Source organism: Herbaspirillum sp. 1130 (assembly GCF_017833835.1).
Lineage (GTDB): Bacteria > Pseudomonadota > Gammaproteobacteria > Burkholderiales > Burkholderiaceae_D > Herbaspirillum > Herbaspirillum huttiense.
Map to the genome: position 1 here is coordinate 685,863 of NZ_JAFICQ010000003.1, position 113,211 is coordinate 799,073.

The following is a 113,211-nucleotide window of genomic DNA, read 5'->3' on the forward strand; positions in this document are numbered from 1 at the left end:
GCCGTCGCCATGGATCTGCATGACGATCATGCCGTTGAACTTCAGGTTGGCCGACAGCAGGGCGGACGCCGCCAGCATCTCGCCCAGCAGCGTGCGCACCGCGACCGGATAGTCACGGCGGGCTTGCACCTGGCGCCAGGTGTCCGAAATCTCGACCAGCTCGCCGCGAACGGGCGCGTTGTCGACCAGGAATTTTTGCAGCGTGTCTTTCATCGTTTCCTTTGCTTGACCGCTCAGGCAATGCGCTTGAGCTGGGTCTTGAACTGTTGCGCGCGCTGCACGTAGCTGTCGGTGCCAGCCCGCATGCGCGCGATATCTTCTTCACTCAACTGGCGAACCGCCTTGGCAGGCGCACCGATGATCAGGGAGTTGTCGGGAAACTCCTTGCCTTCGGTCACCAGGGCACCCGCCCCGACCAGGCAGTTCTTGCCGATCCTGGCACCATTGAGCACCACCGCCTGGATACCGATCAGCGCGCCCTCGCCGATGGTGCAGCCATGCAGCATTGCCTGGTGTCCCACGGTGACGTTCTTGCCGATCACCATCGGATAGCCATGATCGGTATGCAATACCGCACCTTCCTGCACATTGCTGTTCTCACCAATGGTGATGAGTTCATTGTCGCCACGAATGGCGACGTTGAACCAGACACTGGAATGGGCTTCCATCCTGACCTTGCCCACCACCGTGGACGACTCGGCCACGAAGGCGGTCTCGTGGATCTCGGGAATGTCCTGCGCCAATTGGTAGATCGCCATAATAAAATTGTCTCCTCGTTACCTGCTGGTCGGTGGATGGTGCCGGGCTTGTTTGCCTTGTGCTTGCCTTGTCCCTGTATTGCAAGATTGGACATTTATCTTCATATGGTGGCAAAGCCGGCGTCCTCAACCGCGTATTTTACCTTCCCTGAAAGTCAGTTCCTTGGATCACGTCTCGTCCCCAGATGAAGTCTTTTCATTCACCCACGTGCGTAGCGCCGCGTTGTCTTGCCTGAAGGAAATGCATCCCGCCGTCAAGTGCAGTTCCGTGCGGGCCTTGCGTGCCGCCTGGCAGGCCGGTCAGTTAGCGCTGGAAACCGATGACCTGGCCGCCGCCGAATGCGGCAGCGGCATTCCTGGCCGCCCGGCGCGGCCCGAGCTGGTTTCTCCGCTGCAGGTGAAGCACCGTTCCATGGGCACGCCCGAGGGCAGGGCGGCGCTGATTCATGCGCTTGCGCATATCGAGTTCAATGCCATCAACCTGGCGCTGGATGCGGTCTGGCGCTTCGCCGGCATGCCCCGCGAGTTCTATGATGACTGGCTGCAGGTGGCCGATGAGGAAGCCTATCACTTCAGCTTGCTGGCCGATCATCTGAAGACCTTGGGTCATGCCTACGGGGACTTCACCGCCCACAATGCCCTGTGGGACATGGCCGAGTCCACCAAGGATGACGTCCTGGCCCGCATCGCCCTGGTCCCGCGCACGCTGGAAGCGCGCGGGCTGGATGCCGCCCCGCCGGTACGCGCCAAGCTGGCGCAGGCGGGCGACCTGGCGGCCGCCGAGATCCTGGACATCATCATGCGTGACGAAGTCGGCCATGTGCTGATCGGCAATCGCTGGTTCAACTGGCTGTGCGAGCAGCGCCAGCTGGACCCGGTGACGACTTTCGCCGAATTGTGCCAGCGCCATCGCGCACCGCCTTTGCGCGGCCCCTTTAACCTGGAAGCGCGGCGCGCGGCGGGTTTTTCAGAAGAGGAAATGCTGATGTTCAGCGATGTTTCGCGATGATCGACGTATTTGCAAGAAATGTAAGCAAATTTGGCAGCGGCAGGCCGACACATGCTGCTGTGCTATCTTCACCTCGAATCCCGACAGATCGGGATCGTCAAATATGAACGGAAAGGATGAGAACATGAACAAGATGTCCAAACTGCTGGCCGGTGTTGCTGTGAGCGTGGCCGCCATTACCCTGCTGGCAGCCTGCCAGAAGAAGGAAGAACCGGGTCCGGCCGAAGCGCTGGGCAAGAAGATCGACGGTGCCGTGCAGGATGCCGGGAAGAAGCTTGATGAAGTGACCGGCCAGACCAAGGATCAGGCCGCTGAATCCGGCTCCAAGCTCGATGGCGCGCTGGACAAGGCCAAGGCCGACGCCAAGGAAGCCTACGAAAAGACCAAGGAAGGTGCCAAGGATGTGGCGCAGAAGACCGGTGAAAAGGTGGAAGAGGCCGGGCAGAAGATTCAGGACGCTTCCAAGAAGTAAGTCCGTTGAGGGTGCAGCCGCTGGCTGCGTCCTCGTTGTCACCGAGATGCCGTCCCGCGCTTCGTGCCGGGGCGGCATTTTGCTTTGCGGTGTCCGCGAGCGCCTGCGTCAGTCGCGGGCGTTGTGGATCAGTTCGATCACCATCTTGTGAATGGACGGTTCCAGCGCCAGTGCCACGTGGCCAATGCCGATGACCGGGATGTTCCAGGCGCCCTCCAGATGCGCTGAGGTCTGCGGCGACACGATGTTGTCGTGGTGGGAATAGATCGACACGATGTGGCCCAGCGCATCGGCTTCTTCGGTGGCCGCGAGCTTCTGCAGCCATTCGCTGCTGCGTCCTTCTTCATAACGGCCCAGCCAGTTCATTTCACCGCAGTTGATGCCAATGCCGAAGTTGGCAATGGCGGTGCCATGGTGCGGCGAGCCCAGGGTGATCACGCGGGCCACGCTGTCGCAGCCGTGGTCGCGCAGGTAGGCGCGCGCGGCCAGGCCACCCATGCTGTGGGCGACGATGACGATCTTCTTTTGTCCGGTCTCGGCCAGCACGCGCTGGACGGCGGCATGCACCAGCGGGGCGTATTCATCGATGCTGCCGAACACCGGTTCCATGTCCAGCGCATAGTGGGTGATGTGAGCTTCGCGCAGCTCCAGGCTCAGCCAGCGCCAGTAGCCGCTGTTGCAGCCGTAGCCGTGGATGAGCAGCACCGGCAGCGAGGTGGTGTCGGGATAGCTGAACTGGTCGAAGCGCAGGAAGGGCATGCCCCACGAGGAACACAGCATGGTGGCGCGGAATTCGCGCAGGAACAGGGTGGCGATCTGCAGCCAGGTGATGGTCACCGGGTTGGAGGTGCGGCCGCGATAGGGCCAGGTCAGGAAGAAGCTGTTGGCAGTGATCTGGGCGCGCAGCAGCAATACGATCAGTACGCCGCCGGCAGCTGCGGCCAGGATGGGCCAGTCGAAATGCCGCAGCAGGAAGTAGAACAGGATCGCAATGCCGAACTGGATGAGGAGCAGGGTTCTGGAGATGCGTGAAATCATGCGGGCGTCGGTCGGAGGCGATCAGGTCCAAGGGCATGCGGCTGCATGCGTTCGCCCGAGAGCATAACAGAGCGCGGCGAGGCGCTCATGTCCGCTTCATGACTTGGCCTTGGCCGTGCTGCCGGCGGCCTTCGGCTGGGCCGTGATGTCGACCAGGCGGGTGCCGGCCAGGCGGTCGTGCAGGAATTGTCCTTGCGCATCCAGGCGCGACGTCATGGCCCATAACAGCAGGTTGGCGGCGGGGATCAGCACCAGCAACCAGGCCTGGCCCCTTGCCAGCGAGGCCAGGGCCAGTCCTGGCAGGATCCACAGCCAGGCCAGCACGAAGCGCAACAGCGCGCGTCCCAGCCGCAAGGGTTGGCCGTCGCGGTCGACCACGCGGAAACGCCAGGTCTTCATCGCCAGGGTCTGGCCACCATGGGTCCAGAACCAGACGAAATAGATCGCCAGAACCAGGAACAGCCAGCCTTCCAGCGCATGGCGCAGATACAGGGCATGACGCTGCTGCAGCAGCGTGGAAAACAGCCAGCCCGACATGAACAGTACGCCAAACAGCAGCATGGATTCGTACAGCATGCTGCTCATGCGGCGGCGCAGGGAGGGCGTGGTGAATTCCGGCATGGTTCCTGTTTGTTCCGTTCTGGCTAGGGTGGAGTGAAGAAGCAGCGCACACCGTGCACGCTGTGGCCGGCAGATGGTAATGCAATCAGGCGCGCTTGCCTATGTGAAGGCTTGAGGCAGAGCAAGGGGCAAGCCTGCGTGGTAGGGGAGGTATGCCTTTGCGGCTTCACGCACGGTCTTGACGAGGGTGGAAACGCGAACCGCCCCAAGGGGGGCGGTTTCAATCAATCTGGCGGAGGAGGCGGAGCGGAAGAGGTAGGCTTACTTGCCGTCGCTGGCGGTGCTTGCCACAGGAGTCACCGCAGCGCTGACGGCCACGGTCGTGGGCAGCGCCGCAGTCGGTGCAATCGCAGGCACTGGCGTGGCTTGCGAACCAGGCACCTGAGACGGCGCGGGAGGCACCGCCGGAGCCGGGACCTGAGCAGGTGTCACGGGCAGAGAGCGATCCAGCGCCTCGGTGGGCAGTTGGATGGTCGGTGCGGCGGCCGACGGCGAGGTCGGCAGCTTGGCCACGCGCTTGGGCAACTTGGACTCGGCCAGTTTCTTTTTCTGCTCTTCAGAAAGTTGCTGGTACTTGGTCCATTGCTCGTGCTTTTCTTCCGCATCCAGCTTCTTGGCGCGGGCGTAATTGGTGCGGGCGGCACTGCGTTCGGCCGGGGTCAGCTTGACCCAGTCGCGCATGCGTTCATGCAGGCGCTGCTGTTCTTCCGGCTTCATCTTGGCGTAGCGCTTGCCGATTTCCAGCCATTTTTCTTTCTGCAGTTCGCTCATGCGCGGCCATTCGCCGGTCAGCGGTTCCAGCGCCTGATGCTGGGCGGGCGAGAGATTGGCCCAGGCCAGCTTGTTCTCGGGCTTGCGTGCTATGGACCTGCCGGCGGATTTGCTGGCATGGGTGGCGGCCGGTGCGGCAGGTGCTGCAGCTGTTCCGGGTGTGCCGGCCACTGGTGCCGTTGCGGCAGGGCTGGCGGCTGGTGCAGGTGTGGCGGGCGTGGCCGACGGTGCCGCTGCAGTGGAGGGCGCGTTCTGCGCCACGGTCCAGGCGCAGCTCAATCCACCGGCCAGCACCGCCAGCGCCAGCGCTATGCGCGAGAGGCGGACGGAAGCCTTCAAAGGAGTGCCGGTGGTCTTGTGCATCGTCTTATTGTCCCTTTTCAGCCAGGAAAGCGTTGAAACCATGATCCAGATACGCCGACAGTGGCAGCTCGTCGGACAGCACGGCCGCGTCGATGTCGGCCAGGTAGCTCACGCGCTTGGCGTTTTCATGCTGATAGATGCCGGCGAACAGGATGATGCCCACCAGCAGCGGTGCCGCCACGCCCAGGCGGCTCCACCACGACGGTTTCTCGGGCGACATCATGGCGCCACCGAAGGCGCCGGCCAGCGCCTGCTGTTCCACGCGCTTGTGGATCGGGGCCTGTTTCTTGCGCGCCAAGGCCACGCGACGCGCGGCCGACAGGCTTTGCAAGGTGTCGTCGGACAGGTTGTCAAGATTGGCGTCAAGCGCCAGCTTCACCTTGTAGGCGAATTGCATTTCCTTGTTGTTCATAATGAGATTCCTTTGGCTCTGAGAGCTTGAGCCAGCGCGTGCGTTGCGCGGGAGCAATGGGTTTTGACGCTACCTTCGGAGCAACCCATGGCGGCGGCTGTTTCCGCCACGTCCATGTCCTGCCAGTAACGCATCAGGAATGCTTCCCGTTGACGCGTTGGCAGCTTTTGTATTTCGGCGTCGATCAGGTTCAGCGTCTGCTCGCGCTCGACCTTGTCTGCGCTGGATTCGGCAGCCTGGGAGCCGTCTTCCGATTCCAGGCTTTCCAGCAGGTCGAAATCGTCGCCGCCCTCGCCGTCGCCGCCATTGCCCCCGAAGCTGGAGAACAGGCTCACCCAGGTGTTGCGCACCTTTTCGCGGCGGAAGAAATCATGAATGGTGTTCTGCAGGATGCGCTGGAACAGCATCGGCAGTTCATCGACAGGCTTGTCGCCGTATTTCTCGGCCAGCTTGATCATTGCATCCTGAACGATGTCCAACGCGGCTTCATCTTTGCGCACGGCATACACCGCCTGTTTGAAGGCGCGGCGTTCGACACTTTCAAGAAAATCGGAGAGTTCTTTGTCAGTTGCCATGCAATACGGTGTGCCGGATGGGTCACCGGTCAGATCAGTTAAAAACCTGCATCCTGGCCGGCGTAGATGCGAAAAATGCAAGAAATCGTCAAAAAGCAGACCGAATGCTAGCAAAAATGGTCCTCTTTGTCCTGAAGTTTATCCTCGGCGGCCCCAGCGAACGCGAGTATTGGCAACGATTTCACCGGAATTCGCTTGACCAAAATGATGCAACGCATTACTGTCCTGTTTCCCGCCTCCCACATCTGGGGCGTTTTTGTTCCTTGCCGGTGCTTCACATAAGGTCGTGCCGGTTCGAGGAAACGCTTTATAGGTTTAAAGCTTGTTTGTTCTAACCCGTGCCACAAGCGCGAGGAATCTGTAGAAGTCGATTTGTACCAAGGCTGAACGAGTCGCGTTGAGCGGCGTTTCAAACTCCACTACGGTTGGAGCGCAGAAACGGCGTGACCGCACAATAAAGGGATGCTGCCGGCAAGACGACGAATGCGATTCCGTCAGGAGAGAACATCCGATCAATTTCCAATGGACCTTGAAAGGAAGCAGCATGAGTGCTGAGCAACTCACCGGCGCGGATATACTCGTCCGTTGCCTCGCTGAAGAGGGTGTTGAACACGTCTTCGGCTATCCTGGTGGCGCCGTCCTCTATATCTACGACGCAATCTTCAAGCAAGACAAATTCCAGCACATCCTGGTTCGTCACGAACAGGCCGCCGTGCATGCCGCTGATGCGTATTCGCGCAGCTCGCAGAAGGTCGGCGTGGCCATCGTGACCTCCGGCCCCGGCGTGACCAATGCGGTCACCGGCCTGGCCACGGCCTACATGGACTCGATTCCCATGGTGGTGATCTCCGGCCAGGTGCCGTCGACCGCCATCGGCCAGGACGCGTTCCAGGAGTGCGACACCGTCGGTATCACCCGCCCCTGCGTCAAGCACAACTTCCTCGTGAAGGATGTGAAGGACCTGGCGGAGACCGTCAAGAAAGCCTTCTTTATCGCCACCACCGGCCGTCCCGGCCCGGTTCTGGTCGATATCCCGAAGGACATCACCATGCATACCTGCGCCTACGAGTATCCGAAGGCGGTGGAAATGCGTTCCTACAAGCCGGTCGACAAGGGCCACTCGGGCCAGATCCGCAAGGCGCTGCAGCTGCTGCTGTCGGCCGAGCGTCCGATGATCTATACCGGCGGCGGCATCATCCTGGCCAATGCCTCGCCCGAGCTGAACAAGCTGGTCGATCGCCTGGGCTATCCCTGTACCAACACGCTCATGGGCCTGGGCGCGTATCGTTCGTCCAGCGACAAGTTCGTCGGCATGCCCGGCATGCACGGTACCTACGAAGCCAACATGGCCATGCAGCACTGCGACGTGTTGATCGCCATTGGTGCGCGCTTCGATGACCGCGTGATCGGCAACCCGAAGCACTTCGCCTCGAATGCCCGCAAGATCATTCATATCGATATCGACCCCTCGTCGATTTCCAAGCGTGTCAAGGTCGACATCCCCATCGTGGGCAACGTCAAGGACGTGCTGCAGGAACTGCTCTCGCAGCTGGATGCGGCCGAGACCCGTCAGAACGGCGCGGCGCTGGATGCTTGGTGGAAGCAGATCAACGAATGGCGCAAGCGTGACTGCCTGAAGTTCGCTACCTCCGACGAATTCATCAAGCCGCAATCCGTGGTGCAGAAGGTGTGGGAAGTGACCAAGGGCGATGCCTTCATCACCTCCGACGTCGGCCAGCACCAGATGTGGGCCGCGCAGTACTACGGTTTCGACAAGCCGCGCCGCTGGATCAATTCCGGTGGCCTGGGTACCATGGGCGTGGGCCTGCCGTACGCCATGGGCGTGCAGATGGCCAACCCCGATGCGACGGTCGCCTGCATTACCGGCGAAGCCTCGATCCAGATGTGCATCCAGGAGCTGGCGACCTGCAAGCAGTATCACCTGACGCCCAAGATCATTCTCCTGAACAACCGCTTCCTGGGCATGGTGCGCCAGTGGCAGCAGATCGACTATGGTTCGCGCTATTCCGAGTCCTACATGGATTCGCTGCCGGACTTCAACAAGCTGGCGGAGTCCTATGGCCACGTCGGCATGAAAATCGAGAAACCGGGCGATGTCGACGGCGCGCTGCGCGAAGCCTTCGCCATGAAGGACAGGCTGGTCTTCATGAACTTCATCACGGATCAAACCGAGAACGTCTGGCCGATGGTCAAGGCGGGCAAGGGTTTGACTGAAATGTTGCTGGGTTCGGAGGATCTCTAACATGCGCCATATCATTTCTGTGCTGCTGGAAAACGAAGCCGGCGCATTGTCCCGTGTCGTGGGCCTGTTCTCCGCACGCGGCTACAACATCGAAACGCTCACCGTTGCACCCACCGAAGATTCGACCCTGTCGCGCATGACCATCGTGACCTCGGGTTCGGATGATGTGATCGAACAGATCACCAAACACCTGAACCGCCTGATCGAGGTGGTGAAGGTCGTCGATCTGACCGAAGGCGCGCACATCGAGCGCGAACTGATGCTGATCAAGGTGCGCGCAGTGGGCAAGGAACGGGAAGAGATGAAGCGCACTGCGGATATCTTCCGCGGCCGCATCATCGACGTCACCGAGAAGACCTACACGATCGAGCTGACCGGCGCCAAGAGCAAGCTGGACGCCTTCATCGACGCCCTGGATCGCACCGCGATCCTGGAAACGGTCCGTACCGGCGGCTCCGGCATCGGCCGCGGCGAACGGATCCTGAAGATCTGATCGACCGCGCCAGCAGTACGCATCACACACACATACATACATTCAAATTCGAGTTACTCGGAACATAGGAAAAAATCATGAAAGTTTTCTACGACAAAGACGCAGACCTGTCCCTGATCAAGAACAAGAACGTGACCATCATCGGTTACGGTTCGCAAGGCCACGCCCACGCCCTGAACCTGAAGGATTCCGGCGTCAAGGTGACCGTCGGCCTGCGCAAGGGTGGCGCTTCGTGGAACAAGGCTGAACAGGCTGGCCTGAAGGTCGCCGAAGTGAACGACGCGGTCAAGGATGCCGACGTCATCATGATCCTGCTGCCGGACGAAAACATCGGCCAGGTCTATGCAGAAAACGTCGCTCCCTTCGCCAAGCAAGGCGCGACCGTGGCCTTCGCGCACGGCTTCAACATCCACTATGGCCAAGTCGTGCCGCGCGCTGACCTGGACATCATCATGATCGCCCCCAAGGCCCCCGGCCACACCGTGCGTTCGACCTACAGCCAAGGTGGCGGCGTGCCGCACCTGATCGCCGTGCACCAGGACAAGTCCGGCTCGGCCCGTGACCTGGCCCTGTCGTACGCCACCGCCAACGGCGGCGGCCGTGCCGGCATCATCGAAACCAACTTCCGCGAAGAAACCGAAACTGACCTGTTCGGCGAACAAGCCGTGCTGTGCGGCGGTACCGTGGAACTGATCAAGGCCGGTTTCGAAACCCTGGTCGAAGCTGGCTACGCGCCGGAAATGGCCTACTTCGAGTGCCTGCACGAACTCAAGCTGATCGTCGACCTGATCTATGAAGGCGGCATCGCCAACATGAACTACTCGATCTCCAACAACGCCGAATACGGCGAGTACGTGACCGGCCCGCGCGTGATCAACGCCGAGAGCAAGGCTGCCATGAAGAAGGTCCTGGAAGACATCCAGACCGGCGAATACGCCAAGAGCTTCATCCTGGAAAACAAGGCCGGTGCTCCGACCCTGATGTCGCGTCGTCGTATCAACGCCGAACACCAGATCGAAATCGTGGGCGAGAAGCTGCGCGCCATGATGCCCTGGATCAAGGCCAACAAGCTGGTCGACCAGAGCAAGAACTGATCTGCCGCTACAAGCCGCAGTCGAAGAAAACGCCACGGTTCGCCGTGGCGTTTTTTTTGGTCCGTGAGCCAGGGAAGGGTGGTGGAATTGTCATTGTGTTACGCCTTGTTGCACTTGGCCAAGAACCAATCCTTGACGGCCGTCGTCGAAGTGCAGGGTTGATGCTTTCGCTATGAAGCTATCATCACCCCGTCACCGACCAAGAATAAAGAGGATCCCTTATGACACCTTCCCGCAAACTGATGCTGGGCGCAGTCCTGGCCACCGCCTGTATTGCCACCCAGGCGCAGACCGCCATGAGCGCGCCGGCCCCGGTCCCGACCACCGGCACCATGGTCGTGGTGCCAGCCAACGGCGAGATCAGCGTACCGAACGACCAGGCTCGCGTCACCCTGCAAGTGGAAGAGCAGGACAAGGACAAGGCCGCTGCCGCCTCCCGCGTGAACCAGAAGATGAAGCAGGGCATTGACCTGCTCAAGCGCCAGGACCCGCAAGCGGCGTTGAAGAGCTACGGCTATTACACCTATGCGGTCTATGCCGAACCGCCGCAAGTCGCGTCGCAACAGCCCCGCCAGCCAGCCAAGGCACGGCAAGTCGTGGGATGGCGCGTCGGCCAGTATCTGGAGATGACCACCGAGAACCTGGCCGCGCTGCCCAAGACCGTCTCTTCGGCCCAGGCCCTGATGAGCCTGAACGGCCTGCAATTCGGCCTGAGCCCGGCGGCCGCCAAGAAGCTGGATGCCACGCTGGTCAACGCCACCTACCGCAACCTGGAAGAGCGCATCGGCTTCATCGCCAATGCCATGCATCGCGCCCCGTCGGATGCCGTGATTGAAACCGTGGACTTCGAAGGCTCGGGCAACTACGCCGCGCCCGCTCCCGCCCCGATGATGGCCAAGGCCATGCGTGCCGACATGGTCCAGGAAAGCACGACGGTGGCCGAGCCCAGCTTCGAGCCTGGTGAATCCACCGTGAGCATGCGCCTGGTGGGCAAGGTGCGCTTCAAGTAAGCGAACACGCCGGACTGTTCGCGCCGGACAGTTCATATCAAGAATCGTCAACCCGCTCGGGTCGGCGGGGAAGGGAGGCTATAATCGGCCTCCCTTTCCGTTTCAAGAAGATCATCTCATCATGCGGACCATCACCAAGCTGCTGCTGCCACTCTTCACCGCACTGGTGGCCAGCACCGCGCATGCCGACATCTGTGCCGACCTGCGTGCCATCCACCAGCAGTCGCAATCGCACTTCGACGGCTGGAAGAAAGACGGCCCCGATGCCGTCATGAAGGGCGACAAGCGCGGCCCTGTCTATCTCTCCAACTTCATGCTGGATGGTGCCGAGAGCTGCGCCATTGCCGACAATTCCTCGGTCTATACCTGCATCTGGCGCTATTCGACGCCAGCGGACATGGGCCGTGCCTACCAGCGCCTGGTCAACGATGTGAAAGCTTGTGCACCGCTGGCCAAGGAGCCGCCAGGCATCATCGCCGACGAGCCGCAGGAACGCCGCCAGGGCGACCTGCGCCAGATCACCGAAGTCACCGGCCTGGACTATGCCGATGCCGAAGTGACGATCCTGATCGGACAGATGCAACTGACCGGTCCGCGCGGGCTGGCGCGCAATGAACTGAAGCTGAGCTTCTCCCGCCCGCAGCCGCGCTGAGCCCGTGCCGGGCAATGCCCGGGCCCGGTTCTCGAAAAATTGTCCTGGATGCCCCGAGATGCACCGCCACCGGCCGGATGGCGGCGCATTTCATTGCATTTAACGGGCGCTGGACTAGAATAGGCACGCTTTTACTTTTGAACTTTCCGCGAGTACCGCGCGATCATTGGAGCAACATTGAACAATAACCACTATCCCCATCCCATCATCGCCCGCGAAGGCTGGCCCTTCCTGACCATCGCCGTGGTCGTGGCAGCGCTGGCAACTTATTTCTGCGGCGCCTGGTCCTTCCCGCTGTGGATCATCGCGCTGTTCGTCCTGCAGTTCTTCCGCGATCCGCCGCGCGTGATCCCGCAAGCCGCCAATGCCGTGCTGTCCCCGGCCGATGGCCGCATCGTCGTCGTGGCTCGCGCCCATGACCCCTACACCGACCGCGAAGCCCTGAAGATCAGCGTTTTCATGAACGTCTTCAACGTCCACTCCAACCGTGCCCCGGTGGATGGCAAGATCGAGAAGGTGCAGTACTTCCCCGGCAAGTTCGTCAATGCCGACCTCGACAAGGCCTCGCTTGAAAACGAGCGCAATGCCCTGGCCATCACCACTACCAGTGGTCACAGCGTGACCTGCGTGCAGGTGGCCGGCCTGATCGCGCGCCGCATCCTTTGCTATGTGAAGGCCGGTGATACCCTGGCCCGTGGCCAGCGCTACGGTTTCATCCGCTTCGGTTCGCGTGTGGACGTCTACCTGCCGCTGACGGCCACTCCCAAGGTCACCGTCGGTGAAAAGGTCTCGGCCACCGAAACCATTCTGGCCGAACTCTGATCACACCCTGAAGGCCTCACCGTGCCGCGCGCCAGCCTGTGCTTGCAGCGGCGTCACGGATGAGGCCCCGGCGCAGACTGCGTGCTGCGATTTCCGTCCTCCTCACTGATAGACATCGATGCCCACATTACGACGACGCAAGGCCAAAGCCGGCATTCCCTTCCCGAAATCGCTGCGCCGCCCCAAGGCCGCGCAACTGGACGAGGCCGGGCAGGTAGTGGCACGGCGGCGCTCGCGCGGCATCTACCTGTTGCCCAACGCCTTCACCACGGCCGCGCTGTTCTGCGGTTTCTACGCCATCGTGATGGCCATGAACCTGAAGTTCGACTACGCCTCCATCGCCATCTTCGTGGCCATGGTGCTCGACAGTCTGGATGGCCGCGTGGCCCGCATGACCAATACGCAAAGCGAATTCGGCGCCCAGTACGACAGCCTCTCCGACATGGTCTCCTTCGGTGCCGCCCCGGCCCTGGTGGTCTATGAATGGTCGCTGCGCGGCATGGGCAAGCTGGGCTGGCTGGCAGCCTTCGTGTATTGCGCGGGCGGTGCATTGCGCCTGGCCCGCTTCAATACCAACATCGCCGTGGTCGACAAGCGCTACTTCCAGGGCTTGCCCAGCCCCGCGGCCGCGGCCTTGGTGGCCGGCTTCGTCTGGCTGATGGATGACCTGCGTTTTGCCGGCACCGACCTGAGCTGGTATGGCTGGGTCATCACCCTCTACGCCGGCATCACCATGGTCACCAACGTGCCGTTCTACAGCTTCAAGGATGTCAACTTCCGCAAGCCGGTGCCCTTCATTGCGGCACTGCTGGTGGTGGTGGCGCTGGTGCTCATTTCCAGCGATCCGTCCAAGGTGCTGTTCGGGCTGTTCGTGCTGTATGGCCTGTCCGGCTATGGCGTCTACATCTGGCGCCGCATCAAGGGCAAGCCGGTCAGTATCGTGCAGACCAAGGATGAGCATGGCGATCTGCCGCACTGATGCCCGTTAAGCTTGACGGAGCATCTTCCCGCAGGACAAGAAACACCCGGCCCCGGCCGGGTGTTTTGCATTGCGCCGGGCATCGGCCGGTCAGCGCCGTCACGTCTGCCTTGCCGAGCGGGGCAGAGTTTCCTAGAATCCCATGATAAGCGCGTTGCTGCATATCGCGCGTTGATGGTATGAACATGGCGATCACATCCTCCACCTCCACCTTGACCACGCTCGGCAGCCTGGATCCCTACGGCCTGGGCAGCAGCGGCACTTCCAATCCGGTGACTGCAGCCAGCAATCCTGCGGCCGTAGCGCAGGCGGTCGAGCTGTCGTCGGAGGCCTCGGTGATCGTGACTCTGGGCGGCGGGTTCTCCGCCAATTCCGGCCTCACCTACAATGCGGCGGGGCTGTTTGATTCCATCGTCAATGCCGGTTCGTCGGCCGGCACCTCCACCGATCTCACCCAGAACCAGGCCACCCAGAGCTATTACCAGGGGGTGCTGGGCAGCATCGTCACGCCGGGGACGACTTCGGGCATCTATGATGGCTCAGGCGTGTTCGCCGGCGAGGAGCTCAGTTCGCAGCTCTCCCTGCTGCTCAAATCCCAGCCTGATCTGACCGGTTCCATCGTCGAGGACATCGTCAACCAGAACGTGGTCGGCGGCCTGATCTCGACCATGGCCTGAGGCGGCGTCCCTTTATTCCTGGCAGTTCAGTCGGTGATGAGCGCGGCCAGCTGTGCGCATAGCGCGGCATCCTGCGCGCTGCGTTCGCTGACGCGATGATCCACGCCCGGCAGGTCGACGATGCGGCAGTCGCTGGCCGAGCTGGCGTGCTGGCGGATCAGCTCGGCGATCTCGGCCGGGATGACGGCATCCTCGCTGGCGCGGATCAGGGTGAGCCGTCCGCGATAAGCACGGATCATCTGCAGCACTTCGGCATCCCGCCAGCTGTGCGGGCGCCGCAAGGCCGCGCTGAAGGCCGGCCCGAAAGGCAACATGAAGGCGGCACCGTCATAGAGCGCACCGACCAGCGTGACGACATGGGCGATCTGGTTTTCCGCCCGGCAGGCCAGGCGCAGGGCGATTTCGCCGCTCATGCTCACGCCCACGACGGTGCGCGGCGAGACGGTGAGGCGGTCCAGCGCGGCTTGCGCTTCGACCAGGCGTTTGGACAGGGAATTGGGCAGCAGGGCACTGCTTTGCCCATGGCCGGAAAAATCGATGGCGGCACTGCCGCAGCCTCGTGCGGCAAGGGCCTGCCGCAGTGGCCATTGGCGCTGCCGATCCCCTTGCCCGGCCCCGTGCAGCACCAGTGTATGGACGGGCTGGCCGGGCGCGCTGCGCAGAATATCGGCCGCCAGCGTTTCCGCGCCCGCCGCCAGGGCCAGTTCTTCACGCGGGCAGGGATAGGGCGCGGACACGTTTTCAGTCGTCCGGATGACGGCGTTCGAGGCCCGGCGTGCTGGCGTAATAATGGCGTTTTGCTTCATACATCAGGCTGTCGGCCCGCTGCACCACCTGCTCCAGGCGCTCGCCCGGAACGCCGGTAGCCGCGCCCATCGACAGGCTCAACGAGACGCCCGAATAGTACTGATTGTTCACTTCGACCAGTTTCTGGATCTGGTCCATCAGCAACTGGCAGCCACGCTCGTCGGTGGCCGGCAGCAGGATGGCGAATTCGTCACCGCCGGTCCGCGCCACGCTGCAAGGGCGTTCCACCGCCTTGCCCAGCACTTCCCCCACGCGGCGCAGCAGGGCGTCGCCGGTGGCGTGGCCCAGCTCGTCGTTGACTTCCTTCAGGCCATTGAGGTCAGCCACGATCACGCTGACCGGGAAGGGACCCTTGCGCTCCAGGCGGTTGAGTTCGTCGACCATGTAGGCGCGGTTGTGCAGCTTCGTCAGTTCATCGTGCTTGCCGAGGAATTCCAGATAGGCTTCGGCCTTTTTGCGGGCGGTGATGTCGGTGAGCGCCACCAGCACCAGGTCCCAGTTGTTTTCGTGTCCGGGGAAGACAGAAAACTGCAGATGGACGTGAAGGGTTTCACCGGTCAGCGAGTAGTTCACTACCTCACGGTGGTGCAGCAGGTTGCCGTTCCACAGCTCGATCAACTGTTCGTTGAAATGCGGACGCATGTCGTCGCGGAACACGTCGGACAAACGCGAGAGCAGGGTGGCCTTGTCCGGGGCACCGAACATGGACAGTGTCTGCAGGTTCACATCGATGACGCGGATTTCCTGCATGCAGCGCTCCACGAATTCCGGATGCACATCCGTGAAGGTGCGGAAATCGGTGATGCCGATGCGGTGCAGGTCGTCGAAGAGGCGCTTGACCGCGCTGAAATCTTCCACCCACAAGGAAATGGGTGAATATTCGAACAGGCCGCGCGCGTAGTTTTCGCTGCGGGAGAGCTTCTTGCGGGCCGTCTCGCGCTCGGTGACGTTCTCGATGGCCAGCAGCACGTAATCCCAGCTCTCTTCGCTGCCGGGCATGATGCGCCCGGAGAGCTGGATGTCCAGCCGCTTGCCGCCCAGGGTGTAGTTGACGGTATAGCTGGAGAAGGTCGTGCCGCCATTCCACAGCTGCACCATCTCATCGATGAAGGTGTCGAGCATGTCATCCCGGAAGATCTTGTCCAGGTTGGCCACCAGGTGCGCCAGGTCGCGCGCTTCATACCATTCCAGGGTGCGCCGGTTGACGTCGACCACGCGGATCTGCATGGCACAGGCCTGGGCGCGGCTGGGGTCCACGGTCAGATAGCTGCGCAGGTCGGTCACGCCGTCGGCGCGCCACTGGTCGAACAGGCGCTTCAGGCCGCTGTAGTCCTCTTTCCATAAGGAAACGGGCGTCAGGTCGAAGGTCTCTTGTTCGGAAAGGGCCGGGATGGAAGCCGGAACGGAGCGGGCGAGGGAGGATTCGTTCTGCATGACACTTCATCTTTTGCTGATGATGAAGTGTAATAGTTTTACGGAAACTCCTGCAGCTCTTCCATCGCCCGTTCACCCCGTTTTGCGCAATTTTATTGCTCGAAAAGCGCGAATGATGCGAACTTGTTAACTAAAAGTTAATTTTCATCAATCCATCCGATGGCCCCTGGCCTGATTGCTCAACGGCCAGGATCCCATTCCGGCGCGCTCCGCCCGCTCCGCAGCGTGCGCAGCCAGGCCACCAAAGGCGCATACCATGCCTGCGCTACCGGACGCAGGCACAGCAGTTCACCCTCGTGCGTGGCCAGCACACCGATCCAGCCCTCGTGCGCCAGCACCATCCCTTCTCCGTCGCTCAGCCGGGTCTGGCGGCTCACCAGACGGTCCGCCTGCCATTGCGCCGATTCGGTCACGCGCACTTGCGGCGCCTGGCACAGCAGCTGGCTGCCGGCCGGCAGCCAGAGTTGCAGATGCCGGCCGGCGGCCAGTGGCAGGACCTGGGTGGTGGTGCGGGCGGGAAGCGGGGCGGGCATGGTGTTCTCCTTGTTGAATGGTCCAGCCTGCAGTCTAGGGAGGGCGGCGCGGCGACAACAGGCACAGGAAAATTCACTCTGCTGCGTAACAGGCTGCAGCTTTTTGCTCTGTTACCCCTGCTTTTCGCCTACTCTGTATCTGTTCTGGTTTCGTCCTCACGAAGATGATGACTGTTATGGATACCCGCCTGCACCTCCCCGACACGACGCCCGCGGCACCGCCGCCGGCCACTGCACCGGCCGCCCTTGCCGCCACCCCCGACAACGGACGCCAGCCCCTGTACCGTCGTCTGGCCGAGCATTATCAAGGAGCCATCCAGTCCGGCACCCTGGTGGCCGGCGACCGCATGCCCTCGGTGCGCGACCTGATGCGCCAGCACCAGGTGAGTTTGTCGACGGCTTTGCAGACGCTGCGCCATATGGAAGAGGGCGGTTGGCTGGAAGCGCGTCCGCGTTCCGGCTACTTCGTGCGCCAGCCGCGCCGTTCGGCGATCCGGCCGGTGCAGGAGCCCAAGAGCCTGATGGCCATCGATCCCGAGCAATATGCGGGCATCCACGAAAAGGTCTCCAAGTACATCGCCCTGCGCCAGAGCGGGGCACCGCGCATCGACCTGTCCGGCATGACCTGTGCGCCCGAGCTCTATGCGGTGGAAACCCTGAAGCAGGCCGCCATGCGGGCCCTGCGCGAGCGCCCCGAACTGCTCACCAGCGCCATGCCGCACAACGGCAATGCCACCTTCCGCCAGGCGGTGGCGCGGCGCGCATTGCATCACGGCATGCGCATCGATCATGAAGAGGTGGTCGTCACCCACGGCTGCATCGAGGCGCTCAACCTGGCCCTGCGCGCGGTGGCGGGGCCGGGCGACACGATCGCGGTGGAGTCGCCGACCTACTTCGGCCTGCTGCAGGCACTGGAAAACCTCGGCATGAAGGCGCTGGAAATTCCGACCAGCCCGCACACCGGCATCTCGGTAGAAGCGCTGGAACTGGCCGTGCGCACCTACGGCAACATCAAGGGCGTGGTGGTGGTGCCCAATCTGCAGAATCCGCTGGGCTGCATCATGCCCGACGAGCACAAGGACAAGCTGGTACGCCTGTGTGAAGAATTGCGCCTGCCCCTGATCGAAGACGACGCCTATACCGAGCTGGCCGACGGCAACGTGCCGCCCTCCAGCCTCAAGAGCCGCGACCGCAGCGGCAATGTGATCTATTGCGCATCGCTCAACAAGGTGCTGGCGCCCGGCATGCGGCTGGGCTGGATGAATGGCGGGCGCTGGCATGAGCGGGTCAAGATGCTCAAGTTCACCCACACCCGCGCCAATGAGGAATGGACCCAGGTCACCGCCGCCGACTTCATCGCCAGCCCCGGCTATGACCGCCATCTGCGCCGCCTGCGCCAATTGCTCAAGGAACAGCGCGAACGCATGGCGGAGTCGATCGCAGCCTATTTCCCGGAGGGTACGCGCCTGAATGTGCCCAATGGCGGCGTCGGGCTGTGGGTGGAGCTGCCGGCGCAGGTCTGCTCGCAGCAGTTGTTCGAGCGGGCGCTGCTGGAGGGCGTGGGGGTATCGCCGGGGGCCATCTTCTCCAATTCCAACCGCTACGGTCACTTCCTGCGCATCTGCTGCGGCCATCCCTTCACCCGCGAACTCGACCAGGCCCTGCGCCGCCTGGGCAGCATCGGGCACAGCCTGGCTTTCCTGTAGAGCTTGGCAAGCTTTCAGGAGAATCAGGCATTGCCCGAAAGGGCAGTCTGCTGCAGACTTGTAAAGACAATGTAAAGAGCGCCGGACTTTTCTTCCGGTGCCTCCATGCGCTTTACGAGGGGAGCCGTTCATGCCTGAGCAGCAGACTACGCAGATCCAGCCACCGCACGCAGTCCGCCTGAACGCGGCCATCGATGCCCACATGGCGGGCCGCCGGGAAGAAGCCCGCGCCGTCTACGAAGCCGTGCTGGAAGACGATCCCATCGAGCCGGTCGCCTTGCACTTCTACGGCATCTGGCTGCACCAGGCCGGACGCCATGCCGAGGCGCTGGACAAGCTGGAGCTCTCCAGTGCGCTGGAACCCGAGAATGCCGCCTGGCACAACGACCTGGGCAATGTCCTGTTTGCGCTGGGCGAGCTGGACGGTGCTGCGCAGGCGTATCGAGCGGCGCTGGAAGCCGCGCCCGCAGATCACACGATCTGGAACAACCTGGGGGCCACGCACATGCAGCAGGGCCGCAATGAGGAGGCCATTGCCGCCTTCCAGCGTGCGGTGGAGATCGCCCCCGAATTCCTGCCGGCGCTGCTGCACCTGGGCAATCTCTTCGAGGCCGCCGGCGACAAGATGCAGGCTTCGCACTACCAGTGCCGCGCCTACGTGTTGCCGCCAATGGAAGGCAAGTCCTGGGAGATGGTCGGGATTTCCTTCTACTTCCTCGGCCGCCTGGACGAAGCCGCAGAAGCCTATCGCGCCTGGCTGGCCAGCGAACCCGACAATCCGATTGCGGCCCACATGCTGGCCGCCTGCTCGCAGTTGGATGTGCCCACGCGCGCCTCGGATCGTTACCTCGAATCGCACTTCGACCGCTACGCCGAGACGTTTGAAACCAATTTGCTGCACAGCCTCGGCTATCGCGGCCCCAGCCTGATCGGGCAGGGCGTGGCCCTGGTCACGCAGGCGGCGCGCCAGTTTGTCACCATCGACATCGGTTGCGGGACCGGGCTGTGCGGGACCTATTTGCGGCCTTATTCGCAGCATCTGACCGGCGTGGACCTGGCCGGCAAGATGCTGGAAAAGGCCGCGGCCACCGGCCACTACGATCAACTGGAAAAGGCCGAGATCACCGACTACCTCCTGCGTCATCCGCAAAGCTGCGACCTGGTCACGGCGGCGGATACGATGATCTATTTCGGGGATCTGGAGAATGTGTTCAAGGCGGTTGCTGCTGTCTTGAAACCGGGCGGGTACTTCGTCTTCACGGTGGAGGTGCTCACGCCCCAGGACGGGGTGGAGCAAGGCCATCGGCTGCATGCCAGCGGACGCTACCGCCATGGCCGCGATTACGTGCGAGCGCTGCTGCAGGCGCAGGGTATGGAGCCGCTGCACCAGCGTGATGAAGTATTGCGCGAGGAAGTGCGCCAGCCAGTGGCCGGCATGCTGTTCGTGGCGCGCCGGCAGTGAAGCGACGCGCCACGAGGGACGGCATCGGTCAGGCTGCGGCCTTGAGCGCCGCTTCCACCTGCTCCCGCCGAGGGATGGGGTCGACCGCGCCGTAGCCGGTGGTGGAGAGGGCGGCCGCGACGTTGGCATAGCGCGCTGCCTGGAAGGGATCGCGCCCGGCCATCAGCTCGGCCATGAAGGCCCCGCCAAAACAGTCCCCCGCACCCGTCGCATCCAGCGCCTGCACCGGATAGGGCGAGACCATGCGGCGCTCCTGGCGGGTAGCTACATAGCAGCCTTCATGGCCCAGCTTGAAGGCCACCAGCTTCACACCGTAATCCAGCAGGTGATCGACGATGGCGTCCCGGTCATTGAGTCCGGTCAGCATCGATACATCTTCCCAGCTCGGCAGGCAGACATCGCACAGGCGGAAGGCCTCGGCCATTTTCGCCTGTGCGCGTTCCAGCGGCCATAAACGCAGCCGCAGGTTGGTATCGAGCGAGGTGGTTACGCCAGCGGCGCGCGCATGCGCCATCGCAGCCAGGCCGGCGTCGCAGGCACTCTCGCTGATGGCCAGGCTGATGCCTGACAGGTGCAGGGCACCCGCTGCGGCGATGGCTTGCAAAGGCAAGTCGCCCACGGTGTAGCGGCTGGCTGCCGAGCCGGCGCGGCGATAGTGGAAGTGATGTCCCTGATCGTCGTGCGTGACGAAGTACAGGCCGGTGCTGCCATTGGCTTGCACCGCCACGTGCTGTACGTAGACCTGCTCGCGCTGCCACAGCGCCAGCAGGTCCTGGCCGAAGTGGTCGTCCCCCACGGCGCTGACATAGCCCGACGCGGCACCCTGGCGGGCTGCCGCGATGGCGAAGTTGGAGGTGTCGCCGCCAAAACCTTGCAGGTACTGGCGCGGCGTGTCGATGCGCTGGTTGAATTCGACCATGGCTTCGCCGTAGGCGAGGATGGGTTTGTTCATGTGCTGTTCTTTCGCTCTTCTTTCCCGGGCATCGATCAGAAGAAGGTCTGCACGATGTCGGTCACATCGAAACGCTGGTCCACGACGACCAGGTGACGCCACTTGTCGAAGGTCAGGCAGGGGTGGGAGATGTCGAAGGCGATCATGTCGCCGACCTGGATATCATCGCCCTCGGCAATTTTCAGGTAGGCGTGCTGGTCCATCATGCCGGTCACTTCCCAGTGCGCCGGGGTGGCTTGCGGCTGGGTATCCTGGCCCGGGCGGAAGCGCGTGACCGGGGTCGGCAGGCCGGCATCGAAAGCCGCATCGCGCTTGCCCAGGGCGATGATGGCCTTGTCGGCCTCGGGGATGGATTGCACGTAGGCCCACAGCTGCAGCGCCGGCTGCAGCTGGCTGCGCATGCTGTGCGCCACCGGATTGCGCACCTGGATCTGCGATTGCGCGGCACGATAGATGCCCACGTCATGGGTGAGATAGCAGCCCGGACGCAGCACCACGTCCAGCGCGGCACCGATGTCGGCCTGGCCGAATTCCTCGGCGACCACGTCGTACCAGGCCGAACCGGCCCCGGTCAGGATCGCCGGACCCTGCGCCAGGCGGCGTGCCAGTTGGCCTTGCGCCGAAAGATCCTTCAGACAGGCCACCGCGCGCTGCAGGAAACGGCGGATGTCGGCCTCTTCCTTGAGCACACCTTCATAAACCTCCACACCCGCCAGAGCCAGGCTGTCCCAGCGCGCAATGGCAGCCAGCACTGCCTGCTGCTGCGCGTCGTCACGCACGCCGGTGCGGCCGCCTGCGGGGCCCAGTTCCAGCAGGACGTTCAGGGTCTGCTTGCGCTCGGCGAAGAAGCGGCCCAACTGATCGGCCAGCGCAGCCGAATCGACCAGGCAGAAGAATTCAAACGAGGGATCGGCCAGCAGCTCGGCAATGATGGCCATGTTGCGCTTGCCCACCAACTGGTTGGCCATGATGACGCGCCGCACGCCGTGGTGATAGGCGGCCAGGGTCTGGTGGGCAGTCGCCAGGGTGATACCCCAGGCGCCGGTGTCGAGCTGGCGTGCAAAGAGCTTGGGGGCCATCGTGGTCTTGCCGTGCGGGGCCAGCTTGACCTGGTACTGGCCGACGAAGTCCTGCATCCACTTGAGGTTGTGGGCGATCTTTTCTTCATACAACACCGCAGCCGGCAGGCTGATGTCTTCATTGAGCAGGTTCCAGCGCACCTTGCCCGCCTGCTGCGGGGTGAGGGGTTGCGCCAGCGCACCCAGGCCCTTGTTGAGCGGGTCGATCATGCCGGCCTGAAACTGGCCTTGGTAGTTTGTATCACTCATCGCTTTAATTCCCGTGAAATTAGGATTGACGTAATAATAGCCTTGAATTTACTATGTTTACGCCGTGTTAGTAAATAACATAAATTGTTTCCGCGGCACCCTTCCGGGGTCGCTGGTTTGATCGCCCGCCCATTCCCGCAGACTGAATTTTCCTTCCCATGGCGCAGACATTGGACATCATTTCCCGCATCACCGAGCGCAGCAGTACCTTGCGCCTGGCCGAACAGAAGGTGGCTGAAGCGATTCTGGGCGATCTCGCTGCCGCCGCCAGCGCCAGCATCGGCGAGCTGGCCGGGAAGGCCGGCGTCTCGGTGGCCAGCGTGACCCGCTTTGCCAAGGCCATGGGCTGCCGCGACGTGCGCGAATTCAAGTTCCTGCTGGCCCAGGCGGTGGCGGTGGGGCAGCGCTTCTTCGATGGTGCCAAGACGGTGCCTTCCGAACAGCCGCCGGAACTGGCCGACGTGGTCTACCGCGACATCCACGCGGTGCTGGAACTGAACCGCGCCATGCTCAACCCCGACATGCTGATGCAAGCCGCGCACCTGCTGCTGGGCGCGCGCATGATCTACTGCTTCGGCATGGGCGGCGGCTCCACCATGATGTCCGACGAGGCGCGCTATCGCCTGGTGCGCCTGGGCCGTCCGGTGGCGACCTATCACGATGCGGTGCTGCAGAAGATGGTGGCGGCCACCCTCGACAAGGACGACGTGCTGCTGGTCTTCTCGACCACCGGCAGCGTGCCCGAGCTGCTGGCCAGCTGCGAGGTGGCGCGCGAATACGGCGTCAAGCTGATCGCCATCACCGCCCTTGGATCGCCGCTTGCGAAGATGGCCGATGTGCTGCTGCCCATCAAGACGCTGGAAACCGACCTGATTTTCAAACCGTCCTCGTCGCGCTACGCCATGATGGCGACGCTGGACATGCTGGTGCTGGAGCTGGCCTTGCTGCACAAGGAAAGCAGCCAGGAACGCCTGCGCCGCCTCAAGTACGTGCTCGATGCCCATCGCGGCGGCGGCGACTTGCACCAGCCACTGGGAGACTGACATGACATCCACGCAGCAATCGTCGGGCAGCCCCCTGCACTGCGACATTCTGATCCGCCACGCTCTTGTCATCGATGGCAGCGGGACCGAGCCGGTACAAGCCGACGTAGCGGTGCGCAACGGCCGCATCGTCGCCGTCGGCCAGCTTGCGGGCTGGCAGGCCGGGCAGGAAATCGACGGCACCGCGCGCGTGCTCTCGCCCGGCTTCATCGATGCGCACACGCATGACGATACCAACGTCATCCGCACGCCGGAGATGTTCCCCAAGCTGTCGCAGGGCGTGACCACGGTGGTGGTCGGCAACTGCGGTATCAGTGCCGCACCGGTCACGCTCAAGGGTGATCCGCCGGACCCGATGAACCTGCTGGGCAAGTCCGAGGCGTTCCACTATCCGAGCTTTGCCAGCTATGTCGAGGCCGTCAATGCCGCGCAGCCGGCCATCAACGTGGCTGCGCTGGTCGGCCACACGGCCTTGCGCAACAACCACATGGACCGTCTCGACCGTGCGGCCAGCGATGCGGAAATCGACGGCATGCGCGCGCAATTGCGCGAGGCGCTGGAGCATGGTGCGCTGGGTCTTTCCACGGGACTGGCCTACGGCAATGCCATCAACGCCCCCACGGAAGAAGTGCTGGCCCTGGCCGAGCCGCTGGCCGAGTTCGGCGGGCTCTATGCGACACACCTGCGCAGCGAATTCGCCGACATCATCAATGCGATGGACGAAGCCTTCCGCATCGGCAAGCATGCACGCGTGCCGGTGGTGATCTCGCACCTGAAGTGCGCGGGCGTGGAGAACTGGGGCCGCAGCAGTGAAGTGCTGCAGGCGCTGGAAGCGGCCTCGCGCCACCAGCACGTGGGCTGTGACTGCTATCCCTACACCGCCAGCTCTTCCACGCTCGACCTGAAACAGGTCACCGCCGATTACGACATCCAGGTCACCTGGTCGGAGCCGCATCCGGAGCAGGGCGGCAAGATGTTGAAGCAGATCGCCGCCGACTGGGGTGTGGACCTGCATGTCGCCGCCGCGCGCCTGATGCCTGCCGGGGCCGTGTATCACTGCATGTCGGATGACGACGTCAATCGCATCCTCTCGCATCCGGCCACGGTGGTCGGTTCCGATGGCCTGCCCAACGATCCCTTGCCGCATCCGCGCCTGTGGGGCGCTTTCCCGCGCGTGCTGGGCTATTACAGCCGAGAGCAGAAACTGTTTTCGCTGGCCACCGCCGTGCACAAGATGACGGGTTTGTCGGCCCAGCGCTTCGGCCTGGAACAGCGCGGTTTCGTGCGCGAGGGTTATCACGCCGACCTGGTGCTGTTCGATCCCGAGACCATTCGTGATGCCGCCAGCTTTACTGATCCCATGCAGCCGGCGCATGGCATCGAGGCGGTGTGGGTCAACGGGCAGCTGGCCTATCGCGGCCAGGACAAGCAATCCACCAGTGCACGTGCCGGACGCTTCCTGGCGCGCACGGTGCAGAAAACGTCAGCCTGAGTTGCAGAAAACGTCAGCGGGCGATTATCAACTTCAAGTTGCAAATCGCTTTTCAGATTCATTTTTCAGATTCATTTTTCAGATTCGGATCCGAGTTCAATCCAAGTTCAGTAAAGGAGCAGCAATGAGCATTCAACGATTTGGTGTGGAAGGTGGCAGCGGCACCGGTGGCCAGCATCTGCCGTTCGCACGCGCAGTGGCCGCCGATGGCTGGCTGTATGTGTCGGGCCAGGTGCCCATGGAAAACGGCGAGGTGATCGACGGCGGCATCGTGGCGCAGTCGCACAAGGCCATCCAGAACGTGCTGGCCATCCTGAAGGAAGCCGGCTACGGCCCCGAGCACGTGGTGCGCTGTGGCGTGTGGCTCGATGATGCACGCGACTTCCCCTCCTTCAACAAGGTCTTCAAGGAATACTTCGGTGCCAACCCGCCGGCCCGTGCCTGCGTGGTCTCCAGCATGGTGGTGGACTGCAAGGTCGAGGTCGATTGCGTGGCCTTCAAGCGCTGATGCAGCAGGGGCAGGGCAGTTCTGGAACTGCCTTGTCCTGCCCGTTGCCGGGCAAGACGGAACAAGAAGAACAAAAAGAATAAACGATATAAAAGATTTAAAAGATTTTTCGATTTCGCAGTACCAATTTGCCGGCAGGGGTGTCGTATCGCCGGCGGTGTCTTTTACCTTCTGAAGAGGAGCAACAGATGGAGGCTGTACAAGGAAGTGCGCTACTGGTCTATGCACTGGTAGCGGTGATCGCATTGATCGTGCTGATCGCCAAATTCAAGATGAACCCGTTCATCGTGCTGATCGTGGTGTCGCTGGTGCTGGGCCTGGCCGTGGGCATGCCCATGGGCAATATCGTCAAGGCCTTCGAGACTGGCGTCGGCAATGCGCTGGGCCACATCGCACTGGTGGTGGGCCTGGGCACCATGCTGGGCAAGATGATGGCCGAGTCGGGCGGCGCCGAGCGCATCGCCAACACCATGATCAAGGCCTTCGGTGAAAAGAACGTGCACTGGGCCATGATGACGGTGGCTTTCATTGTCGGCTTGCCGGTGTTCTTCGAAGTCGGTTTCGTGCTGCTGGTGCCGATCGCCTTCAACGTCGCCAAGCGCACCGGGACCAACATGGTGCTGGTCGGCATTCCCATGGTGGCCGGCCTGTCGGTGGTGCACGGCCTGATCCCGCCGCACCCGGCCGCGCTGCTGGCGGTGACCGCCTACAGCGCCGATATCGGCCGCACCATCCTGTATGCGCTGATCGTCGGTATTCCTACGGCCATCATCGCTGGTCCGATCTTCGGCAAGCTGATCTCCAAGGTGGTGATTCCCAATCCGGACAATCCGCTGATCTCGCAATTCGTCGATGAGAGCAAGAAGGATCGTGAACTGCCGGGCTTCGGCATCACGCTCTTCACCATCCTGTTGCCGGTGGCGCTGATGTTGATCGGCAGCTGGGCGGACCTGTTCTTCGCCCCCAAGACCTTCGCCAATGATTTCCTGCGCCTGATCGGCAACTCCGTGATCGCGCTGTTGATCGCCACCCTGGTGAGCTTCTGGACCTTCGGCCGCGCCCGTGGTTTCGGTGCCGACCAGATCCTGAAATTCACCAACGAGTGCCTGGCGCCCATCGCCGGTATCACGCTGGTGGTCGGTGCGGGTGCGGGCTTTGGCCGCATCCTGATGGATGGCGGCGTCTCCAAGGCCATCGTCGGCATCGCCACCGATGCGCATCTGTCGCCGCTGATCCTGGGCTGGTTCGTGGCCGCGCTGATCCGCGTGGCGACCGGTTCGGCGACGGTGGCCATGACCACCGCCTGCGGTATCGTGGCGCCCATCGTCTCCACCGTCGGTGGCGTGCGTCCCGAGCTGATGGTGCTGGCCACCGGTGCCGGTTCGCTGATCCTGTCGCACGTCAATGACGGCGGTTTCTGGCTGGTCAAGGAATACTTCAACATGACCGTGCCGCAGACCTTCAAGACCTGGACCGTGATGGAAACCCTGGTCTCGGTGCTGGCCCTGCTGTTCACGCTGGCGCTGGCGACAGTGGTGTAAGTACGCTGCAGTGCTTGCGCTGAAAAAGAAAGGCTGCCCGGAGCGATCCGGGCAGCCTTTCTTCTTTCTTCATCGTGCAGGTGTGAGGCAGGGGATGCGCGTGCTCAGTTGCGGAAACGCGAATCATCGAAACGCGGATCAGGACCGTTCTCGATCTTCTCCACGATGCCCTGGTCGTTGAAATACACGGTCATCTGCGAATTCCAGACGCCGCTTTCCTTGAAGCCGTAGTTCCACGCCTCGAAGGGGATGCGCGCATAGCGCGTCACTTCAGTGGGACGGCCCACGCGGCGCAGCACATCCAGCTTGGTGTCCTGCTTGGCGCGGATGGCGTGGAAATTCTGCAGCGTCCACACTTGCTCGTAGGAAATCAAACGATGATCGGGACCGATGCGGGCCATGTACTGGTATTGGCCGAAGGCACCGGCAGCGTATTCAAAGACGCGGCCGTTGCCATCCGGATACACATTGGTGGGCGCGCCCAAGCGGGCCACGACCTGCTCTTCGGGCTCGCCCGGCTGCACCGGCGGTTGCAGCAGCGAGGCACAGCCGGACAGGGCGGCAGCGGCCAGCAGGGCGGCCGCCAGCCTGGGGCGGGCGCGTTGCATGAGGGAAACGGGGGAAGGCATGTCGACTCCTGAGTAAGTTGTCATTCCGTCCGGCTGTGGCAGGGACGCAGCGTCATCGGCAGAAACAGTGCGGATGTGCTTGCCGATGTTGGTCGGAATGGTTTTTTGCTATATAATTTCGCGTCCGGTCGGTTTGACCGGATTCTCATTTTTTGTTCACGGTATGCAGGGCAGGCCAGTTTTCGACGCTCCGCACACCGCTTGTGAAAGGTAAAAGCAATGTCCATCGAAAAAGCAGCCAAGGCTGCCATTATCTCCGAAAACGCCCGCGGCACGAACGACACCGGTTCTCCGGAAGTGCAAGTCGCGCTGCTGACCGCACGCATCAACGACCTGAACGGCCACTTCAAGGCCCACGTCAAGGATCACCACTCCCGTCGTGGCCTGATCAAGATGGTCAACCGTCGCAAGAGCCTGCTGTCCTACCTGAAGAACAAGGACGCTGACCGTTACCGCGCCCTGATCGAGAAACTCGGTCTGCGCAAGTAATTTGACTCCGCGTCTGGGTCCCGGGGTTTGCGCCCCGGACCACCACGAAATGCCTGCGTCACTCGTTGACGCGGGCATTTTGTTTTTTGCGATTCCGCAAGCTCAGGCATAAGCCGGGGGCAAGTATCCTCGCAAACGCCCTCCCTCGGGGCAGGAATGCATCATCGTTTCATCGCGGTAGGCTGTTTGTGTGATCAATGCCGCGTTCGTCGTGAGTGACCGGTTTCGCCGGCCACTGTGGTGAGGTGAACGACAGCGCCTGAAAATCTGTCGGCAAAAGGAAGCCGTGCACCGCGGACACAGTCGGGGCCGGCTCCATAAAAGAAAGGAAATACCGTGTTCAATAAAGTAACCAAGACCTTCCAGTACGGTCAGCATCAAGTGACCCTGGAAACCGGCGAAATCGCTCGCCAGGCTTCTGGCGCCGTGGTGGTGTCGGTGGAAGACACCGTCATCCTGGCCACCGTGGTGGCCCGCAAGGAAGCCAAGCCCGGCCAGGACTTCTTCCCCCTGACGGTCGACTACATCGAGAAGACCTATGCAGCCGGCCGCATCCCCGGCGGTTTCTTCAAGCGTGAAGGCAAGCCTTCCGAAAAGGAAACCCTGACCTCGCGCCTGATCGATCGTCCGATCCGCCCGCTGTTCCCGGAAGGCTATCTCAACGAAGTGCAGGTGATCATCCACGTGCTGTCGGTGAACCCTGAAATCGATCCGGACATCCCCGCCATGATCGGTGCCTCGGCAGCACTGTCGCTGGCCGGCATCCCCTTCAATGGACCGGTGGGCGCCGCCCGCGTGGGTTACATCGACGGCCAGTACGTCCTCAACCCGACCACCTCGCAGCTCAAGTCCTCGCAGCTGGACCTGGTGGTGGCCGGTACCGAAACCGCCGTGCTGATGGTGGAATCGGAAGCCGATCAACTGTCCGAAGAAGTCATGCTGGGCGCTGTCGTGTTCGGTCACGACCAGTCCAAGGCCGTCATCGAAGCCATCCACGCCCTGGTGCGTGACGGCGGCAAGCCGGAAGTCCAGTGGACCGCCCCGGCCAAGAACGAAGCCCTGATCGCACGCGTCTCGCAACTGGCCGAAGGCCCGCTGCGCGAAGCCTACCAGACCAAGGACAAGCAAGCCCGTACCGAAAAGCTCAAGGCCGTGACCGCCCAGGTCAACGAAGCCCTGGTCGCTGAAGCCGCTGCCAACAACGGCGTGGCTGCGGATGCTGCCGAAGTCGGTTCCATCCTGTTCGACCTGGAAGCCAAGATCGTGCGTTCGCAGATCCTGGAAGGCGAGCCCCGCATCGACGGCCGCGACACCCGCACCGTGCGTCCGATCTCGATCCGTACCGGCGTGCTGCCGCGTACCCACGGTTCGGCCCTGTTCACCCGTGGCGAAACGCAAGCCCTGGTCATCGCGACCCTGGGTACCGCACGCGATGAACAGAAGATCGACGGTCTGCTGGGTGAATACTCCGACCGCTTCATGCTCCACTACAACATGCCTCCGTTCGCCACCGGCGAAACCGGTCGCGTGGGCACCCCGAAGCGCCGCGAAATCGGCCACGGCCGCCTGGCCAAGCGCGCGCTGATCGCCGCGCTGCCGGCTGCTGACGAGTTCAGCTACTCGGTGCGCCTGGTCTCGGAAATCACCGAGTCCAACGGTTCCTCCTCGATGGCATCGGTGTGCGGCGGCTGCCTGGCACTGATGGACGCCGGCGTGCCGATGAAGGCCCACGTGGCCGGCATCGCCATGGGCCTGATCAAGGAAGGCAACAAGTTTGCCGTGCTGACCGACATCCTGGGCGATGAAGATCACCTGGGCGACATGGACTTCAAGGTGGCCGGTACTGCCAACGGCATTACCGCTCTGCAGATGGACATCAAGATCCAGGGCATCACCAAGGAAATCATGCAGGTCGCGCTGGAGCAGGCCAAGGAAGGCCGTCATCACATCCTGGGCAAGATGCAGGAAGCCGTGCCGGCTGGCCGTGCCGAGCTGTCCGACTTCGCTCCGCGCCTGATCACCATCAAGATCAATCCGGAAAAGATCCGTGACGTGATCGGCAAGGGCGGCGCCGTCATTCGCGCGCTGACCGAAGAAACCGGCACCCAGATCGACATCAGCGACGAAGGCGTGGTCACCATCGCCTCCGTGGATGCGTCGGCTGGCCAGGAAGCCAAGCGCCGCATCGAAGAGCTGACCGCTTCCGTGGAAGTGGGCAAGATCTACGAAGGCACCGTCCTGAAGCTGCTGGACTTCGGCGCCATCGTCCAGGTCCTGCCGGGCAAGGATGGCCTGCTGCACATCAGCCAGATCGCCAACGAGCGCGTCAACGCCGTGGCCGACTACCTGAAGGAAGGCCAGCAAGTGCGCGTCAAGGTTCTGGAAACCGATGACCGCGGCCGCCTGAAGCTGTCGATGAAGGCTGCCCAGGCTGAAGAAGGCGACGCTGCCGCTCCGCAAGAAGCGCAGTAATCCCTTCTGCCTGAACAGGCAACAAGAAAATCCCCCGTGCCGCAAGGCCGGGGGATTTTTTTATGCGTGCAAGTTGATGCGGACAATCTGCCCAAGTGATTTCGAACCAAAAGTATGCGATTCTGTCCGTCTGCTTTGAGGGACATCAAGGTTCCGGTGTGCCGCGCTCATCAGGGGAGGGCGTGGTACTGCCAACAGGCAGATCCGCAGATCCGAATAGAGAGTAGGGGACAGCCGTGCGGCCAGGCCAGCTTCACGTGACCGGCCTGCGCGGACAGAACAACACGTTACTTTTGAAAGGAAGGCAATGCCCCACGTCATCATCATCGGTTGCGGCTTCGGCGGTCTGGCCGCTGCGCGCGAACTGGCCCACGCCGATGTGCGCATCACCATGATCGATCGCAGCAACCACCACCTGTTCCAGCCCTTGCTGTACCAGGTGGCCACGGCCGGGCTGTCGGCCCCGGCCATCAGCGCGCCGATCCGCGCCATCCTGGCGCAGCAGCGCAATCTCACCACGCTGATGGCGGCGGTGACCGGGATCGATACCGCCGGCAAATCCGTCACGCTGGAAGACGGCAGCGAACTGTCCTATGACTACCTCATCGTCGCCGCAGGCTCCACGCACAGCTACTTCGGCCGCGATGAATGGAGCACGCTGGCGCCGGGCCTGAAGACGCTGGAGGATGCCTTCGAGATCCGCAAGCGCATCCTGATGGCCTTTGAACATGCCGAGCGCGAGACCGATGCACGCCGTCGCCAGGAATGGCTGACCTTCACCGTCATCGGCGGCGGGGCCACGGGCGTGGAGATGGCCGGTACGCTGGTGGAAATTGCGCGCCATACGCTGTCGGGCGAATTCCGCAACATCGATCCGCATTCGGCACGGGTGGTGCTGGTGGAGGGCTCTGAGCGCGTGCTGGGGGCCTACCCCGAGGACCTCTCCGAGAAAGCCCGCGAACAGCTGCACAAGCTCGGTGTGGACGTGCGCACCGGTTGCCGTGTGGTACACATCGATGAGACCTGCGTGCGCTATGCCAATTTCGATGGCGAGCAGAGCCTGGCCACGCGCACCGTGATCTGGTCGGCAGGTGTAGCGGCCTCGCCGCTGGGCAAGCAACTGGGTGTACCGGTGGACCGTGCTGGTCGTGTACCGGTCACGCCGCAGCTCTGTATCGGTGGCCACGACGAAGTGTTTGTGATCGGTGACCTGGCTGCCGCACAGTCGGACGGCAAGCCGGTGCCGGGCGTGTCACCGGCGGCCAAGCAGATGGGCCGCGTGGCCGCGCGCAACATCAAGCATCACATCGCCGGACAGCCGGCCGAGAGCTTCGTCTACAAGGACTACGGATCGCTGGCCACCATCGGTCGCCGCGCTGCCATTGCCATGGTCGGCAAGCTCAAGTTCTCGGGGTATCCGGCCTGGCTGTTCTGGCTGTTCGTGCACGTGTATTTCCTGATCGGCTTCCGCAACCGCATCATGGTGATGGCTGATTGGGCCTGGGCGTATTTCACCTTCAAGCGCAGTGCACGAGTGATCTCGGCGACCATGCCGACGCACACCGAGCAGACGCCCTTGCGCAAGGAAGTGGCTGAGTAGATTCGGTCTGCATTCCAGCAAAAAGCCCTCGCTTCCGTGATCGGGAGCGAGGGCTTTGTTTTGCGGGAGGACGGCGTGTGGATCAGTCTTCCAGCGCCAGCATGGCGAAGCTGGCCAGCCAGTGGCCACCACTGTAGTGGCTGCCGACCACCTGGTCGATGGAGGCCGCGATGTGGCGCTGGATCGCCGCTTCGATCGCACTGCGTGCCGCGTGATGGGCGGGCAGGTGACGCAGCACGTTCTTCATGCACCAGGCGCGCGAGAGGTTCAGACCATCCAGATGCGCAACCTTCGGATCGGTCGGGTCGGAGACGTAGGCGGGATGCGTGATCTGGGTGACTTCGGCAATGCGGGGCAGATACAGATCGAACCATGCGGTGAATGCATCGGACGAGAGCACCTTGCTCATCAACAAGGCCTCGGTCAACGCACCAGAGATGAATTCGTCACCACCCGGTTCATAGTGAGCCGGATAGTCGGTGTCCTTGCCGTAGTGTTGATTCGACCAGTCGACAATCAGCGCTTCCAGTTCGGTATCGGTGACGTGACGCGCGTAATCCAATGCCAGGGCAAGTGAAAACGCCGTGTTGAAGTGCGTGCCGACGCGAATCGGATAGCTCAGCTTCGACAGATAGTCGAACAGGCGACGCCTGATCTCGGTGGTCAGCGGTTTCATCGCAGCATGCCATTCGGCCGCACGGGGATGGGCCGACATCAACAGTTCCTGGTCCAGTGCCAGCAACCAGCCGAAGCCGTAGGGGCGTTCGAAGGGGGCGCGATTGGGCGCACGGAAATAGTCCGTTTCGCGCTCCATGAGCTCAGGTGTGAAATGGTCGTCAAAGATCGCCGTGATCTCGTCAGTGACCGCCATCGACGGATACAGGCGCAGGCAGCGCAACAGCAGCCAGTAGCCATGCACCGCCGAGTGCCAGTCATAGCAGCCGTAGAAGACCGGATGCATCGCACGCGGAGAGAGCACATCGCCCTCATCGTTGAGCAGATGCATGATGTGGTTGGGATATTCCTGGCGCAGGTAGGCCAGCGGCATGCGGGCAAATTGTTCAGCCCGGTCTAGAGTGAGTTGCATGGGGACTCCTTGAAGCAAGTGGGGCGACCTGGCCGCAACAGCGCATGCGGCCATGTCAGGCCTTCCGTTCAGATCAGCGGAAGGCAAGGAAGTACATCAGGAACACGTTCACGGTCAGCAGCGTCAGTGCAGTCGGGATCTGCACCTTGATGACCTGGTACTTGTTCTTCAGTTCCAGCAGCGCGGCCGGCACGATGTTGTAGTTCGCGGCCATGGGCGTCATCAGCGTACCGCAATAGCCGGAATACATGCCGATGGCCACCAGCGGTGCCGGATCGGCGTGATGCCCCAGGATCAGGAAGGGCAGCGCGATGCCCGCGCTCATCACCGGGAAGGCGGCGAAGGCATTGCCCATCACCATCGTGAACAGCGCCATGCCCACGCAATAGATCACCACCACCAGGAAGCGATTGTCCGGATTGACGAACAGGCTCACCACCTGCTGCACCGAGGTGCCGGTCTTGGCGGCGACGAAAACGCCACCGAGCATGGCCAGCATCAGCGGCAGGATCGCGGCCCAGCCGATGGAGTCCACCAGTCGGCGCGACTGGCGTACCGCTTGCAGCGGCGTGCCACGGGTGAGCACGCAACCGGCGATGAGCGCACACACGCAAGCCACGCACAGGGCGGCCAGGGTCAGCTGTTTCTGGTCCAGCAGCATCAGGCCACCGACCGAGACGCCCTTGAGCAGGACGGTACAGGCCACCGTGATGACCGGGATCAGCACCGCCGGGAAGAACAGCCAGTTGCCCAGCCGTTTGGCGGACGCCACTCGTTCTTCATGCGTGGACGTCGCATAGCTGCCCATGGAGAGCATGCCGGTTCCGGCGATGAGCGAGATGATGATGACGGTGCCGCCGATGATGCGGTGAGCCATGGACTTGCCCAGGCTTTCCACCAGCAGGTCGCCGAACAGGAATACTGCGCCGAACAGGAACCAGAACAGGGCCGTGGTGAAGCGCTTGGGGTTGCCCTTGTCGCGCAGGGTCATCACGGTCAGCATCATGACGATGATGCCGATGAGGTAGTAGATGCGGTTGATCGAGATGAGCGTATTCATGCGGACACCTTGGCAGCGGATTGGGTAGCTTTCCACGCATCGACGTCGCGGCGGATGGAAGCGTCGAGACGGGTCAGGCGGAACATGTGGATCACCAGTGCCGACAGGGCAGTGGGGATGGCCCACAGGCCGATGTGCAGCGGCTCGATGTTGGTGATGCCGTTTTCCTTCAGGAAGGCATCCATCAGCAGCACCGCGCCGAAGGCGATGAAGATGTCCTCGCCGAAGAACACCGCGATGTTGTCGCAGGCGGCGGCATGGGCCTTGATCTTGTCGCGGATGTGTTGCGGCAGGTCTTCTCCATAGGCGTTGACCGCTGCGCCTTCGGCCATCGGTGCCAGCAGCGGACGTACCGTCTGCGCCTGGCCGCCGAGATAGATCAGGCCCAGGGCGGCAGTGCCTTCGCGCAGGATGAAGTAGAGCATCAGGATGCGCGCCGAGGTGGCGCTGGCGATGCTGGAGATCCACGCCTGGGCGCGTTCCTTCAGGCCGTAATGTTCCAAGAGGCCGATGATCGGCAGGATCAGCAGGAAGGTCGCCAGCGAACGGCTGTTGACGAATTTCTCGCCGAAGGTTTCCAGCAGCATGCCGAAGTCCATGCCGACCGACAGGCCGGTGGTGAGACCCGCGACCGTGACCACCAGCAGCGGGTTGAAACGCAAGGCAAAACCGGCCACGACGATCGGTATCCCGATCAGTGGCAACAGTGTCGTACTCTCCATGAAAAACTCCCTATGTGAATGAGGAAAAATCCTGCCGCCATGGTGCAAGGTCCGTGCCAGCGATGTCGCGGAAAGCCGCGCCCGGACTGGCTTTGCGAGAATCTGCAAAGAGTAGGGGCGTGACTTTTCCTGCGACCTCGCGGGCCTCAGGCTGACGGCTTTTCTTGTTGTTTTCGGAACGGAACTACAGCTTGCAGCACCCCGTGTTCAACTGCGGGTGCCTACTTTCCTGCGTCTTGCGACGACGCCGGAAAAATCCTTCATATCGCCGCGCGCACGGCAATCTGCTCGGCGTGCAGGCGTGCCCGAATCTGGCGCGCGAAATCCAGGGCGTGCGCGCCATCTCCGTGCAGGCATACGGTCTGTGCATTGACTTCGACCAGGCTGCCGTCGATGGCCTTGACCTTCTTCTGCTTGACCAGCATCAGGGTCTGGGCGATGGCGTCGGCATCGTTCTCGATCATGGCGCCGGGCTTGCTGCGCGCGACCAGGCTGCCGTCGGCTTCATAGGCGCGATCGGCAAAGACTTCTTCGACCGCATTGAGGTCGGCATGGCGGGCGGCGGCGATCAGTTCGCTGCCGGCCAGGCCATACAGGCTCAGTTCCGGATTGAAGGTGCGGATGGCGGCGCAGATGGCATTGGCCAGCACGGCATCCTTGGCGGCCTGGTTGTAGAGCGCGCCGTGCGGCTTGACGTGGGTCATGCGGCCGCCTTCGGCGCGCACGATGGCATCGAGCGCACCGAGCTGATAGAGCATGCCGCTGACGATCTCTTCAGGCGGCAATTGCATGGCGCTGCGGCCGAAGTTTTCACGGTCGGGGAAACTGGGGTGGGCGCCGATGGCCACGTGGTTCTGGATCGCCCAGCGCACGCTGCGGCGCATGGTGCTGGCGTCGCCGGCATGCCAGCCGCAGGCGATGTTGGCGGAGCTGACCAGGGTCAGCAGTTGTTCGTCGGTGTCGCAGCCTTCGCCGAGGTCGGCATTCAGATCGATATGCATGGCGTTCCCTTATTTCTTGTAGAGCGTGGCGCGCGACCAGTCCAGAGCGGCGACCGTGGCGCGGATGGAGTCGAGATAGCGTTGCTGTTCTTCGGCGGCGGCCAGGGCGTCGGCCAGCTCACAGGGTTCCAGGCGCAGGGTGGCGTTCAGCGGCGCTTGTGCCAGCTTCCACAGGTCGGCACCGATGATCACGCCGATCTTGGGATAGCCGCCGGTGGTCTGGGCATCGCCCATCAGGATGATGGGCTGGCCCGAGGGCGGCACCTGGATCACGCCCGGCACGACGCCATGCGAAAGCATGTCGCGGCCTTGCTTGCGCTTGAGCTCCGGGCCTTCGAGTCGATAGCCCATGCGGTTGCTGTTGGGCGTGACGCGCCAGGTGTCGGACCACAGCGCTTCCCGCGAGGTCTTGCTGAACTGATCGAATTCGGGGCCGGGCAGCACGCGCAGGGTGACGTGCTGGCTGTGTTCATCGGCGCGCAGGGCCAGGCCGCTCCAGCGCGGAGAACGCACGCCGAAGGCGGGGCCGTGGACCGCTGCAGCGGCTACGCTGGCGTCGCCGATGGGGAGCTTGTCGCCACGCTTGAGGGCGCGTCCCTGATGGCCACCGAAACCGGCCTTCAGGTCCGTGCTGCGTGAGCCCAGCACCACAGGGACATCGATGCCACCCGCTACAGCGAGATAAGTCCGCATGCTGTGGCGCGGGGCCTGCTCGGGGGAATCGGCGGCCGCCAGGCTGAGCTTGAGCACGCTGCCAGCGCGCACCGGAATGCTCCAGCAGGCGGCGACGGGTTTGCCATCGAGGGTGGCGCCGATGTCGTCACCGCCGAGGGCAATGCGGGTGTCGCGGGTGAAGCGCAGTTCGGCCACGCCCATGGTGATTTCAAGTCCGGCTGCATCAACCGGATTGCCTACCAGCAGGTTGGCACTGGCCAGGGCCAGCGTATTGAGTGCGCCGCCGGGATGGATGCCGAGGCTGCGATGGCCGGTGCGGCCCATGTCCTGCACCGAGGCCAGCATGCCGGGTTGGATGATGTCGATCATGAGGCCACGCGCTCCACGGTAAAGCGTACACGGTCGCCAGGACGCAGCAGCGTCGGCGGTTGCTGGGAAGGATCGAACAGTTGCAGGCCCGTGCGGCCGATGAGTTGCCAGCCGCCGGGGGAGGCCATCGGATAGATGCCGGTCTGTTCGCCGCCGATGCCGACTGACCCGGCCGGAATGCTCACCCGCGGCGTGGTGTGGCGCGGCGTGGCCAGGCTGGCGTCGAGTCCGCCCATGTAGGCGAAGCCGGGCAGGAAGCCGAGGAAATAGACCACGTACTCGGCCTGGCTGTGGCGTTCGATGACTTCGCTGGTCGACAGGCCGGTGTGACGGGCCACGTTGTCCAGGTCAGGGCCGGCGCTGCCGTCGTAGACCACCGGGATCTCGACCGTGCGGCCTTCGCTGGCTGTGGTGCCGAGTTTGGGCCAGCTCTTCAGGACGCGTTGCGTCAGGGTGTCGAGGTCGGCTACGGGGCGCTTGGTGATCAGGGTCAGGTTATTCATGCCGGGCACGACTTCGCTGACTTCTTCCCATTCACTGGCCAGCGTGGCCAGTGCCCAGATGCGTTGCTGCTGGGGCAGGGTGGCAGGGGCCGGCAAACTGCAGAGCAGTGCGCGGTCGCCCAAGGGGTGGAGCTGGGGTGGCTGCATGTGTCTCTCGCCTCGGCTGAGATTTTTGTTGAGAACCCGGCCGTGCCGCTGCCGGGGTCAAGGTGCGTCTGGTGATGCCCTGCTTTTTTGCGGATATTACATTTCAAAGAAAATATAAACAATATGTCGATAAATTATTTATTTAACCTTTGCGCTATAGTGTTGCCATTCTGTCGTCCTGAGCCCCACGCTTCCCATGAGCCAAGAGAACAACGAGACGTCCAAGCCCGTCCAGACTGAATTGCCCGAGGCCGTTGCGGCGCCGCGCCCGACCAAGATCGTGTCGTCGCAGCACCTGGTGTCCGAACGCAGTGCCGAGCTTTCCGAGCTGGAATACGCCCTCATCATGGCCAGCAATGCCTTCAACCGCTGGATGGTGCGCTGCATGGCCGCCGCCGGTGCCAAGGACATGACGGCCATCGAGGTTTCGCTGCTGCATCATGTCAATCACCGGGACCGGAAGAAAAAGCTGGCCGATATCTGCTTCGTATTGAACGTCGAGGACACCCACGTGGTCACCTATGCCTTGAAGAAGCTGGTGAAGGCCGGCTACGTCAAGAGCGAGAAGGCGGGCAAGGAACTGCTGTTTTCGACGACTCCAGCCGGGCAGGCGCTGTGCATGAAGTACCGCGAGGTGCGCGAGCGCTGCCTGATTGAGGTGCAGGTCGAGAGCGGCATCCCCAACCAGGCCATCGGCGAGGCAGCCCAGCTGCTGCGCAATGCTTCCGGGTTGTACGACACGGCGGCGCGGGCAGCGGCTTCGCTTTGAGCTCATCACACCCCATTGAATTGAAGGATAGGACACATGCGCGCAATCGAAATCAAGCAATTTGGCGGCCCCGAGGTATTGCAGGCCTGTGAGCGGCCCGTGCCGGAGTTGAAGGCAGGTGAAGTGCTCATCAAGGTACATGCGGCGGGCGTGAACCGCCCGGACGTGTTTCAGCGCACCGGTAACTATCCGGTGCCGCCTGGCGCATCCGACCTGCCGGGCCTGGAAGTGGCTGGTGAGATCGTGGCCGGCGACCTGGGCGACAGCGGTTTCAAGCTGGGCGACCTGGTCTGTGCGCTGGTACAGGGTGGCGGCTATGCCGAGTTCTGCGCGGCGCCGCTGGCCCAGTGCCTGCCGGTGCCCAAGGGCTTGAGCGCGCTGGAGGCAGCGGCCCTGCCGGAAAACTACTTCACCGTGTGGAGCAACGTCTTCGACCGTGGCCAGCTGTCAGGTGAAGAGACCTTGCTGGTGCAAGGTGGTTCTTCCGGCATCGGCGTGACGGCCATCCAGATCGCCCGTGCGCTGGGACATCGCGTGTTTGCCACGGCCGGCAGCGCTGACAAGTGCCGTGCATGTGAAGAATTGGGCGCAGAACGCGCCATCAATTACAAAACCGAGGATTTCGAGGCGGTGGTCAAGGAATTGACCGGTGGCAAGGGTGTGGACGTGATTCTGGACATGGTCGGCGGCGATTACCTGCCGCGCGAGATCAAGTCCCTGGCCGATGATGGCCGCCTGGTGTTCATCGCCCAGCTGGGCGGCAGCAAGGGCGAGCTGGACATGGGTCAGGTCATGCGCCGCCGCCTGACCATCACCGGCTCGACCCTGCGTCCGCGCCCGATCGCCTTCAAGGCTGCCATTGCAGCGAACTTGCGCCAGCACGTGTGGCCGCTGATCGAGGCCGGCAAGATCAGGCCGGTGATCCATCATCGCTTCCCGCTGGAGCAGGCGGCACAGGCGCATGCCATGATGGAATCGAGCGCCCACATCGGCAAGATCATGCTGGAACTGTGACCGGATGAGCGCAGGGCGCACGGCCGAGACAGTCCGGCTTTGCGCCAAGCGCCTGTAACGGCTACAATGCGAGGTTATCCAAATTGACACCCATCTCGTAGAAATCAGCCTATGCGTCGCAAACTCGTAGCCGGTAACTGGAAAATGAACGGCAGCCTGGCTGCCAATGCAGCCCTGGTGGCTGGTATCAAGGAAGGCCTGCCGGCTGACGTATGTGATGTGGCCGTCTGTGTGCCGGCGCCTTATATGGCGCAAGTGCAGGGCGCGGTGGCCGGTTCGGCTGTGGCGCTGGGTGCGCAGGACATGTCCGCGCATGCTTCCGGTGCCTTCACCGGCGAGGTGTCTGCGGCGATGCTGCAGGAATTTGGTGTGCAATATGTCATTCTGGGTCACTCCGAGCGTCGCGCCTATCATGGCGAGAGCGATGCAGCGGTGGCGGCCAAGACGGTAGCAGCATTGAAGGCTGGCCTGGTGCCGGTGGTTTGCGTGGGCGAAACGCTGGAACAGCGCGAAGCCGGCCAGACCAACGAAATCGTGGGTGGCCAGCTCGACGTCGTACTCGCGGCGCTGAGCGTGGAAGAAGCGGCCCGCATCGTGGTGGCCTACGAACCGGTCTGGGCGATCGGCACCGGCAAGACTGCCACGCCGGAAATGGCCCAGGAAGTGCATGCGATGCTGCGTGCGCGTCTCGGCGCCAAGAGTGCGGAAGCGGCGGCCAAGGTGCGCGTCCTGTACGGCGGCAGCATGAAGCCGGACAACGCCGAGCAATTGCTGGCCATGGCCGACATCGATGGCGGCCTGATTGGCGGCGCGGCATTGAAGGCGGCAGATTTTCTGGCCATCATCAAGGCAGCGGCCTGAAGTGAAGTAAGGGGTTTGTCAGTTGCGGAAGCGATACTTTGACGCAGATGCAGCAGGCGATTGAAACATCAAGAGTGGACTTGTTTAAATGAATACTTTGTTTTTGGTAGTGGTTGTAGTTCAGGTGCTGGCAGCGCTGGCGATCATCGGTCTGGTGTTGCTGCAGCACGGCAAGGGCGCTGACATGGGTGCGGCCTTTGGCTCCGGCGCGTCGGGCAGTCTTTTCGGTGCGACCGGCTCGTCGAACTTCCTGTCGAAGTCGACCGCGGTGGCTGCCGGCATCTTCTTCGTGGCAACCCTGGGCTTGACCTTCATCGGCAATCATCACACTGCACAAAGCGGCAGCGTGATGGATAATCTGCAGGCGCCGGCCGTTCCTGCGCAGCAAGCTGCACCGGCTGCACCTGCTGCGCCGACCGAAGCTGCGAAGCCGGGCGACCAGTCGAATCAGATTCCGAAATAAGCCTTTGCGGATACTGAAATAATCGAAGAATAAAGTAGGAAGAATCTTTCTTTTTCGCTGATTGTGCATTGAACAAGAGTAACAAATGAAGGTACAATAGCTGCTTCAAGCCGACGTGGTGAAATTGGTAGACACGCTATCTTGAGGGGGTAGTGGCGAAAGCTGTACGAGTTCGAGTCTCGTCGTCGGCACCATAGAAATGAAATGAAAAGCCAGCGAAGGTCCTAGTGCCTGAGCTGGCTTTTTGTCGAGGAAGTTTCTGATTGATATTGAGAATCATTCCCATCGATAAACCAACGCATAGCGGCCAATCGTGAACCTCGAAAATTACTTCCCAGTCCTCCTGTTTATTCTTGTCGGCATCGGTGTCGGTGTCGCTCCCCAGCTCCTCGGTCGTCTTCTTGGTCCGCACAAGCCGGACGCTCAAAAAACTTCTCCTTACGAATGCGGTTTCGAAGCATTCGAAGATGCGCGCATGAAGTTCGATGTGCGCTACTACCTGATCGCCATCCTGTTCATCCTGTTTGATCTGGAAACCGCCTTCTTCTTCCCTTGGGGCGTGTCCATGCGTGAGCTGGGCTGGCAAGGTTTCGTCACGATGATGGTCTTCATCGCTGAATTTGTTGTCGGATTTTGGTACATCTGGAAAAAGGGTGCCCTGGATTGGGAGTAAGCCATGTCTATTGAAGGCGTATTGAATGAGGGGTTTGTTACCACCTCGCTGGATAAAGTAATCAACTGGACCCGTACCGGATCCCTGTGGCCCATGACCTTCGGTCTGGCGTGCTGCGCGGTTGAAATGATGCACGTCGGTGCGTCGCGTTACGACCTGGACCGCTTCGGTGCGGTGTTCCGTCCGTCGCCGCGCCAGTCCGACCTGATGATCGTGGCCGGCACCCTGTGCAACAAGATGGCGCCGGCGCTGCGCAAGGTCTACGACCAGATGCCGGAACCGCGCTGGGTGATCTCCATGGGCTCCTGTGCCAATGGTGGCGGCTATTACCACTATTCGTATTCGGTGGTGCGTGGCTGCGATCGCATCGTGCCGGTCGACGTGTATGTGCCGGGTTGCCCGCCGACGGCGGAAGCGCTGCTGTATGGCGTGATCCAGCTGCAGAACAAGATCAAGCGCACCAACACCATCGCGCGCTAAGAGGGCAGTATGACGACAAAATTGGAAACTCTCGAAGCCGCCCTGCGTAATGCGCTTGGAGGGTATCTTCAGAACCTGACCGTGGCCCTCGGTGAAGTCACCGTGGTGGTCAAGGCCGCTGACTACCTGTCGGCCATGCGCGTGCTGCGCGACCATGCCGACACCCGTTTCGAACAATTGCTGGACCTGTGCGGCGTGGATTATTCGACCTATGGCGATGGTGCTTGGGACGGTCCGCGCTTTGCCGTCGTGTCGCACCTGATGTCGATCTCGCACAACTGGCGTGTGCGTGTGCGCGTGTTCGCGCCGGATGACGACCTGCCCATCGTGGCCTCGGTCGATCCGATCTGGAATTCGGCTGGCTGGTACGAGCGTGAAGCCTTCGACTTCTACGGCATCCTCTTCGATGGCCACCCCGACCTGCGCCGCATCCTGACCGACTATGGCTTCATTGGCCACCCGTTCCGCAAGGACTTCCCGGTGTCCGGCTATGTCGAAATGCGTTACGACGCCGAACAGAAACGCGTCATCTATCAACCCGTAACGATCGAGCCGCGCGAAATCACCCCGCGCATCATTCGTGAAGAAAACTACGGGATCAAATAATGGCAGAGATCAAAAACTATACGCTGAACTTCGGTCCCCAGCACCCGGCCGCGCACGGCGTGTTGCGTCTGGTGCTGGAGCTGGATGGTGAAGTCATTCAGCGCGCCGACCCCCACATCGGCCTGCTGCACCGTGGTACCGAAAAGCTGGCCGAACAGAAGACCTTCCTGCAATCCGTGCCTTACATGGATCGCCTGGACTACGTCTCGATGATGAGCAACGAGCACGGTTACGTGCTGGCCATCGAGCGCCTGCTGGGTCTGGAAGTGCCGCTGCGCGCGCAGTACATCCGCGTGATGTTCGACGAAATCACCCGCCTGCTGAACCACCTGATGTGGATCGGCGCGCACGCGCTGGACGTGGGCGCCATGGGCGTGCTGCTGTACGCCTTCCGTGAGCGTGAAGACCTGTTCGACTGCTACGAAGCCGTCTCCGGCGCCCGCATGCACGCGGCTTACTACCGTCCGGGCGGCGTCTACCGCGACCTGCCGGACAGCATGCCGCAGTACAAGGCGTCCATCGTGCGCAACGAGAAGGCCATCCGCGAACTGAACGAAAATCGCCAGGGTTCGCTGCTGGACTTCATCGAAGACTTCACCAATCGTTTCCCGACCTATGTCGACGAATACGAAACCCTGCTGACCGACAACCGTATCTGGAAGCAGCGTCTGGTCGGCGTCGGCGTGGTCTCGCCGGAACGTGCATTGCAGATGGGCTTCACCGGTCCGATGCTGCGTGGCTCGGGCATCGCCTGGGACCTGCGCAAGAAGCAGCCGTATGAAGTGTATGACCTGCTGGACTTCGATATCCCCATCGGCAAGAACGGCGACTGCTACGACCGTTACCTGGTGCGCGTGGCCGAAATGCGCCAGTCCAACCGCATCATCAAGCAATGTGTGGAGTGGCTGCGCAACAATCCGGGTCCGGTCATTACCGACAACCACAAGATCGCGCCTCCCAAACGTGCGGACATGAAGTCCAACATGGAAGACCTGATCCACCACTTCAAGCTGTTCACCGAAGGCTTCCGTGTGCCTGCCGGCGAAGCGTATGCTGCCGTCGAGCATCCCAAGGGTGAATTCGGTATCTATCTGGTCTCCGACGGTGCCAACAAGCCGTACCGCCTGAAGATCCGTGCCCCGGGCTTTGCCCACCTGCAAGCCCTGAACGAAATGGCCAAGGGCCACATGATTGCCGATGCGGTCACCATCATTGGTACGCAAGACATCGTGTTCGGGGAAATCGACCGATAAGTCGAAGTGTAAGAGTCAAGGCGGGCTTCTCAGGAAGCCCGTCAGGTTTGGGGAATATCCAATAACCGCGCAGCACTGATGCGCATGGATGGCCAACGATATGCTGTTAAGTCAAGAAGCCCTTAAGAAAATCGATCGCGAACTCGCGAAATACCCGGCGGACCAGCGCCAGTCTGCGGTCATGTCCGCGCTGCGCATCGCCCAGGTGGAACATGGCTGGCTGCCGGCCGAGCTGCAGCAGGAAATTGCCGACTACATCGGCATGCCCGCCGTGGCCGTGCAGGAAGTCGCGACCTTCTACAACATGTTCAACACCAGCCCGGTGGGCAAGCACAAGATCACCGTGTGCACCAACCTGCCGTGTCTGCTGTCGGGTGGCGAGCGCGCTGCCCATCACCTGAAGCACAAGCTGGGCATCGATTATCGCGAAACCACGGCCGACGGCCAGTTCACGCTGATGGAAGGCGAATGCATGGGCGCTTGCGGCGACGCACCGGTCATGCTGGTCAACAACCATCAAATGTGCAGCTGGATGTCCAACGAAAAGATCGACGCGCTGCTGGAGGAACTGAAGAAATGACCTGCCTGCACGACCGCCACATCAAACCGCTGATCCTCGCCGACCTGAATGGCGAGAACTGGCATCTCGAGGATTACGTCAAGCGCGGCGGCTACGATTCGCTCAAGCGCATCCTCAACGAGAAGATCACTCCGGAACAAGTCATCGCCGACCTCAAGGCCTCGGGCCTGCGTGGCCGCGGCGGTGCGGGTTTCCCGACCGGCCTGAAGTGGAGCTTCATGCCGCGCCAGTTCCCGGGCCAGAAATACCTCGTCTGCAATACAGATGAAGGTGAGCCGGGCACTTTCAAGGACCGTGACATCATTCGTTACAATCCGCACGCATTGATCGAAGGCATGATCATCGGCGGCTACGCAATGGGCATCACGGTCGGCTACAACTACATCCACGGTGAAATCTTCGCCGAGTACGAGCGTTTCGAAGAAGCCCTGGAAGAAGCCCGTGCGGCCGGCTTCCTGGGTGACAACATCCTCGGTACCGGTTTCAGCTTCCAGCTGCATGCGCACCACGGTTATGGCGCCTACATCTGCGGCGAAGAAACCGCGCTGCTGGAGTCGCTGGAAGGCAAGAAGGGCCAGCCGCGCTTCAAGCCGCCGTTCCCGGCCAGCTTCGGCCTGTACGGCAAGCCGACCACCATCAACAACACCGAGACCTTTGCGGCCGTGCCCTTCATCTTCAAGGTAGGCCCGCAGGCCTACGCCGAGATGGGCAAGCCCAACAACGGCGGTACCAAGATCTTCTCGATCTCGGGCGACGTCGAGCGTCCGGGCAACTACGAGATCCCGCTGGGCACCCCGTTCTCCACCTTGCTGGAACTGGCCGGTGGCATGCGCGGCGGCAAAAAGATCAAGGCCGTCATCCCGGGTGGTTCGTCCGCACCGGTGATCCGTGGCGACGTCATGATGGACACCACCATGGACTACGATGCCATCGCCAAGGCCGGCTCGATGCTGGGTTCGGGCGCGGTGATCGTGATGGACGAGACGCGCTGCATGGTCAAGTCGCTGCTGCGCCTGTCCTACTTCTACTATGAAGAATCCTGCGGCCAGTGCACACCGTGCCGCGAAGGCACCGGGTGGATGTACCGCATGGTGGAGCGTATCGAAAACGGTCACGGCAAGATGGAAGATCTGGACGTACTGAACTCGGTAGCCGACAACATCCAGGGCCGCACCATCTGTGCGCTCGGTGATGCAGCGGCGATGCCGGTACGCGCGTTCGTGAAGAATTTCCGCGAAGAGTTCGAATACCACATCGAGCACAAACACTGCCTGGTTCCGGCTTACATCTGAACAGGGCAGGGGATGCTGGCGGGATGCGATAAGCCTTCCGTCGGTATCGTTGGCAAAGAATATTTAGCTTGGGCAAACAGCCATGGTTGAAATCGAAATAGACGGCAAGAAGGTTGAAGTGCAAGAAGGCAGCATGGTCATGGACGCTGCCAACAAGATCGGCACGTACATCCCTCACTTCTGCTATCACAAGAAACTGTCCATCGCGGCCAACTGCCGCATGTGCCTGGTCGAGGTTGAAAAGGCCCCGAAGCCGCTGCCTGCCTGCGCCACGCCGGTCAACAACGGCATGATCGTGCGCACCGCCAGCGACAAGGCGGTCAAGGCCCAGAAGGGCGTGATGGAATTCCTCCTGATCAACCACCCGCTGGATTGCCCCATCTGCGACCAGGGCGGTGAGTGCCAGCTGCAGGATCTGGCCGTCGGTTACGGCGGTTCCTCTTCGCGCTACCAGGAAGAAAAGCGCGTCGTGGAGCCCAAGGACGTTGGTCCGCTGATCTCCATGAAGGAAATGAACCGCTGCATTCACTGCACCCGCTGCGTGCGCTTCGGCCAGGAAGTGGCCGGCGTGATGGAGCTGGGCATGCTGGGCCGCGGTGAACATTCCGAGATCACCACCTTCGTCGGCAAGACCGTGGACTCCGAACTGTCGGGCAACATGATCGACCTGTGCCCGGTCGGTGCGCTGACCTCCAAGCCGTTCCGCTACAGCGCCCGTACCTGGGAACTGTCGCGCCGCAAGTCGGTGAGCCCGCACGACAGCGTCGGTGCCAACCTGATCGTCCAGGTCAAGAATGGCAAGGTCATGCGCGTGCTGCCCTTCGAAAATGAAGAAGTCAACGAGTGCTGGATCTCTGACAAGGACCGTTTCGCTTACGAAGCGCTGGACAGCGATCAACGCCTGACCAAGCCGATGTTGAAGCAGGACGGCAAGTGGCAGGAAGTGGACTGGCAGACTGCGCTGGAATACGTCGCCCACGGCCTGCGCAACATCCGTCACGAACATGGTGCGGACTCGATCGCCGCGCTGGGTACCCCGTACTCCACGCTGGAAGAGCTGAGCCTGCTGCAGAAGCTGGTGCGCGGTATCGGTTCGGACAACGTCGACTTCCGCCTGCGCCAGTCCGACTTCGGCCTGGACGGCCAGATCAAGCCGTGGCTGGGCATGTCCATCGTCGAGTTCTCGCAGCTGAACCGCGTCTTCGTGATCGGTTCCTTCCTGCGCAAGGATCACCCTCTGCTGTCGGCCCGCCTGCGCCAGTCCGCCAAGAGCGGTGCCAAGGTCAGCGTGCTGCACGCCACCGACGACGATCTGCTCATGCCGATCGCCAACAAGATCGTCGCCGCTCCTTCGGCATGGCTGTCCGCCTTGGCCGAAGTGGCCGTGGCCGTGGCTGAAGCCAAGGGTGTGGCTGCCCCCGCCGCCTACGCTGGCGTGGTGGCATCGGACGCTGCCAAGGCAACTGCCGCCAGCCTGCTGTCGGGCGAAGGCCGTGGCGTCTTCCTGGGCAACGCTGCGGTCCAGCATCCGCAAGCTGCGCAACTGCATGCTGCTGCACAGTGGATCGCCGAACAGACCGGTGCCAAGCTGGGCGTGCTGACCGATGGCGGCAACGCCGTGGGCGGCTACCTGGCCAACGCCGTGCCGACTCCGGGCAAGGGTGCCAATGCCGCTGCCGTGTTCGCACAGCCGCGCAAGGCTTACCTGCTGTTGAACGCCGAGCCGGAACTGGACAGCTACGATCCGCAAGCGGCCCGTGCCGCGCTGGGCCAGGCCGAGATGGTCGTGGTGATGTCGGCCTACCAGCACGGTGCCGACTATGCCGACGTGCTGCTGCCGATCGCACCCTTCACCGAAACCGCTGGTACCTTCGTCAATGCCGAAGGCCGTGCACAAAGCTTCAACGGTACCGTCAAGCCGGCCGGCGATGCGCGTCCGGGCTGGAAGGTCCTGCGCGTGCTGGGCAACCTGCTGGAACTGGAAAACTTCGATTACGAAACCGCCGAATCCATCCGCGACGAGCTGCTGGGCAAGGAAACCGACCTGTCGGCGCGCCTGAACAACATCGCCAGCGTGCAAGCGCAGGCTGTGCAAGCCGCCGCCGGTGGCGTCGAGCGTGTGGCGGATGTGCCCATCTACTTCGCTGACGCCATCGCACGCCGTTCACCGCCGCTGCTGGAAACCCGCGACGGCCAGGCGCCCAAGGCGTGGCTGTCGGCTGCTTTAGCTGCCAAGCTGGGTGTGGCCGAAGGCGACAAGGTCAACGTCAAGCAAGGCTCGGGCAGCGCTGCGCTGACCGCCGCCATCGATAAGAAACTGCCGGAAAACGTGGTTCGCGTCGCTGCTGCGCACGCCTCCACCGCTGCACTGGGCGGCATGTTTGGCGCAATCGTCGTGGAGAAAGCGTAAAAATGGATCACCTGATCGCCCAAATCAACAACGTGGGACCGGCGCTGCTGGGTCCGACCCTGTTCACGCTGGTGTGGACTCTGGTCAAGATCCTGGTGGTGATGGTGCCGCTGCTGGTGTGCGTGGCCTACATGACCTACTGGGAGCGCAAGCTGATCGGCTGGATGCACGTGCGTCTGGGCCCGAACCGCGTGGGTCCTGCTGGTCTGCTGCAGCCCATCGCTGACGCCGTCAAGCTGATCTTCAAGGAAATCTCGACCCCGTCCAAGGCCAACAAGGCGCTGTTCTACCTGGCGCCGGTGATGACCATCATGCCGGCGCTGGCCGCCTGGGCCGTGGTGCCGTTCTCGCCAGAACACGTGCTGGCCAACGTCAACGCCGGCCTGCTGTATCTGATGGCCATTACCTCGATGGAAGTCTACGGCATCATCATCGCCGGCTGGGCCTCGAACTCGAAGTACGCCTTCCTGGGTGCAATGCGCGCTTCGGCACAGATGGTGTCCTATGAAATCTCCATGGGCTTCTGCCTGGTGGTGGTGCTGATGGTCACCGGCAGCCTGAACATGACCGACATCGTGCTGGCCCAGACCAAGGGGCAGTTCGCCGGCATGGGCCTGAACTTCCTGTCCTGGAACTGGCTGCCGCTGCTGCCGATCTTCGTGATCTACTTCGTCTCCGGCGTGGCCGAGACCAACCGCCACCCGTTCGACGTGGTGGAAGGTGAATCCGAAATCGTGGCCGGTCACATGATCGAATACTCCGGCATGTCCTTCGCCATGTTCTTCCTGGCCGAATACGCCGCGATGATCCTGATCTCGATCCTGACCGCACTGCTGTTCTTCGGCGGCTGGTCGGCTCCGGTGTCCGCGCTGGACTTCATCCCGGGCTGGATCTGGCTGGGCTTGAAGACCTTCTTCTTCCTGTCGCTGTACGTGTGGATCCGCGCATCGTTCCCGCGCTACCGCTATGACCAGATCATGCGTCTGGGCTGGAAAGTGTTCATCCCGCTGACCCTGGTCTGGCTGGTGGTCGTGGCGATCTGGATCCAGTCGCCCTGGAATATCTGGAAATAAGTTGGAAGGCTGAGGCTAAAAATGGAAGCTATTAAGGATTTTTTCGGCAGCCTGATGCTCCGCGAACTGTTCAAGGGCCTGGCCCTGACCGGTCGCTATCTGTTCAAGCGCAAGATCACCGTGCAGTTCCCCGAGGAAAAGACGCCGATGTCCCCGCGTTTCCGCGGCCTGCATGCGCTGCGCCGTTATCCCAACGGTGAAGAACGCTGCATCGCCTGCAAGCTGTGCGAAGCGGTCTGCCCGGCGATGGCCATCACCATCGAATCCGAGCAGCGTGAGGACGGAACCCGTCGCACCAGCCGCTACGACATCGATCTGACCAAGTGCATCTTCTGCGGTTTCTGCGAAGAGTCCTGCCCGGTCGACTCGATCGTCGAAACGCACATCCTGGAATACCACGGTGAAAAGCGGGGCGACCTGTACTACACCAAGGAAATGCTGCTGGCAGTGGGCGACCGTTACGAAAACGAAATCGCCGCTGCACGTGCGGCCGACGCCGCCTACCGTTGATCGGTGCTGCCGGGTGGCCCTGCGAAATACGGGGCAGCCGGGCAGGGTGGTGCAGGGCTTGCGGCAAGGTGTCGGATGTATTGCGATGGGGTGGCCTGCTGTGCGGTCCCCGTGCTGATTGAATGAACCAACTTCTGGTTGATTATGGAATTTAAAACTGTCTTGTTCTACGTGTTCGCGGTGCTGGTGGTAATCGCCGCCGTTCGCGTCATCACGGCCCGCAACCCGGTGCATGCGGCGCTGTTCCTGGTGCTGTCCTTCTTCTCGGCAGCGGGCCTCTGGATGCTGCTCAAGGCCGAGTTCCTGGCCATCGTGCTGGTGCTGGTCTATGTCGGCGCGGTGATGGTGCTGTTCTTGTTCGTGGTGATGATGCTCGATATCAACATGGACAAGCTGCGCGAAGGCTTCTGGGGCTACTTCCCGCTGGCGGCCACCATCGGCGTGATCATCGTGCTGGAAATGGCGGCCGTGCTGCTCAACAGCTTCTGGGTCTACGAATCGCAGGTGCCGGCCGTCTCCGACACGCTGGGCCAGACCAAGCCGCTGGGCAAGCTGATCTTCACCGAATACGTCTACGCCTTTGAAGTGGCGGCCGTGATCCTGCTGGTGGCCATCGTCGCCGCCGTGGCACTGACCCTGCGCAAGCGCAAGGACAGCAAGTACTTCGATCCGGCCCAGGCCGTCAAGGTCAAGGCATCGGACCGCGTGCGCCTGGTCAGCATGAAGGCCGAATCCACCCGCAATGCACCCGCAGCCGACGCTGCTGCTGCAGCGGCCGACAAGCCGGCCGCCGGTCAACAATCTTAAGAAGGGCGCACAAGAATCATGGCAATCACGCTCTCCCACTACCTGATCATCGGCGCGATCCTGTTCGCGATCTCGATCGTCGGCATTTTCCTGAACCGCAAGAACGTCATCGTCCTGCTGATGGCCATCGAACTGATGCTGCTTGCGGTCAACATGAACTTCATTGCTTTCTCGCATTACCTCGGTGACGCGGGCGGACAGATCTTCGTGTTCTTCATCCTGACCGTAGCTGCGGCTGAGTCCGCCATCGGTCTGGCGATTCTGGTGGTGCTGTTCCGTAACCTGGATACCATCAACGTGGAAGACCTCGACAGCCTCAAGGGCTGAGTCGGCATCCGCAGCGTCCTGTTTTTGCGTTCTGGTTTGAATTTCATTTAAAGATGGGAGGCCCCCTTGCAGCAGCGCTGCGGGCGGGGCAGCCAATAAGCGATAAGGTTCATCATGGCTGGGCAACTTAACCCACATCTTCTTCTTGCTGTACCCCTGGCGCCGCTGGCAGGCTCGGCCATCGCCGGTCTGCTGGGTACCAAATTCTTCGGCAACGTGGTTGGCCGCAAGGTGTCGCATACCGCGACCATCCTGGGCGTGCTGATCGCCGCCATCATCTCCATCCAGACCCTGCTCGCAGTGCTGGACGGCGCGACCTACAACGGTACGCTGTACAACTGGATGACGGTGGCCGGCCTCAAGCTGGAGATCGGCTTCATGGTCGACAGTCTGACCGCGATGATGATGTGCGTGGTGACCTTCGTGTCCCTGATGGTGCACATCTACACCATCGGCTACATGGCCGAAGATGAAGGCTACAACCGCTTCTTCTCCTACATCTCGCTGTTCACCTTCTCCATGCTCATGCTGGTCATGAGCAACAACTTCCTGCAGCTGTTCTTCGGCTGGGAAGCGGTGGGCCTGGTGTCCTACCTGCTGATCGGTTTCTGGTACACCCGCCCGACCGCCATCAAGGCCAACATGAAGGCCTTCCTGGTCAACCGCGTGGGTGACTTCGGCTTCATCCTGGGTATCGGCCTGCTGCTGGCCTATGCCGGTTCGATGAACTACACCGAAGTCTTCGACAAGCGTGCCGAGCTGGCCCAGCTGACCCTGCCGGGTACCGACTGGATGCTGCTGACCGTGGCATGTATCTGCCTGTTCGTGGGTGCCATGGGCAAGTCGGCCCAGTTCCCGCTGCACGTCTGGCTGCCGGACTCGATGGAAGGCCCGACCCCGATTTCCGCGCTGATCCACGCCGCCACCATGGTGACGGCCGGTATCTTCATGGTGACCCGCATGTCGCCGCTGTTCGAACTGTCCGACACCGCGCTGTCCTTCATCCTGGTGATCGGTGCCATCACGGCGCTGTTCATGGGCTTCCTGGGCACCATGCAGAACGACATCAAGCGTGTGGTCGCTTACTCCACGCTGTCGCAGCTGGGTTACATGACCGTGGCGCTGGGTGCGTCGGCCTACTCGGTGGCCGTGTTCCACCTGATGACCCACGCCTTCTTCAAAGCACTGCTGTTCCTGGGTGCCGGTTCGGTCATCATCGGCATGCACCACGACCAGGACATGCGCAACATGGGCGGCCTGCGCAAGTACATGCCCATCACCTGGATCACTTCGCTGCTGGGTTCGCTGGCGCTGATCGGCACCCCGTTCTTCTCGGGCTTCTACTCCAAGGATTCGATCATCGAAGCCGCGGCCGAGTCGCACCTGGCCGGTTCGGGCTTCGCGTATTTCGCCGTGCTGGCCAGCGTCTTCGTGACGGCCTTCTACTCCTTCCGCATGTATTTCATGGTCTTCCATGGCAAGGAGCGCTTCGGCCAGGCGCACGGCCATGACGATCACCACGCTCCGGCTGCGGCCCACGGCGTGCATGACGACCATGCGCACGATGCCCACGACGATCACGGCCATGATGAGCACCATCACGGCCTGGCTCCGGGCCAGAAGCCGCACGAGTCGCCGCTGGTGGTGACCCTGCCGCTGATCCTGCTGGCCATTCCCTCGGTCATCGTCGGTTTCTTCGCGATCTCGCCGATGCTGTATGGCGACTTCTTCAAGGGCGTGATCTTCTTCGGTGAAAACCACAAGGTCATGGAAGAACTGGCCCACGAATACCACGGCCCGGTGGCCATGGTGCTGCACGCCTTCACCAGCGCGCCGCTGTGGCTGGCCATTGCCGGTGTGGTCGTGGCGTACTACTGCTACATGATCAACCCGCGCGTGCCGGCCTGGTTCAAGGAAAAGTTCAGCATCATCTACACCATCCTGGACAACAAGTACTACATGGACAAGTTCAACGAAGTCGTCTTCGCCGGCGGTGCCCGCCTGCTGGGCAGCGGACTGTCCACCGTGGGCGACCGTGGCATCATCGACGGCCTGTTCGTCAACGGCAGCGCCAAGGTCGTCGGCTGGTTCTCGAAATTCACGCGTCTCTGGCAGTCCGGTTACATCTATCACTATGCGTTCGTGATGATCATCGGGGTGCTGGGTTTCCTGGTGTGGTTCATGCCGTTCCCGTTCGCCAAATAAGCTGTCCGAGTAAATAACAACCATGATGCAGTCAACATTTCCCATCTTGAGCCTCGCGATCTGGGTACCGATCGTCTTCGGCATCCTCGTCCTGGCACTGGGCCGCGACAGCAATCCGGGCCTGACCCGCTGGCTGGCGCTGTTCGGGTCGCTGGTCGGCCTGGTCGTTACTTTCCCGCTGATCCAGCACTTCGATCCGCTGGCGCACGGTTACCAGTTCGTCGAAAAGACGCCCTGGATCGACCGCTTCAGCATCAGCTACTTCCTCGGGCTGGACGGCATCTCGCTGTGGTTCGTGCCGCTGACCGCCTTCATCACGGTCATCGTGGTGCTGGCCGGCTGGGTGGTGATCCAGAAGCGCGTGGCCCAGTACATGGGTGCCTTCCTGATCCTCTCCGGCATCATGATCGGCGTGTTCTCCTCGCTGGATGCGATGCTGTTCTACGCCTTCTTCGAAGCGACCCTGATCCCGATGTTCATCATCGTGGGCGTCTGGGGCGGCGACAACCGCGTGTATGCAGCCTTCAAGCTGTTCCTGTACACGCTGCTGGGTTCGCTGCTGATGCTCATCGCCCTGATCTACCTGTACTACGTGTCGGGCGGCAGCTTCGAGATCCCGACCTGGCATCAGGTGCCGCTGTCGATGATGGAACAGAAGATCCTGTTCTTCGCCTTCCTGGCCGCTTTCGCGGTGAAGGTGCCGATGTGGCCGGTGCACACCTGGCTGCCTGACGCCCACGTGCAGGCACCGACCGGTGGCTCCATCGTGCTGGCTGCGATCATGCTGAAGCTGGGTGCTTACGGTTTCCTGCGCTTCTCGCTGCCGATTCTTCCGGACGCCAGCCATGCGCTGTCGGGCTTCATGATCTTCCTGTCGCTGGTGGCCGTGATTTACATCGGTCTGGTAGCCCTGGTCCAGCAGGATATGAAGAAACTGGTCGCCTACTCATCGATCGCCCACATGGGCTTCGTCACCCTGGGCTTCTTCATGTTCAACGACATGGCAGTGCAGGGCGGTATCGTGCAGATGATCTCGCACGGTTTCGTCTCCGGCGCGATGTTCATGTGTATCGGCGTGCTGTATGACCAGATGCACACCCGTGAGATTTCGCAGTACGGCGGTGTGGTCAACAAGATGCCGCGCTTCGCCTTCTTCTTCATCCTGTTCTCGCTGGCCAACTGCGGCCTGCCGGCCACTTCCGGTTTCGTCGGCGAATTCATGGTGATCCTGGGTGCAGTGAAGTTCAATTTCTGGATTGGCCTCCTGGCCGCCACCGCCCTGATCCTGGGCGCGGCGTACTCGCTGTGGCTGGCCAAGCGCGTGATCTTCGGTGCCGTGACCAACCATCACGTGGCTGAACTGGTGGATGTGAATGGCCGCGAGTTCTTCATCTTGGGCCTGCTGGCGATCGCTACCCTGGTCATGGGTATTTATCCCGGCATCATCACCGACAGCATCCAGACCTCGGTGACCGACCTGCTGAAGCACGTGGCGGTCTCCAAGATCAACTGATCTGCGCAGAAGAAGTGAAGGGCGGGGCGCTCGCGTCCCGCCGACAACCAAGCTGGGCAACAACGAGTAACGAGACGAGCCGGTGTGGCATTGCCGGTCGGGCGGCGCGATCAAGGTCGCGACACAAGCGGGCGTACACAAGCGGTAGTAACTAAATGAATAACATGAATCTGATCCCTGTCTATCCGGAAATATTTCTGCTGATCGCGACTTCCGCGATCCTGCTGATCGATATGTTCCTGCCGGAAAGCAAGCGCGTCATCACCTATCTGCTGTCCCTGGCAGCGCTGGTGGTGTGTGCGGTACTGACCTTTGCCGACCTCAACACGGGCGCTACGGTCTACACGTTCAACAACATGTTCGTGTCCGATCCGCTGGCCAACCTGTTGAAGCTGTTCACCTACCTGGGTGTGGGCGTCACGCTCATCTACTCGCGCCAGTACAACACTGCTCGCGGCATCACCGGTGGTCCCCTGGGCGGCGAATATTACGCCCTGGCGCTGTTCGCGCTGCTGGGCCAGATGGTCATGATCTCCGGCAACAGCTTCCTGTCCATCTACCTGGGCCTGGAACTGATGTCGCTGTCGCTGTACGCCCTGGTGGCCCTGCGCCGTGACCACGCCGCTTCGACCGAAGCCGGCATGAAGTACTTCATCCTGGGCGCACTGGCCTCCGGCTTCCTGCTGTACGGCATGTCGATGCTGTACGGTGCGACCGGCGGTGCACTGGAGCTGAACGAAGTCTTCCGCGCCATCGTCTCCGGTACCGTTGACCGCACCCCGCTGGTGTTCGGCATCGTGTTCGTGGTGGCTGGCCTGGCCTTCAAGCTGGGTGCCGTGCCCTTCCACATGTGGGTGCCTGACGTCTACCAAGGTTCGCCCACCCCGGTGACCTTGCTGCTGGGTGCCGCACCGAAGCTGGCGACCTTCGCCATCACCTTCCGTCTGCTGGTCGAAGGCATGCTGCCGCTGGCCGTGGACTGGCAGCAGATGCTGATGGTGCTGGCCGTGCTGTCCATCATCCTGGGCAACGTCACCGCTATCGCACAGACCAACATCAAGCGCATGCTGGCCTACTCGACCATCTCGCACATGGGCTTCATGCTCTTGGGCATGCTGTCGGGCGTGGTAGACGGCAACCTGTTCTCGGCCGTCAACGCCTACAGCTCTTCGCTGTTCTACGCGGTGACCTATGTGATCACTACCCTGGGTTCCTTCGGCGTCATCATCCTGCTGTCGCGCTCGGGCTTCGAAGCTGACACCCTGGACGACTTCAAGGGCCTGAACCAGCGTAGCCCGTGGTTCGCCGCCGTGATGATGATCATGATGTTCTCGCTGGCCGGTATTCCCCCGCTGGTGGGCTTCTACGCCAAGCTGTCGGTGCTGCAGGCCGCCATGGCCACTGGCCAGATCTGGCTGCCGGTGCTGGCCGTGGTCTTCTCGCTGATCGGTGCCTTCTACTACATCCGCGTGGTCAAGGTGATGTATTTCGACGAGCCCACCGACACCAGCAAGATCGTCGCTACGCCTGAAATGCGTGTCGTGCTGAGCTTGAACGGTATCGCCGCCCTGGCCATCGGCCTGTGGCCGGGGCACCTGATGGATGCCTGCACCAACGCCATCGTCAGCACCCTGGCGACCTTCCTCAGCAAGGTCGTGGCGTAAGGAAACAGGGAAATGAACGTTTCCCTGTTCAGCTGGATCGTCATCCTGTTGGCCGCCCTGGCGGCCAATTTGCCTTTCTTCAACCAGCAATTGTTCGGCCTGATTCCGCTGAACAAGGACGCCGCCTGGGTCAAGCCGATCTGGCTGCGGCTGCTGGAACTGGTGGTGCTGTATTTCCTGGTCGGCGTCGCTGCCCATCTGCTGGAAAGCGGCATCGGCAACGTCTTTTCGCAGGGCTGGGAATTCTATGCCATCACCGCTTGTCTGTTCCTGGTGCTGGCCTATCCTGGCTATGTGATGCGATACCTGCGCAAGCAGCACGCCTGAAGCAGCCTGCAAGAGGCGTCGGTCACTGACTGACGCCTTTTTTCTTGGTGCGTGCCGGTCGGGCGCGGCCGGTCGTTTTTCTTCTCCAACCTCATCCCCTCGCACATATCATGGACGCCCATCTCAAAGAGACGCAGAAAGACACTCGCCAGGTTTACGACGGCCATTTCCTCAAGGTCCAAAAGGACACCATCGTGCTCCCGGACGGCAAGGAAACCAGCCGCGAATACATCAAGCACCCCGGTGCAGTCACGGTGCTGCCACTGTTCGAGGACGGCAGCGTGTTGATGGAGCGCCAGTTCCGCTATCCGCTGCACCGGGTCTTCATCGAATTCCCGGCCGGGAAGATCGATCCGGGCGAGGATACGCTGGACTGCGCCAAGCGTGAACTGAAGGAAGAGACCGGTTATACCGCCACCGAATGGCAGTACGTGTGCACCATTCACAATGCCATCGCCTATTCGGATGAACATCTGGTGCTGTATCTGGCGCGTGGCTTGAAAGAGGGCGAGCGGGAGTTGGATGAAGGTGAATTCCTCGACATCTACAAGGCCCCGTTGGCCGAGCTGCTGGAACAGGTACGCAATGGCCAGATCACGGATGTGAAGACCGTGATCGGGGTGTTCTGGCTGGAGAAGATAATCAATGGCAGCTGGACCCCGCCCGAACGCCCGGCCGGCATCTGAGAACTGTGCTGACCCAACGAAAAAAGCCGCATCCCTGACAAGGATGCGGCTTTCGTTTTTGCGAGACAGGGAAGGGCGCTTACATGCCCGAGTAGTTCGGCCCGCCGCCGCCTTCCGGGGTGACCCACACGATATTCTGTGTCGGGTCCTTGATGTCGCAGGTCTTGCAGTGCACGCAGTTCTGCGCGTTGATCTGCAGGCGATCGGAATTGTCCTCGTTCTTGACGAATTCATACACCCCGGCCGGGCAGTAGCGCGATTCCGGGCCGGCGTACTTGGCCAGATTCACCTGCACCGGAACATTCTTGTCCTTCAGCGTCAGGTGCGCGGGCTGGTCTTCACCGTGGTTGGTATTGGAGATGAAGACCGAAGACAGGCGGTCAAAGGTCAGCTTGCCATCCGGCTTGGGATAGGCGATCGGCGCGAAGTCCGAAGCCGGGCGCAGGCATTCGTGGTCGGCGTGGGTATGGCGCAGCGTCCACGGCGCCTTGCCCCCGAAGAGCACCTGGTCGATGCCGACCAGCAGGGTACCGGTGATCAATCCCTTGCTCATCGACGGCTTGAAATTGCGTGCCTTGTGCAGTTCTTCCTTCAGCCAGGAAGCCTCGAAGGCTGCCGGGTAAGCCGCCAGCTCATCGGACTGGCGGTTCTCGCCCAGCGCCGCGAAGGCGGCATCTGCGGCCAGCATGCCGCTCTTGATGGCGGCATGGCTGCCCTTGATGCGCGAGGCATTGAGGAAGCCCGCATCGCAACCCAGCAGGGCGCCACCGGGGAAGACCAGCTTGGGCAGCGATTGCACGCCACCGGCCGTGATGGCACGTGCGCCGTAAGAGATGCGCTTGCCGCCTTCGAAGAACTTGCGGATCTCCGGATGGGTCTTGTAGCGCTGGAATTCCTCGAAGGGCGAAAGATACGGATTCTGGTAGGCCAGTCCTACGACGTAGCCGACGGCGACCTGGTTGTTTTCCAGGTGATACAGGAAGGAGCCGCCGTAGGTGTCATTAGCCAGCGGCCAGCCGGCGGTGTGAACCACCAGGCCGGGCTGGTGCACTTCGGGCTTCACTTCCCACAGTTCCTTGATGCCGATGGCGTAGGTCTGCGGATCGCGTCCGGCATCGAGCTTGTACTTGGCGATCAACTGCTTGCCCAGGTGGCCGCGCGCCCCTTCGGCGAAGAAGGTGTATTTCGCGTGCAGCTCCATGCCCAGCTGGAAGTCTCCGGTGGGTTCGCCTTCCTTGTTGATGCCCAGGTTGCCGGTCGCCACGCCCTTGACCGAGCCGTCCTCGTGATACAGCACTTCGGCCGCCGGGAAGCCGGGGAAGATCTCCACGCCCAGCGCCTCGGCCTGCTGGCCCAGCCAGCGGGTGACATTGGACAGCGAGATCACGTAGTTGCCATGATTCTGGAAGCAGGTCGGCAGCAGCCAGTTGGGGGTCTTGTAGGCCTTGTTCTCGGAGAGGAACAGGAAGCGGTCCTCGGTCACCGGCATGTTCAGGGGCGCGCCTTGTTCCTTCCAGTCGGGGATCAGTTCGGTCAATGCACGCGGGTCCATCACCGCGCCGGAGAGGATGTGGGCACCGACCTCGCTGCCTTTTTCCAGCACGCAGACCGAGACTTCCCGGTTCTGTTGCGCAGCCAGCTGCTTGAGGCGAATCGCTGCCGACAAACCAGCGGGCCCGCCGCCGATGACGACGACGTCATATTCCATCGATTCGCGAGGGCCGTATTGTGCGAGCAAGTCTTGAGAAGAAGTCATGGGTGTCCCGTGTTATGTGAACTGCCTGTTTTTCGAACGATCGTGCTATTGTTAAGTATTTTTCGAAGGAACGCTAGAGGGAACGGCCATTTCGCTGTTTTTTTATTCAACTTCTAGCGTTCATATCTGAAACAATGCACTGCAAGCGGACTGTCCTGCGGGAAAATCGCCCCGCGCCGGAAGCTTGCCGGAGGTGCCGTATTTTATGGGATTTTCTGCGCGAGGCTCATACCGTATTGGCGTGACCTGATAACCCTGTGTTATGCGCGGTCGCTGCGGTGAGGGCGCGTTGGCGAGCAGGGTGACTCGGTAGTGAAGCAGAAAGCCCCAGCGGATGCGGGGCACGGCTGCGTCGTAAATGCGACAGATCTCGCGCGTCGCGCATGAAAAAAATTACATTCATTGATGAATCAAACCGGAAAAGGACCCACGATGAGCAGTCACGAAGCCGCCGCCACCAAGCCTCTGTACGTCTCGCAGCAACGCATTCGCTGGGGCGACATGGACGCCTTCGGCCACGTCAACAACACGCTCTATTTCCGCTTCATGGAGCAGTGCCGCATCGAGTGGCTGGAAGAGGTGTTCGGGCCCACCATCGCAGGCGAGGAGGGCCCGGTGATCGTCAATGCGCACTGCAATTTCCGCCGCCAGATGAAGTATCCCGCCAGCATCCTGGTGCAGATGGGCGCGGGGCACCTGGGGCGCACGAGTGTGGAAACTACGTATGTCATCCGCGACGCTGCCGATGAACAGATCATTTATGCTGACGGTGCCGCAAAAATCGTCTGGGTCGATTTCAAGAAAGAGAAATCCACTGCACTGCCTGAGAAGCTGCGACAGCTCCTGACAAGCCTGTAAGTTTGGCGCAAGGAAACTGGGACAGAATCGGCCCGACACTCCCGCAAGCATTCGCCACAGAGCGAAGGGGAGCGGAGAATTCGTTCACACGGAGCGGGTTCCAAAAGCGCTACGCCCGCTCGCGTGCTAGCCAACAATTACATTCTGGAGGATGACATGAGCTACAAGACCCAAGCCTTTGTTGCCGCTGCCCTGATGAGCCTGGCGCTCACTTCGCAGGCTGCGGATCCGATCAAGATCGGCGTTTCCGGCCCTTACACCGGTGGCTCTGCCCCGATGGGCGTGTCCATGCGTGATGGCGTCAAGCTGGCCGTGGCCGAGATCAATGCCGCTGGCGGCGTGCTGGGCCGGCAGATCCAGCTGGTCGAGCGCGACGATGAAGCCAAGAACGAACGCGGCGTGCAGATCGCCCAGGAACTGATCAACAAGGAAAAGGTGGTTGCCACCGTCGGTTTCATCAACACCGGCGTGGCCCTGGCCTCGCAGCGCTTCTACCAGGAAGCCAAGATCCCGGTGATCAACAACGTGGCGACCGGCACCGTGATCACCAAGCAGTTCGAGAAGGAAAAGGACAACTACATCTTCCGCACCTCGGCCGCTGACAAGATCCAGGCCAAGATGATCGCCGATGAAGCGGTCGACAAGCAGAAGTTCACCAAGGTCGCCATCCTGGCCGACTCCACCAACTACGGCCAGCTCGGCCGTGAAGACCTGGAAAAAGTGCTGGCCGACAAGAAGGTCACCCCGGTGGCCGTCGAAAAGTACAACATCAAGGACGTGGACATGACAGCCCAGCTGCTCAAGTCCAAGCAGGGCGGCGCGCAAGCCGTGCTGACCTACGGCATCGGCCCGGAACTGGCGCAGATCGCCAACGGCATGGAAAAGCTGAACTGGCAAGTGCCCATCATCGGCAGCTGGCCGCTGTCGATGGGCAACTTCATCGACAACTCCGGCAAGAACGGCAACGGTGCCCGCATGCCGCAAACCTTCATCCAGGACGGCAACACGCCCAAGCGCAAGGCCTTCATCGAGGCTTACCAGAAGGCCTACAAGGTTGACCGCATGCCTTCGGCCGTCTCGGCTGCCCAGGGCTATGACTCCATCCTGCTGCTGGCCGCTGCCATCAAGCAGGCTGGCACCACTGATGGCGACAAGGTTCGCGCCGCGCTGGAAAACCTGAACACCAAGGTCGAAGGCGTGGTGACCACTTATGACAAGCCGTTCACCCATGACGATCACGAAGCCATCAAGCCTGGCATGGTCGTGATGGGCGAGGTCAAGAACGGCCGCGTCATCCTCGGCAAATAAGAACCGACTCGCTTCACTTCACGTAACGCAGTCGAAGAGGCCAGTCCTTGCGATCCGGGGGCTGGCCTTTTTCACACGATCTGTTGACGAATTTCTAACGGCGCCGGGGGCGGTCGCCGCGGGATCGTTGCAGCTCTACGCCGCCACCCGGCGGTAGCCGCTTCTTGGGAAATACAATGGACATCCTCTTACAACTGGTCTTCTCCGGGATCGCGCTGGGCATGATCTATGCCGTGATCGCCTTCGGTTACCAACTGACCTTTGCCACGTCCGGCACGCTCAATTTCGGCCAGGGTGAAGCCCTGATGCTGGGCGCGCTGGTCGGGCTCTCCGTGGTAGGCAACATCCACGGCGGGCCTTATCTCAACTACTGGCTGATGATCCCCATCGTGCTGGTCTTCGGTGCCCTGCAGGGCATGTTCGTGGAATGGATCGGCGTGCGTCCGGCCATCAAGATCAAGTCCGAATTCGGCTGGATCATGTCCACCATCGCGCTGGCCATCATCTTCAAGAACGTCGCCGAGAACATCTGGGGCAAGGACGACCTGCCGTTCCCGTCGCCCATCTCCGGCACACCCTTCCAGGTCTTCGGTGCCAACGTGCAGCCGATGCAGGTGCTGGTGGTGATCGGTGCCTTGCTCATCATGGCGGCGGTCGAATTGTTCAATCGCAAGTCGATCTACGGCAAGGCCGTAGTGGCCACCTCCAACGACCGCGATGCGGCGGGGTTGATGGGCATCAATACCAGCATGGTGATCACTTTTTCATATGCCCTGTCTTCGGCCACCGCCGCCTTCGCTGGCGTGCTGGTGGCGCCGCTGACGCTGACCGGCGCCACCATGGGCGCGGCACTGGGGCTGAAAGCCTTCGCGGTGGCCATCATTGGTGGCCTGACCTCGGGCATGGGCGCCATCGTCGGCGGCCTGATCCTCGGCGTGGCTGAAACCGTGACCGGTTTCTATATCTCGACCGGCTACAAGGAAGTACCGGGACTGGTGCTGCTGCTGCTGGTGCTGGCGGTGAAACCTGCGGGCCTCTTCGGCAAAACTGCGATCAAGAAGGTCTGACACCATGAACAAGAAAATCCTGCTGCTGTCCTTGCTGGGCATCGCCGCGCTGGGCGGCATTCCCATGGTGGTGCACAACCCGTATTACCTGCACCTGATCGAAACCATCCTCATCTACGCCATCCTGCTGTTCGGGCTCGATATCGTGGTCGGCTACACCGGCCAGGTCTCGCTGGGCCATGCGGGCCTGTTCGGCATCGGCTCCTACGCGGCCGGCGTGTTGTTCTTCAAGCTGGGCCTGCCGATCTTCGTGACGATTCCGGCGGCCATTGCCGTGACTGCCGTCTTCGGTGCCATCCTGGCGCTGCCGGCGCTGCGCGTGACCGGTCCTTACCTGGCCATGGTGACGCTGGCCTTCGGGACCATCATCCAGATCCTGATCAACGAGATGACCTTCCTCACCGAAGGCCCGCTCGGGATCAAGGTCGCCAAGCCGATGCTGGGTGGCGAGAAGATGAACGAAGTGCAGTTCTTCTACTTGGTGGCGATCCTGATGGTGATCTCCATGCTGGTGGTGCATCGCATCCTCAAGTCCAACCTGGGCCGTGCCTTCCAGGCGTTGCGCGACAGTCCGATCGCCTCGGACTGCATGGGCGTGTCGGTGTATCGCTACAAGGTCTATGCCTTCATCATCAGTGCGGCGCTGGCCGGGTTGTCGGGCGCTTTGTATGCGTATTCGGAAGAGTACATCTCGCCCAATACCTACAACTTCGAACTGACCATCCTGTTCCTGCTGGCGGTGATCATGGGTGGCCGCAAGTCGCGCATCGGTTCGCTGATCGGCGCATTGATCGTGGTGATGCTGCCCAGCCTGCTGTCGGACATCGCGCTGTTCCGCCAGATCGCCACCGTATTGGCCGTGATCGTGGTGATCGGCGCCGGCGTGCAGCTGGCCAAGGGGACCAAGACCGCGCGCGGCATCGCGGTGCCGGTGGTGGCGACCATCGCCATGGCCGCCTTCTCCTACAAGCTGGAAAACATCACCGACTGGCGCCTGACCATCTTCGGTCTGATGACGCTGTTCGTCGTGTATTACCTGCAGGACGGCATCGTCGGCTTCTGCCGCAACCTGTTCGGCCGCATGCTGACCAAGCACGTGCCCGTGGCCCAGCAGATCGCCGGTGACAAGGAGCGCGCCGTCATCACCACCGACTCCGTCAAGGACGAGGGCGCAACGCTGCTGAAGGTCAACCAGATCCTGATGCAGTTCGGTGGCCTGAAGGCCTTGAACCGGGTTGACCTGGATGTGCGTAAAGGCACCGTGCACGGCCTGATCGGCCCGAACGGCTCGGGCAAGAGCACCATGATGAACGTGTTGACCGGCATCTATCGTCCTACCGATGGCGTGGTGGAATACGACGGTCGCCCGATCTCCGGCAATACGCCTTCGACCATCGCCCTGGGCGGCGTGGCGCGCACTTTCCAGAACGTGCAGCTGTTCGGTGAAATGACGGCCACTGAAAACGTGCTGGTGGGCCTGCACCACACCTTCAACAGCAACGTGGTCGACGTGATGGTCAATACGCCGCGCTACGTGCGCGAAGAGCAAGCCGCACGGGAACGCGCCGCTGCGATCCTGGAATTTGTCGGCTTGGCCAACCTGGCCAACGAGGAGGCGCGCAACCTGCCCTACGGCAAGCAGCGCCTGCTGGAAATCGGCCGTGCGCTGGGCCTGAACCCCAGCCTGCTGCTGCTCGATGAACCGGCCGCTGGCCTGACGGCACCGGACATCAAGGAGCTCGTCGCCATCATCCGCAAGATCCGCGAAGCCGGCATCACCATCATCCTGATCGAACACCACATGGACGTGGTCATGTCGATCTGCGATACCGTCACCGTGCTCGACTTCGGCCAGAAGATCGCCGAAGGCAAGCCGGCCCAGGTCCAGGCTGACCCCAAGGTCATCGAAGCCTACCTCGGCAGTGGCGCAGGCGATGCCCACGACAACCCACCCAGCCCCGCGGGAGCCTGAACATGCTGACCATTTCCAATCTGCACGCCGCTTACGGCAAGGTCGAGGTGCTGCATGGCATTTCGATGGACGTCCCCAAGGGCAAGGTGGTGACCCTGATCGGTTCCAACGGTGCCGGCAAGACCACCACCATGCGCGCCATTTCCGGCATGATCAAACCGAAGGGCGGGGAAGTCACGCTCGGCGGCAAGAACATCACCGGCCTGGACTCGCACCGCATCGCGCGCTACGGCCTGGCGCATTCGCCGGAAGGCCGGCGCGTCTTCGCCACCATGAGCGTGACCGACAACCTGCTGCTGGGCGCTTTCCCGCGCTTTACGCGGGCCCGCCCCAAGGGCGATATCGCGCACGACCTGGAACGCGCCCTGGAGCTGTTCCCGCGCCTGAAGGAGCGGCAGACGCAGCTGGCCGGTACCCTGTCGGGTGGCGAGCAGCAGATGCTGGCCATGGCGCGCGCGGTGATGTTGAACCCCGAAGTGATCCTGCTGGACGAGCCTTCGATGGGGCTGGCGCCGATCCTGGTGGATGAGGTCTTCCGCATCATCGTGCGGCTCAAGGAGCAGGGCGTGACCATGCTGCTGGTGGAGCAGTTCGCCGCTGCCGCGCTCAATGTTGCGGACTACGGCTATGTGTTGGAGAATGGCAAGATCTCCGTACACGGACCCGCCGACAAGCTGCAGAACGACCCGGCGGTCAAGGCCGCCTATCTGGGCGGCGGTGCGCATCACTGAGGGCTGCAAGCGAGCAGCATCAGCCATGCGCCTGGCGTGATACTGGGGCTCGCACGTCGCGCAAGCTGATAGCGTGTCCGGTATATTGCGGGGGAGCCATACCCCCTTGAAGGCTGATTCAGGCGCACCCCCCGGTGCGCCTTTTTATTTGCCGTTTGCCCCTTTAGGTGCCGTGTGCAGGTAGGGGGGGCGGCGGCCGGACGCAATGCGTCAGTACCCAAGCAGAGGAGCGAGCATGTCCGAACGGCAGGACGCGTATATCGAGACCGAGGGCGGAACCCTGTATGCCAGCGTGTGGGGCGGTTCGCCCGAGGCACGCACGCCGATTGTGCTGTTGCACGACTCGCTGGGGTCGGTCGCCTTGTGGCGCGACTTTCCTGCCCGGCTGGCGGCGCAGACCGGACTTCCCGTCATTGCCTATGATCGGGCCGGCTTCGGACAGTCCTCGGCGAGGACGGATGGACTGGCGCTGGATTTCATCTCTGCTGAAGCGCCCACGTCGCTGTCCGCGGTCCTGCAGCATTTCGCAGTGGACAAGGTGATCCTGTTTGGCCACAGCGTCGGCGGTGGCATGGCCGTGTCGGCGGCGGCACAGTGGCCGCAGCGAGTGCTGGCCGTCATCACCGAATCGGCACAAGCCTTCGTGGAGGAGCGGACCTTGCAGGGCATTCAGGAGGCGCGAACCCGCTTTGCCGATCCGGTACAACTCGCGCGCCTGGCGAAGTACCACGGCAACGACCTGCAACAGGCGCGCTGGGTGCTCTCGGCGTGGATCGACACTTGGCTCTCGCCGTCCTTTGCGCACTGGTCGCTGGCCCCCATGCTGGAGCGGCTGCGCTGTCCGGTGCTGGCGCTGCATGGCGATCTGGATGAGTTTGGCAGTCTCACGCATCCGCGCATGATTGCCAGCCTGCCCGCAGCGTTCCCGGGGCAGGGCGAGTCGCGGCTGCTGGCGCAATGTGGCCATGTCCCGCACCGCGAGCAAGCGGATCAGGTGATGCAGGCAGCCAGGGAGTTCCTGCTGCGCCACGGCCTCATCTGACCCGTTCAGCCGCGCCGTTCATCGTCATCCTGGTCAAGCGAATGCGTGTGCGCGATCTCAGTCGACAGGATGCTGGCGGCGATACGTCTGCAGTCCCAGCAAATACATCGTGCGAATGAAAAGAGCGCGCGAGCGGTAGGTTTGTTGTGCCAACAGGTCAGCTTCCTCGAATTCCGCCTCATTTAATCGAAAATTCACCAGACGCGTCGTTCCTTTTGCGGGCTTGCGTTCGTTTTGTTGCTTGGGTGCCATAAGATGTCTCCTCGCTGTTGAGCTGAAAGCAACATTCTAGGAGAGGTCCTTTTCATATGTCATCGAATAAGAGTGAATTTTTGACAGTACTTGGCGATCGCCTTGCGCAAGAGCGTGGCCGCTGCGGTCATACCCAGAAATCGGTAGCGGACCAGCTCGATATCACGGCACGTACCCAAATCAAGTACGAGATCGGCGAGACCGCGCCGGACGCTTATTACCTGCACGGCCTGGGGGAGATCGGGATCGATATTACCTATGTGCTGACCGGTGTGCGCGGCAGTACGCCGACCCAGCAGGAGAGCGAGCTGATTGCCTGCTATCGCGCCGTGGATCCGGTGCTGCGCAGTTCCCTGGTTCAGCTCTTGTCGGGCTTGTCGCAGATGGCCAAGACGGGGAAGAAGAAGCGCGATCTGCCAGCAGCGACCGAGGCCAGGCGTATCCGGCCAGGACGGCAGCGCAAGGTCAATGCGATAGCGGCGGACAGCGCAGCTGCTTCGGAGTTGACACCGGTCGTAAGCGGGTATGGCAAGGAGTGAGCCAGTTCTTTCGAAGGGGCAGTCGGCAGGGCAGGACGTGCAAGACAATGAGCCTGAACGCCAGGGGCGCGATCCTTTCGAGGGCTGATACAACAACTTCACACAATGCCGCAGAAACGAAAAAGCACCACGATCGGCTGTGGTGCTTTTCATTGTTGGGACCATTCGTTTTCAATGACTACTCAGCAAACCGGCTGATGCTTTTCCTGCGCATGAACTTGTGGAGTTTGTGCGGTGCGCAGGATGCGATGGTTATCGGCACGGTAGTGCTGCTTTGGGTCCGAGATCACGACTTGGAGCGAACGTTGCAACGGCGTTGACTGACTTCTACATCACCATATTTATGAACTGAGATTTCTTGCAGATCTCCGTGCAGATGCTCCTCGCAATATTTGGCCAGAAGATCGAAATAGGGTGCAATGGCAATGAACTTCATGCCTGATTCACTCGCAAGCAGATCTGGAACGCCTTGGCGCTTGCTCTGATCAACAAAGGTGTTCATGTAAGGGGCCTGAGCCAACCCGCCCAGGCTGTACAGCCTGAAAGGCATGTCAGCCTTGTGTCGTCCCAAGAATGGATAGGCTGCTTGAAACGGGAAGCTGCTGGCCCAATTGACGACGGTCGTGGAGGGGAATTCGGTCAAATCTTTTTGGATCCGGGCAACGGTTGACTTTGCGGTATTGGCTTCGATGCAAAGGTTGATGGTGTAAGGGATGAGCACTACAGCCAGCCCGATTATCGCCATGCGTGCACGGCGTGGGGGCACGGGGCCAATCAGGAATGGAGCCGTCAACAGCAGGCCTGCCAAAGGAATATAAACGTGCAAGATCCCCGGTCGGCCCATCAGACCCAATGTGAAAATCCCGGCCAAAAAGATGATCCAGCTGATGAATACCCGACGGCTGGGCAGGACAAACAACATGAACAACGCGGCCAGCATCGGAGCAATCAACTCCTTGTTCCAGAGAAATCTGATTCCAGTCATCGCGTTTGACAAGGAGTTGGCTTGCGTTGGCAAGGGACCCAGTTCGGCCAGCATTTGCTTGAGCTTGTTCACGTCGAGAATATTGAGATCGACGAAGAACCAGTTGATCAGCAAGTCAATATCATTGGTTGAGTAACCATGAGCTTGCAGGATGGCTGGATGCTGCCTGAGCAGAGCACCTGCACCGAAATCGACAATGGGAGAGATAACTTTGCTGGTTTCATTGAATGTCGCCCAACTGGCCGCTTGGTAGGCTTGGTAGTCGACAAGCGCGGCGATCAGAACGGCCGCAAAAAAGGCCCCGATCACGAATTTGGCAACTCGGTCCTGGATCAGGTTGCGCCATGGAACGAGAGGTGCCGAAACCAGCAGTACAAACAACACTTCGCGGCTGCGTATCAGGTAACCGGTAAACAGTAGCACCGCGCCCAGCAAGAGGATCGCTCTGCTGCGCTCCCGAATGAAGACCAACAGGCAAATGACGCCCGCAATACCGAGCAGGCCGGCGTTGATCGTGAATTGCGGGAAAAGCACAGGACGCACGAACAGGAACGCCGCAATCAGCGTACATAAGGTGATGCTCGTCTTCAGCTCACGCAATCCGTAGATCGTCGTCGCCGTGACCACGAATAGCACCCCGATCATGGCAACAGAATAGCCGTCAAGGCCATCGATTGATGGTATTGCTCTGACGAAATGCCCCCAGAGCACATTGGAAAATACAATATTGGGTGAGCCGAATGCAGCAATTCCGTAGCCATGGGCGATCATGGCCATGCCGGCGTCATCGTTACCCCAGTAGGCACCGAAACCTGCAAGCAATACGAAAACCAAGCCGCCGGCAATCAGCAGCGAGCAAAATATGGATAGAAGCCGGGATTGGCCCTGATCATGCGTCGGGGAAACATTTTTCATTATTGTCCGATCGAAATCCGCGAGTTATCAGTCGCTTCACTGCAAGAGAGTGAGCCTTATAAGGGGGGCGCTGAATTATACTTGTCATCTACGAGACATTGTCAAAACGCAAGAAGAGGCGGGAATTCCAAAGCTTCTCAAACCGTGCCGGGGGAAAGTCACTCATTTTTCTTGTCTTGCCTGCGAATTCTTCGCCAGAGCAAGGCGTTGGCAATGGCCAACAGACAATTTTTATTCATCACAGTGATGACGCGATAGAATTCGGCTGGCGTCAGCCCAGATGAAGACTTATCTATGCATGTTTGCGCGGATGAGCAAACATTCATTTTTTGGACAACGAATGAAACCGCTAAAAGCAATCAACGATTTATTCCGGCACAACGAGCCGCTTGAGCCTGAAATCAGCAAGGTTTTCCAGGATTTTTTGGCACGTGGCTGGTATGTGCTGGGGGCAGAGGTCACTGCGTTCGAGCGAGAGTTCGCCGCATATTGCGGAACGGAGTATGCACTCGGTGTGGCCAACGGCACTGACGCCCTGGAGCTGGCGCTGCGGACGGCAGGCGTTGAGGCGGGCGACCGCGTTGCCTTGGTCGCCAACGCGGGGGGCTATGGCACCTTTGCCGTCAATGCGATAGGGGCCGTACCCGTTTATGTCGATGTGGATGCTTTCAGTTTGAATATGGACGTCCTGGCTTTGGAACGCGCACTGCAGGCCTCCAGCATCAGTGCCATCATCGTGACCCACTTGTATGGGCGGTTGGCCAACATCGAAGAAATTTCGCGCCTCGCAAGAGACCAGGGTGTCAAGCTCATCGAAGATTGCGCACAGGCGCACGGCGCTGTGCGAGATGGAAAAAAAGCAGGATCATGGGGTGATCTGGCGACGTTCAGTTTCTACCCGACCAAAAATCTCGGTGCGTTGGGTGACGGTGGTGCCTTGACCATGAACGCCCCGGATGTCGCGGAACGCGCCAAGCAACTGCGGCAGTACGGTTGGACACAAAAGTATCGTTCCACGGTGATCGGTGGCAGAAATAGTCGTCTGGACGAAGTACAGGCAGCTATCCTCAGAGTCAAACTGCCGTATCTTGACCGTTGGAATGCCCGCCGCAGGGCCATTTTTGATTTGTACGGCAAGCTTCTCCGTCATCCGCAGATCACGCTGCCGGCTCCTTGCGGCCCGGATCATGTTGGCCACTTGTATGTCATCCGCTGCGGACAGCGCGATTCCCTGTCAGCGCATTTGCGCACGATGCAGGTGCCCCATGATATTCATTTTCCCGTGCCCGATCATCGCCAGGAAATGTTCAACGGACGCTTCGCCGCTGATATTCTTCCCGTTACCGAGTCCGCGTGCAATGAAGTGTTGACCTTGCCGTGCTTCCCTGAAATGACTGACGAAGAAGTGGAATGGGTATCGCAGCACGTCAATCAGTGGGAAGCGTGATGTTTTCACTCATTATTCCGGTATATAAAAACGAAAAATCGATTCCAGAACTGGTGAAAGTTGTCGATTCATTGAACCGACAACTGGATGGCAAGATGGAAGTGGTATTTGTCGTCGACGGCAGTCCTGATCGCTCTGCTGAACTGCTGCAATCCCTTTTGCCTTCGCAAATTTTTGCATCCCAGCTGATTCTGCTTTCGCGCAATTTCGGCTCCTTTTCGGCGATCCGGGTGGGCTTGCAAAAAGCCTCTGGGGAATATTTTGCCGTCATGGCAGCCGACCTGCAGGAGCCGCCCGAGCTGGTGTTGCAGTTCTTCGAGATCATGCGTGGCGACGAGTTTGATGTGGTTGTCGGCACCAGGGAGGGGCGGGCTGATCCACTGCGCAATCGGCTGTCTGCCAACCTTTTCTGGTCGATTTATCGCAAGTTCGTGGTTTCGCAAATGCCGGCCGGGGGAGTGGATGTGTTTGGATGCAACCGCGCATTCAGGGATTGTTTGCTCTCATGCGAAGAATCGAACACATCACTGATCGCATTGCTGTTCTGGCTGGGCTTCAGGCGCAAGGAGATTTCTTACAGCCGGCGCGAACGGTCGCACGGTGTATCGGCATGGACGTTGTCCAAAAAAATCAACTATCTGATGGACAGCATCTTCGCGTTTACCGATTTGCCCATCAAGCTGTTGCTGGCACTGGGCGTCGCCGGACTTGCGGTATCGATTCCACTGGGGTTGGTGGTCCTGTTTGCACGGATATCGGGTTTTCTGCATGTCCCGGGCTACGCAACCACGGTGCTGATCGTGCTCTTCTTTGGCGGAGCCAATACACTGGGCCTTGGGCTGGTCGGCTCATACGCCTGGCGCGCTTACGAAAATACCAAGCGGCGTCCACTGGCCATCGTTTTGCGTGATCTGAAATTCCCTGCCGGTCCGCTCCAAAAATAAAAGGAATTACTGATGTCATTTTATGTGCACCCGAATGCGTTGTGCGAGTCTGCTCAAATCGGAGAAAACACCAGGATCTGGGCATTTGCACACATCCTTCCGCAGGCTGTCATTGGTAGCGACTGCAATATCTGCGACGGTGTATTCGTTGAAAACGATGTGGTGGTGGGCGACAGGGTCACCATCAAATGCGGCGTACAGTTATGGGATGGCGTCCATCTGGAGAACGATGTCTTCGTCGGTCCGAATGTGACATTTACCAATGATCTCAGGCCCCGAAGCAAGCAGTATCCTGCGTCTTTCGAGAAGACGCTGGTCTGCGAAGGTGCCTCCATCGGGGCCAATGCGACCATCTTGCCCGGGCTGGTCATTGGACGATCGGCAATGATTGGCGCAGGTGCAGTCGTTACACAGTCCGTTCCCCCCTACGCGATCGTGGTAGGCAACCCTGCCCGTATTACTGGTTACGCCAATTCGGTCGAGGAGGTTACGTCAAGCGACAGCGGCGGCGTCGTCAGCAAAGGCCCGGTGACGCCAACCAACGTCAAAGGCGTCACGCTGCACCGATTCAATCATGTCAAGGATCTGCGTGGCGACTTGTCGGTCGGGGAGTTTGAGCGGGAAATCCCATTTGTTCCCAAACGTTATTTTCTGGTATTTGATGTTCCCAGCGAAAAGACGCGTGGCGAACATGCGCACAAGTCATGTCATCAATTTCTGATTTGTGTGCGTGGACGATGTGCCGTCGTGGCCGATGACGGTACCTCCCGCCAGGAGGTGATGCTGGATTCGCCTGCTACCGGGGTCTATCTGCCGCCCATGACCTGGGGCATACAGTACAAGTACTCTGAAGATGCCATCCTGCTCGTGTTCGCTTCCGATTATTACGATGCGTCGGATTACATCCGTGACTACGACGAATTCCTCGCTTTGCTCAGCAACGGATGATGCGTTTTTCCGCACTCAGGCAGAACCGGTTTCTCCGTTTCCTCTTCACTGGCGGGCTCAACACGCTTGCGACTTATGTCTTGTATCTCGTGTTGAAGTTGGTCATTGCTTATCAAGTGGCCTATTTTGTTTCTTACGTATGCGGGATCGTTTTCGCTTACTTCCTGAGCACGTTATTTGTTTTTGAGAAACCGGTCTCATTGCGGACGTTCGTCAGGTTTCCATTGGTCTACGTTGTCCAATACGGCTTGGGTGCGGTGCTTTTGGCGTTCTTTGTCGAAACGCTGGGTTTGTCGCCAAGTGTTTCTCCCTTGCTGGTGATCATTCTCACATTGCCAGTCAGCTTCCTGCTTAGCCGAAGCATCCTGAAGCGTTGAGAGCTGATGCGGCATTCACTGTTGAACTGTCTGATGGCAGCTTCATCGTGATATGCCGTTGGGCTGATTCCACATGAAAAAAGAGCAGCAACGTCTGCGGGGGGATAATGAGCCGATTTCACGAGGGTAGACGTTTTGCGTCGCTGCATTGCCGTCGATGCGCGGCGATCCATGAAGCACTGGATCGCCATCAAGAGTGGTGGGCATTTGCGCTCGCGGCCATCTTGTTCCTGTTCCTTCATTGGAGCATGAATGTCAGGGTTTTCCCCTACGATGCAGGAGAATATTGGGCGCTTGCGAATCCGTCCACTTTCTTTGATTTTCCTGCGACAACGCGTGGATACTTCTGGCCTCTGCTTTTGCTGCCGGCAAGATGGTTTCAACATATTGGCGCGGAGGCTGCCCTCCCGGCGTTTCGCATCCTGACTTCGTTGGTGTATGGCTTTGCGCTGACAATCATTCTCCCAGCGTTCTACATCCGTATCGTCGGTGGCCGGGTGAATTTCTACAGGCGAATGGTCGTGCCTGTTCTGGTCGCACTCTTGTTTCCCGGTGTGATCGTTTATCCGCTGGCGGATTTGCCCGCCATTCTCTTGCTCTTCGGCGGGCTCAGCTGGCTGGTGTTTGCAACATCGAAAAATCAATTCGGCAAACGCAAGTTGTTTAGCCTGGTGATGGCCGGCATGATGATAGGTGCGGCTTACAACACACGTACCATCTATCTGTTTTCCATGTTGTGTGTCGTTGTGGCCATTCCCTTTGCGTTCTTCCGCCACGAGGGAATGAAAACCAAGGCCTGGATGCTCTCTGCATTTTTTATCGGCGTGAGTCTGGTGAGCTTGCCGCAGGCGCTGGTCAATCTGCATTCCAAGAAAACCTTCACACCGATGGTGTTGACCGATAACGGCGGCAAGTCATTGTTTGCGCTGCAGCTGATGTGGGGGATCACCTTGCAGCGCTATGAAACGGTAATCGATCCTTCTGTTACACCATCGCGTTTTTATGTTGACCCGGCGGGGCGGCGCATTGCCGAGCTGGAAATGATTGCCAAGGACAAGATTGCGTTGAGCAACTACTTCGCGATTGTCCGAAAGTATCCTGTCGAGTTTGCAGGGATCTACGTTCGCCACTTTATCAACGGCCTCGATCTTCGCGATGGCGAGGTCTATGTAAGAGATGCGAAGAGCGAAGGGAATATCATTTCCCTCTTGAATTTTTTGGTGGTATTGGCAGCGCTGTACGGTTTTTTTAGCCACCGTCTTCATTGCCGTGCTGCGCCGGACGCGAGTGCCGAAGATGGGATGCTGCCCCATATCACTCAAGAGAAATCACCTTGGATCTGGATTGGAATCATTTTATTGCCGGTAATGGCGATCATTCCGGGCGCGGTCGAGACCCGCTTCTTTTTGCCGCTCCAATTGCTTTTCTATTGCAGTATTGCATTCAATGTCATTCTGCCGGATGCGTGGAAGACAATGCGCTTGCGGAAATGGTTTGTCTGGTCGGTGCTGCTGGTGATGTTGGCGTCCCAAGTCGCGATTACCTCTTCGACCATGGGTACCAGGCAATATGCATCCCCGGACATGTATCGCTGAACTGAAAACGGCGCTTACGGAACGTCAGAACCTTTTGGGAAAAATACAAAATCGATGTTAAACAATTCTGCCAGCAAAATCCTGTTGCTGAAGTCTGCGGCGCTCCTCATGGCGATCGGGTTTGCCTATTTTGCTTTCACTCAGCAATACCGCGCCATTTTCGATCCTTGCAATTGCGCCGATGCCTACGCCTATACAAAAATAGGTCAACTCTATGCCGAGCACGGCTTTGCGCTGCACGAATGGAGCAAGCTACGTCTTTACGCTTATCCCTTGTTCATTGCCGCTGTTGATATCGCGGCCAGCTGGCTTGCAGTTGACCAGGGAATCGCGCTGTTCGCGGTGCAGTTGGCAGTCTATTTTTCGGCGGTGATTCTGTTATCGGGAAACCTGACAAAACTGGTTTCGCTGCGGGTAGGAAATCTGGTTTTCTTTGCTCTGACAGCAAATGTATTTCTTTATCCGTATCTCGCCATTTCTCTGTCCGACGGCATGTCCGTAAGCCTTCTGATCTTTATCGCCGCGTTGATCGTCCACATGCAATCGTCAGGGTTGAGTGCAGCCCGGGTATTCCTGATGGGCGTGCTGCTCGGATTGGGCATCATGGTGCGCCCGGCCAATCTTTATTGGCTGGCCATGCCCGTGGTCTTGCTTGGCTTGTTCGCATGGAGTGAACGTCAAGGTCGCGGGTGGCATCTCCTGCGTTTCGGCGCAGCTTTGCTGCTGGGTTTCTTCCTTGCAGTGCTGCCGCAGATCATCATCAACTATCACTTTTTCGATGAGCTTACGTTCCTTCCGGTCTTCAAGCTTGGTTCGTTTCAGATCAGGTCAGGAATATTGATGATCAAATATGGAACGAACATGACCGGGAACGGACCGCCAGCCATGGTGTACCCGAATATCTGGTTCAATAACGCGGTACCCGACCTGTCCTGGTACTTCCTCCATCCGTGGCTGGGTGTGCGCACGATGTTCTTGCATCTCTTCAGCGCGCTCGATTTCGACTATCTGTTTTGCTACATCTACGACCTGCGTCCGAAATACCGTCCAGTGCTTTTCTTGTATTCCCAAACCGTCTTGTTCTGGGGCGTTGTCGGTTTTTTTGCTGCGGCAAGAGATATCCGTGTCTGGGAGCAACGCGGTGGTACGAAGCCCAGGGCAAGCGTTGTGTTCATGGCGTTGCTTCTTGCGGCAGTATTGGGCTGGTGTGCGGTCACCTCGATTTCCGCCGTTGAAAACAGGTTCTCATTGCCCATGGTTGCGATCTTGCTTCCGCTGGCAGCCTGGGCACTGATCGGACACCGGTGGGAGAACAGACGTAGCTTGATCCTGTGCGGATCGTTGTTCTGCTGCTATCTCATCTTTGCAGCATGGGTGTCTTACACGATTTCGTCACTGGTCGTTTTACCCAATGGTTGATCGGCTTTACGTGCCACAGTCAAGCTGATCGAATCGAATGCTGCAGCCATACGACGCTACGTATGGCTGCCAGATTTCAGCAGGTTGGCCCTTCCTGGGCGAAAAAGATGAGGAGGGTGCCGACGGGGAGATGACTGCAGCTGAATAGCGTGAACCGAGGCGCTGCATTCAGTTCGGCTGGAAAAAGAAAAAGGCCTCGCGAAGCGAGGCCTTTTGAGTTTGGTGGGGCGTCACAGATTCGAACTGTGGACCTACGGATTAAGAGTCCGCTGCTCTACCAGCTGAGCTAACGCCCCGTGGTGTTCCTGAAACGATCAGGCCAACCGGGAAGTGAAAAAGGCCTCGGGTTGAGAGGCCTTTTGAAATTTTGGTGGGGCGTCACAGATTCGAACTGTGGACCTACGGATTAAGAGTCCGCTGCTCTACCAGCTGAGCTAACGCCCCGTTGCTGCACTTCGTTGTTGCCTCAGTGCTGCAAGAGAGAGCGCATTATAGGAGGGAGGTCGGGGTGGTGCAAGCTTTTTTTGAGAAAAGATGAAAATATTTTATCTCTTCGGCGTCCACGCCACGCCTGGCCTCGTTTTTACATCGCTTGCCTTATAACCCCGATTTGATGCCATTGACCCAGGACTTGGCCGGCAGCCTGGTCTGGCTCTCGATGAGTGCCGCACGCGCATACAACTCGGGGAAATCGAACGTCACCGCGCCCTTGAAGGCCAGTGCCACCACGTTGCCGTCATGAACTTCCGGCAGCGACACCACGGTATCGAAGGCATATTCCATGGCCCGCAGGTTCTTGGCATAGCTCGGATGATCGCCAAAGAGATTGACCGTCATCACGCCGCCCGGTGCCAGACTGTCATAGCAGGCCTGGTAAAACTCGGGAGTGTCCAGCACCGGCCCGCGTGCGGTGGCGTCGTAGAGATCGACCTGCAGGGCATCGATGATGCCGTGCGTGGCAGCATGGACGATGAAATCCATGGCATCGCTTTCGATGAGCATCAGCCGTTCGTCCGGCTCGGGCAGCTTGAACATGCTGTGGCAGATGGCGATGACGGCCGGATTCAGCTCCACCGCCGTCACTTGTGCCTGCGGGAATTGCCGGTAGCTGAACTTGGTCAGCGCGCCGGTTCCGAGCCCGAGTTGCACGATATGGCGCGGCGTGCGGTTGAAGAGCATCCAGGCCATCATCTGCTGGGCGTACTCCAGCTCGATCCAGTCGGGCTTGCGAATGCGCATCGCGCCCTGTACCCATTCGGTGCCGAAATGCAGATAACGTACGCCTTCCAGCTCGGAGAGCGTGACCGGGGCATATTTCGGTTTGCGCGGTTTGCTGGCGTCGGCTTCCAACTGGTGACGGCGACGATTGGGGCCGGCCTTGGTATTGGCCTGGGCTTCGATGGATTTTCTTCGGATGAGCATGATATGAATGAAACGGCGCGGCAGCCGGGGAGGCGGCCTGCGGATGCCGAATGATACCTTGCCTTGGGAGCCTGCCAGTGGCCGCTGCACGCTTTGCGCATATCGACATGCGAATTCATTCCTTCTGCCGGGCGCGCGCGTATGTGAGGATGCGGACCTCATCATTTCCGGAGTTACCATGCCATTGGCTGCAATCATCAAGCGCATCGCCGCCGCTGCTGCGCTGACGCTGGTCCTGGCGCCGCACGGCGCCAGCGCACAGGACAAGAACAAGATCAAGGTCGGTATCTCGGTCGGCAGTGCCGAAGCCATCTTCGACGTCGTCAAGAAAGTCGCCGCACGTGACGGCCTGGAGATCCAGACCGTGGTTTTCAGTGACTACCTCCAGCCCAATGCGGCACTGGCCTCCGGCGACCTCGATGCCAATGCCTTCCAGCATCGTCCCTACCTGGAAAGCCAGATTGCAGCACGTGGCTACAAGATCGTGCCGGTCGGCCTGACCATCACGGCCCCGCTGGGCATTTACTCGCGCAAGTTCAAGTCGGTGGACCAACTGCCCAACGGTGCGCAGGTTGGCATCCAGAATGATCCCTCCAACGGCAACCGTGCGCTCCTGCTGCTGCAGAAAGCCGGCCTCATCAAGCTCAAGCCGGGCGTGGGCGAAAACGGCGTCAATGCCACTCCGCTGGACATCATCGACAACCCGCGCAAGCTCAAGCTGATCGAACTGGATGCGGCGCAGCTGCCACGCTCGCTGGACGACCTGGCGGCTGCCTCGATCAACAATGACTACGCCTACAAGGCCGGTCTGTCCCTGCAGAAGGACACCATCGCCGTGGAAGATCCGCGCGGCCGTTACGCCAACATCATCGCCACCCGCGTCGAGGACAAGGACAAGCCCTGGGCCAGGAAGCTGGTGCAGGCCTACCAGTCGGAAGAAGTGCGCAAGTTCATCGAGACCGAGTTCAAGGGATCGCTGGTGCCGGCGTTCTGAATTCCGCCCCAAGCGTTGCTCTGTGCACCGCCCGCCGTGTGGCCGGGCGGTTTTTTTTTGTGCGTTTCCCGTCGGGGTGGTGCGCTGGCGGCCGGTGCTCCATTACACTTGCGCCATGCTCAAGAACCTCATCCTCTGCCTGAAGCTGGCCATCGTCTTCTGCGCCATCGTGTTTTTCGCGAAGGCGTTGCAGTATTTGATCTTCAATGGCGGGTTGTCGGGGGAATTTTATGACTATCTGTTCTTCAGAAAATGAAGCCAAGACAGCCTGGCGACGATCCCAATGGGGAGCTGGTCTCGCACGATTGCTTCAGTAGCCCGATGGAAACGGCTCATCTGTCGCGCTCGCCTGCCAACGTCGCCCATCTGGAGCGCTCGATTGCCCAACTTCGGGCCGCCAAGATCGAGGAAAAGAAGCTGGATGAGTAATAAGCGCTAGTCGAGGAAGCATAGTCAGGGCGCCAGCCTCGCACGACCACCAGTATTGGCAAACGCGGGACAAGAAAGAGGCTCAACCGCATCATTCAGCTGCTTTGCCTGTCGCTATCATTACCTTTGAGGCCCGGCAGGCGACATCGGCGGCGATGATGAGCGCAGTGCGGCCAGCCAGCGCGCACGCTTGTCCTCATACGCCAACGCCGCATGCGCCGGACTGCTCGACGGCAACACCACCACCCGATAGTTTTCCGCCTTGGCGCCCAGTGCCTTGATCCCGATCTTGCCGGCGGTACCGCCATTGAAAGCGATGGTCTCCAATGCCGGCAGCCTGGCGATCAGCGTCAGCAAATCATTGCCGCTGTGATCCCGGATTTCGCTGTCGAGACTGCCGATGCGCCTGGCCTGGGCGATCACGTCCCACAGGCCGATGCGATGCTGCAGCAAGGCGGCAAGCCTGGCGGCATAGTCCATCGCGTAAAGGTCAACCCCGATCACTTCGCCCACCAGTCGCCAGAAGGCATTGCGCGGATGGCCGTAATACTGCCGGATCGCCAGCGAAGCCGTTCCCGGCAGGCTGCCCAGGATCAGGATGCGCGTATCCTGCGCCACTACCGGCGCAAAGCTGGCCAGCAAGGGATCAGTAGTGCCCGTATCGGCAGCGCGGGCGGCATCATGGGCAGACGAAGGGGAGGCGGCAAAGGAGCGGCGAGCAGGCATGTAAATGGCCGGGATGAAAAGAATTTCAGCAAGCTCCATCGGCCTCGCCATCCGGGCACAATGGCGCGGCTGCAGAAGCGTCAGGCTTGCGGCAAAATGCACAAGAATTCACATCTTAGCGTAAGCTGCCCAGGCGTCACGCGCCGGGCCATTCACACAAGGGATACAGAACATGACAGACAAGGTCATCATCGTCACCGGCGGCAGCCGTGGCATCGGCGCGGCCACCGCGTTGCTGGCGGGCCAGCGCGGCTACGCCGTGTGCGTCAACTATGTCTCCAACCGCGAGGCCGCCGAGTCGGTGGCCGGTCAGATCCGTGCCGCGGGCGGCCGCGCCATTACCGTCGCCGGCGATGTCTCCAAAGAGGAGGACGTGCTGCGCCTCTTCACCACCACCGATCAGGAACTGGGCCGAGTCACCGCCCTGGTCAACAATGCCGGCATCCTGGATCACCAGTCGCGCCTGGACGCCATGAGCGCCGAACGCATCACCCGGGTGCTGGTCGCCAACGTCACCGGCAGCCTGCTGTGCGCGCGCGAGGCGGTCAAGCGCATGTCCACCCGCCACGGCGGGCAGGGCGGGGCCATCGTCAACCTGTCGTCGATGGCTGCCAAGCTGGGTGGGCCCGGTGAATACGTGGACTACGCCGCCTCCAAGGGGGCCATCGATGCCTTCACCATCGGCCTGGCCAAGGAAGTGGCGGGCGAGGGCATCCGCGTCAACGCCGTGCGTCCGGGTCTGATCTATACCGATATCCACGCCAGCGGCGGCGAGGCGGGCCGTGTCGACCGGCTCAAGGATGCCGTCCCCATGAAGCGCGGCGGCACTGCCGAGGAAGTGGCTCACGCCATCCTGTGGCTGCTGTCGGATGAATCTTCCTACGCCACGGGGACTTTCATCGACGTTTCCGGTGGCCGCTGAACGTCTGGCCGGCCATTGATCAGGGAGCTCACCATGGACAGCACCGTTTCACCGCGCCGCATCGATGTACTGCTGGCCCGCTATGCCGAGAGCCATCGCCATCCGATGAATGAACTGATCCACTGCATCTGCGTGCCGGCCATCGTGTTTTCGCTGCTGGGGCTGTGCTGGATCGTGTCGCCAGCCGTGGCCCTGCTGGTGGCTGCCGCTACGCTGGCTTGGTATCTGCGCCTGTCGCCGCCCTTTGCGGTGGGCATGCTGGCCATGTCGGCGGTAATGCTGGTGGTGCTGGCGCGGCTGCCCTTGGGAGCGGTCCTGCCGGTATCGGCCACGGTTTTCGTACTGGCCTGGATCGGCCAGTTCATCGGCCACCGCATTGAAGGCAAAAAGCCATCCTTCTTCGAGGACCTGCGTTTTCTGCTGGTCGGGCCCTTGTTTGTGCTGGCTTTCCTGTACCGGCGTTGGCACATCGCCTACTGAAGACGTCCTTGCGGGAACGATTGTCGACGCGCGGCCTCTTTGTATTAAGATGTAAAGGAATGTGTGCTTCCGCGCCGGATGCGCGATCATGTTGCGTTCGCGCGGACGCTCGAATCCCCCCGCTGCCCGGAGACGGGCCAAACAGTTCTCAGTCGGAGTTTTTAGTATGAAGAAATTGATTGTGATCGCAGCCCTGGGCTCCCTGGTAGCCGGCTGCGCAGTAACCCCCAACTCGGCCAGCGTCTACAACACCCGCCAGGCGCAGGGTGAGCAGACCGTGCGCATGGGCGTGGTCGAGTCGATCCGCAACGTCACCATCGACAAGGGTTCGAGCGGTGTCGGTACCCTCGGCGGCGCAGCATTGGGCGGCATTGCGGCCGGTTCCAACATCGGCGGCGGCAATGGTGCCCTGGCGGCCGGTATCGTCGGCGCGCTGGCGGGTGGCGTCCTAGGCAACCAGGCTGAAGCCCACCTGAACAACCGTCCTGGCCTGGAAATCACCGTGCGCCTGGATAACGGCGAGCTGCGTGCCATCACCCAGGATGCAGATGAACCTTTCCGCATCGGTGAACGCGTGCGTCTGCTGTCCAACGGCCGTACCACCCGCGTGACGCACTGATTTTTGCGAAGCGTATGAAGAAGCAGGGCTGCGGCCCTGCTTTTTTTTCAGGCGATCAAGGGAAGATCCTCGCCGCTGCGCCAATCGCGCCACGTCCTCTGGTGGATCTGGTAGAGACGGTGCAGGCGCAACGCGTGACCTGCTGGCAAACGGGGATGGAGAAAGTCATCTTTCATTTCCGAGCTCATGCCCAGTCGCTGCATTACCCCTAGCGAGCGCGTGTTGGCGGGTACCGTAAAAGCAACGATCCTTGGCAGCGCCAGTCTCAGAAAGCCGAAATCCAGCGCGCAGCGCGCTGCCTCCGTGACATAGCCTCGGCCCCAGAGCTCGGGAGCCAGCCGCCACCCGATTTCGATGGCTGGCGTAAAATGTGCCTCGAATCCGACATGCATCAAGCCAACGACCCCGGCCATTTCGCTGACGCCAGGGATCTCCAGAGCCCATGGGCCAAATCCATGCTGGACGAAATGCTCTTCTATCTTGTCGGCCAAGGCATTGCTCTCTGCTCGAGTCAGGCATTTTGGGAAGTGCTGCATGGCCACCGGATCGGCGTTGATCGCCGCCAGCGCTTCGCGATCCTCCGCTCGCCATCGCCGCAAGAGTACGCGGGGGCCCTGCAGTAAGGGCTCTTCAGGATGAGCTGGTGTCATTGTTGGCGGATGTTTGTTTGGATTTCAGTAGCCACATGTAGATCACCGTCTGCAGCAGCGCCACCGTACTGCCGATGATCACTTCCCCCACCCGCATCAAGGCCAGGTGCAGTTCCTGGCTCAAGCCATTGCCGCTGAAGGCCGCCGACAGCAGGATCACCACGGTCGCCGGTCCCAGCCGCCAGTTGCTCGGATAGTTCTGCAGCAGCATGGCTACCACCACCGCTGCGGTCAGCGCCACCAGCATGGCCAGGAAGGTCGGCCCGAACACCACCAGCGCGATGCAGGAAACGATGCAGCCCGAAATCGTGTTGATCAGCCGCGCCCGGAAATTGGCCTTGGCCACCGTCATGTCCGGCTCGGTCACGATGATGAGCGAAATCATGGCCCAGTAGGGCTCCTCGATGCCCAGGGCGCGCAGCCCGTACCACAGGATCAGGCAGCCGGAGAGGATCTTGACCAGATAGGCGAGGGCGTTCTTGCGGGGATTGATGAAGTGCAATTCCATAGGCCGATGTTAACCAGCCAGCATCGTGGCTGCAAGCCGATATGAATGAAAACGCCGCCTGCGAGTTTCCCCGCAGGCGGCGCTGCTGCCATCAAGCCATGACGGCCTGACGGCACAGTCCGGCAGATGAACGAACTTACTTCGCGGCCATGGCCAGCAGCATGTCGTTCAGGCGCTTCACGAAGCTGGCCGGATCAGCCAGTGCACCGCCTTCAGCCAGCAGGGCCTGGTCATACAGGATGTGCGACCAGTCGTCGAAGCGCGCTTCTTCGTATTTCAGGCGCTGCACCAGCGGGTGGTCCGGGTTGATTTCCAGCGTGGGCTTGGATTCCGGTGCCGCCTGGCCGGCTGCCTTCAACATGCGCACCAGGTTGCCCGACAGTTCGTTCTCGTCGGCCACCAGGCAAGCCGGGGAATCGGTCAGGCGGAAGGTCACGCGCACTTCCTTGGCCTTGTCGCCCAGGGCGGTCTTCATCTTCTCGACCAGTTCCTTGTACTCGGCTTGCGTCTCTTCATGCTGCTTCTTCTCGGCTTCGTTCTCCAGCTGGCCCAGGTCCAGGCCGCCCTTGGCCACCGAGGCCAGTTCCTTGCCTTCGAACTCGGTCAGGAAGGACAGCATCCACTCGTCCACGCGGTCGGTCAGCAGCAGTACTTCCACACCCTTCTTGCGGAAGATTTCCAGGTGCGGGCTGTTCTTGGCGGCCTGGTACGTCTCGGCAGTGACGTAGTAGATCTTGTCCTGGCCTTCCTTCATGCGGGCCACATAATCGGCCAGCGAAACATTCTGCACATCGCTGTCATTCTGGGTGGACGCAAAGCGCAGCAGCTTGGCGATGCGCTCCTTGTTGGCCGCATCCTCGCCGATGCCTTCCTTCAACACCTGGCCGAACTCGGTCCAGAAGGTGGTGTACTTGTCCTTCTGCGCCTGGTCTTCGCTGTTGGCCAGCTCTTCCAGCAGGCTCAGCACGCGCTTGGCCGAACCGTCGCGGATGGCGCGCACGTCGCGCGACTCCTGCAGGATCTCGCGCGAGACGTTCAGCGGCAGGTCGGCCGAATCGATCACGCCCTTGACGAAGCGCAGGTACACCGGCATCAGCTGCTCGGCATCGTCCATGATGAACACGCGCTTGACGTACAGCTTGATGCCGCCGCGCTTGTTGCGGTCCCACAGGTCAAACGGGGCGCGCGCCGGGATGTAGAGCAGCTGGGTATATTCGCTGCGGCCTTCCACGCGGTTGTGGGTGTAGGCCAGGGGCGCGCCGAAGTCGTGCGAGACGTGCTTGTAGAACTCTTCATATTGCTCGGGAGTGACCTCCGACTTGCTGCGCGTCCACAGGGCGCTGGCCTGGTTGACCGTCTCCAGCTCGTCCTTCTGCACGGTTTCCTTCTTTTCCTCATCCCATTCTTCCTTGTTCATCAGGATCGGCAGGGAGATGTGGTCGGAATACTTGCGGATGATGGACTTCAGTTGCCAGGCGGAGAGGAATTCATCTTCGCCTTCACGCAGGTGAAGAATGATGTCGGTGCCACGGCCCGGCTTGGTGATCTGCTCGATGGAGAAGTCACCCGCGCCTTCGGATTCCCAGCGCACGCCTTCGGACGCGGGGGTGCCGGCACGGCGCGTCTCGACCGTGATGCGGTCCGCGATGATGAAGCCGGAATAGAAGCCCACGCCGAACTGGCCGATCAGGGCGGCATCCTTCTGCTGGTCGCCCGACAGGCGCGAGAAGAATTCCTTGGTACCCGACTTGGCGATGGTGCCCAGGTGCGAGATGGCCTCGTCACGGTTCATGCCGATGCCGTTGTCGGAGATGGTGATGGTGCGCGCCGCCTTGTCGAAGCTGATCTTGATCTTCAGTTCCGGATCGTCCTCGAACAGGCTGCCATTGTTGATCGCCTCGAAGCGCAGCTTGTCGGCCGCGTCGCAGGCGTTGGAGACCAGCTCGCGCAGGAAGATTTCCTTGTTCGAATACAGCGAGTGGATCATCAATTGCAGCAGTTGCTTGACTTCGGCCTGGAAGCCCATGGTCTGTTTTTCGGTTGCCATGTGGTTGTCCTTAATTGAAGAAATGGATGAGTGAAATAGGCAGAGGTAATCGTCTGTGGGCAGGATATAGGGAGAGACTTGTGGTTTTTCAACCGCAATTTTTGGTGTTTTTGTTCACTTTGTGAGCATTCGCGTATTTCCTGATGGCATGTCTGCAACAAGCTGACCATAATTGCCGAAGTTAACTTTTATCAAGTCAATTGAAATTAAACGATTTTTCCGGGCTATTTGTAATTGAGTTGCAATCCGCCGGTGATAAAATTGTTTTAACAAAATGGTAACAAATTCGATCGGACTGATCGAACGGATGTGCAAGCCGGCGCTCCCTCATAAAAAGAACAGGAGTCTCCCCGGCTTGATGACGGGAATCGCAGCGAGGGCTGCCGATTCTTTCCTGGGATGCGGGTTGGGTAGGGGAGGCCGGTGGGATACCGGCTGATCGTGTTGATGAGAGTTCTCAAAAGCAAGCGTTTCATACTGGGCGTTTCATTGGGCTTGGCCGCGCATTCCGCGCCCCAGGCGGCTGACAAGCCGCCAGCCGACGCCGTCATAATGCAAACCACACCGGCCGCGCCGGCCACCTTCGACAACAAACTGGATGCTCCGCCGCAAATCCGGCTGGGTGCCGATCCTGCCGGCCCATCGGCGACGGACTACCGCCTGCCGGGTTTGCCGGCCGACACCCCGCCGCCCTCGACCCAGGATGAAATCCTGCTGTTGCTGCGCCAGTCCGATCCGAGCTTCTCGGGCAATCAGATCGTGCTGCCGCAAATCAGCATCGTCACCGAAGGCGAGACCGTCCCGGACCTGAGCCTGCGCAGCGTGCTCGACCTGGCGCTCAACAACAGTTACAGCTACGCCGCCACTTCCGCGCAAGCGGACCAGGCACGCTATGCCTCCAAGGCCACGGCCGGCCAGCTCGGCCCGACGCTGGACCTGCGGGCGCAGAAGGGCAATGAATATTCGTCGCCGTCTTCGGTGATCGATCCCAATACCGGCCTGATCCAGCGCGCCTCGTACCACAAGCGCTGGGACGTGACGCTGATCGGCCGCCAGCCCATTTTCGCGCCCGGTTCGTATTACGACTACCGCAAGAGCAGCTCGCTGGCCGACGCCGCCGACCTGCGCCGCGACGATGCCCGCGAGACCCTGTATTACAACGCCATCAAGGCGTATTACGACGTCATGCGCGCCTACGCCACGCTGTCGTTCTCGCGCAGCTACGCCCAGCGCATGGGCGCCTTGCTGGATTACATGAGCAAGCGCCTCGAAGGCGGCGGTGCCAGCCGCATCGACTTCGAACGCGTGCGCGGCCGCTCGCTCACGGCCCAGTCCGCCGTGGCCGAGGCCGAAGGCGCGCTGGAGAGCGCCATGGTGTCGCTGAACCAGATCACCGGCCGCAAGATCGAGCAGATCGAAGTGCCGGACCACATGATGCCGACCGTGCCGGATACCTCCAAGCTGGCCCTGCAGGATGTCTACGAGACCAACCCCGGCGTGCGTGCCGCGCGGCGCGACGTGGATGCGGCCAACCAGGAACTGAAATCGGCGCGCGCCAAGTTCTCGCCCACGCTGGCCCTGGAATGGACCCAGACCAAGACCCGTGGTGCAGGCGGTGCCATCGATACCACCGACAACACCTTGCAGCTGACCACCGACCGCCGCCTGATGATGGTGGTGAGCATGAACCTGCTCAATGGCGGCTCGGACATGTATTACAGCAAGCAGGCCGGTGCCAAGTACGTGGAAAAGAGCAACACCGCGCTCGACCTGGAACGCAAATTGCGTGAGCAGATCGAGATCAATTACCGCACCCTGGGCGCGGTGAGAAAGCGCATGGAGATTTCGCGCCAGGCCTATCTCACCAATGCCAACGTGGCCGATGTCTTCCTGGAACAGCTCTCCACCGGCAGCAAGCAATTGCTGGATGTGCTGGACGCCTACCAGCAGGCCTACCAGGCGCGCATGGACTTTGCCAACCTGTTGTTCCAGCAGGCCGATATCAGCTATCAGATCCTGCGCAACACCGGTCGCGCATCGGCACTGGAAACCCTGCCCACGCGGGCGGCCAACAAGACGGGGGAATGATGGAGGGCGGCAAGGAACAGAATTTCTGGCCAGGCTTCGTGGACGCGCTGTCCAACGTGGTGCTGGTGATGATCTTCGTGGTGGTGGTGTTCGTGGTGACGCTGTTCTACTACTCGCAGAAGCTGGCGCAGATGAAGGTCAGCAAGCTGATCTCGCAGGGCCAGACGCAGGTCGTGGGCGAATCCAAGGCCAGGAAGACCGACACCATTGCCACCGCCGACAGCACCAGCATCAACAGTGCCGAAACGCCCGGCGAGCGCGAGAAGGCGCAGGAAATCGAACAGCTCAAGCGCGAAGTGGCCAGCCTGAAAGCCAAGCTGGCCGCGCCGCCCCTGCAGTCCGACAACGGCAGCCTGCGCAGCGCCGCCGCACCCTCCAGCCCCAATGCGATCCAGGTCAAGACCGAACCCAACGACAAGGAAGTCGCGCCCGGCCTGCGCATCGATGCCAACGAAAAAGCGGTGACCCTGAACTTCGATGCCGATTCTACCCAGTTGAATGACGAGGGCAGCAAAGCGCTGGACAAGAGCATCGGCGACTGGGTGCGCCGCGCCAAATCCAGCCAGGGCAAGATCGTGGTCACCGGCGTGATCGGCAGCGGTGCCTACAGCGAGAGCCGGCGGCGTGCCTACTATCGCACCGTTGCGGTCCGCAATTACCTGATCGATGCCGGCGTGGACAAGGAACGCGTCACCAGCCGCGTAGCCACCGATGAAAACGGCAGCGGCAATGATGCCCGCGTGATCGTGCAATACCAGGCCTCGGCAAAATGACGCTCTCGCTCAAGCCCGGCACCGGCCACGGGATCAGTTCCCGCGGCAAGGGCTTCATGCGCCGCGTGGCACCGCGCCTGGACCGCCGCCTGGGCGAGCTGCAGGCCATGCCGCGTCCGCGCCTGGCAGTGCTGGCCTGCACGCTGCTGCTGGCCTTGCTGGTGATCTGGTCGATGCTGGCGCCCATTGATATGGTGGTGCGCGGCAGTGGCCGCATCGTCGCCTCCGAACACAATCAGGTCATCCAGCATCTGGAAGGCGGCATCGTCTCCGCCATCCTGGTGCGCGAGGGCGCGGTGGTCAGGAAGGGCCAGACCCTGATCTCGATTGCCGACGTGCGTGCCAATGCCGATCTCGGTGAAGGCCGCGTCAAGATCCTCGGCCTGCGTGCCAAGATCGCCCGCCTCTCGGCCGAAGCGGCGGGGGCTGCGAGCCTGCAGATGCCGGCTGACCTCGACCGCGATGATCCCGCTGTCCAAAGCGAGCAGGCCGCCTTCGCCGCGCGCTCGGCCAAGCTCATGCAGGAAATGTCGGTGCTGCGCGAGCAGGCCGCGCAACGCCAGGCCGAGCTGGGCGAAGCGGTCAGCCGCCAGAAGAGCCAGGCCAGCGAACTGGACCTGGCACAGCGCCAGTACAAGCTGATCCACAACATGCTCGAGCGCAATGCCGCCTCGCAGCTGGAAGACATCCAGGCCGCCGCCCGCGTGCAGGATGCGCAGAGCAAGCTCTCGGCCAACGATGCCATGATCCCGCGCCTGAAAGCGGCCATCGCCGAATCGCAGGCCAAGATGGGCGAAGCCTCATCGCGCTTCCGTTCGGATGCCCGCGCCGAACTCACTGCGGCGGAAACCGAACTGGCGCGCCTGCAGGAAGAAATCAAATCGCGTAACGACCGCGTATCGCGCTCGGAAGTGAAAGCGCCCATGGATGGCGTGGTCAACCGCGTGATGATCAATACCGTGGGTGGCGTGGTGCGGCCCGGCGACCCGATCATCGAGATGACCCCCAGTGACGACAAGCTGGTCATTGAAGCCCGCATCTCCCCAACTGACCGCGCCGAACTGGCCACCGGGGCCAAGGCGCGCGTGAAGGTCTCGGCCTATGACTACGGCGTGTATGGCGCCATGGAAGGCGTGGTCACCGAGATCAGCGCCGACACCGTCCCCGATGAAAACAATCCGCGCGGTGAGCGCAGCTACCGCATCAAGATCGCCGTCCAGCGCGGCGACAACGATCTGCAGCGCAAGCTGGCCCTGATGCCCGGCATGACCGCCAGCGCCGACATCATCGTCGGCCGCCGCACGGTGTGGCAGTACCTGATGTCGCCGCTGTCGCGCTTCGGCCAGGGTGCCCTGCGGGAGCCGCGATGAACCGCGCCGCACTGCCTGAAGTGCTTTATTGCTCGCTGCAAAGCCACATCCACCAAGGCTTTGCGGCGGTTGACGTTTTCTGCACCATCCACTTTCCCTGCGTTCTTTTCTCCGGAACCTCGCACGTATGAAAAACCTTCGCCAGTTCTACGCTCTTGCCGCCATCCCGACGCTCCTGCTGCTGTTGGGCGCTTTCCTGTTCCGGGGATTCGTGGGGCATGCGATCCAGATCAATCCCTTCCTGAACCTGTTCATCATCGCGGTGGCGGTGTTCGGCATTGCGCTGATCTTCTACAACCTGTACCGCGTCAACTGGGAATACGACAAGCTGATCCAGTTCTACGACCGTACCAAGGCCGGCGAATCGATGGAAAGCCTGGTGAAGGCGCCTGAATTCGAAGGCACCGAGATCGGCCAGGTGCTGGTGTCCGTGGCCAGCACCAAGGGCCGGCTGACTTCCCGTATCGAACAGGAAACCATCGAAGGCTCGCTGCACGACCTGCGCGCGCACCTCGAAGCCAAGACCGAATTCCCGCAATTCCTGACCGGCTTCATGATCGCGCTGGGTCTGCTCGGTACCTTCATCGGCCTGCTGGAAACCCTGGTCAGCACCGCCGCCCTGATCGACGGCTTCGGCAAGGCCAGCACGGCCGGCGACATGGATGCCTCCTTCATGCACCTGGTGGCCGACCTGCAAAAGCCGCTGGCCTCGATGGGCACCGCCTTCTCGGCCTCGATGTTCGGCCTGATCGGTTCGCTCGCGCTGGGCCTGACCCTGACGCCGCTGCGCGCGGCCAGCAAGAAGCTGGTCACGCGCGCCCGTGAATGCATCAGCGACATGGTGCAGCACGTGGTGCATGACATGAGCGGCCCGGCGGCCACGCAGCGCCAGGGCGTCTCCGAAACCTTCCTCGCCGAATTCCTGCAGGATCTGATGGTGCTGCAGCGCGAATCCATCATGGCCGCGCGCAACAGTTCGGAAGCCTCGCTGCAGGCCGGCATCAAGCTCGAAGGCCTGAACGACCGCCTCAACAACATCGTCCAGCTCTTCAACGACAGCATGGAAGAATCGCGCAGCCTGCGCCAGCTGGTGGCCTTCGGCCCGCGCATGCACGAGACCGCGCAGCAGACGCTGGAAGAAATCCGCAACGTCGGCCAGCTGATCAACACCAAGATCACCTCCGCCCGCGATCTCTCCGACAGCCTGTCCTCGCTGGAAGAACGCCTCTCGGTCAATGGCGACATCGCCAACCGCACCTTCGAAGTGATGCCGCAGATCGTTTCCACCATCCAGGCCGGCCAGCTGGCGCTGTCCACCGCGCTCAGTTCGCTGCAGGCGCAGCAGGGCGAGATCTCCAACATGAACGAAAAGAATGCGCAGAACATCGCGCAGCTGCCGGCACTGCTGAACCAGATCTCGGTACGCCTGGCCGACGAGATGGGAGCGATCCAGTACCAGGGCGAACTGCAGGCCACCGTGGCCGCGCGCCTGAACGAACTGGGCAACACCATCGGCGAGAACTCCAGCAACATGGCGCGCGATGCGCTCTCCGCACGCCAGCTGCAGATCGACCTGGCCAAGCACATGGCGATGCAGAACGACCGCGTCAAGAACTTGGGCGCCATCCCGCAATCGCTGACCTCCATCACCGAAGCCCTGATGCGCCAGAACATCAACTGGCAGACCGTCATCGACGAGATGCGGTCCGGCCGCCAGACCATGGTCAAGGACCTGCGCCTGGAACTGCGCGAAGCGATCCGCGAAATCACCGCCACCAACCGCGGCGGCCAGGCCTGATCGCGGTCTGACGACGAACGCCACGCACCATGAACGCCAGCGAACAGGTCCACATCGATCAGCCGCAAGTCCGCACGGACCTGCGCGCCGATCCCACTTACCTGACGCTGCTGCGCGCCTATGGCAGCCGCTTCGTCGAGATCATCGTGGCCGGCATCCTGGTCAACCTGCTGGGCCTGCTGATGCCGCTGTATTCGCGGCTGATCTACGACAAGGTACTGGGCAACCACATCCCGGAAACGCTCTGGGCGCTGACGCTGGGCATGCTGCTCTTCATCGGCCTGGAGCTGGTATTGCGCATCATCCGCGTGTATTACACCGAGCAACTGGCCGGCCGCCTGGATGGCGAATTCGATGAAGTCTCGGCACGCCGCCTGCTGACGGCCAAGGTACAAGCACCGGTGGGCGTGGTGCTGGCGCGTTACCGTGATCTCTCGGCCGCACGCGACCTGCTCTCGTCCAACTACATGCTGCTGCTGGTGGACCTGCCGTTCCTCGCGCTGTACCTGGTGGTGCTTGGCCTCATCGGCGGCCACATGGTGTGGGTGCTGCTGGTGGGCGGAGCGCTGCTGGTCGGCATGCAGCTGCTGCTCAAAGTCCCGGCCAATGACTATGCGCATGCGGCCATGAAGGCAGGTACCGGCAAGGTGGACAAGCTGGCCAGCATCGTCTACGGCATGGAAACGCTCAAGACCACGCCGCTGCAGGACCGCCTCATGCGCGCCTTCCTGGCCGATGCCGGTGCCAATGCCGTGGCCCAGGCCAAGAGCCGCTTCTGGATGAATACCAGCTATGCCATCTCCACCGTGGGCTACACCTTCATCGCGGTGGCCACGCTGGTGGTCGGCGTCTATCTGGTGGAAGACAACCTGCTCACCGTCGGCGCGCTGATTGCCTGCTCGCTGCTGATCAGCCGTGCCACCACGGTGCTGTCGTCGCTGGCAGCACTCCTGGGGCGCATCGAGATGTTCCGCCGCGCCCGTGCCGAATTTGACCAGCTGTTCGAAGAGCAGAAAGAGACACCGACCGCCGATGTGCTGCGCCAGGAAATGCGCGGCCTGATCCAGGTCGGCAATCTGCTGCTGCACCTGGACCAGAAGGAAAACGCCACCTTGAAAAACATCTCGCTGACCATCCAGCCCGGCGAGAAGGTCGGCCTGGTCGGGCGTTCCGGCTCGGGCAAGTCGACGCTGCTGCGTGCCCTGGCCGGCCTGCACCAGCCCGACGAAGGGCACGTGCTCATCGATGGCGTGGCCGTGACGGCCTATGCCCCCGAGGTGCGGATGCGCTGCATCGGCTTCAAGCCACAGGAACCCTTCCTGTTCGATGGCACGGTAGCGGCCAACATCTTCGTGGGCGACCGCGTGCCGGGGCAGGTCTATGAAGCGGCGCTGGCGGTGTCTTCGCTGGATGACCTGATCGCGCGCGGCGAGCTGCGCCTGGACCAGGCCATCAAGGCCCCCGGCAATCTCTCCGGCGGCCAGCGCCAGATGGTGGCACTGGCGCGCGTGATCGCCTGCACCCCGCGCATCCTGCTGCTGGACGAACCGACTACCGGCGTGGACCAGCAGACCGAGGCCCGCATCATCGAGCGACTGGCGGCGTATGCCGGCCCGCGCACGCTGGTGGTGGCCACCCACAGCCCGGCGCTGTTGCGCCACGTGGACCGCATCATCGTCATCGACGGCGGGCGCATCGTGGCAGACGGACCGCGCGACCAGATTTTGCAGTGACGCTGCCCGGCAGGGTCACCCCGAACCAGATTCAGATTCAGATTCAGATTCAGATTCGACATCCGAACGATCTTCGATAGCGAGGAAACATGGCAACCGCAAGCTCATCACAAGCGAACTCCGCGGACAAGGTAGCAGGACCCGTGCGCGTGGTCATGCCCGACCAGGCCGGCAGCTTCCAGGTCAGCGCCAACCGCGCGGCCGTACAGCACGTGCAGGTGGTCGACGTGGACATGGTGCTGCACATGGCCGACGGCACCAAGGTGGTGCTGGCCGGCGGAGCCATGGAAGCCATGGACGACAAGTCCAAGGTCAGGTTCTCCGACACCAGCGCCGATACCGGCAAGCTGCTCGATACCGTGGGCAAGATCTCGCTCAAGCCGAACGACCAGTCGCGCGTGCTCAATTCCGATCCGGTCGCCTCTGCACCCAACGTGGCCCCGGCCCAGCAGGTCACGGTGGACCGCAACTCGGCCAGCGTCGGCAGTGAAGGCGCGACCCAGTTCGCCCAGATCATCAGTGACAACGCCGCCTCGCTGACCAGCAGCAGCGGCACCGGCAAGACCGCCAATTCCACCGGCCCGCTGACGGCCGGCGACACCAGCCATTCAACCGTGACCAGCACGGCGGCCGCCGCAGCGGCCTCGCAGTCGCAGCCGACCACGCAACCGGTCCAGCCGCAATCGGTGATTGCGCAGACCGCCAATCCCAACGCCAACGAAGCGCCGGTCAAGCCGGTGGAGCCGCAACTGCCGCCGGAACGTCCGGGCAGCAAGCCGTCCACCATCGTGGTCGATCCCTCGCAACCGTCGATGGCGATCAAGCTGGTCAACCTGGCCACCACCACGCAGACTGGCGACACGCTCTTGGGCAGCGGCGGCATTCCGGTCTCGGCGACGGACGCCGGCCTGCCGCTGCAGTTCAGCACCCAGGTCATCAATGCGCCCGACAGCGTGCATACCATCTACGCAGCGGGCAACAACGCCGGTACCTTCATCAAGGTGTTCGACGTCACCATCACCGGCAATGGCACGGTGCTGTCGGTGACGGTCTCGGGCGTGCCGGCGGGGATGTCCATCGTCAACGGTACTGACCTCGGTGGCGGACGTTTCCAGATGACGGTGGCGGCCGGCCAGACCGACTTCCCGTTACAGTTCCAGTACAGTACGGTGGAAGCCAATTCAGCCTCACCGGTACACCAGGCCTTCGATCTGAGCTTCAGTACCGTGGTGGCCACCTCCAATGGCCAGCTCACCCTCAACGACACGCGCCACGTGGCCATCAAGGATGCCACCGGCTATGGCGACCTGAGCTATCTCGATCCGGCCACCGGCGACCCGGTACTGGTCCTGCCGGCCCAGGGCCTGCCGCACGAGATCCATGCCGGCAATGGCGGCGTGACCGTCTATGGCAGCAACGCCAATGACGTGATCTATGGCGGCACCGGCAACGACGTCCTCATCGGCGGCACCGGCAATACCTTCTTCGAGGGCGGCGCGGGTGCCGACCAGATCGTGGGCGGCGTCAACAGCACCGGCACCAATGTCAACACGGCCAGCTATGCCGGGTCATCGGCTGGCGTGACGGTCAACCTGGTGACCGGCACCGGCACCGGCGGCGATGCCCAGGGCGACCAGTTGAGCAACATCCAGAACCTGCGCGGCAGTGCCTTCAGCGATACCTTCGTCGCCAATGCGGCGGTCAATCGACTGGACGGTGGCAGCGGCGGGTCCGATACAGTGTCATACGCTTCCTCGAACAGTGCCGTGACAGTCAACCTGGTCACCGGCACTGGCACGGGCGGATACGCGCAGGGCGATACCTATACACATATCCAGAACGTCATCGGCAGCGACTACAACGACATCTTCGTCGCCAGTGGCGATGCCAACCGTTTTGATGGCGGATCGGGCTCCAATACGGTGTCCTACGCCAGCTCCAATGCCGGCGTGAACGTCAACCTGCAAAGCGGCGTGGGCAGCGGCGGAGCGGCGGCGGGGGATACCTACGTCCGCATCCAGAACGTGATCGGTACCGCCTTCAACGATACCTTCGTCGGCAGCGCCGACGCCAACAGCTTCGACGGCGGCAGCGGCGGCAGCGATACCGTCAGCTATGCCGGCTCGACGGCCGGCGTGTCGATCAACTTCGTGTCCGGACGCGGCACCGGCGGCTATGCTGAAGGCGACACTTACAACCACATCCAGAATGCGGTCGGCTCGGCCTTCGATGACGTCTTCATCGCCGGCGTGGACAGCGTGCACTTCGATGGCGGCAGCGGTGGCTCCGATACGGTGAACTACGGTGCCTCCACCGGCGCGGTCACGGTGAACATGATCACCATGAGCGGCAGCGGCGGCTACGCGCAGAACAATACCTACACCAACATCCAGAACATCGTCGGCAGCTCCTACTCCGATACCTTCATCGCCAGTGCCGCCGCCAACAATTTCAACGGCGGACTGGGCGGCTCGGATACGGTCAGCTATGCCAACTCCAATGCCGCAGTGACGGTCGACCTGACCCACACCGACGGCACCGGCACCTCCGGCGGCTATGCCCAGGGCGACGTGCTGGCACATATCCAGAATCTGATCGGCAGCGCCTTCAACGACACCTTCATTGCCAGCGCCGACGTCAACAACTTCAACGGTGGCGGTGGCTCCAACACGGTCAGCTACATCTTCTCGACCGGTGGCGTGACGGTCGATCTGACCAATGCCATCGGCACCGGTACCGGCGGTTACTACGCGGCGGGCGACTCCTTCAGCAACATTCAGAACCTGATCGGCAGCGCCTATGACGACACCTTCGTGGCGAGCGCCGACGCCAATACTTTTGATGGCGCGGGCTCCAACCACAACCGCGTCAGCTATGCCGCCTCTACCACCGCAGTGACGGTGGACCTGAACTTCACCGATGGCACCGGCACGTCCGGTGGCTATGCGCAGGGTGACAAGCTCTCCAACATCCAGGACCTCACCGGCGGTGTCGGCAATGACACCTTCGTGGCCAGTGCAGCAGCCAACAACTTCGACGGCGGGGCCGGCTCGAACCGGGTCAGCTATGCCGCATCGAACGCCGGGGTTACGGTGGACCTGGTATTGGGCAGCGGCAGCGGCGGCTATGCCGACAACGATACCTACGTCAACATCCAGAACGTCACCGGCAGCACCGGCAATGACACCTTCATCGCCAGCCTGGCGGCCAACGACTTCGTCGGCGGGGGCGGCACCAATACGGTCAGCTACGCCAAGGCCAGCGACGGCAACGGCGTCACCGTGGACCTTTTCCATGGCACCGGCAGCAACGGCTTCGCCGGCGGTGACACCTACAGCGGCATCCAGAACGTGATCGGCTCGGCCTACGATGACACCTTCATCGCCGACAGCAACACCAACGTCTTCGCTGGCGGGCTCGGTTCCAATACGGTCAGCTACGCCTTCTCGACGGCAGCCGTCACCGTCAACCTGGTGACCGGCAGTGGCAGTGGCGGCTTTGCCGCAGGCGATACCTACACCGGCATCCAGAACGTGATCGGCTCCTCGCTGGACGATGTGATCATCGCCAGCAGCGAAGCCAACAGCATCGATGGCGGCACCAGTGCGGCCAGCTCGCACAACCGCGTCAGCTATGCCAGCTCGGATGCTGCGGTCACGGTGGACCTGAGCTTCAGCAACGGTAGCGGCACCTTCGGTGGCTATGCGGCCGGCGACAAGCTGGTCAATGTGCAGGACCTCACCGGCAGCATCTACGACGACACCTTCGTCGCCAGTCTCGCGGCCAACAATTTCGATGGTGGCACGGGCTCGCTGCACAACCGCGTCAGCTATGCGCACTCGACCGCCAGCGAGACCATCAACCTCTTCACCAGCAGCGGCAGCGGCACCTATGCGGCGGGTGATACCTACACCAACATCCAGGATGTGACCGGCGGTTCGGGCGATGACCTCATCATCGCCAACGTGGCTGCCAACTTCATCGATGGCGGCAGCAGCACGTCCAGTTCGCACAACCGCGTGAGCTACGTCAACTCGACCGTGGCCGAGACCGTAGACCTGTTCAATGGCGTGGGCACGGGCGGTACGGGCAGCCTGGCCAATGGCGATACCTACGTCAATATCCAGGACGTGACCGGCGGCAGTGCCGATGACACCTTCATCGCCAATGCCGCGGCCAACAATTTCGATGGCAGCGGCGGCACGCACAACCGCGTCAGCTATGCCAATTCCAGTGTCGATGAAACGGTCAACCTGATCACCGGCCTGGGGAGTGGCGGTACCGGCAGCCTGGCCGCAGGCGATACCTACACCAACATCCAGGACGCTACCGGCGGCAGCGGCAACGACACGTTCTACGGCAATGGCGTGGCAAACCGTTTCGATGGCGGGGGCGGCAGCCACAACCGGGTCGACTACAGCGGTTCCACCGTCTCCGAATCGGTGAACCTGTTCACCGGGACCGGCACGGGCAGCACCGGCAGCCTGGCCAATGGCGATACCTACACCAACATCCAGGACGTGACCGGCGGTACCGCCGATGACGTCTTCACGGCCAGCGCGGCGGCCAACAATTTCGATGGCGGCACCGGCTCGTTGCACAACCGGGTGAGCTATACCAATTCCACCGTTGACGAAACCGTCAACCTGGTGACCGGACTGGGCAGTGGCGGCACCGGCAGCCTGGCCAATGGCGACACCTACGTCAACATTCAGGACGTCACCGGCGGCGGTGGCAACGACACCTTCTACGGCAACACTGCCGCCAACAATTTCGATGGCGGCGGCGGCAGCCACAACCGGGTCAGCTACAGCACCTCCACCGTCGCGGAGACGATCAACCTGTTCACCGGCAATGGCACGGGCAGCACCGGCAGCCTGGCCAATGGCGATACCTACACCAATATCCAGGACGCCACCGGCGGTTCGGCTGACGATCTCTTCGTGGCCAGCGCGGCGGCCAACTATTTCGATGGCGGCACCAGCACGGCCAGTTCGCACAACCGCGTCAGCTATGTCAACTCCGCAGCTGACGAAACCATCAACCTCTTCACGGGACTGGGCAGCGGCACGCTTGCCGCCGGCGACACCTACACCAACATCCAGGATGCGGCCGGTGGCAGCGGCAATGACACCTTCTACGGCAACAGCGCGTCCAACAATTTTGATGGCGGTGGCGGCACGCACAACCGGGTCAATTATTCCAACTCCACGGCCGACGAAACCGTCAACCTGATCGCAGGCACCGGCAGCGGCGGCACCAACAGCCTGGCCAATGGCGATACCTACACCAACATCCAGGACGTGACCGGTGGCAGCGGCAATGACACCTTCTACGGTACGACGGCCGCCAACTTCTTCGATGGCGGTGGCGGCAGCCACAACCGCGTCAACTACAGCAGCTCCACCGTGGCTGAAACGGTCAACCTGTTCAACGGCACCGGCAGCGGCGGCGCGAACAGCCTGGCCAATGGCGATACCTATGCCAACATCCAGGATGTCACGGGCGGCTCGGCCGATGACGTCTTCATCGCCAACAGCGCGGCCAACTTTTTCGACGGCGGTACCAGTACGTCGACCTCGCACAACCTGGTCAGCTATGCCAATTCCAGCGCCGACGAAACCGTGAACCTGGTCACCGGCACCGGCAGTGGCGGCACGGGCAGCCTGGCCAATGGCGATACCTACATCAACATCCAGGATGTCACCGGTGGTGGCGGCAACGACACCTTCTACGGCAACAGCGCGGCCAACAAATTCGATGGCGGTGGCGGCACCCACAACCGCGTCAACTACAGCACCTCGGCTGTCTCGGAAACCATCAACCTGTTCAATGGCACCGGCAGCGGTGGCGCGAACAGTCTGGCCGACGGCGATACCTACACCAACATCCAGGACGCCACCGGCGGTACCGCCGATGACGTCTTCATCGCCAGTGCGGCGGCCAACGCGCTCGATGGCGGCACCGGTTCGCTGCACAACCGCGTGAGCTACGTCAACTCGACCGCCGATGAAACCATCAACCTGCTCACCGGTACCGGCAGCGGCGGCACGGGCAGCCTGGCCAATGGCGATACCTACGCCAACATCCAGGATGCCACCGGCGGCAGCGGCAACGACACCATCGTGGCCAGCCAGGCAGTGAACTTCCTGGACGGCGGCGCTGGTTCCAATACGGTCAGCTATTCGGGTACGCCGAGCAGCAACGGCTCCACCGGCGTGACGGTGAATCTTTCGACCGGTATCGGCAGCGGCAACTACGCCCAGGGCGATACCTATGCCAACATCCAGAACGTGATCGGCAGCGCCTGGGCCGATACCCTGACCGGTTACGCGACGGCTGGCGTCACTTCGGTGCTGACCGGCGGCCAGGGGGCCGACAGCCTCACTGCGGTGGTGGCCAACCGTGCCGACACCTACGCCTCGTATGCCGGTTCGTCAGCGGGTGTGAGCATCAACCTGCAGGCCGGTACCGGCACCGGTGGCGATGCCCAGGGCGATACGCTGTTCAACATCGACAACGTCATCGGCAGCAGTCTCAACGACACCTTCTTCGCCAGCGCCAATGCCAACAAGTTCAACGGCGGCGCGGGTGGTTCCGATACGGTCAACTATTCGCTCTCCACCAGCAGCGACAGCACCGGCGTGACGGTGAACCTGTCCACCGGCGTGGGCAGCGGCAACTATGCGCAGGGCGACACTTACACCGCCATCGAGAACGTGGTCGGCAGTGCCCAAAACGACACGCTGACCGGCTTTGCCACGGTGGGGACGCAGTCCGTGCTGGAAGGCGGCGGCGGGGCCGACACCATTACCGCGGTGCTGGCCAATCGCGCCTTCACTTATGCCTCCTATGCCGGTTCGGGAGCGGCGGTGACCATCGATCTCAAGAACGGCACCGGCACCGGCGGCGACGCCCAGGGCGATATCCTGGTCAACATCGACAACGTCATCGGCAGCGCCTCCAGCGATCTGTTCAAGGCCAGCACCCAGGCCAACAAGTTCGATGGCGGCAGCGGCGGGGTCGATACGGTCAGCTACGAGTACGATACCGGCGGCGTGACGGTGGACCTCACCAATACGCTGGCGGCGACCGGTACCTATGCGGTGGGCGATACCTTCACCAACATCGCCAACCTCACCGGCGGCTCGGGCAACGATACCTTCTATGCCAGCAGCGTGGCCAACGCCTTTGATGGCGGGGCCGGCAACAACACGGTCAATTACGCGCGCTCGGGCAGCACGGCGGTTGTGGTGGACCTGTATCACGGCACCGGCAGCGGCGGCTATGCGGCGGGGGATACCTACGTCAACATCCAGAACGCGACCGGCAGCGCCGGCAGCGATACCTTCTACGCCAACAGCGCGGCCAACGTCTTCAACGGCGGGGCAGGGGGCAGCGATACGGTCAGCTACCTGTATTCGACCGGCAGCGCGATCACGGCCAGCCTGGTGTCGGGTGCGGGGGGCAGCGGCGGCGATGCCAGCGGCGACAGCTATGTCGGCATTGCCAATCTGGAAGGCAGTGCCAACGTGGACAGCACGCTGACCGGCAACAGCGCGGCCAACGTGCTGTCGGCACGCGGCACGGCGACCACCAACGTACTGAGCGGCGGTGGCGCGAGTTCGGGCACTGATGTGTTCAACGTGGTCGATGGCGGCCACAATTCGGTGACGGTCGGCAGCGGCAACAACCTCATCAACGTCAGCGCCGGTTCGCACAGTTCGGCGGGGGCCCAGAGCGACATGGTCAACCAGACCACAGGCACCTCCAACATCAACAGCATCAGCGGTGGCGCAGGCGTCACGACGCTGCACTTTGCGGACCTGGGGACGTCACTGAACCTGAGCAACTTCTCCAGCAAGGTCACCGGCATCACCACACTGGACGTCAGTGCCGGCAGCGGTACCAACGTGATCATCACGGCCGACGATGTGCGTCAGATGGGCATGGCCGGCAGCGGCATCTCGAAGATCCTCACGGTCAAGATGAGTACCTCCGAGAGCTTGCAGATCATGGCCAACGGCTCGGACCATTACGTCTACTTCCCCGGCACGACCGACTATGCCTTCTACAACGCCAGCAACCAGGAAATTGCCCGCATCCACCTGGTCACTGCCTGATGTGATGTGACGATGATCTGAAGCGGGGCTGCGTGCAGGAACAGGGCGATGGTCAGCGGTCCATCGCCTTTTCCAGGAAGCGCCAGATGCCGGGGTCCGACATCCCGGCGACGTTGATGCGCATGCGGGTGGAAGGCAGTTGCGCAGGCGAGAACAGGCTGCCCGGTGCCAGCAGGAATCCCTGTTCCATCGCTTCTTCGGTCATGACGTTGGTATCGCGCCCGGTATCGACCCACAGGAACATGCCGCAGGGCGGCGGATCACCGACTTCCATGCCCATGCGTTCCAGCTGGCGCATGACCTTGTCGCGCGCACCGTTCAAGCGCGCGCGCAGGCGTTCCGCATGCTTGCGGTAATGCCCTTCGGAGAGCACCCGGTAGGCCACCCGTTCACCGATTTCTCCGGTAGTGAGCGTCGAGAGCAGCTTGCGGTCAGCCAGGCTGCGCGCCAGTTCGGCCGAGGTGGCGATGAAGCCCACGCGCAGGTTGGCCGACAGCGTCTTGGAAAATCCCCCCAGATAGATCACTCGCTGCAGCTGGTCCAGTGCCGCAATACGGGTGGCCGCCTGCACGGCGGAACCCGGATGCATGTCGCAATAGATGTCGTCCTCGACGATGATGAAGTCATGTTCCTCGGCGATGCGCAACACCTGGAAAGCCTTGGCGGCCGACAGCGAGGTCGAGGTCGGGTTGTGCAGCACCGAGTTGATCACGTAAAGCTTGGGCTTGTGGATCTCGGCCAGTTCGCGCAGCTGGGCGATGTCCGGGCCATCGGCCAGACGCGGAATGCCGACGATCTTGGCCCCCAGTGCAGCAAAGGAACCGAACATCAGGAACCAGGCCGGATCATCCACGAAGATCACGTCGCCCGGCCGCAGGAAGTGGCGTGCCACGGTATCGATGGCTTGCGTCACGCCCGTGGTCAGCACGAACTGGTCGGGCGCGGCGGCGATTTCCAGCTCGGCCAGTTTCAGCTGCAATTGCTGGCGCAGCGGCAGGAAGCCCAGCGGCGTCCCATAACCCAGCAGCAGCGAAGGATTGTCGCGGCTGATGGCGCGCAGGGCGTTGGCGATCAGCTCGCCATCGAGCCAATCCGGCGGCAGCAGGCCGCCACCGGGCATCTTGTGCGGCGGCATCTGGCGGAACATGTTGCGCACCAGCCAGACCACATCCAGCCCGCGTTCGGCCTCGGCCACCGCTTCGGCCTGGGCCGCCAGGTTGCCGTAACCGTTGGCGACGGCCACCCGTTCCTTGACGAAGAAGCCCGAGCCCCGGCGTGACTCCAGATAACCCTGGGCCACCAGCCGGTCAAAGGCTTCCACCACGGTAAAGCGCGAGATCTCGTGAGCATCTGCAAACTGCCGGATCGAGGGCATGCGTGCCCCGCCGCGCAGGAGCTTGTCGTCGATGCGGGCGCGCACGCCGCGCACGATCTGGTCCACCAGCGATTCTCCGCTCTCGCGTACCAGCATGGGCCAGCCGGGGAGGGCGGCGTCGGCGGCAACTGTCTTGCCCGGGATGCTGCGCAGATGCTTGACTGTATTGGTCATTTTACCGTGACAATGTTTGAAACTATTTGGAAAAGTGTATAGGTACTGTACTGGTATTGTCGGCTAGGATGTCAGCCAATGCAAGAGTAAGTGGCCTGGCGACAAAGTGCCGGGTGACACGGTGAAGAGTGCTCTTGTTTCGCATCTTTTCGAGGAGACCATCGTCATGAGCAGCCTGTCCATCCAAGCCAGCCAAGCCCCGCGTACTGCCAGCGAACTGTTGCCCGGCCTGGGCGAGATCGAGCAGGCGGCCGGCATCGTCTATGCCGGCATGGCCCCGACCCCGCAACTGTGCTGGCCGCTGCTGAACCAGGCACTGGGTGCCGAGGTGTGGGTCAAGCATGAGAATCACGCACCGACCGGCGCCTTCAAGGTGCGAGGCGGCATGGTCTATCTGCATCACCTGGCCCGGCAGCAGCCGCAACTGTCCGGCGTCATTTCCGCCACACGCGGCAATCACGGCCAGTCGGTGGGTTTGTCGGCGCGCCGCTTCGGCATTCCCGCCACCATCGTCGTGCCCGAGGGCAACAGCCGCGAGAAGAACGCCGCCATGCGCGCACTCGGCGTGGACCTGATCGAACACGGCCGCGAATTCCAGGACAGCCGCGAGCACGCCCAGCGCCTGGCCCGCGAGCAGCGGCTGCACATGATTCCTTCCTTCCATCGCGACCTGGTGGCGGGCGTGTCGACCTACTGGATGGAATTGTTCGCCGCCCAGCCCGAGCTGGACGTGGTGCTGGTGCCCATCGGCCAAGGCTCGGGCATGTGTGGCGCGGTCGCGGCCCGCAATGCACTGGGGCTCAAGACGCGCATCATCGGCGTGGTCTCGGCGCATGCGCTGGCCTACAAGCTCTCGTTCGAAGCGGGCCGCAAGATCGAGGCACCGGTCTCGACCTGCATCGCCGATGGCGTCGCCTGTCGCGTACCGGACCAGGCGTCGCTGGACGTGATGCTTTCCGAGGTCGACGAGGTCATCGCGGTGACCGATGACGAAGTGATGGATGCCATGAAGCTGGCCTTCATCGCCACCCACAACGTGGCTGAAGGCGCGGGGGCCTGTGCGCTGGCGGCCGCCCTGCAGCTGCGCACGCGGCTGCGCGGCAGGAAGATCGGCGTCACGCTCTCCGGCGGCAATGTCGACCATGACGTGTTTGCCGGTGTACTGGCGCGCCCCAGTGCGGCTGCCGATGCACTGCTGGCTCCGGCCCAGGTGGTGTCGCTGGCGCAGGCTGCGCAAAGGAGAAACGCATGATCGAAGCCTTGCTGCCGCTGATGTCGTTTGCCTTCGTCTCCTCCATCACGCCGGGGCCGAACAACATCATGCTGACCTCCTCGGGCATCTGGTTCGGCTTTCGTCGCTCGCTGCCGCACATGCTGGGCATCACCTTCGGCTTCGGCGTGCTGCTGGCCGTATGCGCATTCGGTATAGGCGAGCTGGTGGTGGCGGTGCCGCAAGTGGTGCTGCTGTTGAAGGCACTGGGCTGCGCTTATCTGCTCTACCTGGCCTGGCAGTTGCGCCGCATGGCCGTCTCCGGGGCGGGTGAGCGGGCGGTGCGGCCGATGTCGTTCTGGGCGGCCGCCATGTTCCAGTTCGCCAATCCCAAGGCCTGGGTGATGGCCATCACCGGCGCCTCGGCCTTCATGCCGTTGTTGCATAAGCAGTCCGGATGGCTGGCCATCCTGATTTACTGTGCGGTGTTCTGTGCCATCAACCTGCCTTGCGTGTCGGTGTGGGCCGGTGCCGGTGCGCTCTTGCGGCGCTATCTCGAACAGCCCCGGTGGCGCGCGATCTTTGCGGCGGTCATGATCCTGCTGACACTCTATTCGGCGCTGGCGATCTGGCTGTAGCAGCGGCAAGACATGGAAATCATTTATATCAATAACGCGTTTTGACCTCAGGGGAACTTCATGCAAGCCAGCAGCAAGACCAGCCACCCCGCAGCAGCGCCCGGCGCCGGCACGGCCCGTCACGAAAGCCGCGGCATGTGGCTGGGCCTGATCGGCGTGGCCATCTTCAGCCTCACGCTGCCCTTCACGCGCATTGCGGTGGCCGAGCTCAACCCGGCCTTCGTGGCGTTCGGCCGCGCGGTCGTGGCAGGGGTCTGCGCACTGGCGCTGCTGGCCTGGATCAAGGCCCCGCGCCCGACCCGGCAGCAATTGCGCGGCCTCATCATCACCGCCCTGGGGGTGGTGGTGGGTTTCCCGCTGTTTTCTTCGATTGCGATGCGTTATGTCCCGGCCGCCCATGGTGCCGTGGTGGTCGGCCTCCTGCCGCTGGCCACGGCCCTGTTCGGCGCGCTGCGCTTCGGTGAGCGGCCTTCGAAGGGTTTCTGGCTGGCCGCGCTGGCGGGCTCCGGCATCGTGATCGCCTTTGCCCTGCGCGAAGGCGGCGGCAGTTTCCATCTGGCTGATTTCGCGCTGTTTGCCGCCGTGGTCACTGCGGCCATGGGCTATGCCGAAGGCGGACGCCTGGCGCAGACCATGGGCGGCCAGAACGTGATCGCCTGGGCGCTGGTGGTGGCCTTGCCGGTGATGCTGCCGGTGTCGGTGTGGCTGGGCTGGCAGTACGGCGTGAGCGCTTCGTCGCCAGCCTGGCTGGCCTTTGCCTACGTATCGCTGTTCTCGATGTTCATCGGCTTTTTCTTCTGGTACAAGGGCCTGGCCCTGGGCGGCATCGCCCGGGTGGGGCAGGTGCAATTGTTGCAACCTTTCATGAGCCTGCTGGGCGCGGCGGTGATCGCCCATGAGGCGCTGGATGCGAGCAACATGCTCTTTGCCTTGGCCGTGATCGTGGTGGTGGCCATCGGCCGCCGCATGGCGGTGCGTCGCTGAAGGCCGCGCAGGCAGGGGGCTGCAAGCCGCTGACGCAGCTCTGACCGGGTTTGCGAGCCGAAATAGTTCAGCTGGGTCGGGCTAAAGCGGCTGTTTTTTGAGATAATCGAACACTTGTTTTTTCACATTTTGTCAACGCGCAACGCGCGAGCCATTTGCCTTTTGGCCGCAAGCGGGCGCTGTCCAACAGGGAGTACCGCATGTCCGTCTATGAAAAGCTGAAAGCACTGAACATCGAACTGCCCGCCGTGGCCACCCCGGCAGCAGCCTATGTGATGTATGCACAAACCGGCAATACCGTCTTCCTCTCCGGCCACCTGGCCAAGAAGGATGGCAAGGTATGGGTCGGCCAGCTGGGACGCGACATCGGCACCGACGACGCCAAGCTGGCCGCGCGCGCCGTGGCGGTGGACCTGATTGCCACCCTGCAGGCAGCCTGTGGGGGCGACCTGACCCGCGTCAAGCGCATCGTCAAGCTGATGAGCCTGGTCAACTCGACCGGCGAATTCACCGAACACCACCTGGTGACCAATGGCGCTTCCGAGCTGATCGGCGAAGTCTTCGGCGACGCCGGCAAGCACGCCCGTTCCGCCTTCGGCGTGGCGCAGCTGCCCATGGGCGCTTGCGTCGAAATCGAAATGATCGCCGAGATCGCCTGATCGCCTTGCATGACAGGGCAGTGGCGGCCACAGAAGCCGCCCGGCCCGACCACCTCACACACCGAACACAGACTGAACGACCCGTATGAAACTCGAAAATCCCGCACCGCTGCAGTGGCAGTTCTCCCAGCGCGCCGAAGCCATGAAGAGCTCGGCCATCCGCGAAATCCTGAAGGTGACGATGCGTCCCGACATCACCTCCTTCGCCGGTGGCTTGCCCTCGCCGCTGACCTTCCCGGTCGAGCACATGAAGACCGCCTTCGACCGCGTGCTGAGCCAGCAAGGCAAGATGGCCCTGCAATATGGCCCCACCGATGGCTACCTGCCGCTGCGTGAATGGATCGCGGCATCGCTGTCCACCAATGGCGCCCAGATCACCGCCGAACAGGTGCTGATGGTCTCCGGATCGCAGCAAGGCCTGGACCTGCTGGGCAAGGTCATGATCGACGAAGGCAGCAAGGTGCTGGTCGAGACCCCGAGCTACCTGGGCGCACTGCAGGCCTTCTCGCTGTATGGTGCCAAGTTCGAGTCGGTGCCCAGCGACGAATTCGGCCTGCAACCCGAGACCATCGAAGCCATCGCCGGTGGCGCGCGCATGCTGTATTCGCTGCCCAATTTCCAGAACCCGACCGGCCGCACCCTGCCCACCGAGCGCCGCTTCAAGCTGGTGGAAACCTGTGCCCGCCTGGGCTTGCCGCTGATCGAGGATGATCCCTACGGTGCCCTGAGCTATCAGAATGCTCCGCTGCCCAAGATGCTGTCGATGAATCCGTCGGGCGTGATCTACATGGGTTCCTTCTCCAAGGTGCTGACTCCCGGCATCCGCCTGGGCTACGTGGTGGCGCCGCGTCCGCTGATCCTGAAGATGGAGCAGGCCAAGCAAGCCACTGACCTGCACACTGCGCAGTTGACACAGATGGTGGTGTACGAAGCCATCAAGGACGGTTTCCTGGACCAGCACGTGCCGACCATCCGCAAGCTCTATGGCGACCAGTGCCAGGCCATGCTGGACGCGCTGCAACAGTACTTCCCGGCCAGCTGCAGCTGGAGCAAGCCGGAAGGCGGCATGTTCATCTGGGTGACGCTGCCCGAGCACCTGGATGCCGGCGCGCTGTTGAACGAAGCAGTGGAACAGGAGAAGGTCGCCTTCGTCCCCGGCGCACCGTTCTATGCCAACGTGGCGCAGAAGAACACGCTGCGCCTGTCCTTCGTGACCGTGCCGCCGGAGCAGATCCGCGCCGGTGTGGAGCGCCTGGGCAAGCTGATCGCTTCCAAGCTGTAATCAGTTCAGCCCGGTTCGCACTGCAGCCGTAGCGCGTTTTCGCTATCGCATGCTTCCCAAGGCCCGCATCGGAAACGATGCGGGCCTTGTTGTTGATGCATTCCCGATTTACTGATCCAGCTTGAGCGTCTCCCCATGCTTGAGCGCAACAAACTGCTCCTGCGGCAGCCCCGCCTCACGCAGGGCCTTGGCCAGTTCCTTGGGCGGCTCGTCGAGCGGATCGTCGGCCAACTCGAAGGTCCCCCAATGAATGGCCACTGAACGCTTGGCCCGCACGTCCTCATGGATCAATACGGCCTGGGCCGGGTCCACGTGCTGGTTCTGCATGAACCAGCGCGGCGCATAGGCCCCGATGGGGATGAGCGCCAAATCGAATCGGCCGAAGCGTTCGCCGATGTCGCGGAAGTCCTTCGAATAGCCGGTATCCCCCGCAAAATAGACCGAGAAGGGCTCGGCACCCGCTTGCTGCGCCGCCGCCTGGATGACCCAGCCACCCCACAAGGTCTCTGAACGGTCGAACACGCCGCGCGCCGACCAGTGCGTGGCCGGGACGAAGTAGATGTCCAGGTTGTCCATCACGGTCTTGTCCCACCAGTCCATTTCCTTCACATTGGTGATGCCCAGCGACAGGAACCAGTCACGCACCCCCAGCGGCACCAGGAACAGCGGCGGCCCGCCCGCCTGAAGATTCAGTTGCTCCACGCTCGCCTGGTCCAGATGGTCGTAGTGGTTGTGCGAGATCACCACCACGTCGATATGCGGCAGCTCGCTGATCTGTACCGGCAGCGGCACCTTGCGCGACGGTCCGATGAAGGAGAAGGGCGAGGCCCGCTGCGAGAACATCGGATCGGTCAGCACGTTCTTGCCGCCCAGTTGTACCAGCGCAGTGGCATGGCCGATCCAGGTCACGCTGGGACTGCCGTGGTTGCTCTTGAGCCAGGCGAGGTCGGGCTTGACGACGGGAAACTGGTAATTGTTTTCGGGCGGCTTGGGCAGGCCCTGGGTCAGGCGCTCCCACTGCCATTTCAAGAGGGAACCGCGTTCGGGCTGCGGGTAGTTGTTGCGAAACCCCGTCTCGGTGCGATTGCTCTTGTTGGGATCGTAGTACTTGCTGGAGGAAGAGCAGGCAGTCAGGCCGGCCGCCAGCAGCACGACCGCCAGGCCACGGGTGAGGTGTCGCAGAGGCTGCCGCAGGCAGGATGTCGCAGGGGGCATGGAAGAGGCGCGGCAGCCGCGCAGTGATGACGATGAGCGACATCCTAGCAGGCCGCAGCGCGGCCTGCAGGCGCTGCGCCCGGCGGCGCTACATCACGTACTGTGCCAGCCCGCGCCCGAATGACCAGTTGCCCTTGTCGCCCTCGACCAGGCTGATCATCACGTCATCCGGCCCGATGCCGGGGTCCTGCTGCAGGCGCGCCACGATGGCGGCGTAGAGCGCATTCTTCTGCGCCTGGGTGCGGGTATTGCTGACTGTCAGCTGGATCAGCACGAAGTCATCCGTACGCGCCATGCCCATGTAGCTGCGGCTGAAGACCAGGTCTTCCGGATCATGCTCGGTGATGACCATGAAGCGGTCCTCCTCAAGGACGTTGAAACTCTCGCGCAGGGCTTCGTAGATGTTGTCGGCAATGGCGCGGCGATAGCTGCGGGACTTGCCGCGCAATACGGAAATGCGGACCAGGGGCATGATGTTCTCCTTGCGGGTGATGGAAATGGCGGAGCGCGTTCACTCCATGCCTTGCATGCTATGCTGGTGCAATCATTTGAAAAACCACTGATTGATGATTTCAATGATTGAAATTCATCATCATGGATTTTGGACCGTGAGGGCCCTTCACCATGGATAAACCGCTGGATCTGGACGCCGTCCAGGCTTTCGTGCTGGCCGCCGACCTGCAAAGCTTCACCCGTGCGGCCGAAGCGCTGGACAGCACGCAATCGGCCATCAGCTTCAAGCTCAAGAAGCTGGAGCAGCGGCTGGGCCGTCGCCTGCTGGAACGCACGCCGCGCCAGGTGCGCCTGTCGGCCGAAGGGCAGCAGTTCCTGCCGGCCGCACGCAGCCTGCTGGCCGCGCATGAGCGCGCGCTGGAACAACTGGACCAGGGGCCGGTCCGCTTCTCGGTCGGCATCAGCGACCACGTGGCCGGCGCCACCTTGCCGCGTGCGCTGGCGCAGGTCCACGCGGTCGATCCCGGCGTGGTGGTGGAGGTACGTGTGGGTTCCTCGCATGACCTGATGCCAGCATATGAGCGCGGCGAGCTCGATGCCGTCATCGTGCGCCGCGAACCGCAGGACAAGGGCGGCAAGCTGGTCATGGAAGAGCGCATCGGCTGGTTCGCCCATCCCGATGCGCAATGCTGGGCCGGTCCGGCCTTGCGGGTGGCGACGTTTTCCTCGGCCTGCCGCATCCGCGAGCTGTCCTTGCGGCGGCTCGATGCGGCGGGGATCCCGTGGGTGGAGGTCTTCGTCGGTGGCGGCATTCTGGCGGTGGGGGCGGCGGTCAGTGCGGGTCTGGCGGTGTCGGCGCTGCTCCACCGCAGCGCTCCGCCCGGCGCGGTGGACGTGGGCGAGCGCCTGGGCTTGCCCAAGCTGCCGCTGGCCCAGGTAAGGCTGCATGCCCGGCTCAAGGAGCCGCGCTTGCAGAGTGCGCTGCGCACGCTGGTGGCGGCCTTGAAGTCGGTCTGAGGCCCGCCATGGTGTCTCAGGTGCGCGCTGCCTGTGGCTGCATGCGGCCAGGAATGGCCAGCCGGTTCATGGCATTCATCAGCGCGATGGCGATGGTCAGTTCGCTGTACTCCTGTGCGGTGAAGTGCTGGATCACGGCCTGGTAATCCGCATCCGGCGCGGCCGTCTGGTCGATGCGCGTGACCACTTCGGCCCAGGCCAGCGCGGCCTGCTCGCGCGGGGTAAAGAGCGGGCCGGCTTCCTGCCAGACCGGGACCAGCACCAGCTTGTCGACCGGCATGCCGCTGCTGAGCAGGTCACGCGAATGCTTGTCGATGCAGTAGGCGCATCCGTTGATCAGCGACACCCGCAAAAACACCAGCTCCACCAGGTCGGCGGGCAGGCTGCATTGCTTGAGATGACGGTTCACGGCCAGCAGGCCGTCGTAGGCGGCGGTGGCATTCTTGTAGAGATCGATGCGGGCGGACATGGGGACTGGCTCCTGGATGTGATGGAAACGAGTCGCCATCATGCACCTGCATGGACCAGTCGATAAGTGCCAAGAATGGTGATTTGCACTAGTCCATGTCAGGCCGGTGCCAGCATGGGCAGGATGCGCCGTGCCAGCTCGGCGGCACGGCGGCGGCTGTCGATGTTGGTGAAGCTGAGCATGATCATCGGTGCCACTCCGGGGCGCGGTGCCAGCAGGCATTCCGACAGGGCGCGGCTGAACATGCCGTGCTGGCGCATCTTTTCCGCCAGCAGCCGGTCCGAGCGGCGGCCCTGCAGACGCAACAACAGATGCATGCCGCCGGGCGGCGAATCGATCCGGACATGGGAATGCAACACGCCTTCCAGACCGGCGATGGCCATGGTGCGGCGCTGGGCATACAGGCGCCGCATGCGCTGGATATGGCGGGCAAAATGCCCCTCGGCCATGAAGTCGGCGACGATATGCTGCGTTAGCGCCGGAGCGGCACCGGAGAAGAGCTGCGCACTGTGCCTGAAGCGCTCCACCTGCGAACGCGGCACCACCAGGTAGGCCAGGCGAATGGCCGGGAACAGCACCTTGCTGAAGGTGCCGGCATAGAGGACGCGGTCCTCGCGGTCCAGGCTCTTGAGTGCGGGCAAGGGCCGGCTGACGTAGCGGTATTCGCCGTCGTAGTCATCTTCCACAATCCATGCCTGTTCACGCGCCGCCCATTCCAGCAAGGCCAGGCGGCGCGGCAGCGACAGGGCCACGCAAGTCGGGCTCTGATGCGCTGGCGTGACCACGGCGGCGCGTGCGCGGGCTGCATGGCGCAGTCCGTACTCGACCTGCATGCCGTCGCCGTCTACCGGTATGCCGGCCAGCTGCATGCCGGCCTCGCGCAGCAGGGCGGCGGTCGGGGCGTAGCCGGGGTCTTCCACCCAGATCTTGTCGTCCGGCTGGAGGAGGGTGCGGGTGATCAGGTTCAGGCTGTCGCGATAGCCGGAGGTGACGAAGACCTGTTCGGCCCGGCAATCGATACCGCGTGACAACTGCAGGTAGCGCGCAATTTCCGCTCGCAGCGCCATCAGTCCGGCCGGGGAGGGATAGAGCATGTCGGCGGCTTGCGTGGCCCGCGCTGCGCGTGCGGCCAGGCGTGCCCAGATCTTGCGCGGAAAGGCGTCCAGCGCCGGGATGCCCATCTGGAAGGGACGCGGGCCTTTGGGTTCGGCCTGTCCCTCTTCCGGCAGGAGAGGATGGCGCGCCGCCACGGGCGATGTCCGCGCAGGCCCCGCCGTTGCCTGCACTACCCGGCGGACCCCGGCGGCAATGACCGTCCCGGCTTGTCCGCGCGCTTCCACGTAGCCCTCGGCGGCCAGCAGCGAATAGGCGGCCTCCACCGTGCCGCGCGCCAATCCCAATTCCGCAGCCAGTGCCCGTGCCGAGGGAATGCGATCACCCGGCCGCAGCAGTCCGTCAGCCACGGCGCTGCGCAGGCGTGCGTAGATCTGGCGGTAGTACGCTTCGCCGGTGCTGCTGTCGAGGCGGATCAAGGATGAGGGAGGCAGGGAAATCATGGACCAGTCGAAATGTCATTTCTTGGATCTGCCGATTATGCCATCGGCTCATTAGGATGAAGCTCTTTCCACTCTGATCGCATCGACCCTTTTACCATGGATCCAGTTTCCGAAATCACTCCTGCGCCCGACTGGCGCCTCACCGACGACGCGCTACGCCACGCCGATACCGCCTCCGACCAACTGGCCTGCTTTCCCGTGATGCACGAACTGCGGCCGCATCTGCGCGACAGTGACGAGTTCCTTCAGCGCATCGGCCGCGCCATCCCGCAGGGCTACCGCATCCTGGCCGCCTGGGATCAGGGAAAGGTCGTTGCGCTCGCCGGTTACCGCTTTCAAGAGAACCTGGTCTATGGTCCTTTCCTCTACGTCGATGATCTGGTGGCGGCCGGTAGTGAGCGCGGCAAGCGCTGGGGTGAACGGCTGCTGGCTGCGATGGAGGAGGTCGCTGCCCAGGCCGGCTGTGTCCGCCTGGTGCTCGATACCGGCATGGCCAATGCGCTGGCACAGCGCTTCTATTTCCGCCAGGGCATGCTGACGGGCTCACTGCGCTTCGGCAAGGCTATCGGAGCTGTCGCATGAAGATTCTGCATCTGCTTGCGTCGCCGCGGCAGGAAGCTTCGAATGCCTGGTGGCTGTCCCGTCAGATCGTCGAGCGCCTTGGCGCACAGCATCCACAGGCCGAGGTCATCCTGCGTGATCTGTACGCCAGCGGCATCGGGCATGTCGATGCTGTCTATGCCGATGCGCTGGGCTCCCCCTTTGCCTTGGACGGCAGTGATGCGGGGCAGGGCACGCTGGCCCTGTCGGACCGTCTCATTGAAGAACTGGAGCAGGCTGACCAGGTGGTGATCGGCACGCCCATGCACAACTACACCGCACCCTCGGTCCTGAAGGCCTGGATCGATCACGTGGTGCGGGTGCGCCGGACCTTTGCCATCACCCCGGATGGCAAAGCGGGCCTGCTGCGTGACCGGCCGGTGCATGTGGCGGTGGTCTCCGGCGGGCGCTTCACCGGCGCGTCGGCGCGGCAGCCGGATTTCCTCACGCCCTATCTGAAGGTGGCGCTGGCGACCATCGGGCTGCATGACTTGCGTTTTACGGTCATGGAGGGCCTGGCAGCGGGCGCGCAGGCGGTGCGCAACGAGCGAGAGAGTGTTGTTGTGGAGCTGGATCGTCAGTTTTCAAGGGGCTGGCCAAGATGAAGGACTGCAACAGAGACCTGAATAAGAGCGACAACATAAAAAATCCATGAGGCATCTTCTGTTGTTGCGATTGTGGCGAGGAAGGCTTTCAGCACGTCTTGAATGTCTGGTAGTGATTTGATATTCCGCTTCACTGGCCCTTGATGTCGACCGGCCCGGTATTTTCACAAGTGGGAAGGGTATCGTAACCGAGGTAGAAATACAGGTTATGAAGCTTGCGCGGGCCATCGAGGAGCTCAAGGTTGATTCCTTCAACACCCGTACAAATCAGAATCTTGTAGTGCTTGCGCTGAGCAATTGCGATGAAGCCGCTGTTGGCCGAACGCCTGACCTGCTCAGCGTTGATGATCGCGATGCCCAGTGCTGTCTTGATGCCAGTACTGATGTGCCTGCTCATGCGGTAGTGCATCACTGTCTGCTCTGCCATGACATCATCCACTGCTTCAGCTTGCTTGAACTCATTTGGTTTGAGCCAATGGCAAGCTGACGGGTTATCAGACGGATCGGTACAAAGTGCAATCCTGTGAATTGCCGTCAGAGGGGCGGTCGTGTAGATGCTCAGGCCGCTCTTTTCTTGCTTGTAGAAGCCGATGTTGATTTGCGCTTGTGCCAGTGCGGGGATAGTTAGCAAGCAGATGATCGAGACCAAGTTCATCATTTTTTTAAGTATCATTATTGGACCCAGCGGCTATCCGATCCGCTCGGTGTGCTGAAGGAAGCGCCCTTAAGTTTTCTTCAAGAATTGGCACGACGAATTTGAATACCGACGAAGCTCACTCAACCGGTCGCACCGCATAGTAAATGCCGATGATAAAGCCAAGTGACGGCGGCAGTGAATGGCATCTCTGGAATTGCCTTGATAGATGACAATCAAGTTCCCCTTTTTATGTCGGTTGTTTTGAATAGGAGGTGCGCTTCCTGATCTTGCCGGACCTTTTAGACAGGTTCAGCAAAACGTCAGGCTAATGCGAGAAGATGTGCGACAGGACGATGCCGCATCCTTCTGGGAGAAAAAATGAACAGCAAATTGAGGGCTGATTTTTTATTGTTAGCTT

107 protein-coding genes and 3 tRNA genes (2 of these 110 running past the window's edge) are annotated in these 113,211 nt (G+C 61.7%); 75 read left to right on the top strand and 35 right to left on the bottom strand.

What is annotated here, in order from left to right; all coding sequences use genetic code 11:
• Both hslO and JOD78_RS16690 read right to left on the bottom strand, forming a co-directional pair.
• A protein-coding gene (gene hslO, locus JOD78_RS16685) for an Hsp33 family molecular chaperone HslO (RefSeq protein ID WP_121039106.1) crosses the window boundary here: on the bottom strand, positions 1–213 show its 5' portion. 717 nt of this gene lie to the left of the window's left edge; 213 of the gene's 930 nt are visible here — the first part of the coding sequence; its start codon is at positions 211–213; its stop codon lies off the left edge, out of view.
• A 20-nt stretch (positions 214–233) separates the two neighbouring features.
• The gene (locus JOD78_RS16690) at positions 234–758 is read right to left on the bottom strand and encodes a gamma carbonic anhydrase family protein (protein WP_034334491.1); all 525 of its coding nucleotides are present in this window, start codon (positions 756–758) and stop codon (positions 234–236) included.
• Between the two features lie 163 nt (positions 759–921).
• On the opposite strand from JOD78_RS16690, the gene JOD78_RS16695 reads away from it, so the two are divergent.
• Positions 922–1,767, top strand: a complete 846-nt coding sequence (locus JOD78_RS16695; RefSeq protein ID WP_209568414.1) for a ferritin-like domain-containing protein — start codon at positions 922–924, stop codon at positions 1,765–1,767.
• Positions 1,768–1,891: 124 nt separating this feature from the next.
• The gene (locus tag JOD78_RS16700) at positions 1,892–2,239 is read left to right on the top strand and encodes a hypothetical protein (protein ID WP_209568412.1); all 348 of its coding nucleotides are present in this window, start codon (positions 1,892–1,894) and stop codon (positions 2,237–2,239) included.
• A gap of 108 nt (positions 2,240–2,347) precedes the next feature.
• Here JOD78_RS16700 and JOD78_RS16705 read toward each other — a convergent pair whose 3' ends face one another.
• The 5 genes from JOD78_RS16705 to JOD78_RS16725 form a co-directional block, all read right to left on the bottom strand.
• Positions 2,348–3,277 (bottom strand): alpha/beta fold hydrolase, encoded by a 930-nt coding sequence (locus JOD78_RS16705; RefSeq protein WP_034334485.1) that lies wholly within the window; start codon positions 3,275–3,277, stop codon positions 2,348–2,350.
• Positions 3,278–3,373: 96 nt separating this feature from the next.
• On the bottom strand, positions 3,374–3,898 hold the full coding sequence (locus tag JOD78_RS16710; RefSeq protein ID WP_121039112.1) for an RDD family protein: 525 nt from the start codon (positions 3,896–3,898) through the stop codon (positions 3,374–3,376).
• Between the two features lie 261 nt (positions 3,899–4,159).
• On the bottom strand, positions 4,160–5,032 hold the full coding sequence (locus tag JOD78_RS16715; protein ID WP_209568410.1) for a DUF3106 domain-containing protein: 873 nt from the start codon (positions 5,030–5,032) through the stop codon (positions 4,160–4,162).
• A 4-nt stretch (positions 5,033–5,036) separates the two neighbouring features.
• Positions 5,037–5,444, bottom strand: a complete 408-nt coding sequence (locus JOD78_RS16720; RefSeq protein WP_121039118.1) for a DUF3619 family protein — start codon at positions 5,442–5,444, stop codon at positions 5,037–5,039.
• Entirely contained in the window at positions 5,441–6,019 is a 579-nt protein-coding gene (locus JOD78_RS16725; RefSeq protein ID WP_039786760.1) for an RNA polymerase sigma factor, read from the bottom strand. The genes JOD78_RS16720 and JOD78_RS16725 overlap by 4 nt, the downstream gene beginning before the upstream one ends.
• A 544-nt stretch (positions 6,020–6,563) precedes the next feature.
• Here JOD78_RS16725 and JOD78_RS16730 point away from each other — a divergent pair.
• From JOD78_RS16730 to JOD78_RS16765, 8 genes are all read left to right on the top strand, one after another.
• Complete coding sequence (locus JOD78_RS16730; protein ID WP_121039121.1) at positions 6,564–8,282, top strand: acetolactate synthase 3 catalytic subunit; 1,719 nt, start codon at positions 6,564–6,566, stop codon at positions 8,280–8,282.
• 1 nt (position 8,283) lies between these two features.
• Positions 8,284–8,775: an acetolactate synthase small subunit gene (gene ilvN, locus JOD78_RS16735; protein WP_008327594.1), complete on the top strand. Its 492-nt coding sequence runs from the start codon at positions 8,284–8,286 to the stop codon at positions 8,773–8,775.
• A gap of 77 nt (positions 8,776–8,852) precedes the next feature.
• On the top strand, positions 8,853–9,869 hold the full coding sequence (gene ilvC, locus JOD78_RS16740; protein ID WP_121039124.1) for a ketol-acid reductoisomerase: 1,017 nt from the start codon (positions 8,853–8,855) through the stop codon (positions 9,867–9,869).
• A gap of 221 nt (positions 9,870–10,090) precedes the next feature.
• Positions 10,091–10,879, top strand: coding sequence for an SIMPL domain-containing protein (locus JOD78_RS16745; protein ID WP_209568408.1), 789 nt, complete (start codon positions 10,091–10,093; stop codon positions 10,877–10,879).
• A 121-nt stretch (positions 10,880–11,000) separates the two neighbouring features.
• Positions 11,001–11,531, top strand: coding sequence for a vesicle formation protein (locus tag JOD78_RS16750; RefSeq protein ID WP_121039130.1), 531 nt, complete (start codon positions 11,001–11,003; stop codon positions 11,529–11,531).
• A 177-nt stretch (positions 11,532–11,708) separates the two neighbouring features.
• Positions 11,709–12,353 (top strand): phosphatidylserine decarboxylase, encoded by a 645-nt coding sequence (locus JOD78_RS16755; RefSeq protein ID WP_013233751.1) that lies wholly within the window; start codon positions 11,709–11,711, stop codon positions 12,351–12,353.
• A 118-nt stretch (positions 12,354–12,471) separates the two neighbouring features.
• Positions 12,472–13,332 carry a CDP-diacylglycerol--serine O-phosphatidyltransferase gene (pssA, locus tag JOD78_RS16760; protein ID WP_121039133.1) on the top strand — a complete coding sequence of 287 codons (861 nt, stop codon included), beginning with the start codon at positions 12,472–12,474 and terminating at the stop codon, positions 13,330–13,332.
• Positions 13,333–13,517: 185 nt separating this feature from the next.
• On the top strand, positions 13,518–14,009 hold the full coding sequence (locus JOD78_RS16765; protein WP_245202161.1) for a hypothetical protein: 492 nt from the start codon (positions 13,518–13,520) through the stop codon (positions 14,007–14,009).
• Positions 14,010–14,035: 26 nt separating this feature from the next.
• Here JOD78_RS16765 and JOD78_RS16770 read toward each other — a convergent pair whose 3' ends face one another.
• The 3 genes from JOD78_RS16770 to JOD78_RS16780 form a co-directional block, all read right to left on the bottom strand.
• Complete coding sequence (locus JOD78_RS16770; RefSeq protein ID WP_348534268.1) at positions 14,036–14,746, bottom strand: alpha/beta fold hydrolase; 711 nt, start codon at positions 14,744–14,746, stop codon at positions 14,036–14,038.
• Positions 14,747–14,750: 4 nt separating this feature from the next.
• A complete protein-coding gene (locus JOD78_RS16775; RefSeq protein WP_121039142.1) occupies positions 14,751–16,250 on the bottom strand; it encodes a sensor domain-containing diguanylate cyclase in 1,500 nt (499 codons plus the stop codon).
• 179 nt (positions 16,251–16,429) lie between these two features.
• Positions 16,430–16,783, bottom strand: coding sequence for a hypothetical protein (locus JOD78_RS16780; RefSeq protein WP_209568401.1), 354 nt, complete (start codon positions 16,781–16,783; stop codon positions 16,430–16,432).
• Positions 16,784–16,959: 176 nt separating this feature from the next.
• On the opposite strand from JOD78_RS16780, the gene JOD78_RS16785 reads away from it, so the two are divergent.
• Positions 16,960–18,489, top strand: coding sequence for a PLP-dependent aminotransferase family protein (locus JOD78_RS16785; RefSeq protein WP_209568399.1), 1,530 nt, complete (start codon positions 16,960–16,962; stop codon positions 18,487–18,489).
• Between the two features lie 130 nt (positions 18,490–18,619).
• Positions 18,620–19,951 carry a tetratricopeptide repeat protein gene (locus JOD78_RS16790; protein ID WP_209568398.1) on the top strand — a complete coding sequence of 444 codons (1,332 nt, stop codon included), beginning with the start codon at positions 18,620–18,622 and terminating at the stop codon, positions 19,949–19,951.
• 28 nt (positions 19,952–19,979) lie between these two features.
• On the opposite strand, the gene JOD78_RS16795 is transcribed toward JOD78_RS16790, so the two are convergent.
• A complete protein-coding gene (locus JOD78_RS16795) occupies positions 19,980–20,903 on the bottom strand; it encodes a sugar kinase (protein ID WP_209568397.1) in 924 nt (307 codons plus the stop codon).
• Positions 20,904–20,938: 35 nt separating this feature from the next.
• Positions 20,939–22,231: an amino acid deaminase gene (locus JOD78_RS16800; RefSeq protein WP_209568396.1), complete on the bottom strand. Its 1,293-nt coding sequence runs from the start codon at positions 22,229–22,231 to the stop codon at positions 20,939–20,941.
• Between the two features lie 158 nt (positions 22,232–22,389).
• Between JOD78_RS16800 and JOD78_RS16805 the strand changes: the two genes are divergently transcribed.
• The 4 genes from JOD78_RS16805 (at position 22,390) to JOD78_RS16820 (ending at position 26,815) form a co-directional block, all read left to right on the top strand.
• Positions 22,390–23,274: a MurR/RpiR family transcriptional regulator gene (locus JOD78_RS16805; RefSeq protein WP_039786740.1), complete on the top strand. Its 885-nt coding sequence runs from the start codon at positions 22,390–22,392 to the stop codon at positions 23,272–23,274.
• Position 23,275: 1 nt separating this feature from the next.
• Positions 23,276–24,766 (top strand): amidohydrolase family protein, encoded by a 1,491-nt coding sequence (locus JOD78_RS16810; protein ID WP_209568395.1) that lies wholly within the window; start codon positions 23,276–23,278, stop codon positions 24,764–24,766.
• 124 nt (positions 24,767–24,890) lie between these two features.
• Positions 24,891–25,274 carry a RidA family protein gene (locus JOD78_RS16815; RefSeq protein WP_017450656.1) on the top strand — a complete coding sequence of 128 codons (384 nt, stop codon included), beginning with the start codon at positions 24,891–24,893 and terminating at the stop codon, positions 25,272–25,274.
• A gap of 188 nt (positions 25,275–25,462) precedes the next feature.
• The gene (locus JOD78_RS16820) at positions 25,463–26,815 is read left to right on the top strand and encodes a GntP family permease (protein ID WP_039786736.1); all 1,353 of its coding nucleotides are present in this window, start codon (positions 25,463–25,465) and stop codon (positions 26,813–26,815) included.
• A 104-nt stretch (positions 26,816–26,919) separates the two neighbouring features.
• Here JOD78_RS16820 and JOD78_RS16825 read toward each other — a convergent pair whose 3' ends face one another.
• Entirely contained in the window at positions 26,920–27,444 is a 525-nt protein-coding gene (locus JOD78_RS16825) for a hypothetical protein (RefSeq protein WP_121039164.1), read from the bottom strand.
• A 219-nt stretch (positions 27,445–27,663) separates the two neighbouring features.
• Here JOD78_RS16825 and rpsO point away from each other — a divergent pair, with 219 nt between their 5' ends.
• The 3 genes from rpsO to JOD78_RS16840 all read left to right on the top strand — a co-directional run bounded on the left by rpsO (position 27,664) and on the right by JOD78_RS16840 (position 32,005).
• Positions 27,664–27,933, top strand: coding sequence for a 30S ribosomal protein S15 (rpsO, locus tag JOD78_RS16830; RefSeq protein WP_006712917.1), 270 nt, complete (start codon positions 27,664–27,666; stop codon positions 27,931–27,933).
• A gap of 336 nt (positions 27,934–28,269) precedes the next feature.
• Complete coding sequence (gene pnp, locus JOD78_RS16835) at positions 28,270–30,405, top strand: polyribonucleotide nucleotidyltransferase (protein WP_039786731.1); 2,136 nt, start codon at positions 28,270–28,272, stop codon at positions 30,403–30,405.
• 307 nt (positions 30,406–30,712) lie between these two features.
• Positions 30,713–32,005, top strand: coding sequence for an NAD(P)/FAD-dependent oxidoreductase (locus JOD78_RS16840; RefSeq protein WP_204725289.1), 1,293 nt, complete (start codon positions 30,713–30,715; stop codon positions 32,003–32,005).
• Between the two features lie 82 nt (positions 32,006–32,087).
• Here the strand turns inward: JOD78_RS16840 and JOD78_RS16845 are convergent, their stop codons facing one another.
• The 6 genes from JOD78_RS16845 to pxpB form a co-directional block, all read right to left on the bottom strand.
• A complete protein-coding gene (locus tag JOD78_RS16845; protein ID WP_209568394.1) occupies positions 32,088–33,092 on the bottom strand; it encodes a DUF2891 domain-containing protein in 1,005 nt (334 codons plus the stop codon).
• Positions 33,093–33,165: 73 nt separating this feature from the next.
• Positions 33,166–34,152 carry a DUF979 domain-containing protein gene (locus tag JOD78_RS16850; RefSeq protein ID WP_039786724.1) on the bottom strand — a complete coding sequence of 329 codons (987 nt, stop codon included), beginning with the start codon at positions 34,150–34,152 and terminating at the stop codon, positions 33,166–33,168.
• Entirely contained in the window at positions 34,149–34,874 is a 726-nt protein-coding gene (locus tag JOD78_RS16855; RefSeq protein WP_013233768.1) for a DUF969 domain-containing protein, read from the bottom strand. The genes JOD78_RS16850 and JOD78_RS16855 overlap by 4 nt, the downstream gene beginning before the upstream one ends.
• Before the next feature lie 260 nt (positions 34,875–35,134).
• A complete protein-coding gene (gene pxpA / locus JOD78_RS16860) occupies positions 35,135–35,875 on the bottom strand; it encodes a 5-oxoprolinase subunit PxpA (RefSeq protein WP_204725291.1) in 741 nt (246 codons plus the stop codon).
• Positions 35,876–35,884: 9 nt separating this feature from the next.
• The gene (locus tag JOD78_RS16865) at positions 35,885–36,919 is read right to left on the bottom strand and encodes a biotin-dependent carboxyltransferase family protein (RefSeq protein WP_121039185.1); all 1,035 of its coding nucleotides are present in this window, start codon (positions 36,917–36,919) and stop codon (positions 35,885–35,887) included.
• Positions 36,916–37,569, bottom strand: coding sequence for a 5-oxoprolinase subunit PxpB (pxpB, locus tag JOD78_RS16870; RefSeq protein WP_209568393.1), 654 nt, complete (start codon positions 37,567–37,569; stop codon positions 36,916–36,918). The genes JOD78_RS16865 and pxpB overlap by 4 nt, the downstream gene beginning before the upstream one ends.
• Positions 37,570–37,765: 196 nt before the next feature.
• Between pxpB and JOD78_RS16875 the strand changes: the two genes are divergently transcribed.
• The 21 genes from JOD78_RS16875 to JOD78_RS16975 all read left to right on the top strand — a co-directional run bounded on the left by JOD78_RS16875 (position 37,766) and on the right by JOD78_RS16975 (position 57,082).
• Entirely contained in the window at positions 37,766–38,338 is a 573-nt protein-coding gene (locus JOD78_RS16875) for a winged helix DNA-binding protein (RefSeq protein WP_084320063.1), read from the top strand.
• A 36-nt stretch (positions 38,339–38,374) separates the two neighbouring features.
• Complete coding sequence (locus tag JOD78_RS16880) at positions 38,375–39,352, top strand: NAD(P)H-quinone oxidoreductase (RefSeq protein WP_134135080.1); 978 nt, start codon at positions 38,375–38,377, stop codon at positions 39,350–39,352.
• Positions 39,353–39,463: 111 nt separating this feature from the next.
• On the top strand, positions 39,464–40,213 hold the full coding sequence (tpiA, locus tag JOD78_RS16885) for a triose-phosphate isomerase (RefSeq protein ID WP_209568392.1): 750 nt from the start codon (positions 39,464–39,466) through the stop codon (positions 40,211–40,213).
• 88 nt (positions 40,214–40,301) lie between these two features.
• Entirely contained in the window at positions 40,302–40,676 is a 375-nt protein-coding gene (gene secG, locus JOD78_RS16890) for a preprotein translocase subunit SecG (protein ID WP_084320059.1), read from the top strand.
• Between the two features lie 109 nt (positions 40,677–40,785).
• Positions 40,786–40,870: transfer RNA gene (locus JOD78_RS16895), tRNA-Leu, on the top strand.
• 119 nt (positions 40,871–40,989) lie between these two features.
• Positions 40,990–41,349, top strand: a complete 360-nt coding sequence (locus tag JOD78_RS16900; protein ID WP_006712939.1) for an NADH-quinone oxidoreductase subunit A — start codon at positions 40,990–40,992, stop codon at positions 41,347–41,349.
• A gap of 3 nt (positions 41,350–41,352) precedes the next feature.
• On the top strand, positions 41,353–41,829 hold the full coding sequence (locus JOD78_RS16905) for an NADH-quinone oxidoreductase subunit B (RefSeq protein WP_006712940.1): 477 nt from the start codon (positions 41,353–41,355) through the stop codon (positions 41,827–41,829).
• A 9-nt stretch (positions 41,830–41,838) separates the two neighbouring features.
• Positions 41,839–42,435, top strand: a complete 597-nt coding sequence (locus JOD78_RS16910) for an NADH-quinone oxidoreductase subunit C (protein ID WP_034330585.1) — start codon at positions 41,839–41,841, stop codon at positions 42,433–42,435.
• Positions 42,435–43,688, top strand: a complete 1,254-nt coding sequence (locus JOD78_RS16915) for an NADH-quinone oxidoreductase subunit D (RefSeq protein WP_034330584.1) — start codon at positions 42,435–42,437, stop codon at positions 43,686–43,688. The genes JOD78_RS16910 and JOD78_RS16915 overlap by 1 nt, the downstream gene beginning before the upstream one ends.
• An 88-nt stretch (positions 43,689–43,776) precedes the next feature.
• A complete protein-coding gene (gene nuoE, locus JOD78_RS16920; RefSeq protein ID WP_006712943.1) occupies positions 43,777–44,268 on the top strand; it encodes an NADH-quinone oxidoreductase subunit NuoE in 492 nt (163 codons plus the stop codon).
• On the top strand, positions 44,265–45,560 hold the full coding sequence (nuoF, locus tag JOD78_RS16925) for an NADH-quinone oxidoreductase subunit NuoF (RefSeq protein ID WP_008327658.1): 1,296 nt from the start codon (positions 44,265–44,267) through the stop codon (positions 45,558–45,560). The genes nuoE and nuoF overlap by 4 nt, the downstream gene beginning before the upstream one ends.
• 82 nt (positions 45,561–45,642) lie before the next feature.
• Positions 45,643–47,970 carry an NADH-quinone oxidoreductase subunit NuoG gene (gene nuoG / locus JOD78_RS16930; RefSeq protein WP_134135081.1) on the top strand — a complete coding sequence of 776 codons (2,328 nt, stop codon included), beginning with the start codon at positions 45,643–45,645 and terminating at the stop codon, positions 47,968–47,970.
• 2 nt (positions 47,971–47,972) lie between these two features.
• On the top strand, positions 47,973–49,043 hold the full coding sequence (gene nuoH / locus JOD78_RS16935; protein ID WP_121039202.1) for an NADH-quinone oxidoreductase subunit NuoH: 1,071 nt from the start codon (positions 47,973–47,975) through the stop codon (positions 49,041–49,043).
• Between the two features lie 21 nt (positions 49,044–49,064).
• Positions 49,065–49,553: an NADH-quinone oxidoreductase subunit NuoI gene (gene nuoI / locus JOD78_RS16940; protein WP_008327661.1), complete on the top strand. Its 489-nt coding sequence runs from the start codon at positions 49,065–49,067 to the stop codon at positions 49,551–49,553.
• Between the two features lie 144 nt (positions 49,554–49,697).
• The gene (locus JOD78_RS16945) at positions 49,698–50,360 is read left to right on the top strand and encodes an NADH-quinone oxidoreductase subunit J (RefSeq protein WP_034337675.1); all 663 of its coding nucleotides are present in this window, start codon (positions 49,698–49,700) and stop codon (positions 50,358–50,360) included.
• 18 nt (positions 50,361–50,378) lie between these two features.
• Positions 50,379–50,687, top strand: coding sequence for an NADH-quinone oxidoreductase subunit NuoK (gene nuoK, locus JOD78_RS16950; protein WP_013233782.1), 309 nt, complete (start codon positions 50,379–50,381; stop codon positions 50,685–50,687).
• A gap of 114 nt (positions 50,688–50,801) precedes the next feature.
• Positions 50,802–52,892: an NADH-quinone oxidoreductase subunit L gene (nuoL, locus tag JOD78_RS16955; RefSeq protein ID WP_034337678.1), complete on the top strand. Its 2,091-nt coding sequence runs from the start codon at positions 50,802–50,804 to the stop codon at positions 52,890–52,892.
• Between the two features lie 22 nt (positions 52,893–52,914).
• On the top strand, positions 52,915–54,405 hold the full coding sequence (locus JOD78_RS16960; protein WP_039786695.1) for an NADH-quinone oxidoreductase subunit M: 1,491 nt from the start codon (positions 52,915–52,917) through the stop codon (positions 54,403–54,405).
• 155 nt (positions 54,406–54,560) lie between these two features.
• Positions 54,561–56,069 (top strand): NADH-quinone oxidoreductase subunit NuoN, encoded by a 1,509-nt coding sequence (nuoN, locus tag JOD78_RS16965; RefSeq protein ID WP_121039205.1) that lies wholly within the window; start codon positions 54,561–54,563, stop codon positions 56,067–56,069.
• A gap of 12 nt (positions 56,070–56,081) precedes the next feature.
• Positions 56,082–56,396, top strand: a complete 315-nt coding sequence (locus JOD78_RS16970; RefSeq protein WP_121039208.1) for a DUF2818 family protein — start codon at positions 56,082–56,084, stop codon at positions 56,394–56,396.
• A gap of 110 nt (positions 56,397–56,506) precedes the next feature.
• Positions 56,507–57,082 (top strand): NUDIX hydrolase, encoded by a 576-nt coding sequence (locus JOD78_RS16975; protein ID WP_121039211.1) that lies wholly within the window; start codon positions 56,507–56,509, stop codon positions 57,080–57,082.
• A gap of 79 nt (positions 57,083–57,161) precedes the next feature.
• On the opposite strand, the gene JOD78_RS16980 is transcribed toward JOD78_RS16975, so the two are convergent.
• A complete protein-coding gene (locus JOD78_RS16980) occupies positions 57,162–58,838 on the bottom strand; it encodes an electron transfer flavoprotein-ubiquinone oxidoreductase (protein WP_209568389.1) in 1,677 nt (558 codons plus the stop codon).
• 432 nt (positions 58,839–59,270) lie between these two features.
• On the opposite strand from JOD78_RS16980, the gene JOD78_RS16985 reads away from it, so the two are divergent.
• From JOD78_RS16985 to JOD78_RS17010, 6 genes are all read left to right on the top strand, one after another.
• The gene (locus tag JOD78_RS16985) at positions 59,271–59,696 is read left to right on the top strand and encodes an acyl-CoA thioesterase (RefSeq protein WP_034337696.1); all 426 of its coding nucleotides are present in this window, start codon (positions 59,271–59,273) and stop codon (positions 59,694–59,696) included.
• 156 nt (positions 59,697–59,852) lie between these two features.
• Positions 59,853–61,004, top strand: coding sequence for an ABC transporter substrate-binding protein (locus tag JOD78_RS16990; RefSeq protein ID WP_034337699.1), 1,152 nt, complete (start codon positions 59,853–59,855; stop codon positions 61,002–61,004).
• Positions 61,005–61,180: 176 nt separating this feature from the next.
• Positions 61,181–62,071 (top strand): branched-chain amino acid ABC transporter permease, encoded by an 891-nt coding sequence (locus JOD78_RS16995; protein ID WP_039786681.1) that lies wholly within the window; start codon positions 61,181–61,183, stop codon positions 62,069–62,071.
• Positions 62,072–62,075: 4 nt separating this feature from the next.
• Positions 62,076–64,043, top strand: coding sequence for a branched-chain amino acid ABC transporter ATP-binding protein/permease (locus JOD78_RS17000; protein WP_209568387.1), 1,968 nt, complete (start codon positions 62,076–62,078; stop codon positions 64,041–64,043).
• Between the two features lie 2 nt (positions 64,044–64,045).
• Entirely contained in the window at positions 64,046–64,774 is a 729-nt protein-coding gene (locus tag JOD78_RS17005; RefSeq protein ID WP_034330243.1) for an ABC transporter ATP-binding protein, read from the top strand.
• 235 nt (positions 64,775–65,009) lie between these two features.
• Positions 65,010–65,816, top strand: a complete 807-nt coding sequence (locus JOD78_RS17010) for an alpha/beta fold hydrolase (RefSeq protein ID WP_134135088.1) — start codon at positions 65,010–65,012, stop codon at positions 65,814–65,816.
• Positions 65,817–65,873: 57 nt separating this feature from the next.
• Here JOD78_RS17010 and JOD78_RS17015 read toward each other — a convergent pair whose 3' ends face one another.
• Entirely contained in the window at positions 65,874–66,068 is a 195-nt protein-coding gene (locus tag JOD78_RS17015; RefSeq protein WP_034330238.1) for a hypothetical protein, read from the bottom strand.
• A 56-nt stretch (positions 66,069–66,124) separates the two neighbouring features.
• On the opposite strand from JOD78_RS17015, the gene JOD78_RS17020 reads away from it, so the two are divergent.
• Together JOD78_RS17020 and JOD78_RS17025 are read left to right on the top strand one after the other, a co-directional pair.
• Entirely contained in the window at positions 66,125–66,607 is a 483-nt protein-coding gene (locus JOD78_RS17020) for an XRE family transcriptional regulator (protein WP_227022613.1), read from the top strand.
• 47 nt (positions 66,608–66,654) lie between these two features.
• Positions 66,655–66,927 (top strand): hypothetical protein, encoded by a 273-nt coding sequence (locus tag JOD78_RS17025; protein ID WP_134040160.1) that lies wholly within the window; start codon positions 66,655–66,657, stop codon positions 66,925–66,927.
• On the opposite strand, the gene JOD78_RS17030 is transcribed toward JOD78_RS17025, so the two are convergent.
• The gene (locus JOD78_RS17030; RefSeq protein WP_209568385.1) at positions 66,894–68,507 is read right to left on the bottom strand and encodes a hypothetical protein; all 1,614 of its coding nucleotides are present in this window, start codon (positions 68,505–68,507) and stop codon (positions 66,894–66,896) included. The two genes, JOD78_RS17025 and JOD78_RS17030, sit on opposite strands and share 34 nt — an antisense overlap.
• Before the next feature lie 280 nt (positions 68,508–68,787).
• Here JOD78_RS17030 and JOD78_RS17035 point away from each other — a divergent pair, with 280 nt between their 5' ends.
• The 6 genes from JOD78_RS17035 to JOD78_RS17060 all read left to right on the top strand — a co-directional run bounded on the left by JOD78_RS17035 (position 68,788) and on the right by JOD78_RS17060 (position 75,237).
• Complete coding sequence (locus JOD78_RS17035) at positions 68,788–69,954, top strand: DegT/DnrJ/EryC1/StrS family aminotransferase (protein ID WP_245202162.1); 1,167 nt, start codon at positions 68,788–68,790, stop codon at positions 69,952–69,954.
• A complete protein-coding gene (locus JOD78_RS17040; RefSeq protein ID WP_134135092.1) occupies positions 69,954–70,898 on the top strand; it encodes a glycosyltransferase family 2 protein in 945 nt (314 codons plus the stop codon). The genes JOD78_RS17035 and JOD78_RS17040 overlap by 1 nt, the downstream gene beginning before the upstream one ends.
• Before the next feature lie 12 nt (positions 70,899–70,910).
• Positions 70,911–71,846, top strand: a complete 936-nt coding sequence (locus JOD78_RS17045; protein ID WP_121039238.1) for a WxcM-like domain-containing protein — start codon at positions 70,911–70,913, stop codon at positions 71,844–71,846.
• Positions 71,843–72,223: a GtrA family protein gene (locus JOD78_RS17050; RefSeq protein WP_209568384.1), complete on the top strand. Its 381-nt coding sequence runs from the start codon at positions 71,843–71,845 to the stop codon at positions 72,221–72,223. The genes JOD78_RS17045 and JOD78_RS17050 overlap by 4 nt, the downstream gene beginning before the upstream one ends.
• Positions 72,224–72,330: 107 nt before the next feature.
• A complete protein-coding gene (locus tag JOD78_RS17055) occupies positions 72,331–73,818 on the top strand; it encodes a hypothetical protein (protein WP_121039241.1) in 1,488 nt (495 codons plus the stop codon).
• 54 nt (positions 73,819–73,872) lie between these two features.
• Entirely contained in the window at positions 73,873–75,237 is a 1,365-nt protein-coding gene (locus JOD78_RS17060; RefSeq protein WP_121039244.1) for a hypothetical protein, read from the top strand.
• Positions 75,238–75,457: 220 nt separating this feature from the next.
• Here the strand turns inward: JOD78_RS17060 and JOD78_RS17065 are convergent.
• From JOD78_RS17065 to JOD78_RS17075, 3 genes are all read right to left on the bottom strand, one after another.
• Positions 75,458–75,533, bottom strand: a tRNA-Lys gene (locus JOD78_RS17065).
• Positions 75,534–75,605: 72 nt separating this feature from the next.
• A tRNA-Lys gene (locus JOD78_RS17070) sits at positions 75,606–75,681 on the bottom strand.
• A gap of 153 nt (positions 75,682–75,834) precedes the next feature.
• On the bottom strand, positions 75,835–76,659 hold the full coding sequence (locus JOD78_RS17075; RefSeq protein WP_100245612.1) for a spermidine synthase: 825 nt from the start codon (positions 76,657–76,659) through the stop codon (positions 75,835–75,837).
• Between the two features lie 178 nt (positions 76,660–76,837).
• Between JOD78_RS17075 and JOD78_RS17080 the strand changes: the two genes are divergently transcribed.
• From JOD78_RS17080 to JOD78_RS17090, 3 genes are read left to right on the top strand one after another with little or no spacing between them, the layout of a single operon-like run.
• Positions 76,838–77,653 carry a MetQ/NlpA family ABC transporter substrate-binding protein gene (locus tag JOD78_RS17080; RefSeq protein WP_209568382.1) on the top strand — a complete coding sequence of 272 codons (816 nt, stop codon included), beginning with the start codon at positions 76,838–76,840 and terminating at the stop codon, positions 77,651–77,653.
• Between the two features lie 22 nt (positions 77,654–77,675).
• Positions 77,676–77,909 carry a hypothetical protein gene (locus JOD78_RS17085; protein ID WP_209568749.1) on the top strand — a complete coding sequence of 78 codons (234 nt, stop codon included), beginning with the start codon at positions 77,676–77,678 and terminating at the stop codon, positions 77,907–77,909.
• Entirely contained in the window at positions 77,906–78,082 is a 177-nt protein-coding gene (locus JOD78_RS17090) for a hypothetical protein (RefSeq protein ID WP_209568380.1), read from the top strand. Before JOD78_RS17085 ends, JOD78_RS17090 begins: the two co-directional genes overlap by 4 nt.
• 120 nt (positions 78,083–78,202) lie before the next feature.
• On the opposite strand, the gene JOD78_RS17095 is transcribed toward JOD78_RS17090, so the two are convergent.
• Positions 78,203–78,808: a DNA-deoxyinosine glycosylase gene (locus JOD78_RS17095; protein WP_348534269.1), complete on the bottom strand. Its 606-nt coding sequence runs from the start codon at positions 78,806–78,808 to the stop codon at positions 78,203–78,205.
• Positions 78,809–78,980: 172 nt separating this feature from the next.
• Here JOD78_RS17095 and JOD78_RS17100 point away from each other — a divergent pair, with 172 nt between their 5' ends.
• From JOD78_RS17100 to JOD78_RS17110, 3 genes are all read left to right on the top strand, one after another.
• Entirely contained in the window at positions 78,981–79,730 is a 750-nt protein-coding gene (locus JOD78_RS17100; RefSeq protein WP_209568377.1) for an SDR family oxidoreductase, read from the top strand.
• Between the two features lie 33 nt (positions 79,731–79,763).
• Positions 79,764–80,210, top strand: a complete 447-nt coding sequence (locus tag JOD78_RS17105) for an Mpo1-like protein (protein ID WP_121039254.1) — start codon at positions 79,764–79,766, stop codon at positions 80,208–80,210.
• A 166-nt stretch (positions 80,211–80,376) separates the two neighbouring features.
• Positions 80,377–80,829: a glycine zipper 2TM domain-containing protein gene (locus JOD78_RS17110; RefSeq protein WP_034336617.1), complete on the top strand. Its 453-nt coding sequence runs from the start codon at positions 80,377–80,379 to the stop codon at positions 80,827–80,829.
• A gap of 47 nt (positions 80,830–80,876) precedes the next feature.
• Here JOD78_RS17110 and JOD78_RS17115 read toward each other — a convergent pair whose 3' ends face one another.
• The 3 genes from JOD78_RS17115 to htpG form a co-directional block, all read right to left on the bottom strand.
• Entirely contained in the window at positions 80,877–81,479 is a 603-nt protein-coding gene (locus JOD78_RS17115; RefSeq protein ID WP_209568375.1) for a GNAT family N-acetyltransferase, read from the bottom strand.
• Positions 81,460–81,987, bottom strand: a complete 528-nt coding sequence (locus JOD78_RS17120) for an FUSC family protein (protein ID WP_134222013.1) — start codon at positions 81,985–81,987, stop codon at positions 81,460–81,462. The genes JOD78_RS17115 and JOD78_RS17120 overlap by 20 nt, the downstream gene beginning before the upstream one ends.
• A 136-nt stretch (positions 81,988–82,123) precedes the next feature.
• Positions 82,124–84,034 (bottom strand): molecular chaperone HtpG, encoded by a 1,911-nt coding sequence (gene htpG, locus JOD78_RS17125; protein ID WP_209568373.1) that lies wholly within the window; start codon positions 84,032–84,034, stop codon positions 82,124–82,126.
• A gap of 438 nt (positions 84,035–84,472) precedes the next feature.
• On the opposite strand from htpG, the gene JOD78_RS17130 reads away from it, so the two are divergent.
• From JOD78_RS17130 to JOD78_RS17155, 6 genes are all read left to right on the top strand, one after another.
• Positions 84,473–86,122: a TolC family protein gene (locus JOD78_RS17130; RefSeq protein WP_134135350.1), complete on the top strand. Its 1,650-nt coding sequence runs from the start codon at positions 84,473–84,475 to the stop codon at positions 86,120–86,122.
• Positions 86,122–86,895, top strand: a complete 774-nt coding sequence (locus JOD78_RS17135) for a cell envelope biogenesis protein OmpA (protein WP_198516499.1) — start codon at positions 86,122–86,124, stop codon at positions 86,893–86,895. The genes JOD78_RS17130 and JOD78_RS17135 overlap by 1 nt, the downstream gene beginning before the upstream one ends.
• Positions 86,892–88,265, top strand: a complete 1,374-nt coding sequence (locus tag JOD78_RS17140) for an HlyD family type I secretion periplasmic adaptor subunit (RefSeq protein WP_121039263.1) — start codon at positions 86,892–86,894, stop codon at positions 88,263–88,265. The genes JOD78_RS17135 and JOD78_RS17140 overlap by 4 nt, the downstream gene beginning before the upstream one ends.
• 127 nt (positions 88,266–88,392) lie before the next feature.
• Positions 88,393–90,063, top strand: coding sequence for a biopolymer transporter ExbB (locus JOD78_RS17145; RefSeq protein ID WP_121039266.1), 1,671 nt, complete (start codon positions 88,393–88,395; stop codon positions 90,061–90,063).
• 29 nt (positions 90,064–90,092) lie between these two features.
• Positions 90,093–91,796: an ATP-binding cassette domain-containing protein gene (locus JOD78_RS17150; RefSeq protein WP_034336595.1), complete on the top strand. Its 1,704-nt coding sequence runs from the start codon at positions 90,093–90,095 to the stop codon at positions 91,794–91,796.
• 89 nt (positions 91,797–91,885) lie between these two features.
• Complete coding sequence (locus JOD78_RS17155) at positions 91,886–99,919, top strand: calcium-binding protein (RefSeq protein ID WP_245202164.1); 8,034 nt, start codon at positions 91,886–91,888, stop codon at positions 99,917–99,919.
• A 52-nt stretch (positions 99,920–99,971) separates the two neighbouring features.
• Here the strand turns inward: JOD78_RS17155 and JOD78_RS17160 are convergent, their stop codons facing one another.
• On the bottom strand, positions 99,972–101,468 hold the full coding sequence (locus tag JOD78_RS17160) for a PLP-dependent aminotransferase family protein (protein ID WP_121039272.1): 1,497 nt from the start codon (positions 101,466–101,468) through the stop codon (positions 99,972–99,974).
• Positions 101,469–101,634: 166 nt separating this feature from the next.
• Between JOD78_RS17160 and JOD78_RS17165 the strand changes: the two genes are divergently transcribed.
• From JOD78_RS17165 to JOD78_RS17185, 5 genes are all read left to right on the top strand, one after another.
• On the top strand, positions 101,635–102,720 hold the full coding sequence (locus tag JOD78_RS17165) for a threonine dehydratase (protein ID WP_209568371.1): 1,086 nt from the start codon (positions 101,635–101,637) through the stop codon (positions 102,718–102,720).
• Positions 102,717–103,316 (top strand): LysE family translocator, encoded by a 600-nt coding sequence (locus JOD78_RS17170; RefSeq protein ID WP_121039278.1) that lies wholly within the window; start codon positions 102,717–102,719, stop codon positions 103,314–103,316. The genes JOD78_RS17165 and JOD78_RS17170 overlap by 4 nt, the downstream gene beginning before the upstream one ends.
• Before the next feature lie 60 nt (positions 103,317–103,376).
• Entirely contained in the window at positions 103,377–104,300 is a 924-nt protein-coding gene (locus JOD78_RS17175; RefSeq protein WP_121039282.1) for a DMT family transporter, read from the top strand.
• 200 nt (positions 104,301–104,500) lie between these two features.
• On the top strand, positions 104,501–104,959 hold the full coding sequence (locus JOD78_RS17180; RefSeq protein ID WP_039786637.1) for a RidA family protein: 459 nt from the start codon (positions 104,501–104,503) through the stop codon (positions 104,957–104,959).
• Positions 104,960–105,044: 85 nt separating this feature from the next.
• Positions 105,045–106,241, top strand: a complete 1,197-nt coding sequence (locus JOD78_RS17185) for a PLP-dependent aminotransferase family protein (RefSeq protein WP_204725311.1) — start codon at positions 105,045–105,047, stop codon at positions 106,239–106,241.
• A 108-nt stretch (positions 106,242–106,349) separates the two neighbouring features.
• Here JOD78_RS17185 and JOD78_RS17190 read toward each other — a convergent pair whose 3' ends face one another.
• Both JOD78_RS17190 and JOD78_RS17195 read right to left on the bottom strand, forming a co-directional pair.
• Positions 106,350–107,456, bottom strand: coding sequence for an MBL fold metallo-hydrolase (locus tag JOD78_RS17190; RefSeq protein ID WP_134135107.1), 1,107 nt, complete (start codon positions 107,454–107,456; stop codon positions 106,350–106,352).
• 88 nt (positions 107,457–107,544) lie between these two features.
• Positions 107,545–107,928 carry a tautomerase family protein gene (locus JOD78_RS17195; RefSeq protein WP_209568369.1) on the bottom strand — a complete coding sequence of 128 codons (384 nt, stop codon included), beginning with the start codon at positions 107,926–107,928 and terminating at the stop codon, positions 107,545–107,547.
• Between the two features lie 152 nt (positions 107,929–108,080).
• Here JOD78_RS17195 and JOD78_RS17200 point away from each other — a divergent pair, with 152 nt between their 5' ends.
• On the top strand, positions 108,081–108,926 hold the full coding sequence (locus tag JOD78_RS17200) for a LysR family transcriptional regulator (RefSeq protein WP_121039292.1): 846 nt from the start codon (positions 108,081–108,083) through the stop codon (positions 108,924–108,926).
• A gap of 16 nt (positions 108,927–108,942) precedes the next feature.
• Here JOD78_RS17200 and JOD78_RS17205 read toward each other — a convergent pair whose 3' ends face one another.
• Both JOD78_RS17205 and JOD78_RS17210 read right to left on the bottom strand, forming a co-directional pair.
• Complete coding sequence (locus tag JOD78_RS17205) at positions 108,943–109,395, bottom strand: carboxymuconolactone decarboxylase family protein (protein ID WP_121039295.1); 453 nt, start codon at positions 109,393–109,395, stop codon at positions 108,943–108,945.
• A 98-nt stretch (positions 109,396–109,493) separates the two neighbouring features.
• Positions 109,494–110,951, bottom strand: a complete 1,458-nt coding sequence (locus JOD78_RS17210) for a PLP-dependent aminotransferase family protein (RefSeq protein ID WP_209568367.1) — start codon at positions 110,949–110,951, stop codon at positions 109,494–109,496.
• A 96-nt stretch (positions 110,952–111,047) separates the two neighbouring features.
• Here JOD78_RS17210 and JOD78_RS17215 point away from each other — a divergent pair, with 96 nt between their 5' ends.
• Both JOD78_RS17215 and JOD78_RS17220 read left to right on the top strand, forming a co-directional pair.
• Complete coding sequence (locus JOD78_RS17215; RefSeq protein ID WP_209568365.1) at positions 111,048–111,533, top strand: GNAT family N-acetyltransferase; 486 nt, start codon at positions 111,048–111,050, stop codon at positions 111,531–111,533.
• Positions 111,530–112,156, top strand: a complete 627-nt coding sequence (locus tag JOD78_RS17220; RefSeq protein ID WP_209568362.1) for an NAD(P)H-dependent oxidoreductase — start codon at positions 111,530–111,532, stop codon at positions 112,154–112,156. The genes JOD78_RS17215 and JOD78_RS17220 overlap by 4 nt, the downstream gene beginning before the upstream one ends.
• 130 nt (positions 112,157–112,286) lie before the next feature.
• On the opposite strand, the gene JOD78_RS17225 is transcribed toward JOD78_RS17220, so the two are convergent.
• On the bottom strand, positions 112,287–112,814 hold the full coding sequence (locus JOD78_RS17225; RefSeq protein ID WP_209568360.1) for a hypothetical protein: 528 nt from the start codon (positions 112,812–112,814) through the stop codon (positions 112,287–112,289).
• Between the two features lie 357 nt (positions 112,815–113,171).
• Between JOD78_RS17225 and JOD78_RS17230 the strand changes: the two genes are divergently transcribed.
• Positions 113,172–113,211 carry the start of a hypothetical protein gene (locus tag JOD78_RS17230; RefSeq protein WP_209568358.1) on the top strand. Its footprint extends 548 nt past the window's final position, so the window shows 40 of its 588 coding nt (coding positions 1–40); the start codon lies at positions 113,172–113,174; its stop codon lies off the right edge, out of view.

Coding starts and splice junctions, on each gene's coding strand:
- JOD78_RS16690 (WP_034334491.1), bottom strand. CDS start 758: ATGGCGATCTACCAATTGGCGCAGGACATTCCCGAGATCCACGAGACC.
- JOD78_RS16700 (WP_209568412.1), top strand. CDS start 1,892: ATGAACAAGATGTCCAAACTGCTGGCCGGTGTTGCTGTGAGCGTGGCC.
- JOD78_RS16705 (WP_034334485.1), bottom strand. CDS start 3,277: ATGATTTCACGCATCTCCAGAACCCTGCTCCTCATCCAGTTCGGCATT.
- JOD78_RS16710 (WP_121039112.1), bottom strand. CDS start 3,898: ATGCCGGAATTCACCACGCCCTCCCTGCGCCGCCGCATGAGCAGCATG.
- JOD78_RS16715 (WP_209568410.1), bottom strand. CDS start 5,032: ATGCACAAGACCACCGGCACTCCTTTGAAGGCTTCCGTCCGCCTCTCG.
- JOD78_RS16720 (WP_121039118.1), bottom strand. CDS start 5,444: ATGAACAACAAGGAAATGCAATTCGCCTACAAGGTGAAGCTGGCGCTT.
- JOD78_RS16725 (WP_039786760.1), bottom strand. CDS start 6,019: ATGGCAACTGACAAAGAACTCTCCGATTTTCTTGAAAGTGTCGAACGC.
- JOD78_RS16730 (WP_121039121.1), top strand. CDS start 6,564: ATGAGTGCTGAGCAACTCACCGGCGCGGATATACTCGTCCGTTGCCTC.
- ilvN (WP_008327594.1), top strand. CDS start 8,284: ATGCGCCATATCATTTCTGTGCTGCTGGAAAACGAAGCCGGCGCATTG.
- ilvC (WP_121039124.1), top strand. CDS start 8,853: ATGAAAGTTTTCTACGACAAAGACGCAGACCTGTCCCTGATCAAGAAC.
- JOD78_RS16745 (WP_209568408.1), top strand. CDS start 10,091: ATGACACCTTCCCGCAAACTGATGCTGGGCGCAGTCCTGGCCACCGCC.
- JOD78_RS16750 (WP_121039130.1), top strand. CDS start 11,001: ATGCGGACCATCACCAAGCTGCTGCTGCCACTCTTCACCGCACTGGTG.
- pssA (WP_121039133.1), top strand. CDS start 12,472: ATGCCCACATTACGACGACGCAAGGCCAAAGCCGGCATTCCCTTCCCG.
- JOD78_RS16765 (WP_245202161.1), top strand. CDS start 13,518: ATGGCGATCACATCCTCCACCTCCACCTTGACCACGCTCGGCAGCCTG.
- JOD78_RS16775 (WP_121039142.1), bottom strand. CDS start 16,250: ATGCAGAACGAATCCTCCCTCGCCCGCTCCGTTCCGGCTTCCATCCCG.
- JOD78_RS16780 (WP_209568401.1), bottom strand. CDS start 16,783: ATGCCCGCCCCGCTTCCCGCCCGCACCACCACCCAGGTCCTGCCACTG.
- JOD78_RS16785 (WP_209568399.1), top strand. CDS start 16,960: ATGGATACCCGCCTGCACCTCCCCGACACGACGCCCGCGGCACCGCCG.
- JOD78_RS16790 (WP_209568398.1), top strand. CDS start 18,620: ATGCCTGAGCAGCAGACTACGCAGATCCAGCCACCGCACGCAGTCCGC.
- JOD78_RS16795 (WP_209568397.1), bottom strand. CDS start 20,903: ATGAACAAACCCATCCTCGCCTACGGCGAAGCCATGGTCGAATTCAAC.
- JOD78_RS16800 (WP_209568396.1), bottom strand. CDS start 22,231: ATGAGTGATACAAACTACCAAGGCCAGTTTCAGGCCGGCATGATCGAC.
- JOD78_RS16805 (WP_039786740.1), top strand. CDS start 22,390: ATGGCGCAGACATTGGACATCATTTCCCGCATCACCGAGCGCAGCAGT.
- JOD78_RS16810 (WP_209568395.1), top strand. CDS start 23,276: ATGACATCCACGCAGCAATCGTCGGGCAGCCCCCTGCACTGCGACATT.
- JOD78_RS16815 (WP_017450656.1), top strand. CDS start 24,891: ATGAGCATTCAACGATTTGGTGTGGAAGGTGGCAGCGGCACCGGTGGC.
- JOD78_RS16820 (WP_039786736.1), top strand. CDS start 25,463: ATGGAGGCTGTACAAGGAAGTGCGCTACTGGTCTATGCACTGGTAGCG.
- JOD78_RS16825 (WP_121039164.1), bottom strand. CDS start 27,444: ATGCCTTCCCCCGTTTCCCTCATGCAACGCGCCCGCCCCAGGCTGGCG.
- rpsO (WP_006712917.1), top strand. CDS start 27,664: ATGTCCATCGAAAAAGCAGCCAAGGCTGCCATTATCTCCGAAAACGCC.
- JOD78_RS16840 (WP_204725289.1), top strand. CDS start 30,713: ATGCCCCACGTCATCATCATCGGTTGCGGCTTCGGCGGTCTGGCCGCT.
- JOD78_RS16845 (WP_209568394.1), bottom strand. CDS start 33,092: ATGCAACTCACTCTAGACCGGGCTGAACAATTTGCCCGCATGCCGCTG.
- JOD78_RS16850 (WP_039786724.1), bottom strand. CDS start 34,152: ATGAATACGCTCATCTCGATCAACCGCATCTACTACCTCATCGGCATC.
- JOD78_RS16855 (WP_013233768.1), bottom strand. CDS start 34,874: ATGGAGAGTACGACACTGTTGCCACTGATCGGGATACCGATCGTCGTG.
- pxpA (WP_204725291.1), bottom strand. CDS start 35,875: ATGCATATCGATCTGAATGCCGACCTCGGCGAAGGCTGCGACACCGAC.
- JOD78_RS16865 (WP_121039185.1), bottom strand. CDS start 36,919: ATGATCGACATCATCCAACCCGGCATGCTGGCCTCGGTGCAGGACATG.
- pxpB (WP_209568393.1), bottom strand. CDS start 37,569: ATGCAGCCACCCCAGCTCCACCCCTTGGGCGACCGCGCACTGCTCTGC.
- JOD78_RS16875 (WP_084320063.1), top strand. CDS start 37,766: ATGAGCCAAGAGAACAACGAGACGTCCAAGCCCGTCCAGACTGAATTG.
- JOD78_RS16880 (WP_134135080.1), top strand. CDS start 38,375: ATGCGCGCAATCGAAATCAAGCAATTTGGCGGCCCCGAGGTATTGCAG.
- tpiA (WP_209568392.1), top strand. CDS start 39,464: ATGCGTCGCAAACTCGTAGCCGGTAACTGGAAAATGAACGGCAGCCTG.
- secG (WP_084320059.1), top strand. CDS start 40,302: ATGAATACTTTGTTTTTGGTAGTGGTTGTAGTTCAGGTGCTGGCAGCG.
- JOD78_RS16905 (WP_006712940.1), top strand. CDS start 41,353: ATGTCTATTGAAGGCGTATTGAATGAGGGGTTTGTTACCACCTCGCTG.
- JOD78_RS16910 (WP_034330585.1), top strand. CDS start 41,839: ATGACGACAAAATTGGAAACTCTCGAAGCCGCCCTGCGTAATGCGCTT.
- JOD78_RS16915 (WP_034330584.1), top strand. CDS start 42,435: ATGGCAGAGATCAAAAACTATACGCTGAACTTCGGTCCCCAGCACCCG.
- nuoE (WP_006712943.1), top strand. CDS start 43,777: ATGGCCAACGATATGCTGTTAAGTCAAGAAGCCCTTAAGAAAATCGAT.
- nuoF (WP_008327658.1), top strand. CDS start 44,265: ATGACCTGCCTGCACGACCGCCACATCAAACCGCTGATCCTCGCCGAC.
- nuoG (WP_134135081.1), top strand. CDS start 45,643: ATGGTTGAAATCGAAATAGACGGCAAGAAGGTTGAAGTGCAAGAAGGC.
- nuoH (WP_121039202.1), top strand. CDS start 47,973: ATGGATCACCTGATCGCCCAAATCAACAACGTGGGACCGGCGCTGCTG.
- nuoI (WP_008327661.1), top strand. CDS start 49,065: ATGGAAGCTATTAAGGATTTTTTCGGCAGCCTGATGCTCCGCGAACTG.
- JOD78_RS16945 (WP_034337675.1), top strand. CDS start 49,698: ATGGAATTTAAAACTGTCTTGTTCTACGTGTTCGCGGTGCTGGTGGTA.
- nuoK (WP_013233782.1), top strand. CDS start 50,379: ATGGCAATCACGCTCTCCCACTACCTGATCATCGGCGCGATCCTGTTC.
- nuoL (WP_034337678.1), top strand. CDS start 50,802: ATGGCTGGGCAACTTAACCCACATCTTCTTCTTGCTGTACCCCTGGCG.
- JOD78_RS16960 (WP_039786695.1), top strand. CDS start 52,915: ATGATGCAGTCAACATTTCCCATCTTGAGCCTCGCGATCTGGGTACCG.
- nuoN (WP_121039205.1), top strand. CDS start 54,561: ATGAATAACATGAATCTGATCCCTGTCTATCCGGAAATATTTCTGCTG.
- JOD78_RS16970 (WP_121039208.1), top strand. CDS start 56,082: ATGAACGTTTCCCTGTTCAGCTGGATCGTCATCCTGTTGGCCGCCCTG.
- JOD78_RS16975 (WP_121039211.1), top strand. CDS start 56,507: ATGGACGCCCATCTCAAAGAGACGCAGAAAGACACTCGCCAGGTTTAC.
- JOD78_RS16980 (WP_209568389.1), bottom strand. CDS start 58,838: ATGACTTCTTCTCAAGACTTGCTCGCACAATACGGCCCTCGCGAATCG.
- JOD78_RS16985 (WP_034337696.1), top strand. CDS start 59,271: ATGAGCAGTCACGAAGCCGCCGCCACCAAGCCTCTGTACGTCTCGCAG.
- JOD78_RS16990 (WP_034337699.1), top strand. CDS start 59,853: ATGAGCTACAAGACCCAAGCCTTTGTTGCCGCTGCCCTGATGAGCCTG.
- JOD78_RS16995 (WP_039786681.1), top strand. CDS start 61,181: ATGGACATCCTCTTACAACTGGTCTTCTCCGGGATCGCGCTGGGCATG.
- JOD78_RS17000 (WP_209568387.1), top strand. CDS start 62,076: ATGAACAAGAAAATCCTGCTGCTGTCCTTGCTGGGCATCGCCGCGCTG.
- JOD78_RS17005 (WP_034330243.1), top strand. CDS start 64,046: ATGCTGACCATTTCCAATCTGCACGCCGCTTACGGCAAGGTCGAGGTG.
- JOD78_RS17010 (WP_134135088.1), top strand. CDS start 65,010: ATGTCCGAACGGCAGGACGCGTATATCGAGACCGAGGGCGGAACCCTG.
- JOD78_RS17015 (WP_034330238.1), bottom strand. CDS start 66,068: ATGGCACCCAAGCAACAAAACGAACGCAAGCCCGCAAAAGGAACGACG.
- JOD78_RS17020 (WP_227022613.1), top strand. CDS start 66,125: ATGTCATCGAATAAGAGTGAATTTTTGACAGTACTTGGCGATCGCCTT.
- JOD78_RS17025 (WP_134040160.1), top strand. CDS start 66,655: ATGAGCCTGAACGCCAGGGGCGCGATCCTTTCGAGGGCTGATACAACA.
- JOD78_RS17030 (WP_209568385.1), bottom strand. CDS start 68,507: ATGAAAAATGTTTCCCCGACGCATGATCAGGGCCAATCCCGGCTTCTA.
- JOD78_RS17035 (WP_245202162.1), top strand. CDS start 68,788: ATGAAGACTTATCTATGCATGTTTGCGCGGATGAGCAAACATTCATTT.
- JOD78_RS17040 (WP_134135092.1), top strand. CDS start 69,954: ATGTTTTCACTCATTATTCCGGTATATAAAAACGAAAAATCGATTCCA.
- JOD78_RS17045 (WP_121039238.1), top strand. CDS start 70,911: ATGTCATTTTATGTGCACCCGAATGCGTTGTGCGAGTCTGCTCAAATC.
- JOD78_RS17050 (WP_209568384.1), top strand. CDS start 71,843: ATGATGCGTTTTTCCGCACTCAGGCAGAACCGGTTTCTCCGTTTCCTC.
- JOD78_RS17055 (WP_121039241.1), top strand. CDS start 72,331: ATGAGCCGATTTCACGAGGGTAGACGTTTTGCGTCGCTGCATTGCCGT.
- JOD78_RS17060 (WP_121039244.1), top strand. CDS start 73,873: ATGTTAAACAATTCTGCCAGCAAAATCCTGTTGCTGAAGTCTGCGGCG.
- JOD78_RS17075 (WP_100245612.1), bottom strand. CDS start 76,659: ATGCTCATCCGAAGAAAATCCATCGAAGCCCAGGCCAATACCAAGGCC.
- JOD78_RS17080 (WP_209568382.1), top strand. CDS start 76,838: ATGCCATTGGCTGCAATCATCAAGCGCATCGCCGCCGCTGCTGCGCTG.
- JOD78_RS17090 (WP_209568380.1), top strand. CDS start 77,906: ATGAAGCCAAGACAGCCTGGCGACGATCCCAATGGGGAGCTGGTCTCG.
- JOD78_RS17095 (WP_348534269.1), bottom strand. CDS start 78,808: ATGCCTGCTCGCCGCTCCTTTGCCGCCTCCCCTTCGTCTGCCCATGAT.
- JOD78_RS17100 (WP_209568377.1), top strand. CDS start 78,981: ATGACAGACAAGGTCATCATCGTCACCGGCGGCAGCCGTGGCATCGGC.
- JOD78_RS17105 (WP_121039254.1), top strand. CDS start 79,764: ATGGACAGCACCGTTTCACCGCGCCGCATCGATGTACTGCTGGCCCGC.
- JOD78_RS17110 (WP_034336617.1), top strand. CDS start 80,377: ATGAAGAAATTGATTGTGATCGCAGCCCTGGGCTCCCTGGTAGCCGGC.
- JOD78_RS17115 (WP_209568375.1), bottom strand. CDS start 81,479: ATGACACCAGCTCATCCTGAAGAGCCCTTACTGCAGGGCCCCCGCGTA.
- JOD78_RS17120 (WP_134222013.1), bottom strand. CDS start 81,987: ATGGAATTGCACTTCATCAATCCCCGCAAGAACGCCCTCGCCTATCTG.
- htpG (WP_209568373.1), bottom strand. CDS start 84,034: ATGGCAACCGAAAAACAGACCATGGGCTTCCAGGCCGAAGTCAAGCAA.
- JOD78_RS17135 (WP_198516499.1), top strand. CDS start 86,122: ATGGAGGGCGGCAAGGAACAGAATTTCTGGCCAGGCTTCGTGGACGCG.
- JOD78_RS17140 (WP_121039263.1), top strand. CDS start 86,892: ATGACGCTCTCGCTCAAGCCCGGCACCGGCCACGGGATCAGTTCCCGC.
- JOD78_RS17145 (WP_121039266.1), top strand. CDS start 88,393: ATGAAAAACCTTCGCCAGTTCTACGCTCTTGCCGCCATCCCGACGCTC.
- JOD78_RS17150 (WP_034336595.1), top strand. CDS start 90,093: ATGAACGCCAGCGAACAGGTCCACATCGATCAGCCGCAAGTCCGCACG.
- JOD78_RS17155 (WP_245202164.1), top strand. CDS start 91,886: ATGGCAACCGCAAGCTCATCACAAGCGAACTCCGCGGACAAGGTAGCA.
- JOD78_RS17160 (WP_121039272.1), bottom strand. CDS start 101,468: ATGACCAATACAGTCAAGCATCTGCGCAGCATCCCGGGCAAGACAGTT.
- JOD78_RS17165 (WP_209568371.1), top strand. CDS start 101,635: ATGAGCAGCCTGTCCATCCAAGCCAGCCAAGCCCCGCGTACTGCCAGC.
- JOD78_RS17170 (WP_121039278.1), top strand. CDS start 102,717: ATGATCGAAGCCTTGCTGCCGCTGATGTCGTTTGCCTTCGTCTCCTCC.
- JOD78_RS17175 (WP_121039282.1), top strand. CDS start 103,377: ATGCAAGCCAGCAGCAAGACCAGCCACCCCGCAGCAGCGCCCGGCGCC.
- JOD78_RS17180 (WP_039786637.1), top strand. CDS start 104,501: ATGTCCGTCTATGAAAAGCTGAAAGCACTGAACATCGAACTGCCCGCC.
- JOD78_RS17185 (WP_204725311.1), top strand. CDS start 105,045: ATGAAACTCGAAAATCCCGCACCGCTGCAGTGGCAGTTCTCCCAGCGC.
- JOD78_RS17190 (WP_134135107.1), bottom strand. CDS start 107,456: ATGCCCCCTGCGACATCCTGCCTGCGGCAGCCTCTGCGACACCTCACC.
- JOD78_RS17195 (WP_209568369.1), bottom strand. CDS start 107,928: ATGCCCCTGGTCCGCATTTCCGTATTGCGCGGCAAGTCCCGCAGCTAT.
- JOD78_RS17200 (WP_121039292.1), top strand. CDS start 108,081: ATGGATAAACCGCTGGATCTGGACGCCGTCCAGGCTTTCGTGCTGGCC.
- JOD78_RS17205 (WP_121039295.1), bottom strand. CDS start 109,395: ATGTCCGCCCGCATCGATCTCTACAAGAATGCCACCGCCGCCTACGAC.
- JOD78_RS17210 (WP_209568367.1), bottom strand. CDS start 110,951: ATGATTTCCCTGCCTCCCTCATCCTTGATCCGCCTCGACAGCAGCACC.
- JOD78_RS17215 (WP_209568365.1), top strand. CDS start 111,048: ATGGATCCAGTTTCCGAAATCACTCCTGCGCCCGACTGGCGCCTCACC.
- JOD78_RS17220 (WP_209568362.1), top strand. CDS start 111,530: ATGAAGATTCTGCATCTGCTTGCGTCGCCGCGGCAGGAAGCTTCGAAT.
- JOD78_RS17225 (WP_209568360.1), bottom strand. CDS start 112,814: ATGATGAACTTGGTCTCGATCATCTGCTTGCTAACTATCCCCGCACTG.